Origin of the sequence: Cellulosimicrobium sp. I38E (assembly GCF_001647255.1) — a bacterium.
GTDB classification, from domain to species: domain Bacteria; phylum Actinomycetota; class Actinomycetes; order Actinomycetales; family Cellulomonadaceae; genus Cellulosimicrobium; species Cellulosimicrobium cellulans_E.
Genome location: NZ_LUAZ01000017.1, coordinates 114671 through 226959, shown reverse-complemented (window position 1 = coordinate 226959; position 112289 = coordinate 114671). Strand labels below are relative to the sequence as shown.

105 protein-coding genes and 1 pseudogene (2 of these 106 running past the window's edge) are annotated in these 112289 nt (G+C 74.7%); 53 read left to right on the top strand and 53 right to left on the bottom strand.

Annotated features, from left to right (window positions below):
- The 4 genes in view from A0J59_RS06260 to A0J59_RS06245 are tightly spaced (each overlapping or abutting the next) and all read right to left on the bottom strand, a layout consistent with a single transcriptional unit that may run on beyond the window.
- On the bottom strand, nt 1–808 hold the 5' portion of the coding sequence (locus A0J59_RS06260) for a cation acetate symporter (protein WP_064315558.1). 716 nt of this gene lie to the left of the window's left edge; only the first 808 of its 1524 coding nucleotides appear in the window; its start codon is at nt 806–808; its stop codon lies beyond the left edge, outside the window.
- A complete protein-coding gene (locus A0J59_RS06255) occupies nt 805–1263 on the bottom strand; it encodes a hypothetical protein (protein WP_064315557.1) in 459 nt (152 codons plus the stop codon). The genes A0J59_RS06260 and A0J59_RS06255 overlap by 4 nt, the downstream gene beginning before the upstream one ends.
- The gene (locus tag A0J59_RS06250; RefSeq protein WP_064315556.1) at nt 1260–2120 is read right to left on the bottom strand and encodes a LytTR family DNA-binding domain-containing protein; all 861 of its coding nucleotides are present in this window, start codon (nt 2118–2120) and stop codon (nt 1260–1262) included. Before A0J59_RS06250 ends, A0J59_RS06255 begins: the two co-directional genes overlap by 4 nt.
- On the bottom strand, nt 2117–3319 hold the full coding sequence (locus A0J59_RS06245) for a sensor histidine kinase (protein ID WP_047230977.1): 1203 nt from the start codon (nt 3317–3319) through the stop codon (nt 2117–2119). The genes A0J59_RS06250 and A0J59_RS06245 overlap by 4 nt, the downstream gene beginning before the upstream one ends.
- A gap of 67 nt (nt 3320–3386) precedes the next feature.
- On the opposite strand from A0J59_RS06245, the gene A0J59_RS06240 reads away from it, so the two are divergent.
- Nucleotides 3387–4370: an iron-siderophore ABC transporter substrate-binding protein gene (locus A0J59_RS06240; protein ID WP_082140834.1), complete on the top strand. Its 984-nt coding sequence runs from the start codon at nt 3387–3389 to the stop codon at nt 4368–4370.
- The gene (locus A0J59_RS06235; protein WP_082918783.1) at nt 4357–5280 is read left to right on the top strand and encodes a siderophore-interacting protein; all 924 of its coding nucleotides are present in this window, start codon (nt 4357–4359) and stop codon (nt 5278–5280) included. The genes A0J59_RS06240 and A0J59_RS06235 overlap by 14 nt, the downstream gene beginning before the upstream one ends.
- Here A0J59_RS06235 and A0J59_RS06230 read toward each other — a convergent pair.
- The 4 genes from A0J59_RS06230 to A0J59_RS06215 all read right to left on the bottom strand — a co-directional run bounded on the left by A0J59_RS06230 (nt 5270) and on the right by A0J59_RS06215 (nt 9138).
- Nucleotides 5270–5932 carry a hypothetical protein gene (locus tag A0J59_RS06230; protein ID WP_220084441.1) on the bottom strand — a complete coding sequence of 221 codons (663 nt, stop codon included), beginning with the start codon at nt 5930–5932 and terminating at the stop codon, nt 5270–5272. The two genes, A0J59_RS06235 and A0J59_RS06230, sit on opposite strands and share 11 nt — an antisense overlap.
- Nucleotides 5925–6455 (bottom strand): hypothetical protein, encoded by a 531-nt coding sequence (locus A0J59_RS06225; protein WP_156532838.1) that lies wholly within the window; start codon nt 6453–6455, stop codon nt 5925–5927. The genes A0J59_RS06230 and A0J59_RS06225 overlap by 8 nt, the downstream gene beginning before the upstream one ends.
- A 155-nt stretch (nt 6456–6610) precedes the next feature.
- Nucleotides 6611–6844 (bottom strand): YbdD/YjiX family protein, encoded by a 234-nt coding sequence (locus A0J59_RS22290; protein WP_369799751.1) that lies wholly within the window; start codon nt 6842–6844, stop codon nt 6611–6613.
- The gene (locus tag A0J59_RS06215) at nt 6841–9138 is read right to left on the bottom strand and encodes a carbon starvation CstA family protein (RefSeq protein WP_064315553.1); all 2298 of its coding nucleotides are present in this window, start codon (nt 9136–9138) and stop codon (nt 6841–6843) included. The genes A0J59_RS22290 and A0J59_RS06215 overlap by 4 nt, the downstream gene beginning before the upstream one ends.
- A gap of 224 nt (nt 9139–9362) precedes the next feature.
- Here A0J59_RS06215 and A0J59_RS06210 point away from each other — a divergent pair, with 224 nt between their 5' ends.
- The 3 genes from A0J59_RS06210 to A0J59_RS06200 all read left to right on the top strand — a co-directional run bounded on the left by A0J59_RS06210 (nt 9363) and on the right by A0J59_RS06200 (nt 13389).
- The gene (locus tag A0J59_RS06210) at nt 9363–12074 is read left to right on the top strand and encodes a hypothetical protein (protein WP_064315552.1); all 2712 of its coding nucleotides are present in this window, start codon (nt 9363–9365) and stop codon (nt 12072–12074) included.
- A gap of 75 nt (nt 12075–12149) precedes the next feature.
- Nucleotides 12150–12791, top strand: a complete 642-nt coding sequence (locus A0J59_RS06205; RefSeq protein WP_047230982.1) for a hypothetical protein — start codon at nt 12150–12152, stop codon at nt 12789–12791.
- A 43-nt stretch (nt 12792–12834) separates the two neighbouring features.
- The gene (locus A0J59_RS06200) at nt 12835–13389 is read left to right on the top strand and encodes a GNAT family N-acetyltransferase (protein WP_064315551.1); all 555 of its coding nucleotides are present in this window, start codon (nt 12835–12837) and stop codon (nt 13387–13389) included.
- Nucleotides 13390–13402: 13 nt separating this feature from the next.
- Here the strand turns inward: A0J59_RS06200 and A0J59_RS06195 are convergent, their stop codons facing one another.
- From A0J59_RS06195 to A0J59_RS06180, 4 genes are read right to left on the bottom strand one after another with little or no spacing between them, the layout of a single operon-like run.
- On the bottom strand, nt 13403–13981 hold the full coding sequence (locus A0J59_RS06195; RefSeq protein WP_053370445.1) for a TetR/AcrR family transcriptional regulator: 579 nt from the start codon (nt 13979–13981) through the stop codon (nt 13403–13405).
- Nucleotides 13982–13983: 2 nt separating this feature from the next.
- Entirely contained in the window at nt 13984–14577 is a 594-nt protein-coding gene (locus tag A0J59_RS06190) for a sugar O-acetyltransferase (RefSeq protein WP_053370446.1), read from the bottom strand.
- Nucleotides 14574–15908, bottom strand: coding sequence for an MFS transporter (locus tag A0J59_RS06185; protein WP_082918782.1), 1335 nt, complete (start codon nt 15906–15908; stop codon nt 14574–14576). Before A0J59_RS06185 ends, A0J59_RS06190 begins: the two co-directional genes overlap by 4 nt.
- A gap of 47 nt (nt 15909–15955) precedes the next feature.
- Nucleotides 15956–16777: an alpha/beta fold hydrolase gene (locus A0J59_RS06180; protein ID WP_064315550.1), complete on the bottom strand. Its 822-nt coding sequence runs from the start codon at nt 16775–16777 to the stop codon at nt 15956–15958.
- Nucleotides 16778–16917: 140 nt separating this feature from the next.
- On the opposite strand from A0J59_RS06180, the gene A0J59_RS06175 reads away from it, so the two are divergent.
- Nucleotides 16918–18195 (top strand): NYN domain-containing protein, encoded by a 1278-nt coding sequence (locus A0J59_RS06175; protein WP_064315549.1) that lies wholly within the window; start codon nt 16918–16920, stop codon nt 18193–18195.
- Between the two features lie 92 nt (nt 18196–18287).
- Here the strand turns inward: A0J59_RS06175 and A0J59_RS06170 are convergent, their stop codons facing one another.
- Entirely contained in the window at nt 18288–19130 is an 843-nt protein-coding gene (locus A0J59_RS06170; RefSeq protein ID WP_053370449.1) for an alpha/beta fold hydrolase, read from the bottom strand.
- 103 nt (nt 19131–19233) lie between these two features.
- Here A0J59_RS06170 and A0J59_RS06165 point away from each other — a divergent pair, with 103 nt between their 5' ends.
- The gene (locus A0J59_RS06165; RefSeq protein ID WP_064315548.1) at nt 19234–19809 is read left to right on the top strand and encodes a TetR/AcrR family transcriptional regulator; all 576 of its coding nucleotides are present in this window, start codon (nt 19234–19236) and stop codon (nt 19807–19809) included.
- A gap of 240 nt (nt 19810–20049) precedes the next feature.
- Nucleotides 20050–21375 (top strand): glycoside hydrolase family 16 protein, encoded by a 1326-nt coding sequence (locus tag A0J59_RS06160; protein ID WP_082918781.1) that lies wholly within the window; start codon nt 20050–20052, stop codon nt 21373–21375.
- A gap of 89 nt (nt 21376–21464) precedes the next feature.
- On the opposite strand, the gene A0J59_RS06155 is transcribed toward A0J59_RS06160, so the two are convergent.
- On the bottom strand, nt 21465–22670 hold the full coding sequence (locus A0J59_RS06155) for a cation:proton antiporter (protein WP_064315547.1): 1206 nt from the start codon (nt 22668–22670) through the stop codon (nt 21465–21467).
- 235 nt (nt 22671–22905) lie between these two features.
- Between A0J59_RS06155 and A0J59_RS06150 the strand changes: the two genes are divergently transcribed.
- A complete protein-coding gene (locus tag A0J59_RS06150) occupies nt 22906–24270 on the top strand; it encodes an 8-oxoguanine deaminase (protein ID WP_047230991.1) in 1365 nt (454 codons plus the stop codon).
- A gap of 51 nt (nt 24271–24321) precedes the next feature.
- On the opposite strand, the gene A0J59_RS06145 is transcribed toward A0J59_RS06150, so the two are convergent.
- Nucleotides 24322–24816, bottom strand: coding sequence for a GNAT family N-acetyltransferase (locus A0J59_RS06145; RefSeq protein WP_047230992.1), 495 nt, complete (start codon nt 24814–24816; stop codon nt 24322–24324).
- Nucleotides 24817–24999: 183 nt separating this feature from the next.
- Here A0J59_RS06145 and A0J59_RS06140 point away from each other — a divergent pair, with 183 nt between their 5' ends.
- The 3 genes from A0J59_RS06140 to A0J59_RS06130 all read left to right on the top strand — a co-directional run bounded on the left by A0J59_RS06140 (nt 25000) and on the right by A0J59_RS06130 (nt 29079).
- A complete protein-coding gene (locus tag A0J59_RS06140; protein WP_255365035.1) occupies nt 25000–26652 on the top strand; it encodes a nucleobase:cation symporter-2 family protein in 1653 nt (550 codons plus the stop codon).
- Between the two features lie 205 nt (nt 26653–26857).
- On the top strand, nt 26858–28345 hold the full coding sequence (locus A0J59_RS06135) for an amino acid permease (RefSeq protein WP_082140837.1): 1488 nt from the start codon (nt 26858–26860) through the stop codon (nt 28343–28345).
- An 89-nt stretch (nt 28346–28434) separates the two neighbouring features.
- Nucleotides 28435–29079: a 1-acyl-sn-glycerol-3-phosphate acyltransferase gene (locus A0J59_RS06130; RefSeq protein WP_047230993.1), complete on the top strand. Its 645-nt coding sequence runs from the start codon at nt 28435–28437 to the stop codon at nt 29077–29079.
- A gap of 3 nt (nt 29080–29082) precedes the next feature.
- Here A0J59_RS06130 and A0J59_RS06125 read toward each other — a convergent pair whose 3' ends face one another.
- Nucleotides 29083–29826: a ZIP family metal transporter gene (locus A0J59_RS06125; RefSeq protein WP_047230994.1), complete on the bottom strand. Its 744-nt coding sequence runs from the start codon at nt 29824–29826 to the stop codon at nt 29083–29085.
- Nucleotides 29827–29936: 110 nt separating this feature from the next.
- Here A0J59_RS06125 and A0J59_RS21945 point away from each other — a divergent pair, with 110 nt between their 5' ends.
- The 4 genes from A0J59_RS21945 (at nt 29937) to A0J59_RS06105 (ending at nt 33657) form a co-directional block, all read left to right on the top strand.
- The gene (locus A0J59_RS21945) at nt 29937–31277 is read left to right on the top strand and encodes a sensor histidine kinase (RefSeq protein WP_052877345.1); all 1341 of its coding nucleotides are present in this window, start codon (nt 29937–29939) and stop codon (nt 31275–31277) included.
- A complete protein-coding gene (locus A0J59_RS21940) occupies nt 31274–31924 on the top strand; it encodes a response regulator transcription factor (RefSeq protein WP_064315546.1) in 651 nt (216 codons plus the stop codon). The genes A0J59_RS21945 and A0J59_RS21940 overlap by 4 nt, the downstream gene beginning before the upstream one ends.
- A gap of 56 nt (nt 31925–31980) precedes the next feature.
- Nucleotides 31981–32427, top strand: a complete 447-nt coding sequence (locus A0J59_RS06110; protein ID WP_064315545.1) for a hypothetical protein — start codon at nt 31981–31983, stop codon at nt 32425–32427.
- 72 nt (nt 32428–32499) lie between these two features.
- Nucleotides 32500–33657, top strand: a complete 1158-nt coding sequence (locus A0J59_RS06105; protein ID WP_220084440.1) for a hypothetical protein — start codon at nt 32500–32502, stop codon at nt 33655–33657.
- A gap of 100 nt (nt 33658–33757) precedes the next feature.
- Here the strand turns inward: A0J59_RS06105 and A0J59_RS06100 are convergent, their stop codons facing one another.
- Nucleotides 33758–34609: a hypothetical protein gene (locus A0J59_RS06100; protein WP_064315544.1), complete on the bottom strand. Its 852-nt coding sequence runs from the start codon at nt 34607–34609 to the stop codon at nt 33758–33760.
- A gap of 285 nt (nt 34610–34894) precedes the next feature.
- Here A0J59_RS06100 and A0J59_RS21790 point away from each other — a divergent pair, with 285 nt between their 5' ends.
- A complete protein-coding gene (locus A0J59_RS21790) occupies nt 34895–35059 on the top strand; it encodes a hypothetical protein (RefSeq protein ID WP_172820025.1) in 165 nt (54 codons plus the stop codon).
- The gene (locus A0J59_RS06095; RefSeq protein WP_082918780.1) at nt 35059–36300 is read left to right on the top strand and encodes a putative sulfate exporter family transporter; all 1242 of its coding nucleotides are present in this window, start codon (nt 35059–35061) and stop codon (nt 36298–36300) included. Before A0J59_RS21790 ends, A0J59_RS06095 begins: the two co-directional genes overlap by 1 nt.
- 79 nt (nt 36301–36379) lie before the next feature.
- On the opposite strand, the gene A0J59_RS06090 is transcribed toward A0J59_RS06095, so the two are convergent.
- Complete coding sequence (locus A0J59_RS06090; RefSeq protein ID WP_064315543.1) at nt 36380–37453, bottom strand: App1 family protein; 1074 nt, start codon at nt 37451–37453, stop codon at nt 36380–36382.
- Between the two features lie 141 nt (nt 37454–37594).
- On the opposite strand from A0J59_RS06090, the gene A0J59_RS06085 reads away from it, so the two are divergent.
- Both A0J59_RS06085 and A0J59_RS06080 read left to right on the top strand, forming a co-directional pair.
- Nucleotides 37595–38053: a hypothetical protein gene (locus tag A0J59_RS06085; protein ID WP_064315542.1), complete on the top strand. Its 459-nt coding sequence runs from the start codon at nt 37595–37597 to the stop codon at nt 38051–38053.
- A gap of 70 nt (nt 38054–38123) precedes the next feature.
- Entirely contained in the window at nt 38124–38708 is a 585-nt protein-coding gene (locus A0J59_RS06080) for a pyridoxamine 5'-phosphate oxidase family protein (RefSeq protein WP_064315541.1), read from the top strand.
- 30 nt (nt 38709–38738) lie between these two features.
- Here A0J59_RS06080 and A0J59_RS06075 read toward each other — a convergent pair whose 3' ends face one another.
- Complete coding sequence (locus A0J59_RS06075) at nt 38739–42119, bottom strand: discoidin domain-containing protein (protein WP_082918779.1); 3381 nt, start codon at nt 42117–42119, stop codon at nt 38739–38741.
- A 561-nt stretch (nt 42120–42680) separates the two neighbouring features.
- Here A0J59_RS06075 and A0J59_RS21500 point away from each other — a divergent pair.
- A complete protein-coding gene (locus A0J59_RS21500; RefSeq protein ID WP_156532836.1) occupies nt 42681–42854 on the top strand; it encodes a hypothetical protein in 174 nt (57 codons plus the stop codon).
- Nucleotides 42855–42869: 15 nt separating this feature from the next.
- Here the strand turns inward: A0J59_RS21500 and A0J59_RS06070 are convergent, their stop codons facing one another.
- From A0J59_RS06070 to A0J59_RS06060, 3 genes are read right to left on the bottom strand one after another with little or no spacing between them, the layout of a single operon-like run.
- Nucleotides 42870–43727: a ferredoxin reductase gene (locus tag A0J59_RS06070; RefSeq protein ID WP_064315540.1), complete on the bottom strand. Its 858-nt coding sequence runs from the start codon at nt 43725–43727 to the stop codon at nt 42870–42872.
- A complete protein-coding gene (locus A0J59_RS06065; protein ID WP_047231004.1) occupies nt 43720–44319 on the bottom strand; it encodes a sulfite oxidase-like oxidoreductase in 600 nt (199 codons plus the stop codon). The genes A0J59_RS06070 and A0J59_RS06065 overlap by 8 nt, the downstream gene beginning before the upstream one ends.
- Before the next feature lie 39 nt (nt 44320–44358).
- Nucleotides 44359–45009: a TetR/AcrR family transcriptional regulator gene (locus tag A0J59_RS06060; protein WP_231581658.1), complete on the bottom strand. Its 651-nt coding sequence runs from the start codon at nt 45007–45009 to the stop codon at nt 44359–44361.
- A gap of 153 nt (nt 45010–45162) precedes the next feature.
- Here A0J59_RS06060 and A0J59_RS06055 point away from each other — a divergent pair, with 153 nt between their 5' ends.
- Both A0J59_RS06055 and A0J59_RS06050 read left to right on the top strand, forming a co-directional pair.
- The gene (locus tag A0J59_RS06055) at nt 45163–46467 is read left to right on the top strand and encodes a glycosyltransferase (protein WP_064315539.1); all 1305 of its coding nucleotides are present in this window, start codon (nt 45163–45165) and stop codon (nt 46465–46467) included.
- 18 nt (nt 46468–46485) lie between these two features.
- Entirely contained in the window at nt 46486–47028 is a 543-nt protein-coding gene (locus tag A0J59_RS06050; protein WP_047231007.1) for a DapH/DapD/GlmU-related protein, read from the top strand.
- Between the two features lie 129 nt (nt 47029–47157).
- On the opposite strand, the gene A0J59_RS06045 is transcribed toward A0J59_RS06050, so the two are convergent.
- From A0J59_RS06045 to A0J59_RS22280, 4 genes are all read right to left on the bottom strand, one after another.
- Entirely contained in the window at nt 47158–48600 is a 1443-nt protein-coding gene (locus tag A0J59_RS06045; RefSeq protein ID WP_053370684.1) for an L-serine ammonia-lyase, read from the bottom strand.
- Between the two features lie 44 nt (nt 48601–48644).
- Nucleotides 48645–49289: a DNA-3-methyladenine glycosylase I gene (locus A0J59_RS06040; protein WP_064315538.1), complete on the bottom strand. Its 645-nt coding sequence runs from the start codon at nt 49287–49289 to the stop codon at nt 48645–48647.
- 88 nt (nt 49290–49377) lie between these two features.
- Nucleotides 49378–49743: a transcriptional regulator gene (locus A0J59_RS22285; protein ID WP_064315537.1), complete on the bottom strand. Its 366-nt coding sequence runs from the start codon at nt 49741–49743 to the stop codon at nt 49378–49380.
- Nucleotides 49740–50201, bottom strand: a complete 462-nt coding sequence (locus A0J59_RS22280) for a hypothetical protein (RefSeq protein WP_064315536.1) — start codon at nt 50199–50201, stop codon at nt 49740–49742. Before A0J59_RS22280 ends, A0J59_RS22285 begins: the two co-directional genes overlap by 4 nt.
- A gap of 161 nt (nt 50202–50362) precedes the next feature.
- Between A0J59_RS22280 and A0J59_RS06025 the strand changes: the two genes are divergently transcribed.
- A complete protein-coding gene (locus A0J59_RS06025; RefSeq protein WP_064315535.1) occupies nt 50363–51943 on the top strand; it encodes an ATP-binding protein in 1581 nt (526 codons plus the stop codon).
- Between the two features lie 14 nt (nt 51944–51957).
- Complete coding sequence (locus A0J59_RS06020) at nt 51958–53667, top strand: tetratricopeptide repeat protein (RefSeq protein ID WP_064315534.1); 1710 nt, start codon at nt 51958–51960, stop codon at nt 53665–53667.
- 66 nt (nt 53668–53733) lie between these two features.
- Here the strand turns inward: A0J59_RS06020 and A0J59_RS06015 are convergent, their stop codons facing one another.
- Nucleotides 53734–54609, bottom strand: a complete 876-nt coding sequence (locus tag A0J59_RS06015; RefSeq protein WP_064315533.1) for a TetR/AcrR family transcriptional regulator — start codon at nt 54607–54609, stop codon at nt 53734–53736.
- A 119-nt stretch (nt 54610–54728) separates the two neighbouring features.
- On the opposite strand from A0J59_RS06015, the gene A0J59_RS06010 reads away from it, so the two are divergent.
- Together A0J59_RS06010 and A0J59_RS06005 are read left to right on the top strand one after the other, a co-directional pair.
- On the top strand, nt 54729–55733 hold the full coding sequence (locus A0J59_RS06010; RefSeq protein ID WP_064315532.1) for an ATP-binding cassette domain-containing protein: 1005 nt from the start codon (nt 54729–54731) through the stop codon (nt 55731–55733).
- Nucleotides 55730–56581 (top strand): ABC transporter permease, encoded by an 852-nt coding sequence (locus A0J59_RS06005; RefSeq protein WP_082918777.1) that lies wholly within the window; start codon nt 55730–55732, stop codon nt 56579–56581. The genes A0J59_RS06010 and A0J59_RS06005 overlap by 4 nt, the downstream gene beginning before the upstream one ends.
- Here A0J59_RS06005 and A0J59_RS06000 read toward each other — a convergent pair.
- On the bottom strand, nt 56575–57369 hold the full coding sequence (locus A0J59_RS06000; protein ID WP_064315531.1) for a hypothetical protein: 795 nt from the start codon (nt 57367–57369) through the stop codon (nt 56575–56577). The two genes, A0J59_RS06005 and A0J59_RS06000, sit on opposite strands and share 7 nt — an antisense overlap.
- A gap of 202 nt (nt 57370–57571) precedes the next feature.
- The gene (locus A0J59_RS05995) at nt 57572–59836 is read right to left on the bottom strand and encodes a hypothetical protein (RefSeq protein ID WP_064315530.1); all 2265 of its coding nucleotides are present in this window, start codon (nt 59834–59836) and stop codon (nt 57572–57574) included.
- Between the two features lie 410 nt (nt 59837–60246).
- Between A0J59_RS05995 and A0J59_RS05990 the strand changes: the two genes are divergently transcribed.
- A complete protein-coding gene (locus A0J59_RS05990; RefSeq protein ID WP_255365033.1) occupies nt 60247–63312 on the top strand; it encodes an esterase-like activity of phytase family protein in 3066 nt (1021 codons plus the stop codon).
- Between the two features lie 98 nt (nt 63313–63410).
- On the opposite strand, the gene A0J59_RS05985 is transcribed toward A0J59_RS05990, so the two are convergent.
- From A0J59_RS05985 to A0J59_RS05975, 3 genes are all read right to left on the bottom strand, one after another.
- Nucleotides 63411–63629, bottom strand: a complete 219-nt coding sequence (locus tag A0J59_RS05985) for a PspC domain-containing protein (RefSeq protein WP_053370472.1) — start codon at nt 63627–63629, stop codon at nt 63411–63413.
- 97 nt (nt 63630–63726) lie between these two features.
- Complete coding sequence (locus A0J59_RS05980) at nt 63727–64263, bottom strand: O-acetyl-ADP-ribose deacetylase (RefSeq protein ID WP_064315528.1); 537 nt, start codon at nt 64261–64263, stop codon at nt 63727–63729.
- 121 nt (nt 64264–64384) lie between these two features.
- Nucleotides 64385–65593, bottom strand: coding sequence for a beta-ketoacyl synthase (locus A0J59_RS05975; protein WP_064315527.1), 1209 nt, complete (start codon nt 65591–65593; stop codon nt 64385–64387).
- A 201-nt stretch (nt 65594–65794) separates the two neighbouring features.
- Here A0J59_RS05975 and A0J59_RS05970 point away from each other — a divergent pair, with 201 nt between their 5' ends.
- The 3 genes from A0J59_RS05970 (at nt 65795) to A0J59_RS05960 (ending at nt 67991) form a co-directional block, all read left to right on the top strand.
- Entirely contained in the window at nt 65795–66550 is a 756-nt protein-coding gene (locus A0J59_RS05970; RefSeq protein WP_064315526.1) for a hypothetical protein, read from the top strand.
- Between the two features lie 110 nt (nt 66551–66660).
- Complete coding sequence (locus A0J59_RS05965) at nt 66661–67425, top strand: endo alpha-1,4 polygalactosaminidase (protein ID WP_255365032.1); 765 nt, start codon at nt 66661–66663, stop codon at nt 67423–67425.
- A gap of 92 nt (nt 67426–67517) precedes the next feature.
- Complete coding sequence (locus A0J59_RS05960; RefSeq protein ID WP_156532834.1) at nt 67518–67991, top strand: hypothetical protein; 474 nt, start codon at nt 67518–67520, stop codon at nt 67989–67991.
- Between the two features lie 46 nt (nt 67992–68037).
- Here the strand turns inward: A0J59_RS05960 and hrpA are convergent, their stop codons facing one another.
- Complete coding sequence (gene hrpA / locus A0J59_RS05955; protein ID WP_082918794.1) at nt 68038–72534, bottom strand: ATP-dependent RNA helicase HrpA; 4497 nt, start codon at nt 72532–72534, stop codon at nt 68038–68040.
- A 313-nt stretch (nt 72535–72847) separates the two neighbouring features.
- Between hrpA and A0J59_RS05950 the strand changes: the two genes are divergently transcribed.
- Together A0J59_RS05950 and A0J59_RS05945 are read left to right on the top strand one after the other, a co-directional pair.
- Nucleotides 72848–73135, top strand: coding sequence for an Arc family DNA-binding protein (locus tag A0J59_RS05950; protein WP_047231257.1), 288 nt, complete (start codon nt 72848–72850; stop codon nt 73133–73135).
- Nucleotides 73132–73560, top strand: coding sequence for a type II toxin-antitoxin system VapC family toxin (locus A0J59_RS05945; RefSeq protein ID WP_064315523.1), 429 nt, complete (start codon nt 73132–73134; stop codon nt 73558–73560). The genes A0J59_RS05950 and A0J59_RS05945 overlap by 4 nt, the downstream gene beginning before the upstream one ends.
- Nucleotides 73561–73585: 25 nt before the next feature.
- On the opposite strand, the gene A0J59_RS05940 is transcribed toward A0J59_RS05945, so the two are convergent.
- Nucleotides 73586–74149 carry a GNAT family N-acetyltransferase gene (locus tag A0J59_RS05940; RefSeq protein ID WP_047231258.1) on the bottom strand — a complete coding sequence of 188 codons (564 nt, stop codon included), beginning with the start codon at nt 74147–74149 and terminating at the stop codon, nt 73586–73588.
- A gap of 178 nt (nt 74150–74327) precedes the next feature.
- Nucleotides 74328–75278 carry a YafY family protein gene (locus tag A0J59_RS05935; protein ID WP_064315522.1) on the bottom strand — a complete coding sequence of 317 codons (951 nt, stop codon included), beginning with the start codon at nt 75276–75278 and terminating at the stop codon, nt 74328–74330.
- A gap of 130 nt (nt 75279–75408) precedes the next feature.
- Here A0J59_RS05935 and A0J59_RS05930 point away from each other — a divergent pair, with 130 nt between their 5' ends.
- Both A0J59_RS05930 and A0J59_RS05925 read left to right on the top strand, forming a co-directional pair.
- On the top strand, nt 75409–76536 hold the full coding sequence (locus tag A0J59_RS05930; RefSeq protein WP_053370480.1) for an epoxide hydrolase family protein: 1128 nt from the start codon (nt 75409–75411) through the stop codon (nt 76534–76536).
- Between the two features lie 104 nt (nt 76537–76640).
- Nucleotides 76641–77552, top strand: coding sequence for a siderophore-interacting protein (locus tag A0J59_RS05925; RefSeq protein ID WP_172820024.1), 912 nt, complete (start codon nt 76641–76643; stop codon nt 77550–77552).
- A gap of 35 nt (nt 77553–77587) precedes the next feature.
- On the opposite strand, the gene A0J59_RS05920 is transcribed toward A0J59_RS05925, so the two are convergent.
- Together A0J59_RS05920 and A0J59_RS22275 are read right to left on the bottom strand one after the other, a co-directional pair.
- Nucleotides 77588–77980, bottom strand: coding sequence for a type II toxin-antitoxin system VapC family toxin (locus tag A0J59_RS05920; protein WP_172820023.1), 393 nt, complete (start codon nt 77978–77980; stop codon nt 77588–77590).
- Nucleotides 77977–78231 (bottom strand): type II toxin-antitoxin system Phd/YefM family antitoxin, encoded by a 255-nt coding sequence (locus tag A0J59_RS22275; RefSeq protein ID WP_064315520.1) that lies wholly within the window; start codon nt 78229–78231, stop codon nt 77977–77979. The genes A0J59_RS05920 and A0J59_RS22275 overlap by 4 nt, the downstream gene beginning before the upstream one ends.
- 160 nt (nt 78232–78391) lie before the next feature.
- Between A0J59_RS22275 and A0J59_RS05910 the strand changes: the two genes are divergently transcribed.
- Nucleotides 78392–79444 (top strand): NAD-dependent epimerase/dehydratase family protein, encoded by a 1053-nt coding sequence (locus tag A0J59_RS05910; RefSeq protein ID WP_064315519.1) that lies wholly within the window; start codon nt 78392–78394, stop codon nt 79442–79444.
- Between the two features lie 15 nt (nt 79445–79459).
- On the opposite strand, the gene A0J59_RS05905 is transcribed toward A0J59_RS05910, so the two are convergent.
- The 8 genes from A0J59_RS05905 to A0J59_RS05870 all read right to left on the bottom strand — a co-directional run bounded on the left by A0J59_RS05905 (nt 79460) and on the right by A0J59_RS05870 (nt 87103).
- Complete coding sequence (locus A0J59_RS05905) at nt 79460–80545, bottom strand: LLM class flavin-dependent oxidoreductase (RefSeq protein WP_064315518.1); 1086 nt, start codon at nt 80543–80545, stop codon at nt 79460–79462.
- A 204-nt stretch (nt 80546–80749) separates the two neighbouring features.
- Nucleotides 80750–81049, bottom strand: coding sequence for a hypothetical protein (locus A0J59_RS05900; protein WP_052877351.1), 300 nt, complete (start codon nt 81047–81049; stop codon nt 80750–80752).
- A 170-nt stretch (nt 81050–81219) separates the two neighbouring features.
- Complete coding sequence (locus A0J59_RS05895) at nt 81220–82869, bottom strand: bifunctional phosphatase PAP2/diacylglycerol kinase family protein (RefSeq protein ID WP_064315517.1); 1650 nt, start codon at nt 82867–82869, stop codon at nt 81220–81222.
- A 137-nt stretch (nt 82870–83006) separates the two neighbouring features.
- Entirely contained in the window at nt 83007–83507 is a 501-nt protein-coding gene (locus A0J59_RS05890) for a hypothetical protein (protein ID WP_047231027.1), read from the bottom strand.
- Nucleotides 83508–83638: 131 nt separating this feature from the next.
- The gene (locus A0J59_RS05885; protein WP_064315516.1) at nt 83639–84511 is read right to left on the bottom strand and encodes a metal ABC transporter permease; all 873 of its coding nucleotides are present in this window, start codon (nt 84509–84511) and stop codon (nt 83639–83641) included.
- Nucleotides 84508–85272 (bottom strand): metal ABC transporter ATP-binding protein, encoded by a 765-nt coding sequence (locus A0J59_RS05880; RefSeq protein ID WP_064315515.1) that lies wholly within the window; start codon nt 85270–85272, stop codon nt 84508–84510. The genes A0J59_RS05885 and A0J59_RS05880 overlap by 4 nt, the downstream gene beginning before the upstream one ends.
- The gene (locus A0J59_RS05875; protein WP_064315514.1) at nt 85269–86258 is read right to left on the bottom strand and encodes a metal ABC transporter substrate-binding protein; all 990 of its coding nucleotides are present in this window, start codon (nt 86256–86258) and stop codon (nt 85269–85271) included. The genes A0J59_RS05880 and A0J59_RS05875 overlap by 4 nt, the downstream gene beginning before the upstream one ends.
- 62 nt (nt 86259–86320) lie before the next feature.
- Entirely contained in the window at nt 86321–87103 is a 783-nt protein-coding gene (locus A0J59_RS05870; RefSeq protein WP_064315513.1) for an IclR family transcriptional regulator, read from the bottom strand.
- Here A0J59_RS05870 and A0J59_RS05865 point away from each other — a divergent pair.
- Nucleotides 87102–87488, top strand: a pseudogene (locus tag A0J59_RS05865) (helix-turn-helix transcriptional regulator); the annotation flags it as partial. The gene A0J59_RS05870 and the pseudogene A0J59_RS05865 sit on opposite strands and share 2 nt — an antisense overlap.
- Before the next feature lie 193 nt (nt 87489–87681).
- Nucleotides 87682–88092 carry a VOC family protein gene (locus A0J59_RS05860; protein WP_047231031.1) on the top strand — a complete coding sequence of 137 codons (411 nt, stop codon included), beginning with the start codon at nt 87682–87684 and terminating at the stop codon, nt 88090–88092.
- A gap of 5 nt (nt 88093–88097) precedes the next feature.
- On the opposite strand, the gene A0J59_RS05855 is transcribed toward A0J59_RS05860, so the two are convergent.
- Nucleotides 88098–89018: a LysR family transcriptional regulator gene (locus A0J59_RS05855; protein WP_064315512.1), complete on the bottom strand. Its 921-nt coding sequence runs from the start codon at nt 89016–89018 to the stop codon at nt 88098–88100.
- Nucleotides 89019–89150: 132 nt separating this feature from the next.
- Between A0J59_RS05855 and A0J59_RS05850 the strand changes: the two genes are divergently transcribed.
- The 6 genes from A0J59_RS05850 (at nt 89151) to hutI (ending at nt 97498) form a co-directional block, all read left to right on the top strand.
- Nucleotides 89151–89441 (top strand): hypothetical protein, encoded by a 291-nt coding sequence (locus A0J59_RS05850; RefSeq protein ID WP_047231033.1) that lies wholly within the window; start codon nt 89151–89153, stop codon nt 89439–89441.
- A gap of 112 nt (nt 89442–89553) precedes the next feature.
- Nucleotides 89554–90027, top strand: coding sequence for a nitroreductase family deazaflavin-dependent oxidoreductase (locus tag A0J59_RS05845; protein WP_053370489.1), 474 nt, complete (start codon nt 89554–89556; stop codon nt 90025–90027).
- A gap of 187 nt (nt 90028–90214) precedes the next feature.
- Complete coding sequence (locus tag A0J59_RS05840; RefSeq protein ID WP_064315511.1) at nt 90215–92596, top strand: excinuclease ABC subunit UvrA; 2382 nt, start codon at nt 90215–90217, stop codon at nt 92594–92596.
- A gap of 180 nt (nt 92597–92776) precedes the next feature.
- A complete protein-coding gene (hutH, locus tag A0J59_RS05835) occupies nt 92777–94414 on the top strand; it encodes a histidine ammonia-lyase (RefSeq protein ID WP_082918774.1) in 1638 nt (545 codons plus the stop codon).
- Between the two features lie 31 nt (nt 94415–94445).
- Nucleotides 94446–96122: a urocanate hydratase gene (gene hutU / locus A0J59_RS05830; protein WP_064315510.1), complete on the top strand. Its 1677-nt coding sequence runs from the start codon at nt 94446–94448 to the stop codon at nt 96120–96122.
- Nucleotides 96122–97498, top strand: coding sequence for an imidazolonepropionase (gene hutI, locus A0J59_RS05825; RefSeq protein WP_082918773.1), 1377 nt, complete (start codon nt 96122–96124; stop codon nt 97496–97498). Before hutU ends, hutI begins: the two co-directional genes overlap by 1 nt.
- Nucleotides 97499–97600: 102 nt before the next feature.
- On the opposite strand, the gene A0J59_RS05820 is transcribed toward hutI, so the two are convergent.
- Genes A0J59_RS05820 through A0J59_RS05810 form a run of 3 tightly spaced genes read right to left on the bottom strand, consistent with a single transcriptional unit; the run spans nt 97601 to nt 99754 of the window.
- Nucleotides 97601–98653 carry an arginase family protein gene (locus A0J59_RS05820; RefSeq protein WP_255365031.1) on the bottom strand — a complete coding sequence of 351 codons (1053 nt, stop codon included), beginning with the start codon at nt 98651–98653 and terminating at the stop codon, nt 97601–97603.
- Nucleotides 98654–98690: 37 nt separating this feature from the next.
- Entirely contained in the window at nt 98691–99068 is a 378-nt protein-coding gene (locus tag A0J59_RS05815; protein WP_047231038.1) for a DUF1304 family protein, read from the bottom strand.
- The gene (locus A0J59_RS05810) at nt 99065–99754 is read right to left on the bottom strand and encodes a maleylpyruvate isomerase family mycothiol-dependent enzyme (protein WP_082140846.1); all 690 of its coding nucleotides are present in this window, start codon (nt 99752–99754) and stop codon (nt 99065–99067) included. The genes A0J59_RS05815 and A0J59_RS05810 overlap by 4 nt, the downstream gene beginning before the upstream one ends.
- Before the next feature lie 91 nt (nt 99755–99845).
- Between A0J59_RS05810 and A0J59_RS05805 the strand changes: the two genes are divergently transcribed.
- The gene (locus A0J59_RS05805) at nt 99846–100286 is read left to right on the top strand and encodes a MarR family winged helix-turn-helix transcriptional regulator (RefSeq protein WP_064315509.1); all 441 of its coding nucleotides are present in this window, start codon (nt 99846–99848) and stop codon (nt 100284–100286) included.
- 10 nt (nt 100287–100296) lie between these two features.
- On the opposite strand, the gene A0J59_RS05800 is transcribed toward A0J59_RS05805, so the two are convergent.
- Nucleotides 100297–101196 carry a universal stress protein gene (locus A0J59_RS05800; protein ID WP_064315580.1) on the bottom strand — a complete coding sequence of 300 codons (900 nt, stop codon included), beginning with the start codon at nt 101194–101196 and terminating at the stop codon, nt 100297–100299.
- 213 nt (nt 101197–101409) lie between these two features.
- Here A0J59_RS05800 and A0J59_RS05795 point away from each other — a divergent pair, with 213 nt between their 5' ends.
- Nucleotides 101410–102141 (top strand): response regulator transcription factor, encoded by a 732-nt coding sequence (locus tag A0J59_RS05795; protein ID WP_082379792.1) that lies wholly within the window; start codon nt 101410–101412, stop codon nt 102139–102141.
- A 145-nt stretch (nt 102142–102286) separates the two neighbouring features.
- Nucleotides 102287–102760: a pyridoxamine 5'-phosphate oxidase family protein gene (locus tag A0J59_RS05790; protein WP_197088709.1), complete on the top strand. Its 474-nt coding sequence runs from the start codon at nt 102287–102289 to the stop codon at nt 102758–102760.
- Nucleotides 102761–102778: 18 nt separating this feature from the next.
- Here A0J59_RS05790 and A0J59_RS05785 read toward each other — a convergent pair whose 3' ends face one another.
- Nucleotides 102779–103966 (bottom strand): GAF domain-containing sensor histidine kinase, encoded by a 1188-nt coding sequence (locus tag A0J59_RS05785; RefSeq protein ID WP_172820021.1) that lies wholly within the window; start codon nt 103964–103966, stop codon nt 102779–102781.
- A 198-nt stretch (nt 103967–104164) separates the two neighbouring features.
- Here A0J59_RS05785 and A0J59_RS05780 point away from each other — a divergent pair, with 198 nt between their 5' ends.
- The gene (locus A0J59_RS05780; RefSeq protein WP_064315508.1) at nt 104165–104947 is read left to right on the top strand and encodes a lipopolysaccharide assembly protein LapB; all 783 of its coding nucleotides are present in this window, start codon (nt 104165–104167) and stop codon (nt 104945–104947) included.
- A gap of 223 nt (nt 104948–105170) precedes the next feature.
- Here the strand turns inward: A0J59_RS05780 and A0J59_RS05775 are convergent, their stop codons facing one another.
- Together A0J59_RS05775 and A0J59_RS05770 are read right to left on the bottom strand one after the other, a co-directional pair.
- Nucleotides 105171–105743 (bottom strand): hypothetical protein, encoded by a 573-nt coding sequence (locus tag A0J59_RS05775; protein ID WP_047231045.1) that lies wholly within the window; start codon nt 105741–105743, stop codon nt 105171–105173.
- 163 nt (nt 105744–105906) lie between these two features.
- Nucleotides 105907–106425 carry a hypothetical protein gene (locus A0J59_RS05770; RefSeq protein ID WP_156532830.1) on the bottom strand — a complete coding sequence of 173 codons (519 nt, stop codon included), beginning with the start codon at nt 106423–106425 and terminating at the stop codon, nt 105907–105909.
- Between the two features lie 198 nt (nt 106426–106623).
- Here A0J59_RS05770 and A0J59_RS05765 point away from each other — a divergent pair, with 198 nt between their 5' ends.
- From A0J59_RS05765 to A0J59_RS05745, 5 genes are all read left to right on the top strand, one after another.
- Nucleotides 106624–108660: a M15 family metallopeptidase gene (locus tag A0J59_RS05765; protein ID WP_053370499.1), complete on the top strand. Its 2037-nt coding sequence runs from the start codon at nt 106624–106626 to the stop codon at nt 108658–108660.
- 223 nt (nt 108661–108883) lie between these two features.
- On the top strand, nt 108884–110620 hold the full coding sequence (locus A0J59_RS05760; RefSeq protein ID WP_064315506.1) for an ABC-F family ATP-binding cassette domain-containing protein: 1737 nt from the start codon (nt 108884–108886) through the stop codon (nt 110618–110620).
- A 51-nt stretch (nt 110621–110671) separates the two neighbouring features.
- Complete coding sequence (locus A0J59_RS22270; RefSeq protein WP_255365029.1) at nt 110672–111205, top strand: DUF2087 domain-containing protein; 534 nt, start codon at nt 110672–110674, stop codon at nt 111203–111205.
- 62 nt (nt 111206–111267) lie between these two features.
- Nucleotides 111268–111798, top strand: a complete 531-nt coding sequence (locus A0J59_RS05750) for an aminoacyl-tRNA deacylase (protein ID WP_047231048.1) — start codon at nt 111268–111270, stop codon at nt 111796–111798.
- A 272-nt stretch (nt 111799–112070) separates the two neighbouring features.
- On the top strand, nt 112071–112289 hold the 5' portion of the coding sequence (locus tag A0J59_RS05745) for an STAS domain-containing protein (protein WP_231581660.1). Its footprint extends 156 nt past the window's final position; the window shows 219 of its 375 coding nt (coding positions 1–219); its start codon is at nt 112071–112073; its stop codon lies beyond the right edge, outside the window.

The window sequence follows — 112289 nt, the reverse complement described above, 5'->3', positions numbered from 1 at the left end:
CGACGACGGTCGTGCGGCGAGCCGAGCCGCCGTCGGGCGAGGTGTAGAAGCGCACGAGGACGTGCGGCAGGCCGGTCGTGCCGAGCAGGAGCGCGAGCAGGAGCGAGACGGTCGCGTACGCGTCGAGGCCGCCGGGTCCGGCGTCGTGGGGGAACACGGCGGCGGGGTCGAACGTGACGATCGCGCCGCCGGGCTCGAACGCCCCGCCGAGCGCCATGAGCACGAACACGAGGGGCAGCGCGAGCGCCGTGAGCTTGACCCAGAACTGGAACGCCTGGACGAACGTGATGGAGCGCATGCCGCCCGCCGCGACGACCGCGCTCACGACGACCGCGATCCCGACCGACCCGACCCACGGCGGGACGGGCGCGACGCTCGTGATGACGAGCGCCGCGCCGTGGAGCTGCGGCACCACGTAGAGCCACCCGATGACGAGCACGAGGACGCTCGTGACGCGGCGCGCGACGACGGAGTCGAGCCGGGCGTGGACGAAGTCGGGGATCGTGTACGCGCCGCTGCGGCGCAGCGGGCCGGCGACGAACAGCAGGACGAGCAGGTAGCCCGCCGCGTACCCGACGGGGAACCAGAACGCCTCCGCGCCGGAGAGCAGCACGAGCCCCGAGAGGCCGAGGAACGTGCCCGCGGACAGGTACTCGCCGCTGATCGCGGACGCGTTCCACACGGGCCGCACCGTGCGCGACGCGACGAAGAAGTCGCTCGTGGTGCGGGAGATGCGCAGGCCGTAGAACCCGATGAGGCCGGTCGCGAGCAGGAGCAGCCCGATCGCGACGAGGGGCAGCGCGCTCACGGGGCGCCCGCCTGGTCGGGGACCGCCTCGTCCGGGCCGCCCTCGGCGGGCCCGGCCGATCCCTCGGCGAGGGCGCGGTACCGGCGCTCGTTGCGCGCCGCCGCGACGGCGAACACGACCGCGAACGCGACGATCACGGGGTAGAAGCCGTACGCGTGCACGAGCCAGGGGAGCGGGACGCCGAGGATCACGACGGCGTCCAGCGCGGGCACCGCGCTCATCGTCACCGTGAGCAGCGCGACGACGGCGAGGAACGAGACCACGCACGCGAGCCCGAGCCGGAGCTGCGCCCGGACGAGGCCGCGCGTGTAGTGGGCTACGTCGTCGTCCGGCTCCTCGGGGCGGCCTCGCGGGGTGCCCGACGGCGGCCCGGCGTCGGGTCGCGCGTCCGTCGACCGGACGCGCACGCGCTCGGCGGGCGGGGTCGGGGCCGACGAGGGGCCCGGGTCGCTCACGACGGCCCCCGGTGCGGGCCGAGCAGCGCCTCGCGCACCGCCGGGACCATGCGGCGGCTCACCGGGACCTCGTGGCCCGCGACGACGAGCGCGGGCTGCGCGCCCCCGAACCGCGCCGCGGTCACGGCCGCGCGGTCCACGAGGTACGACCGGTGGACGCGCAGGAACCCGGCCGGGGCCCACCGCTCCTCCAGGTCGGACAGCGGCTCGCGCACGAGGAACTGCTCGGTGTCCGTCACGAGCCGCGAGTAGTCGCCCTGCGCCTGCACCCATCGCACCGCGCTGCGCCGGACGAGCCGCGTCGTCGTCCCGACCGTCACGACCAGCGTCTCGTCCTCCGGCACGTCGGGTCCCGCACCGGACCCCACGACCGGGGGAGCGGCGCTCGCGGGCGCCGCTCCGGCGTCCGGGGCGGTCCCGCCCGCACGGCCCGCGCGGTCCGCGACGCGCTCCACGACCCGGTCGACGGCGCGCGTCAGGCGCTCGCGGCGCACGGGCTTGAGCACGTAGTCGACCGCCTCGACGTCGAACGCCTCGAGCGCGCGAGCCTCGTCGGCGGTGACGAACACGACGGCCGGGCGGTCGGCGAACCGCGAGAGCGCGCGCGCGAGGTCGAGGCCCGTCAGCCCGGGCATGTGGATGTCGAGGAAGGCCGCGTCGACCGTGCGCGAGGAGAGCTCGCGCAGCGCCTCCGAGCCGGTCGCGACCCCGAGCACGGTCCGCACGCGCGGGTCGCGCCGCAGCAGGGCGACGAGCTCGTCGAGCACGGGCCGCTCGTCGTCGGCGACGAGCACGTCGAGCCCGACGGCGGCCGGGTCCTCGGGCGCCGGGCCCGGGGTCGCTTCGGTGCCGGTCACGGCACGCTCACCTCCGTCTCGTGCAGGGGCTGGGAGCGGGGCACGCGCAGGCGCACGAGCGTGCCCGAGCCGGGGGCGGTCTCGATGTCGAGCGCGTGGTCGTCGCCGTAGAGCTGGCGCACGCGCCGGTCGACGTTGCGCAGCCCCACGTGCTCGCTCCCGCGGGACGTGAGGAGCTCGCGCACGACCGCCGGGTCCATGCCGACGCCGTCGTCCTCGACCGTGATCTCCGTCTGGGTGCCCTCGTCGCGCGCGGTGATGACGATCGTGCCGCCGCGCTCCCGGGGCTCCAGCCCGTGCCGGACCGCGTTCTCGACGAGCGGCTGCACCGACAGGAACGGGATCACGGTGGTCAACGACTCGGGCGCGATCTGGAGGGTCACGGCGAGGCGCTCGCCGAACCGTGCGCGCTCGAGCTCGACGTAGGAGTGGATGGAGCGCAGCTCGTCCGCGAGGGTCGTGAAGTCGCCGCGGCCCCGGAAGGAGTAGCGCGTGAAGTCGGCGAAGTCGAGCACGAGGTCGCGCGCCCGCTCCGGGTCCGTGCTGATGAACGACGCGATGGCGCCGAGCGCGTTGTAGACGAAGTGCGGGCTGATCTGGGCGCGCAGCGCGCGCAGCTCGGCCTGCGCGAGCGCCGTGCGCGACGCCTCCAGCTCGCCGAGCTCGAGCTGGGCCGAGCACCACTGCGCGACCTCGCCCGTCGCGCGCACGAGCGGTGGGCGGACCGTGCCGGCGAACGCGACGACCACGCCCGCGACGCGCCCGCCCGCGACGACTGGCGCCCCGACGGCGTCCGCGACGTCGCCGCCCGCCTCGTCGCCGTTCTTGTGGTCCCGGCTCTCGACGTGGCGGCGACCGGTGGCGAGCACGCGCTCGGCGACCCGGCGCGCGTCGGGCTCGAGGGTCGTGCTGCCGTCGAGCGCGACGGCGCCCTCGGCCGTGACCACGGCGAGCGCCTCGGCGCCGAGGAGCTGGCGCAGGGAGCGTGCCGCGCGGCCGACGTCGTCGCCGTCGAGGCCGCCCCGCAGGTGCGTCGCGGCGCGCGACGCGAGGTGCAGGGTGCGGAACGTGGCGCGGTCCGAGTCGCTCCCGAGCTCGCGCGACCCGCGCGCGAGCCGCCAGGCGAGCACGAGCCCGAGGGTGAGCAGCACGCCCACGGCGAGACCGGCGACGGCGCCGGCGAACACGGGCCCGGACATGCAGTGATCGTATCCAGCGCGGCGTCACCCACCCGGCGGGCCAGATAAGGTTAGGCAGCCCTATCCCATGACGAAGGAACCTCCTGTGCCGATCTCCCGGACCACGTCGAGCCCGCGCGTGCGCCGCAGCGTCACCACCACCGCCCTCGTGCTCGCCGCCGCCCTCCTCGCGGCGTGCTCGTCCGACCCCGAGCCCGCGCCGACCGGTGCGCCGGCGCCGGACGACACCGCGGCGGGGTACGCCGTCGAGCACGCGCGCGGGACAGCCGAGCTCGCGGCGGCGCCGCAGCGCGTCGTGACGCTCGAGCCCGTGGAGACGGACACCGCGGTCGCGCTCGGCGTCGTCCCGGTCGGTGCCGCCGTGCTGAGCGTCGAGGCCGGCGTGCCGGCGTACCTCGGCGAGGACGCGCAGGCGATCGAGGTCGTGGGCACGGTGCCCGAGCCGAGCCTCGAGGCCATCGCCGCGCTCGAGCCGGACCTCATCCTCGGCACGGAGTCGCGCCACGCCGACCTCTACGCCCAGCTCGCGGGGATCGCGCCGACGGTGTTCATGGCGACGCAGACCGACCCCTGGCAGGAGAACGTGCTGCTCGTGGGCCGCGCGCTCGGCCGCGAGACCGACGCCCAGGCCCTGCTGGACGCCTACGACGAGCGGTGCGCCCAGCTCCAGGAGGACTACGACGTCACCGGGACGGCGCAGCTGCTGCGCCCGCGCGACGGCATCGTGTCGGCCTACGGCCCGCGGTCGTTCGCGGGCAGCACGCTCGAGTGCGTCGGGTTCTCGACGCCGGAGCAGGACTGGGGCGAGGACATCTCGGTCGACCTGTCGCCCGAGCGCGTGACAGAGGCCGCCGCCGACCTCGTCCTCGTCTCTGCTGCCGACCCGGCCGACCCGGCCGCGGTCCCGGCCGAGATCCCGCTCAACGCGGGGTCGTTCCCCGACGTGCGTGTCGTCGACCAGTCGTACTGGATCAGCGGCGTCGGGCCGCTCGGTGGGCAGGCCGTCCTCGACGACGTCGAGCAGTTCCTCCAGGACCGTGCCGGGTCCTGACCGGCGGGCCGGGTCCTCGGCCACGGCCGCGAGCACGGCCGGGAGCGCGGCGGGGTGCCGGTTCCACCGGTCGCCCAACGTCCTCTTCCCGACGACGGTCGCGCGCGTGCACGACGTCGGCCCGCGCCTCGTGCGCGTGACCCTCGCCGGCCCGGACCTGGCGGGGTGCGCCGACGTCGGGCTCGACCAGCGCGTGAAGATCCTGCTCCCCGGCCCGGGTGCGGACGAGCTCGCGCGGCGCGCGGGGCTCGCGGTCGAGAGCGTGTGGCGGCGCGAGTGGTCCGCGCTCGACGACGACGTGCGACCGGTGATGCGCTCGTACACGCCTGTGGCCGTGCGGCCGCGGGCCGCCGAGGTGGACCTCGACCTGTACCTGCACGAGCCCGCCGGACCGGCGAGCGCCTGGGCACGCCGCGCGGCGCCCGGGGATCGCGTGCTGCTCTCGGCGCCGCACGCGCGGTACGGCGTGACCGACCACGGCACCCAGTGGGACCCGGGGCTCGACGTCGCGCACGTGCTGCTCGTGGGTGACGAGACCTCGGCGCCCGCGGTGCGCGGCATCCTCGCGAGCCTGGGTCCCGACGTGCGGGCGCACGTGCTCGTGGAGGCCGACGACCCGGCCGACGCGCCGGTCGGCGACGTGCCCGGGACCGTGCGCGTCGAGCACGTGCCTCGGCATCGCCGTGGGGCCGAGCGGGCCGTGCTGGGCGCGGTCCGGGACTGGGCAGCGGAGCACGGCCGGTCGGCGGCCGACGCGGGCACCGGCTTCTACGCGTGGTGCGCGACGGAGAGCGCCACCGTCGCGCGGGTCCGCGGCGAGCTCGTGGCGGCGGGGATCGAGAGGTCGCGCGTGCACGCGCAGGGCTACTGGCACGACCGGTCCCGGCGGGACGGGGTGCTCAGACGATGAGCGCGACCAGGACGACGAACAGCACCACGAGGACGAGGAGCGTGCCGAGCCCGACCAGCAGGCCGAGGGCGACCGGGTGCGCCTGCGGCCAGGGCACGAGCCGCCGGTCGAACGCGCGGAGCTGGGCCGGCGTGACCGGCTGGTGCCAGGGCGTGAGCTGGACGCCGCGGCGCGCGAGGTCGAGCGCGACGGTCGAGAGCTGGTCGCGGTCCCACATCTGCCCGACGAGCAGGAGCAGCCGCTTGGTGGGGCCGAGGACGATGAGGTGGTGCGTCGCCCCGGCCATCCCGAACGCCATGCGGTCCACCGTGACGACGCGGTCGACGTCCGTGACCGTGAACCGCTTCGGTCGGCCCCACCCGTGCACGGTGTACGTCCCGTCGCCCAGGACGATCCGCGCGCGGTCGACCATGCGCCGCGCGATCGCGTACGTCAGCGGGATCATGGACAGCGCGAAGACGAGGAACCCGACGGCGAGGGCCATGTTCCCGCCCGTGATCGCCGCGGGGAGCTGGGCGAGGCCCACGAGCGGCGCGAGGATCGAGATCAGCGTCATGTTGGAGCGCAGCACCTGACGCTTCGCGGCGTCGCTCATGGCCAGCTCGATCACGGGCGGGAACGTCCCACGTCCGGTCGTCGTCGCGTCAGCCACGGCGGAAGAGCTTTCGCCCGGTGGCCGGGTGGAGGGGCGACCCGGCCGCGATCTCGACGGCGTTCGCCCAGACCGGGACGTCGTCGGGGCGCAGCGCCCCGGCGCGGACGGCGCGGTCGCACAGGCCGCGCGCGACGGCGCCGAGGCTCTCGCGGCAGGAGAAGGCGCCGTCGACGAGGGACAGGGCGACGGTCGTTGCGGGAGCCTGGCCCGTTCCCGGGTCGAGGGGCCCGACCGTCGCGACGGCCCGGCCGTGCGAGAAGAGCGCCGTCGCGCGTGGGGTGACCCAGCGCAGCACGTCGAGGTCGTCGAGGAAGAAGGCGCGACCGGCGCCCCCGATCTCCCACAGCGCCGCGCCGGCCTGGTGGGCGGCGTCCGAGGCGCGACGCTTCCAGCGCTGGGAGCCGAACGCCTCGGCGACCCAGCCGGCCGCGGTCGAGGGGTCGGTGGCGAGCACGACCGTGACGGTGGGGATCTGACCCCGCGGCGGGTCGAGCGTGATGGGGACGGGAGGGCGAGCCACGCCCGTCACCGTAGCGGTCGCGGCGGCGCGGTCGTCGACCGGGCCAGGTGCCGAGCACGACCTTGGTGTCGTTGTCGGGCGGATAGCGACACCCAGATCGTGCTCGACGGCGAGCAGGGTCGTGCTCGTCGGCGAGGCGTCGGCCGGCCCGCGGCTCAGCAGCAGCGCGAGCCCGGGTTCGCGTCCTGCTCGGCGTGGCGCATCCGCCAGAACTCGCGCTCGGTCAGCACGACACCGCCCGGGTGCACCGCGCGCTGGTGCGCGGCGTAGGTCGAGTACGCGTCGTCGCCCATGACCTGCCGCACGTACCAGCGGACGGCGCGGAGCCCCGCCACGACGGTCGCGCGGACCGTCGTGGCGGGACCCTGCGAGCCCTGCCGCACCGTCACCGGTGCCCCGTCGCGGCAGGGCGCTTCTCGGGCGGGAGCGCCGCCCACTCCTTCTGGATCTCCTTCTCGGCCTTCGTCGCGAACAGGTCGGCCGGGGCGAAGCGCCGCGAGGCCACGGGCGGGTCCTCGTGGTTCGTGCCGCCGCCGACGCGCAGCGCCTTCGCGGTCACGAGGACCGAGGCGACGATGACGACGATCGCGAGCACGACGAACACGATCGAGAGCGTGCCCTGGACGAACGTGTTGCGGACGACCGCCTCCATCGCCTCGACCGAGCCGGCGGTGCCGAACGACGTCTCGCCGGCGGCGAGCGCGTCCTTGAACGCGTTGTGGTTGGCCCAGTACCCGACCGCGGGGACGGGGGAGAAGATCTTCTCGATCGACGCCCAGATGGTGATGACCGCGGTGAACGCGAGCGGCGCCGCGACGATCCACAGCCAGCGCTGGTAGCTGCGCCCGCGCTTGGCGACGATCGCCAGCACGACGGCGAGCGCGATCGCCGCGAGGAGCTGGTTCGCGATGCCGAAGAGCGGGAAGAACGTGTTGATGCCGCCGAGCGGGTCGGTGACGCCGAGGTAGAGGATGCTGCCCCACCCGGCGACCATGATCGCGGTGCACAACCACACGCCCGGCCGCCACGTCACGTCCCGGAACTTGGGCGCCACGTTGCCGATCGTGTCCTGGAGCATGAACCGCGCGACGCGCGTGCCGGCGTCGACGGCCGTGAGGATGAACAGCGCCTCGAACATGATCGCGAAGTGGTACCAGAAGCCCATCATCGCGGTGCCGCCCACGAGCTGCTGCATGATGTGCGCGAGGCCGAGCGCGAGCGTCGGGGCACCGCCCGTGCGGGACACGATCGACGGTTCACCGACGGCCTCGGCGGTCGACGTGAGCATGTCCGGGGTGAGGTTGACCCCCATGAGGCCGAGCCCGTTGACGAACGCGACCGCGCCCTCGACCGTGCCGCCCGTGGCGGCCGCGGAGGAGTTCATCGCGAAGTAGATCCCGCGGTCGATCGAGATCGCGGCGACGAGCGCCATGATCGCGACGAACGACTCCATGAGCATGCCGCCGTAGCCGATGAAGCGCGTCTGGCGCTCCTTCTCGACGAGCTTGGGCGTGGTACCCGACGCGATGAGCGCGTGGAAGCCGGACAGCGCGCCGCACGCGATGGTGACGAAGAGGAACGGGAACAACGCCCCGGACACGACCGGGCCCGTCTCGCCGCTCGCGAACTCGCTGATCGCGGGCACCGTGATCTCGGGCCGCACGACGATCACCGCGACCGCGAGGACGACGATGACGCCGACCTTCATGAACGTCGAGAGGTAGTCGCGGGGCGCGAGCAGGAGCCACACGGGCAGGACGGCGGCGACGAAGCCGTAGACGATCACGCCGACCGCGATGGTCGTGCGGTCGAGGTGGAAGAGCTCGGCGCCCCACGACGTGTCCGCGATCCAGCCGCCCGCGACGATCGCGGCGAGGAGCAGGACGAACCCGATGATCGAGACCTCGGTGATCTTCCCCGGGCGGATGTAGCGCAGGTAGACGCCCATGAAGAGCGCGATCGGGATCGTCATCGAGACGGAGAAGACGCCCCACGGGCTCTCGCCGAGCGCGTTGACGACCACGAGCGCGAGGATCGCGACGATGATGATCATGATGAGCAGCGACGCGACGATCGCGGCGGTGCCGCCCACGCGGCCCAGCTCCTGGCGCGCCATCTGGCCGATGGTCCGGCCGCCGCGGCGCATGGAGAAGAACAGGACGAGGTAGTCCTGCACCGCGCCCGCGAGCACGACGCCGACGATGATCCAGATCGTGCCCGGCAGGTAGCCCATCTGCGCGGCGAGCACCGGGCCGACGAGCGGGCCCGCGCCGGCGATCGCGGCGAAGTGGTGGCCGAACAGCACGTGGCGGTCGGTCGGGACGTAGTCCTTGCCGTCCTCGCGCACCTCGGCCGGGGTCGCCCGGCGGTCGTCGGGGCGCGTGATGTAGCGCTCGATGACCTTGGAGTAGAAGCGGTACCCGATGAGGTAGGTGCAGACGGCCGCGAACACGAACCAGATCGCGTTGACGGTCTCGCCGCGGACGACCGCGAGCATCACCCAGGCGACGCCGCCGAGCAGCGAGATCGCGGCCCACAGGGCGATCTTCTGCGGCGTCCAGCGGGTCCGCGTCTGCGCCCCGGGGACGGAGTCGGGCACTGCGGTGGGGGGCAGCGACGGGTCCGGCGTGATCTCCGGCTCGTCGGGGGCGGCGTTCCGCGCCGCGCGGGTGTCTGTCGTCATCGAGCCTCTCCAGGGTCGCGTCGTTGCGGTCCGACCACGGAAGGCTAGGGAGGCCGCGAGGGGGTGATCCAGGTCACGTCGACCGGCGGTCGAGGTGTGCGACGAACGGTGGCCCGCGTGCGACGAACGGCACGACGCCGGACTGCTGCCGGACGCCGGGCGCGCCGTGGCGCGCCGGGTTAGCGTCGGGTGACGACCCGCGCCCCGAGCCCGCAGGAGTGTCCGTGCCCACGTCCCCCCGCTCCCTCGACCGCGCCTCCGTGGCGGCCGTGCTCGCGCTGACGGTCGTGCTCGCCGTCCTGGCGGCCGTCGCCGTCACGGGTGGCCGCGCCGCCGCGGCGCAGGCCGAGACCGGTCGCCTCTCGCTCTTCAAGCGGATCGAGAACCTCGACACGGGATCCTCAGAGGGACGCCGCGAGCTGTGGACGATGCACGCGGTGAACGTCACCACGGGCGCGACGATCGAGGGCGACGGGCTCAACGGCGTGCAGTCGCTCGAGGTCCCGGCGGGGACCTACCGCATCTCCGAGTCGGGCGGCGTGTCCGGCTACCGGTTCCAGAACTGGAACTGCGGCGGGGCGGACATCCTCGACCCGACGCCCGAGGTCGTCGTGCCTCCCGGCGGTTCGGTGCAGTGCACGGTCGACAACGAGGCGGTCCGCCCGAGCCTGACGCTCGTCAAGGAGGTCGAGGGCGGCACGGCGTCGCCGGCCGACTGGACGCTGCGCGCGCAGGGGCCCGAGTCTGTGGCCGGGCCGTCCGGCAGCCCCGCGGTGACGGGCGTGCCGATGCGGGTCGGGCAGTACACGCTGTCGGAGGAGGGCGGCCCGGCCGGGTACCGGAGCGAGGGCTGGACGTGCGACGGCGCCCCGCTGTCGGGGGACGTCGTCACCCTCGACCTGGGGCGGTCGGTCACGTGCACGGTCCGCAACGTGTCGGGCGCGGGCGGTGGGGCGGAGCCGACGCTCACGCTCGTCAAGAAGGTCGTCGGCGGCCCGGCCGGCGCCGAGGACTGGACGCTCAGCGCGACCGGGCCGCAGGCGGTCTCGGGCGTGACCGGCGACCCGGAGGTGACGGCGGCAGGCGTCGCGCCCGGCGAGTACGCGCTCGGGGAGCAGGGACCCGTCGGCTACGCGGGTGCGTGGTCCTGCACGGGCGCCGCGGCGGGCGACGGAGCCGGCGGGAGCGTGACGATCGCCCCGGCCGAGCACGTCACGTGCACCGCGACCAACACGTGGCAGGGCGGGATCCTCACGCTCGTCAAGGAGATCGAGGGCACGACGGCGGCCGTCCCCGCGGACTGGACCCTCACCGCGGCGGGCGAGGGCACCACCGTCTCGGGGTCGAGCGGCTCGCCGGATGTCACCGGCGTGGACGTCCCGCCCGGTGACTACGCGCTCTCCGAGGCGGGTTGGACGGGGTTCGACCCGGGACCGTGGCAGTGCACAGGCGGCACGCTCGACGGCTCGGTCGTCAGCGTCGAGCCCGGCGCGACGGTCGTGTGCACGGTGACGAACGCCGTCGTGCTGCCGCACCTCACGCTGGCCAAGGAGGTCCAGGGTGGGCCGACCGTGCCCGCCGACTGGTCGCTCGCGGCGACGGGGCCGCAGGCCGGGGGTGGGACGGCCACGATCACGGGCCCGTCCGGCGGGGTCGAGGTGTCCCACGTGCACGTGGGCGCCGGTGAGCACACGCTCGCAGAGCTCACGACCCTGCCCGACCACGAGTCGGGGGAGTGGGTGTGCGAGGGGGCGACCGGCCAGGCGGGAGACGTCGTGACGATCGCGCCGGACGACGACGTGGTCTGCACGGTGACGAACACCTACGTCGGCTCGACGCTCACGCTCGTCAAGGACGTCGTGGGCGGGTCCGCCGACCCGGCCGCGTGGACCCTCACCGCGACCGACGCGGCCGGGGACGCGGTCGTCGAGGGCGCGAGCGGGACCCCCGCGACGACGCAGCGCCACCTGCCCGCCGGCGACTACGAGCTCGCCGAGACGGGAGGGTTCGGCGGGTACGACAGCGAGGGGTGGTCGTGCACGGGAGACGCGACGCTCACGGGTTCGACGGTGTCGCTGCCCGCGGGCGGCGTCGCGACGTGCACGGTGACCAACGTCGCGCTGCTCCCGCACCTCACGCTCGTCAAGGAGCTCGACGACCGCGGGTTCACCGGCGAGGTCGCCGCCACGGAGTGGACGCTCTCCGCCGAGGGCGCCGGGCTGTCGGCCTCGGGCCCGACCGCGAGCGCCGCCGTCTCGCACGTGAGCGTCGAGCCCGGACGGTATGCCCTCGCGGAGAGCGGCGGACCCGAGGGGTGGACCTCGCTCGGCTGGAGCTGCGAGGGTGCGCGCGTGGCGGGGTCCACGGTGATCGTCCCCGCGGGCGCCGACGTCGTGTGCACGGTGACGAACCACTGGCTCGCCGGCACGCTGACGCTCCACAAGGAGGTCGTCGACGACGCGGCCCCGGCCGACGACTGGGAGCTCACGGCCGCAGGACCGACCCCGCTGTCGGGTCACGACGGCAGCCCCGACGTGACCACCGTCCCCGTCGCCGAGGGCGCCTACGACCTCTCGGAGTCGGACAGCGAGTGGGACTACGACCAGATCGCGTGGGCCTGCGACGGCGGCGAGCTGGTCGACGACACGGTCCGGGTCGGGGACGGTGCCGACGTCACGTGCACCGTCACCAACACGGTCACCGGCCCGACGACGCCCACCGAGCCTGGCGAGACGTCGCCGCCCACGGACGGGCCGACGTCGGACGTGCCCGGGCCGGACGCGACCCCCACGTCCGGTGCGACCACCGGCGGGGAGGACCTCGCCACGACCGGCTCGGCCGTCACGGGGCTGCTCGCCACGGCGCTCGCGGCCCTCGTGCTGGGCGGTGTCCTGCTCGCGCTGCGACGGCGCCGCGCGCGTGACGACGCGGGCTGACGCGGGCTGACCGCACCGAGGCCTGCGTGCCGCGGTCGCCGCGCGCGACCGCGCCGTGCGGGCTACGGTCCTGAGGTGGCCGACGAGGAAGCGGACAGCGAGGGCGGCCGGTCGTGGCGCGAGACCGTGACCGTGGTGCTGCTCGCGGTGACGGCCGTCCTCACGGCGTGGAGCGGGTTCGAGGCGAGCAAGTGGGGCGGCGAGATGTCGATCGCGTTCTCGCGCGCGTCGACCCAGCGCATCGAGGCCTCGACGGAGCGCGCGCACGCCGACACCGCCCGGTCCATCGACCTCCAGGTGTTCAGCCTGTGGCTCGAGGCGTACGCGACCGGGGACACGGAGCTGGAGGAGTTCACGCGCGCGCGCTTCACGCCCCACTTCCAGCCCGCGTTCGACGAGTGGCTCGCCTCGCGCCCTCTCCGGAACCCCGACGCCGCCCCGAGCCCGTTCGCGCTCGACGCCTACGTCCCGCCGGGTGCGGTCGAGGCGGTCGAGGCCGACGAGCGGGCCGACGCCCTCTTCGCGCAGGCGCTCGTCAACAACCAGCGGGGCGACAACTACACGCTGACCACCGTGCTCTTCGCGCTCGTGCTGTTCTTCGGCGCGTTCGCCGGTCGGTTCCGCTCGGAGCGCGCCTCCTGGGCCATGGTCGGCCTCGCGTGCGTGGTCCTCGTGGTCGGCATCGTCTTCCTGGCGACCTTTCCCAAGATCATCTGACGCCGCGGTCCTCAGGCACCGGTGGGCCTCGTAGCCTGGGGCGATGCAGACCTTGACGACGCCACGGCTCATCCTCCGCCCGTGGCAGCCCGACGACGCCGACGCCGTCCTCGACATCTACTCCCGCTGGGACGTCATGCGGTTCATCGGCGTGACGCCGCGCGTCCTGGAGCACCGGGACGAGGCGCTGGAGCGGGTCGAGCGCTGGGTCGCCGCCGACGACGGCACGCACGGGGTGTGGGCCGTCGTCCCGCGCGAGGGGGAGGGCACGGGCCTGCCCGACGCCGCGCCCGTGGGGACCATCCTGCTCAAGCTCATCCCGGCGTCGGGCACGGGCGACCCGTTGCAGCCCTCGGACGACACGGAGATCGGGTGGCACTTCCACCCCGACGTGTGGGGCCGCGGGTACGCGACCGAGGCGGCCTCCGCGGTGCTCGCGCACGCGTTCGAGCGCGGGCTCGACCGCGTCGTCGCCGTGACGCACGTCGACAACGCCGCCTCCCAGGCGGTGTGCCGCCGGATCGGCATGACCCACCGCGGCACCACCGACGCGTACTACGACACCACGTGCGAGCTGTTCGAGGTGACCGCGCCCTGACGGGAGCGCGCCGTCAGGGCACCCGCGTGAGACGCCGGACCGCGCCGAGGACGTCGACGTCGTCGTGCGGCTCGGTGTCGAGCGCGCGGTGGATGGTCATGCCCTCGATGAACGCGTCGAGCACGCGGCACGTCGCGGGGTCGAAGTGGCGCCCGAGGGCGTCCCGGCTGCGACGCATCCAGTCGTTCGTGAGCGTCCGGTACGCGGGGTCGCGCGCCGCGAGCGTGTAGAGCTCGTGCGACAGGACGAGGTCGCGCTGGGTCGCGAACACGTCGTGCGTGATGAGCGTCGTGACCGCCTGCACGGCCTCCTCGGGCGTGCGCGCGTCGCTCATGCGGCGCTCGAACTGGGCGGCGGCGTCGCGCGTGAACCGGCCGAACGCCTCGCGCAGCAGCTCGTCCATCCCGGCGAAGTGGTACGTCATCGACCCCAGCGGGACGTCCGCCGCGGCCGCGACGCGCCGGTGCGACGTGCCCGCGACGCCGTGCTCGGCGACGACGTCGAGGCACGCGTCGATGATGCGGTCGCGCCGCTCGGGGTCGTGGCGGCGGGCGCGGGGCGTCGGCCCGGTCGGGTCCGCGGGGGCGCTCATGGTCAGATGTTCTCGCGGATCACCCGGGCCGGGTTGCCCACCGCGACGACGTTCGCAGGCAGGTCGCGCGTCACGACGGAGCCCGCGCCCACCACGGTGTTGTCGCCGATCGTCACGCCCGGGCACACGATCACGCCGCCGCCGAGCCACACGTTGTCGCCGAGCGTGATGGGCTCCGCCGCCTCGAGCTTGTCGCGCCGGGGCTGCGGGTCGACGGGGTGGGTCGGGGTGAGGAGCTGGACGTTCGGCCCGATGAGGCAGTCGTCGCCGATCGTGATCGCCGCGACGTCGAGCGCGGTGAGCCCGGAGTTCACGAACGTCCGGTCGCCGAGGTGCACGTTGCTGCCGAAGTCCACCGCGAGGGGCGGCTTGACCCACGACCCCTCGCCGAGCGACCCGAGCAGGTCGGCGAGGATCTCGCGGGCGCGCGTGTCGTCGCCGTCGCCGTCGAGGACGGCGCGGTGGAACGCGTCGACGAGGCGCAGGCCGCGCTGGACGCCGCGCGCGATCTCCGGGTCGTCGGCGACGTACAGGTCGCCCGCGGCCATGCGCTCGTAGCTCGTGCGGTCGTCGCCGGCGAAGTAGTCGGTGGTCATGCGGTGGTGGCCTCCTCGGGCGCGGGGGTCGTGCGACGGTCGGGGTCATCATGCCGGTTGGCGGCGTCCGGCCGACCCGGGGGCCGGCGCGGGGCGAGGACGCCGGCCAGGAGCACGACGACGAGGCCCGCGAGCGGCAGGACGAGCAGCCCGGTGCGCAGGCTCGTGGCGTCGGCGACGAGCCCGACGATCGGCGGGGACAGGAGGAACCCGAGCCGCATGAGCCACGAGACGAGGGTGAGGCCGGTCCCCGCGCGCAGGCCCGGGAGCTCGTCGGCCTGTTGCATCGCGGCCGGGACGAGGGTCGCGACGCCGAACCCGGCCGCGGCGAAACCGGCGATCGTGCCCGGGACGGACGGGAACGCGAGCGCGAGCCCGGTACCGAGCAGCACGAGCGCGCCGCCGGTCCGGGCGACGGCGCGCTGCCCGAACCGGTCGACGAGGCGGTCGCCCACGAGGCGCCCGACGAACTGCGCGCCGACGAGCGCGACGAACCCCGCCGCGGCGATCGTCGCCGGGGCACCGAGCGAGCCGGAGAGGTAGACCGCCGCCCACGTGCTGCCCGCGTCCTCGACGAGGGTCCCCGCGACGGCCACCAGGACGAGCGCGGCGAGGACGGCGGCCGTGCGGGCGCGGGAGGTGCGCGCCAGCGCTGCGGCGCCGGCCCCCGAGAGGGCTGTGCCGGCGGGGGCGCCGGGCGAGGCGCTCGCCTCGGCCTCCGTCGCGGCGGCGTCGGACGCCTCGCCGTCGAGCCCCGGGAGGCACCAGCGCAGCGCGACGAGCGCGACGACCGCGAACAGGCTGCCCGTGATCGCGAGGTGCACGCCGAGCGGGAGGTCGAGGGCGATCGCGGCGGCGGCCATGCCGCCGCCGACCACGGCGCCGACCGACCACAGCGCATGGAAGCCGTTGATGATCGAGCGGCCGTAGCGGCGCTGCACGCGCAGGCCGTGGGCGTTCTGCGCGACGTCGGTGAACGCGTCCATCGCTCCCGCCGCGAACAGCGCGACGACGAGCAGCGGCAGGGCGGGCGCGAGGCCCGCGAGCAGCAGCCCGGTCGCCGTGAGCACGGTGCCGGCGACCGCGACGCGCGCCGACCCGAACCGGCGCACGAGCGCCGCCGCGGCGAGCCCCGCCGTGATGGCCCCTGCCGGGAACGCGGCGACGGCGAGCCCGTACGTGGCGTTGCCCAGGTCGAGCCCGGCCTTGATCTCGGGGTAGCGCGGCACGAGGTTCGCGAACAGCGCGCCGTTCGTGAGGAACAGCGCGGCGACGGCGACCCGCGCCCGCCGGACGTCCGGCGCCGGGCGCGCGAGGGTGGGAGACGGCATGCGGACGATCGTACACACCGTATGTACGAACGTACATACGGCCCGGGTCAGTGTCGGTCCACCTCGCGGACGAAGCGCACCAGCACGTCGGCCATCGCCGCCGGATCCCACGAGTGGAAGGCGCCTTCGACCTCGCGGACCTCGCCGTGCGGGACCGCCGCGACGACCTTCCACGCGGAGACGGGCATCTCGGGGAACGTGGCCGTCCCGTAGGTCGCGAGCACCGGCACGTCCACGGTCGCGAGCGTGCCGTCCTCGAGCGCCGTCGTCGCCCAGACGAGGGACTCGCCGTCGGCGCGCTGGCTGCGGGAGCCGCGCGCGAGCTGCTCGAAGTCGGGGGAGCGGCGCATCCCGTCGAGCCACTCGGGCGGCATGTCCTTCATGTACTGCTCGGTCGCGCCGACGTAGTCCTCGGCGTCGAGCCTGCGCTCGAACTCGTCGATCCACTCCTTCGTCGCGGCCGCGTCGTCGCCGAGCGGCGCCTCCCACAGCACGAGGCCGGTGACGGGCAGCCCCGCGTGCGCGGCGGCGAGGGCGATGGTGCAGCCCGACGAGTGCCCGCACAGCACGGCACCTCGGCCCGACCCGCCGTCCGCCACGGCGATCGCCGCCGCGACGGCGGCCAGCTCGCGCTCGAGGTCCAGCACGCCGTCGGCCGGGCTCTCGCCGCGCCCGAGGCGGTCGTGGACGACCGTCGTCACGCCCTGCGCGGAGACGCGCTCGGCCGTCTCGGTGGTGATCGGGTCGATCGCACGGAACGGGCCCGCGCCGGCGACGAACACGAGGCCGGGGCCCTCGCCGCGGAGGTCGTAGGTGACGGTGTCTCCTCGGGCGGTGAGGACGTGGCTCGTCGTGACGGGGTCGGTCATGGCTGCTCCCTCGGCTCGGTGCGGCGGCCGCCGTCGGGCCGCCACCGAGGACGACCGGCACCGAGCGCGGGACTCATCGACGCGGGCTCTCCCTGCTGTTCGGCGGGGCGGCGCGGCGGGCAGCACCTAGGCTGGCGGGCATGGACACCGAGGAGCGCCTGGCCGTCTTCATCGACTACGAGAACCTCGCGCTCGGGGCGCGCGAGCACCTGGGCGGCATGACGTTCGACTTCGGCCCGATCGCCGACGCGCTCGCCGTGCGCGGGCGCGTCGTCGTGCGGCGCGCGTACGCGGACTGGTCGTACTTCGACGAGGACCGGCGCTCGCTCACGCGGCACCAGGTCGAGCTCATCGAGATGCCCCAGCGCATGGGGGCGTCGCGCAAGAACGCGGCCGACATCAAGATGGTCGTCGACGCGATCGAGATGGCGTTCGAGCGCGACTACATCTCGACGTTCGTCATGTGCACGGGGGACAGCGACTTCTCCCCGCTCGTCCACAAGCTGCGCGAGCTCAACAAGCGCGTCATCGGCGTGGGCGTCGAGAAGTCGACGTCCCGCCTCCTGCCGCCCGCGTGCGACGAGTTCCTCTTCTACGACCGGCTCGAGGGCGTCGACGTCCCGGACGAGCCGGAGCCCCGCTCGGTCCGCGGCTCGCGCACGTCCGGCGCGACGGCGTCGGGCGGGGCCAAGGCGAAGCGTTCCGGCGGGCGCACGTCCGGGCGGCGCAAGGCGACCGAGATCGCCGAGCCGGAGGTCGAGACCCCGGCCGCGGCGGCGCTCGCGGAGCTCGGCGAGGCCGTCGGGCGCTCGTCCCGGCGGGGCGAGCCCGTCGTGACCGAGAACGCCGAGGTCGACGGCGAGACGACGCCCGTCGAGCAGCCCGCCGACGAGCCCGCGCTCGCCGCGTCCGCCCCCGAGGCCGACGACGACGCGCCGACGGGCGAGGACGTCCCCATGGAGGTGCGCGTCGCGCAGACGCTCGCCGACCTCGAGGCCTCGACGAGCGGACCCGTCACCGCGTCAGTGCTCAAGCGCACGCTCCTGCGCAAGGACCCGACGTTCAGCGAGGCCGACTACGGGTTCCGCAACTTCGGCGAGTTCCTGAGGTTCCTCGCCGACCGGAGCTTCGTGGAGCTCGCGCCGGGACCCGCGACGGGCGACCCGGAGGTGTCGCTGCCCGCGCAGGGCGACACGGACCAGGCGTTCGCGCTCGTGCGCGACGTGGTCCGCGAGGAGGGCGGCTCGACGGTCCTGTCCGGGCTGAAGAACGCGATCCGCAAGAAGCGCCCCGACTTCAGCGAGAAGGCGCTCGGGTACCGCGGCTTCCTGCAGTTCTGCAAGGCGGCGCAGGCCGCGGGCGCCGTCGACCTCGCCTGGGACGACGACGCCGACGACTACCGCGTGTCGGTCGCCTGAGGCTGCGCCGGACGAAGGCCCGGGCGCCGGTCTCCCGGCGCCCGGGCCTCGGTGTCGAGGCCTGACGTCCGGGCCTGGACGTCAGGCGCGGGTCAGCGCCCGACGAAGGCGAGCAGCGCCTCGTTGACCTCGGCCGCGTGCGTCACGAGGAGGCCGTGGGGCGCGCCCTCGACCTCGACGTACTCGGCGTCCGGGACGAGCTCGCGGAAGCGGCGCCCGGTGGCGTCGATCGGGAGGATGTTGTCCTTCGTGCCGTGGAGGATGAGCGTCGGCTTGCCGGCCGCGCGGACCGCCTCGACGTCGGACCGGAAGTCCTCGATCCACGTGGGCACGACGGCGTACGCGGCGACGGGGGCGGACCCGATCGCGGTGATCCAGCTCGCGCGCACGGTGTCCTCGCTGATGCGCTTCCCGAGGTTCTCGTCGAGGTTGTAGAAGTTCTTGTAGAAGTCGGTGTACCAGGCGTACCGGTCGGCGCGGGCCGCCTCGACGATCCCGTCGAACACGGACTGGGGGACGCCCTCCGGGTTGTCGTCGCGCTGGACGAGGAACGGCTCGAGCGACGCGAGGAACGCGAGCTTGGCGACGCGCTCGTGCCCGTGGTTGTGGACGTAGCGGGCGAGCTCGCCCGTGCCCATGGAGAACCCGACGAGGATCACGTCGCGCAGGTCGAGCGTCTCGAGGACGGTGTTCAGGTCGGCCGCGAACGTGTCGTAGTCGTACCCGCTGCCGACCTTGCTCGATGCGCCGAACCCGCGGCGGTCGTAGGTGATCACGCGGTAGCCGGCGTCCAGGAGCTCGCGCTTCTGGAGCTCCCAGCTGTGCCCGTCGAGGGGGTAGCCGTGGATGAGGACGACCGGCTGCCCGGCGCCCTGGTCCTCGTAGTAGAGCTCGATGTCGGTGGAGTTCTCCTGGCCGACGGTGATGTACCCCATGGTCGTGCTCCCTTCGCGGAGGGGGAGAACGGTCGTTCTCCCCGTTGGTCGCTACACTAGAGAACGATGGTTCTCACCGCAAGTGGTGCGACGTGAACAGGAGATGACGATGCTCGACGACGCGAGCGCACGCGCGGCGGTCGTGGCCGCCGCCGACCGGCTGTTCTACGCGCGGGGCGTCCAGTCCGTGGGGATGGACGCGGTCCGCACCGAGGCCGGGGTGTCGCTCAAGCGCATCTACTCGCTCTTCCCGTCCAAGGACGACCTCGTCGTCGCCGTGCTGCGGCACCGCACCGAGCAGTGGGACGCGGGGATCGCGCGCGCCGCGGCCGGAGCGACCACGCCCCGCGGCCGGCTGCTCGCCGTGTTCGACTTCCTCGACGCGTGGTTCCGCGAGGACGGGTTCCGCGGGTGCGCGTTCATCAACTCGTTCGGCGAGCTCGGTGCGACCTCGCCCGCCGTCGCAGCGGCCGTGCGCGAGCACAAGGAGTCGTTCCAGCGGTACGCGCGCGGTGTCGTGCGCGAGGCGGGGCTGCCCGACGACGTCGCGCTCCAGGTCGTGCTGCTCGCCGAGGGCGCACAGACGACGGCGGCCATCACGCAGGACGTCGACGTCGCCCGCCAGGCCCGCCGCGCGGCGGAGGCGATCCTCGACGCGGCGGTCCCGGCGACGGCCTGACCCGGGCAGGCTCGCGCGCCGGGCGCCGTCGGCGCCGTCCCCGTCCCGCTGTCGGTTCGCCGGCGATGTGGGAGCGATCCCACGACACGCCGAGAGAGCGCTTGCTCGGTGTCGTCCCGCCACCGTAGGTTCGCGGACGGAGGGCCGAGGAACGGCCCCCGCCCGGTGCAGAGTCGCGCCGAGAGCACGTCGCGCACCGTGGCGAGACGCAGGCGGCACCGCCGCCGGACTGGAGGATCGATGGACCTCGCACGTCAGCGCTCCCTGCCCACCACCCCGCTTGGCGACCCACCCAGGACCCGGGACCGCACCGCCTCCCGCACGCGCCGCCGGGCCACGAGCGCCGTCGTCGCTGCGCTCACCGCCGCCGCGGCGGCGCTCGCCGTGACCGTCCCGGCGACGTCGGCCGCGGCCGCGCCGGGCGACATCGTCTGGTCGGACGAGTTCGACGGCGCCGCCGGCTCGGCCCCGAGCTCCGCTCGCTGGAACCACGAGACCGGTGCCGGGGGCTGGGGCAACGCCGAGCTCCAGAACTACACGACCTCCCGCGCGAACTCGGCGCTCGACGGCCAGGGCCACCTCGTCATCACCGCGCGCCGTGAGACGGACGGGTCGTACACGTCCGCGCGCCTGACGACCCAGGGGAAGTACCAGCCGCAGTACGGGCGCGTCGAGGCGCGCATCCAGATCCCGCGCGGCCAGGGCATCTGGCCCGCGTTCTGGATGCTCGGCGGCAACCTCCCGGGGGTGGGCTGGCCGACGTCGGGCGAGATCGACGTCATGGAGAACGTCGGCTTCGAGCCGCACCGCGTGCACGGCACGGTGCACGGGCCGGGGTACTCCGGCGGCGCCGGCATCACGGGCATGTACCAGCACCCGCAGGGCTGGTCGTTCGCCGACGACTTCCACACCTTCGCCGTGGACTGGAAGCCCGGCGAGATCACGTGGTTCGTGGACGGCCAGCAGTTCCACCGCGTGACGCGCGCGAGCATCGGCGCGAACGCGTGGGTGTTCGACCAGCCGTTCTTCCTCATCCTCAACGTCGCCGTCGGCGGGCAGTGGCCCGGGTACCCCGACGGCACGACCCAGTTCCCCCAGCAGATGAAGGTGGACTACGTCCGGGTCTACGACAACGGCTCAGGAACCTCGAACCCGCCGAACCCCGGCGGCAGCCTCCCGACCGGGACCGGGACCATCCGGATCGCGAACGGGTACTGCCTCGACGTCCCGTGGGGCCAGACGCACGACGGCAACCGCGTGCAGATCGTCCCGTGCAACGGCAACGTCGCCCAGTCGTGGACGCGGGGGAGCGACGGGACGATCAGGGCGCTCGGCAAGTGCCTCGACGTGAGCGGCAGCGGCACCGCCAACGGGACGGTGGTCCAGCTCTGGACGTGCAACGGCACGAACGCGCAGAGATGGGCCTACGACGCGGGGTCGAAGACGCTGCGCAACCCGCAGTCGGGCAGGTGCCTGGACGCCGAGGGCGGCAACCCGCTCTACGAGGGCCAGCGGTTCGTGATCTGGGACTGCCACGGGTCGACCAACCAGCAGTGGACCTTCTGACCCGTCCGCAGCCGAGCGATGCGTCCGTGTCCGAGCGCTGCGTCCCCGGACGCATCTCTCGCGCACGGACGCATCGCTCGCCCGGCGAGTCATCCGCCGGCGCGTTCCTCCGTCGGCGGGGGCGCGGACTCGCCGGCCTCCGCGGGGCGTGGGCCCAGCCGGCTCGCGACCATGGGGAGCACGATCACGGACAGCACGCCCGCACCGACGAGCGCCGCGCCGACGCGCGACGTCATCGCCCCCTGCTCGACCGCGATCTCCGTGAGCGCGACGAGCAGCGGCAGCGCCGTGGCCGCGTAGAGCGCGGTCTGGACGCGCTCGACGGACGGCAGCTCGCGCCGGAACCACAGGAGCACCGGCCCGCCCCGCACGACCACCATGAGCACGAAGAACGTCAGTGGCAGCAGCGGCGACGCGACGATGGAGTCGATGTCCAGGCCCATGCCGGAGCTGACGAAGAACACGGGCACGAACACGCCCCACGCGACGGCGTCGAGCTTCTTCTCCAGCGCCTCGACGTCGCCCGGCGCCCAGCGTCGCAGCACCATGCCGCCGACGAACGCGCCCAGCACCGCGTCGAACCCGAGCCCCGCGGCGAGCGCGAGCAGCGTGACGAGCAGCAGCACCGTGAGGCGCAGAGTGCTCTGGCCCGTCCCGTGCTCCGCGGCACTGAAGAGGCGGTCGCCGCCGAGCGCCTTGATGCGCCCCAACCGGCCCGGGAGCGCGGAGAGCGCCACGGCGACGACGGCGAACAGGACGAGCAGGATCGCCGCGACCCCGCTCTCGCGCGTCCCGAGCAGCACGGCCATCGCGACGATCGGACCGAGCTCGCCGACCGCCCCGACCACCAGCACCGCGCGGCCGAGGCGCGAGCCGAGCTGACCGCCGTCGCGCAGGATCGGGAGCACCACGCCGAGCGCCGTCGTCGTGAGCGCGATCGCCCCCGCCGCGACGGCGTGCGGCGAGTCGTGACCCACGACCACGAGGACGAGCAGCGCCCCGACGACGAGCGACGTCAGCCACGCCGCGCCGGCGCGTCGCCCCACGCGCTCGCGCAGCAGGCTCGGCTCGAGCTCGTACCCGGCGAGGAGGAACAGGAAGCCCATGCCGAGGTCGGAGAGGAGCGTGACGTCGTCGGGCGTCGCGAGGTCGAGCGCGGCCGGACCGATGAGGATGCCGCCGAGCAGCAGCACGACGACCTGCGGGACGCGCGACCGCACCGGCATGAGGCCCGCGAGCAGCGGCGCGAGCAGCGCGACGACGAACACCGGGACGAGCGGGGCGTAGACGTTCACGGTCGGGTCTCCGGGTGTCGGCGGGCGGCGGGTCCCAGGATCCCGCAGCGCCGCAGGTCGCGCGCGGCGGAGGTCCGCGTCGTCGTCCGCCGGGGTTGACGGTCCGTCACGGCCCGGCCTACGGTCGGCCCAGCCGCGGTTCCCGCGGCACCTGGATCGGCAGACAGGACCACTGAGCCGGCGCACCGTGGCGCCGGAGCCGCGCCTCGGTGAGCACGAGCCACCAGGAGGCACCATGACCAGCACCCGCACCTGGGTCCGTGACCCGCTCGGCGTCTTCACCGCGGACGACTCCCCGGACGCGCCCGACGCGCGCGGCGGCATCGTCGTCGAGGACGGGGTGATCACCGAGGTCGTCGCGGCGGGCGCGCGGCCGTCCGCCCCGGTCGACGCGACGTTCGACGCGTCCCAGCACGTGCTCACGCCCGGGCTGATCAACACGCACCACCACTTCTACCAGACGCTCACGCGCGCCTGGGGGCCGGTCGCCGACGCCCCGCTCTTCCCCTGGCTCCAGCGCCTCTACCCGGTGTGGGCGCGCCTGACCCCGCGCGACCACGAGCTCGCGACGACGGTCGCGCTCGCCGAGCTGCTGCTCTCCGGCTGCACGACGGCGGCCGACCACCACTACGTCTTCCCGGCCGGTCTCGACGACGCGATCGACCTCCAGGTCGCGGCGGTCCAGCGGCTCGGGATGCGCGCGACCCTCACGCGCGGGTCCATGACGCTCGGCCAGGACGACGGCGGCCTGCCGCCGCAGTCGGTCGTGCAGAGCCTGGACGTGATCCTCGCCGACTCGCAGCGCCTCGTGGAGCGCTATCACGAGCGCGGCGCCGGGGCGCAGGTCCAGATCGCGCTCGCGCCGTGCTCGCCGTTCTCGGTGACGACCGACGCGATGCGTGAGAGCGCGGCGCTCGCGGAGGATCTCGACGTCCGCCTGCACACGCACCTCGCCGAGACGATCGACGAGGAGGACTTCTGCCGCGAGCGCTTCGGGATGCGCACGGTCGACTACCTCGAGTCGGTCGGCTGGCTCACGGACCGCGCGTGGCTCGGTCACGGCATCCACTTCGACGACGAGGAGGTGCGCCGCCTCGGGGCCGCGGGCACCGGCGTCGCGCACTGCCCGACGTCGAACATGCGCCTCGCGTCCGGGATCGCGCGGGCCGTGGAGCTCGAGGACGCGGGCGCGCCCGTCGGGCTCGGGGTCGACGGCTCGGCGTCGAACGACGCCTCGACGATGATCCTCGAGGCGCGCCAGGCGCTCTACCTCCAGCGCCTCAGGTACGGCGCCGACATCCCCGTGACCCGTGCGCTCGGCTGGGGCACGCGCGGGTCGGCGCGCGTGCTGGGCCGGGACGACGTCGGCGTGCTCGCCGTCGGCAAGCAGGCGGACCTCGCGCTGTGGCGCCTCGACGAGCTGCGCTTCTCCGGCTCGCACGACCCGGTCGCGGCGCTCCTGCTGTGCGGGGCCGACCGCGCGGACCGCGTCATGGTCGGCGGCGAGTGGCGCGTGGTCGACGGGGCGATCCCGGGCCTCGACCTCGCCGCCCTGGTCGCCGAGCACTCGGCCGCGGCCCGCCGCCTCGTCGCGGGCTGACGTGCGCCGGCGGGGACGGCCCGGCCACCGACCGGGGCGTCCCCGCCGCGCTCAGAGCTCGCGGTAGTAGTGGACGACGGGGAGGGCGGTGAAGCCGCTCGACTCGTACAGGGCGCGTGCGGCGTCGTGTCCCGGGTCGCCGCCGGTCCAGACGTTGGCGTACGCGCACCCGGCGTCGCGCAGGAGCTGCAGCGCGGCGTCCACGAGGAGCCTCCCGACGCCCTCGCCCTGCACGTCAGGGTCGACGGCGATGATCTCGAGGTCGCCGGCGCGGGCCCCCTCGGCAGGAGGCTCGCCGATCACCGCGGTGGCGAACCCGACGACCCGGCCGGCCCGCTCCGCGACGACCGTCGTCGCGGGGTGCTTCTCGCACGCGCCGCGGACCTCCGCCTCCTGGCTGCGCCGCCAGTCGGGGTAGGCGAGCCCGTAGAGGCGCTCGCCGAGGATGTCGCGCCACGAGGCGAAGGCGTCCTCCCACGCGCGCAGGGACAGGTCGGCGACGGCGTCGAGGTCGGTGGGCCGGAAGGGGCGGAGCGTGGTGGTCACGGCTGGAGGGTAGGGAGACCGGGCGGGCGAGTGCCAGCGCTTTGACGCGGTCGGCGACGGAGAGACGTCACCGCAGGCCACGCACGAGTTGCCGGGAGGGACTTGACACACGTCACACTTGGCGTTCGAATAGTGGAAGTAGTTTTCCGCCAAGCGGAACGATAGCTGACGAGGAGGTCCGCTATGAACGCGCGAGCCACGAGGGCCACGGACGGCGCCGAACGTCGTCCGGTACGCCCCGAGGACGAGCGGCTGCCCATCGGGTCGACGTTCGGGTACGGGTTCCAGCACGTGCTCACGATGTACGGCGGCATCATCGCCCCGCCGCTCATCGTGGGCGGCGCCGCCGGGCTGACCGGGGCCGAGATCGGGACGCTCGTCGCGGCGTCCCTCTTCATGGGCGGCCTCGCGACGATCCTCCAGACGCTCGGCATCCCGTTCTTCGGGTCGCAGCTCCCGCTCGTGCAGGGCGTGTCGTTCGCGGGCGTGTCGACGATGGTCGCGATCGTCAACGGCGGGGGAGGGATCCCCGGAGTGCTGGGCGCGGTGCTCGTCGCGTCCGCGGTCGGCCTGCTCATCACGCCGTTCTTCGCACAGATCATCCGGTTCTTCCCGCCGGTCGTCACGGGCGTCGTCATCACGACGATCGGGCTGACGCTCATGCCCGTCGCGGCGAACTGGGCGATGGGCGGCAACGCGAGCGCGCCCGACTACGGCTCGGTGAGCAACATCGGCCTCGCCGCGCTGACGTTCGCGATCGTCATCCTGCTGTCGAAGGTGGGCAGCGGCACCATCTCGCGCCTGTCCATCCTCATCGCGATCGTCGTCGGCACCCTCATCGCCCTCGCGCTCGGCAAGGCGGACTTCTCGGGCGTGGGCGACGGTCCGGTCGCCGCGTTCCCGTCGTTCCTCGGCTTCGGCGCACCGACGTTCGAGATCGCCGCGATCATCTCGATGCTCATCGTCATCCTCGTGACCCTCACCGAGACGACGGCGGACATCATCGCCGTGGGCGAGATCGTCGGCACCAAGGTGGACCGCAAGCGCATCGCGAACGGCCTGCGCGCCGACATGGCGTCGTCCGTCGTCTCGCCGTTCTTCGGCTCGTTCACGCAGTCGGCGTTCGCGCAGAACGTCGGGCTCGTGGCCATCACGGGCGTGAAGTCGCGGTTCGTCGTGGCGGCGGGCGGCGCGATCCTCGTGGTCCTCGGCCTGCTGCCGGTCCTGGGTCGCGTGGTGGCCGCGGTGCCGACACCGGTCCTCGGCGGTGCGGGAGTCGTGCTGTTCGGCTCGGTCGCCGCGTCGGGCATCCGTACGCTCGCGAAGGTCGACTACTCCCGGCCGATGAACCTCATCATCGTGGCGGCGTCGATCTCGTTCGGCATGATCCCCATCGCCAAGCCCGACTTCTACGACCAGTTCCCCACGTGGTTCGGCATCATCTTCCACTCGGGCATCAGCTCCGCCGCGGTCATGGCGATCCTGCTCAACCTGCTGTTCAACCACGTCAAGCTCGGCAACCCGCCCGACCCGTCCGTGTTCGCCGCAGGCGCGGAGCACGGTGCGAGCTCCGTGGACGAGGACGACCTCGACGACCTCGAGGACGACGGCGTCATCAACGGCTCGACCCGACGCCCCGTGGCCGGCGACGCGACGCCTCCCGAGCCGGTGACCCCGGCCGCCCCGGGCGACGGCCAGGACCGCGACGGCCGACCGGCCGACGGCAGCACCGACGCCACGCCGCAGCCCGCACCGCCCGCCGGGGCGACCGGCGGCGAGAGCAGCGCACCGCGGCACCACGCCGTCGCACCGCTCCCGCGGACCGCGACCCCGTAGGCGCCGGCACAGCGTCGTGCCCGACGCCGCCCCGCACCCGAGCGACCCCCTCGCGCCGGGTGCGGGGCGCCGTCGTGCCCGGGGCGGAGCATCCTGGGCCGGAGCGTCCCCGGACGGGCCTGCGCGCGGTAGGCGGCGACGGGCCGTGTAGCGTCGTGGGTCGGCGTCGAGCACGGCGACCGGGACCCGACCGCAGGACCGCACCATGAGCACCCCCATGCCCGAACCCACGGCACCGACCGGGCACCCGTCTCCCTCGGAGCGACCGCGGGCGTCCGACGGCCCCACCGGGTCCGCGACCTCCGCCGACCACCTGGGCACCGGGCTGCGCACGCGGCACCTGACGATGATGGGGCTCGGCTCCGCGATCGGCGCGGGCCTGTTCCTCGGGTCGGGCGTCGGGATCGCGACCGCCGGCCCCGCCGTGCTCGTGTCCTACGCGATCGCGGGCGTCGTCGTCATCCTCGTCATGCGGATGCTCGCCGAGATGGCGAGCGCGCGGCCCGCGAGCGGGTCGTTCTCCGTGTACGCGGAGGAGGCGCTCGGGCCGTGGGCCGGGTTCCTGCTGGGTTGGCTCTACTGGTTCATGCTCGTGATGGTTCTCGGCGCGGAGATCACCGGCGCGGCGCGCATCGTCACCGGCTGGTACCCGGACGTGCCGCAGTGGGGCGTCGCGCTCGTCGTGGTCGTCGTCTTCGCGGTGATCAACCTGTGGGGCGTGCGGCAGTTCGGCGAGCTCGAGTTCTGGTTCGCGTTCGTCAAGGTCGCGGCGATCGTCGGGTTCCTCGTCGTCGGCGTCCTGCTGGTCCTCGGGCTGCTGCCCGGGACCGACCCCGTCGGCACGTCGAACCTCCTGGGCCACGGGGGCTTCGCGCCCGAGGGCTGGGGCGGGATCGCCGCGGGGCTGCTCGTCGTCGTCTTCGCGTTCGGCGGCATCGAGATCGTCACGATCGCGGCGGCGGAGGCGCGCGAGCCGCGCACGGCCGTCGCGCGCGCGACCCGCAGCATCGTGTGGCGGATCCTCGTCTTCTACCTGGGCTCGGTCGCGATCATGGTGCTCGTGCTGCCGTGGGACTCGCCGCTGCTCGCGGAGAGCCCGTTCGTCGCGGTGCTCGACCTCGCCGGGCTCCAGGGGGCGGCGCGCGTCATGGAGGTCGTCGTGGTGATCGCGCTGCTGTCCGCCTTCAACGCGAACGTCTACGGCACGTCCCGCATGGCGTACTCCCTCGCCGGGCGCGGCGACGGGCCGCGGGCGCTGCGGCGGGTGTCGCGCCGTGACGTGCCGTGGGTCTCGGTGCTCGTGTCGGTGTTCTTCGCGCTCGTCGCGGTCGGGCTCAACTGGCTCCTGCCCGAGGCGCTGCTCGGCATCCTCCTCAACGCCGTGGGCGCGGCGCTGCTCGTCGTGTGGGTGCTCGTGGCGGTGTCGCAGCTCCGGCTGCGCCGCCGGATCGAGGCGGGCGCACGCGCGTCGGGCGAGCCCATGACGCTGCGGATGTGGGGCTTCCCGTGGCTCACGTGGGCCGTGCTCGCCGGGCTCGCGGCGCTCGCGGTCCTCATGCTGACCGATGACGCCGCGCGGGCCCAGCTCGTGTCCACGGCCGGTCTGGTGGTCGTCATCCTGGCGCTCTACGCGGTCACGCGCGGCGGCCGTGCGCGCCGCGTCGCGTCGGCGGAGACGCGCCGGGACGCGTGAACCGGAGGTGACGCCGGACGACCTGCGGGGACACCGGGGACGAACGCCGCGTGCACGGACGTGCGCCGACGAGAGTGCACAATGAACGAATGACCTATCGCGTCCTGAGGCTCATCCTGTCGCTGCTCGCCTACGTGCTGCTGCGGCCACAGGTGACCGGACGCAACAACATCCCGCGCAACGGGGCGGTCATCCTCGCGAGCAACCACCTGTCGTTCATCGACTCGATCCTCATCCCGATCGTCGCGCCGCGGCACGTCACGTTCCTCGCCAAGGCCGAGTACTTCACGGGCCGCGGTCTCAAGGGCCGCCTGTCGCGCTGGTTCTTCACGACGATCGGCATGATCCCCGTCCAGCGCGACGACCCGCGCGCCGGCCAGCGTTCGCTCGAGGACGCCCTCGAGGTGCTCCAGCGCGGCGGCGCGTTCGGCATCTACCCCGAGGGCACGCGCTCGCGCGACGGCAAGCTGCACGCGGGCCGCACGGGCGTGGCGTGGCTCGCGCTCGCCGGGCACGCCCCGGTGGTCCCCGTCGCGGTGCGCGGCACGGACAAGGTCCAGCCCATCGGCAAGCGGATCCCGCGCCTGCACCGCGTCGAGGTGCACTTCGGCAAGCCCATCGACCCCCAGCGTCAGATCACGGCCGGCACCAAGCCCGCGCAGGCGCGGCGCGAGCTCACGGACGAGGTCATGGCGTCGATCCACCGCATGAGCGGCCAGGACCTCGCCGCCTGACGCTCAGAGCGAGCTCAGCCCGAACGCCGTCGCGAAGCCCAGCACCGTGACGAGCCCGGTGACCGGGCCGCCGAACTCCGTGGCCTCGGGGATCATCGTGTCGACGAGCATGGTGAGCAGCGCCCCGGCGGCGAACGCCTGGGTGATCGCCACGACCGCGGGCGATGCGCCGTCGAGCGCGACGTAGCCGATCCCGGCCGCGAGCGCCGAGACCAGGGTCGTCGACCCCCACAGCACCCAGAGGCGCGACGGCTTCGTGCCCGCCTTGAGCAGCCCGGACGTCGCGGACATCGCCTCGGGCAGGTTCGAGACGAACACGGCGGCGAGCATCGCGACGCTCACCCCGCCGCCCCCGATGAGCGTCGCTCCGAGGACGACCGACTCGGGGATGCCGTCGAGCACCGTGCCGAGCGCGATCGCCGCGCCCCCGGTCCCTCCCGCCGCCTGGACGGACTCCGCCTGCACGCCCGTGGACCGCTTGCGGCCCTCGCCGCCCATCCGGTCGATGATGCGGTCGCCGACGAAGAAGGTCAGTGCGCCGCCCGCGAGGCCCGCGAGCAGCACGAGCCCGCTCGCGTGCGTGGACGCGTCCTCCACGAGGTCGTACGCGACCGCGCTGATGAGGACTCCCGACCCGAACGCCATGATGAGCCCGACGAGCCGCTGGCCCGGCGGTCGCCAGAAGACCAGCGCCGCGCCGAGGAGCAGCGACGACGCGCCGACGAGGCCCCACCAGAAGCCGACCATGCGCCCATTGGACCAGCGGCCGGGCGGGACCGCGCGGGGACGGGGGCGCGCGTCGCGAGGTCCCCCGGCCGGGGGAGGCGCACCCTGGCCCGCCCCGAGAGACTGGGGCCATGACGTTCGACGACGCGCGCCCGGACCGTCCGGCGGCCGTGCCGGGGCGGAGCGGGTGGGACCGGGTCGTCGCGCCGCTGCGCAGCGCGGCCACGGTCCGGGCCGGGGTCTACCTCGTGGTCGGGGGCGTGGTCGCCGGCGCGTACGTGACGCTGGTCGCCGGGTTCGTGCAGATGTTCGCCTCGCTGCAGACGCCGCGTGTCGCGACCCTCGTCCTCGCGCTCGTCTCTGCGGTCCTCGTGAGCACGCCGCCGTTCCTCGCGCCCGTCCGCGCGCTCGAGATCGCGGCCGTGCGGACGTTCCTCGACGTCGACGTGCCCGTGCCGGCGGGTGCCTCGCCCCCGGGCGCGGCGACCCGCTGGCGCGCCGCGGCCTGGTACGGGCTGCACCTCGCGCTCGGCGCCGCGGTGCTCGTCGTGGTGCTGTTCCTCGTCCCGGTCGCGACGCAGCTCGTGCTCTCCGCGACGGGGGTCGAGCCGGTGCTCCTCACCGACTGGCGGCCGTGGGAGGCGCTGCCCGCGTGGACGTGGCTGGTCACCGCGGTGCTCGCGCTGCTCGCCGTCCCGTACGCGGTCGCGCTCGCGCGCGCGGTGCTCCGGCAGGCGGCCCTCCCGCTCCTCGGGCCCGACCAGTCGGAGCGCATCGCGGAGCTCGAGGCGGCGGCCGACCGCGACGCCGAGCGGGGCCGGCTCGCGCGCGAGCTCCACGACTCGGTGGGCCACGCCCTGACCGTCACGACCCTCCAGGCGGCCGCGGCCGCCCGTCTCCTCGACTCCGACCCCGCCGCGGCACGTGCCGCGCTCGCCGCGATCGAGGAGACGGGCCGTACCGCGATGGCGGACCTCGACCACGTCCTCGGGCTGCTCCGCGCGGAGGCGTCGCCGGCCGAGGCGGGCGGACCGCGCGCGCCCGTGCGCAGCCCGGCGCGCACGCTCGCCGACCTCGACGCCCTGCTCGACGACGCACGCCGCACGGGCGTCGACGTGCACCTCGCGCGGGACGACGCCATGCTGCCGGACGTGCCGCGCGCGGTGTCCCAGGAGGCGTACCGCGTGGTCCAGGAGGCGCTCACGAACGTGCTCCGGCACGCCCCGGGCGAGCCGGTCGCCGTCGCGGTGGCGCGGGGTCCGGGCGGCGCGCTCGTGGCCGAGGTGCGCAACCCCCTCAAGCCGGGCACGCGTCGTCAGGCACCCGAGGGGTCCGGCCGCGAGCGCCGCGGCCTCGCGGGCATGCGCGAACGGGCCCGCCTGCTGCGCGGGGAGGTCGCGGCGGGCCCCACGCCCGACGGCGGCGCGTGGGTCGTGCGCGCGACGTTCCCGCTGGCAGGATCGGGCGGATGAGCGACGAGACGACGCGCGTGGTGCTGGTGGACGACGAGCCGCTCGTGCGCGCGGGGCTGCGCGTGATCCTCGACGCGGAGCCCGACCTCGAGGTCGTCGGCGAGGCGGGCGACGGCGCGGAGGTGCCGGGGGTCGTCGCGCGGGCGCGCCCCGACGTCGTGCTCATGGACGTGCGCATGCCGCGCGTCGACGGGATCGTGGCGACGCGCGCCCTCCTCGCGCGCGAGGACGCACCGCGCGTGCTCGTCCTCACGACGTTCGAGAACGACGACCACGTGCTCGACGCGCTCCGGGCGGGGGCGCACGGGTTCCTGCTCAAGCGCGCGCGGCCGGAGGAGGTCGCGCAGGCCGTGCGGGTCGTCGCGCGCGGCGAGTCGCTCCTGTTCCCCGACGCGGTGCGGCGCCTCGCGACGGCACGACCGCCCGCGGGCGACGAGCTGCGCGCCGCGCACCTCACCGAGCGCGAGGGCGAGGTGCTGCGGCTCGTCGCGCAGGGGCTGTCGAACGCGGAGATCGCGGGCGAGCTCTACCTCGGTGTCGAGACGGTGCGCACCCACGTCGGCAACGTCCTCGCCAAGCTCGGCGTGCGCGACCGCACCCAGGCCGTCGTGCGCGCCTACGAGTCCGGGTTCGTGCGGGCCGGCTGACGGGCGGCCCGACGCGGGGCGCTGCGGGTGTCCCGGCCCGGTGCGACGATCGCGCCATGGACCTTTCCGTGCTCACCCGCCCCGCACCACCCGTCCCGCCCGTCGCGACGCTCGCCCGCGTCGCCCTCGGGCTCGCCCTGGTGGGTGCGGGCGTCAGCCACCTCACGGTCGCGCGGGAGGAGTTCCAGGCCCAGGTGCCGTCCTGGTTCCCGGTCGACGAGGACGTGACGGTCCTCGCCTCGGGGGCCGTCGAGATCGCGCTCGGCGGGTCGCTCGTCGTGCTGTCCCGCTGGCGGGTCGCGGTGGGCCTGGTCGCCGCCGCGTTCTTCGTCGTGATCTTCCCGGGGAACGTCGGCCAGTGGCTCGAGGGCAAGGACGGGTTCGGCCTCGACACGGACGCCAAGCGGTTCGTGCGGCTCTTCTTCCAGCCCGTCCTCGTGGCGTGGGCGCTGTGGTCCACGGGCGCGCTCCGGGCGTTGCGTCGCGGGCCCGCGCACGACTGATCCCCCGCGCGGGGGAGCGACGTCGTCGCCGCGGGGGATCCGGCGCGGCCTGCCGGACGCGAGGGTCGAGTCATGAGCACACGAACCCCGCCCCCGTCCTCTGCTGCACCGTCCGGCCCGCGCACGGTCGCCGTCGGGTCCCTCGCCGGCGCGCCGCCCGGTCCCGGGGCGCACGCCGCCCGTGGTCGGTGGATCGACCCGACCGCCGCGGCGTGGTGGGCGGTCGGGGGAGTCGCGGCCCTCGTCGTCACCCTGACCGGCGGCACGCTCGCGGTGGGCGACGCGAACGACCTGTCGTTCGGTGCCCTGAGCGGGGTCGCGGGCGCGGCGCTCACGCCGTGGGTCGCGGTCCTCGCCCTCGTGGGTGCGGCGACCGCCCTGCGGGCGTGGCTCGGGGCCCGGCACGGCCTCGTCTCCCGGGCCGACCGCGCGCTGACCGTCGCGGCGACCGCGCTCGTCTCGGCCGGGGTGCTCGCGCTCACCGACGCGTCGATCCTGGCGCGGCTCGGGTATCTCCCGGTCACGCTCGTCATGGCGCCGTTCGACCCCGTGATCCGGGCGGCGTTCGAGGACTTCCTGGGCCCCGGCCCGCTGACCCAGCTCGCGCTCCTGGCCGGCGCCGCCCTGCTCGTCGCCTCGACGTGGCGGTTCGTGCGCCGCGGCGCCGGCGCGTGCGCGTCGTGCGGCCGCCGGCACGACGGCCACGACCCCGCGTGGACGACGCCTGCCGCCGCGGCGCGCTGGGGCCGGGCGGCCGCGCTCGTCGCCGCCGCGATCCCGACGTTCTACGCGGTGACGCGCATCGCGTGGGTCCTCGGCATCCCGCTCGGCTTCTCGCCCGACGACGTCGCACAGCTCGCCGGGGACGACGGCTGGGTCGCGGCGCTCGGGCTCGGCGGCTTCGCGCTCGTCGGCGCCGTGCTCACGCTCGGACTCTTCCAGCGCTGGGGCGAGGTCTTCCCCCGGTGGATGGTCGGACTCGCGGGCCGCAGGGTCCCCGTCGGGCTCGCGGTGGTCCCCGCGACGATCGTCGCGGTCGCGGTGCTCCCCGCCGGGCTCTCGCTCATCGTCATCGGGCTCGGCGAGAGTCGGCTGGCGTTCACCGCGGACTCGTGGGGCGCCGTCGGCCCGACGTTCCTGTGGCCGGTGTGGTCCCTCGCCCTCGGCGCGGCGACCTACGCCTACTGGCTCCGCCGCCGCGGCACGTGCCGCGCCTGCGGCCGCGGGTAGCGCCCGGCGCGCTCCGCCGACCACGACGCCGCTCGCCGTCGAGCACGACATCGCTGTCGTTATCAGCCCGATAACGACAGCAACGTCGTGCTCGACGGGGTTACTGGGGCTCTACCGGGCCGTCTTGGCCCGCTACCAGGTCGCCGCAGGTGGTTTCCTGGGCGGTCGTGACGACCGGGTCGTCCGGGGCGGCGTCCTGCGCGACCGTCTCCTCCTCGCCGTTCGTCGCCGTCTGCGCGCCCGCGTCGAGGTCGACGAAGGTGCGCGAGACGGTGAAGGACGTGCCGTCGTCGGACACGGCGTTGAGGCCCGCGAGGTGCAGGTCTCCGTCGACCTCGGTGCACCCGACGCCCGTGCCGAACCCGGTGAAGCCCTTGTCGAACGTGTACTGCTCGCCCTGGGCGTTCTGCGTCGGCGTGACGGCGCAGTCGGCGGCGGAGAACAGCAGGACCTCGCGGCCCGTGTCGACGAGCGCGACCGGGGCCGTGGCGTCGCCCGCGGCGACGAGCTGGACGATCGCGCTCGCCGCGACCGGGCTCGCGGACTCGATCGGCGCGGAGAACGTCGCGCCCGACGCCGTCGTGATCCCGAACGCGCGGTCCGCGCCGCCGGTCAGCCACGCGGTGTCCGGGCGGCCGTCGCCGTCCACGTCGACGATCTCGTGCGTGCCCGCCCCCGCGGGGACGCCGTCACCCGCCGCAGGGCACCCCTCGGCGGCGGGCGTCGACGCGCCGTCGGTCGGCGTGCCCGTGCCCGTCGGCGACGGGTTCGGCGACTCCGTCGCCGTCGGGGTCTCCGCCGCGGGCGCGTCGTCCGTCGGGCGGTTGACGAGCCACACGACGACACCGATCACCACCACCGCGACGATCGTGAGCACGATCCACGGCCAGGTGCGTCGCGGCTGCTCGGGCTCGGGTTCGGGCGTGGGGAAGGGCAGCTCGGGCGTCGTCATTCCCCCAGGCAACCACCACGCGTCGGTGACGGCACCCCGGACACGTCACGTTGTGTCACGTTCGTCCGATATGCGAGAACAGGCTTCCGGACGACAGCCTCGCCCGAGGACCATGACGCCATGACCGGCACTCTTCCTCCTGCGGAGCGCGAGCCGCGCGCCGGCGTGCTGTGTCGGTGGGGCGACGGACCCCGACCCGTCGCGAGGTAGACCGCTCCCGCGGTCCCCGCGGCCGTCCGTCGCCCCGCGCACCGGACCGCCGCCCTCCACTGCGACAGGAACACCATGAGCGAGAACGCACCTCCCGACGCCGCGCGCGTCGAGCCACCCGTCACCGTCGAGACCGTCCGCCGGGTCCACCTCTCCGAGGACTGGCTCGCGACCGGCGTCGGCCTCCTGATCGTCGCCCTCGGCCTGCTCGGCCTGATCCCCGAAGGGCTGGTGCCCTGATGAGCGCTCCCACCCCGCCTCCCGCCGCGACGAGCACCGAGCCGAGCACCGAGCCGAGCACCGGGCCGAGCACCGAGGCGACCACCGACCCGGCGACGGCACCCGAGGGGCGTGGACCGACGTCGGGCACGAGCCTCGAGGAGTCCGTCGTCCAGGACGGCCGCAACCCCGGGGCGGGCTACCTCGTCGCCGGGCTCGTCGTCCTCCTCGGTCTCGCCTGGTCGGTCCGCTACCTCGAGCAGAACGTGCCCGACTGGCTCGCGGACACGCCGCTGTCCGGTATCGCCAAGGCGGTCGAGTATCCGGTGTACGCGATCGCTCTCGGGCTGCTCGGCAACCTCGTGCTCACCGCGCTCGGGCTGCGCGACCGGCTCGCCGCCGCGTTCCGCACCGAGTTCTTCATCAAGACCGGGCTCGTCCTGCTGGGTGCGACGGTGAACCTGGCGCTCATCGTCTCCGCGGCGGGACCGGCGATCGCGCAGGCGTTCCTGCTCATCACGCTCGTGTTCGGGTTCACGTGGTGGCTCGGCGGGCGCCTCGGGATCGACGACAAGCTGCGCGCGCTGCTCGCGTCCGCCGTCTCGATCTGCGGCGTGAGCGCCGCGATCAGCGCCGCCGGGGCCGTGCAGGCGAAGAAGGAGCAGCTCGCGTACGCGGCGAGCGTCGTCATCCTCTTCGCGCTCCCGTCGATCTTCGTCCTCCCGGCGCTCGCCGAGGCGTTCGGGCTCACCCCTGCCGTCGCGGGTGCCTGGATCGGCGGCAACATCGACACGACGGCGGCCGTCACCGCGGCGGGCGCCCTCGCCGGGGACGAGGCCCTCCAGGTCGCGGCGATCGTCAAGACGACGCAGAACGCGCTCATCGGCGTCGTGGCGATCGCGCTCACCGCGTACTTCGCGTTCAAGGTGGAGCGGACGCCGGGGGCCTCGGCCCCGCGCCTGAGCGAGCTGTGGACGCGGTTCCCGAAGTTCGTGCTGGGCTTCCTCGCAGCGTCGATCGCGGCCACGGTGTACGTGAACGCCGTGGGTGCCGACGCGTCGGCGGACAACATCGCGGTCCTCAAGTCGCTGAGCACCGTGTTCTTCATCGTCGCGTTCGTATCCATCGGCCTGGAGTTCAAGGTCACGGCCGTGCGTGAGGCAGGCTGGAAGCCGCTCGTCGTCTTCGGGTCCGCGACGGTGTTCAACCTCGTCGTCGGGCTCGGCCTCGCGAGCGTCCTGTTCGCGAACGTCACGGTCTGACCCGGGTCGAGGAGGGGGCGCCGGGCCCTGCGCGGCGCTCGACGAGCGGGCGGCCGGCATGTGGCCGTCTGCCGTCGGGTCAGCGGCGCAGAGCCCGGGCGAGGGCACGGGTGAGCGCGTCGCCGTCGGGGCCGAACGCCGTCGGGACGCCGCTGCCGACCTCGCCCGGGAGGCTGCCCGGCGTGGGCAGCGGGGAGCCGTGGGCGAGGACCTGCTGCGCGGGCGTGAGCTCGCGGATCGCGACGGCCGCGACGTGGTCCGGGTACCGCCGCGCGGCACGCGCGTAGATCTCGGGGTCGTGCTGGCCGTCGTCGCCCACCAGCAGCCAGTCGACGTCGGGCAGCTCGCGGAAGAGGCGGTCGAGGGACGTGTCCTTGTGCTCGGGGCCGCTGCGGAACCAGCCGGTGTTCGTCGGGCCCCAGTCGGTGAGCAGGAGCGGGCCGGGCGGGAACCCGTGGCGCTGGAGGAACCGCCGCAGGTTCGCGGCGGTGTTCCAGGCGCCGGTCGACACGTAGACGAACGGCGTGCCGGGGCGCTCCGTCGCGATCCCGCGGTAGAGGGCGGCCATCCCCGGCACGGGCACGCGCGCGCTCGAGTGCCGGACGAACGTGTTCCACGCCGCGATGAACGGGCGGGGGACGGCGGTCACCATCGCGGTGTCGTCGATGTCGGACACGACGCCGAGCCGGCGCCCGTCCGCCACGACGAACACGCGGCCCTTCGCGACGGCGCCCGACGACGGGCGGAACGTCACGTCGTGCCAGCCGGGGGCGAGCGCGACGTCGATCGTGGCGTCGAGGTAGCCGCCGCGGTCGGACACGAGGTCGACGGTCGTGTCGCCCACGTGGACCCGGACCTCCTCCCTCGGCGCCGGGGCGGTGAAGAAGTACCGCCAGCCGCGGCGGTCCGCGGACTCGCGCTCGTGCAGCGCGGGGTCGAACGCGGGGCTCGCGAGGAGCACGCGCCCCAGGACGCGGACGCGTCGGGGGCTGCCGTACCCGGCGAACGGCTCCACGCGGGGGCGCCACCCGCGCGCCTTCTGGAAGCGGGAGACGACGGCGCGCCACCGGTCCTCGAGCCGCGCCGCCCGGTGGGGTCGCTGGCTCGGGGTGGCCTCGGTCGTGACGGTCGGTACGGGTGCGGTCTGGGGCATGGGCGCAGCGGTGTCCTCGGTCGGGGGTGGCTGGTCAACCCTGTCACAGCCCGCCGACGCGCGCGGTCCCGGCCGGGCCGCGGCGTGCGGCCCCGGGCCCGGCGGGGTGCGGGCGGGTGCGCCCGAACCTAGCGTGGGCGCGTGAGCGACCAGACGCCCCCGAACCCTGCCGACCTGCCCACGCGGGCGACCCCGCCGGGCGTGAGCGACGCGACCGTCGAGGCGCTCGGCGCGCTGAGCGAGGCGCTCGAGACGACCGAGCGGGCGCGCGGGCACCTGTACACGTTCCACCAGCTCACCGGGGAGGCGGACCTCGCGCTCGGCGACGCCGTCGAGAAGCTCCGGGCGGCGGGGCACGCGGAGGTCGCCGACCGGATCGCGACCGACCTGGTGGGGCGCAACGTCGCGCCCGGACGCTGGACGTTCCAGCTCGTCGAGGAGTACGACGACGGCTACTGGTCGGTGTTCCGCGACCATGAGCGCGCCGCGCGCGAGCAGCTCGCGGGCGGCGTGCGCCATCTCTTCGAGGCGCGCATGAAGCAGGAGCGCCGCACGGCCGGGCGGCCGGGCCACGAGGCGGGGCCCGGCGACCTGGGCTGAGGCCGATGAGTCCGGGCGCGCTCGGCGGTCCCAGGAGGGACGGACGAGACCGCCGACGAGAGGACTCCGCATGACGACCGCACCCCCCACGAGCACGTCCGGCGCGCCGGAGGGCACGCTGATCCCCGGCTACAGCTCCCCGGGCGCGAGCCCGGTTCCCTGGGAGTCCGTCCGGCGGGCGCTCGAGCGCGCCGAGATCTCCTGGATCTCGACCGTGCGGCCCGACGGCCGGCCGCACGTCACGCCGCTCATGACGGTCGTCGCGGACGGCTGCCTGCACGTCACCACGGGGCCGCACGAGCGCAAGGCCCGCAACCTCGCCGAGAACGCGCACGTGGTGCTCACGACCGGGACGAACGTCTACCAGGACGCGCTCGACGTCGTCGTGGAAGGGACGGCCCTGCGCGTCACCGAGGACGCTGCGCTGCACCGCCTCGCCGAGCGGTGGCGCTGCAAGTACGGCGACGAGTGGTCGTTCACGGTCGAGGACGGCGCGTTCGTCAACGACGGCGACCCGGCGCTCGTCTTCGCGGTGCGGCCCGAGGTCGTGTTCGCCTACGAGCGCACGGCCGAGCACGCGGCGATGCGGTGGCGGTTCGGGTCGGGCGAGCGGCCCGACCTGCGTGCCCCGGACGCACCGCAGCCCGCCTCGTGAGGCGGGCTGCGGCGTCGTGCCGGGACGTGGTCAGTTGCGCGTGATGGTGAAGGTCGACGTCGTGTTCTCGATGTCCCGGTAGTTGCCCGAGAACGTGAGGTTGGTGAACGTCGCCGTGCCCACGGCCGGGCCCTGGCCGGCCTCCGGCATCGGGTTGGCCCAGATGCCGTAGCCGGACTTCGCGTCGTACTGGTCGCCGCTCTTCTTCGCCCCCGTGATGGTCACGTTGGTGAAGGTCGGGTTCTGGAAGGTGTTCTGCGGCTGCCCGCCGACGTAGTTCGTCTGGAACATGATCCCGGAGTACGTCGGGTCGATGACGTCGAGGTTGTTCACCTGGATGTTCCCGAACGCCTTGGACGCCGAGAACATCCACACGGCCCCGAACACCTGGTCGCCCCAGAAGTGGCCGCCGGAGCGGACGACCGTGAGCCCGTCGAACACCGTCGGTGCCGGGCCGAAGCCCTCCATCGGGTACCCGAAGTCGAGCGAGCTGATCGTGACGCCCGAGTAGACGAGGGTGTCCGCGATGTAGATGTTGCGGAACGTGTTGTCCTGGCCTCCGTAGACCGCGAGGCCCGCCGCACGCCACGTGTTGGTCGAGGTGAGGTTCTCGAACACGTTGCCGCGCTGCCCGCTGCCGCCGTTGTCGGTGGCCGCGAAGAGCGCGAACGAGTCGTCGCCCGTGCCGCGCGCCTGGTTGTTGTGCACGTGGTTGTTCGCGCTGCCGTTGGTCATGTTGATCGCGTCCGCGAACGTGTTGCGGATGCGCGAGTTCGTGACCTCGGAGTCGTCCATGTTGGACGCCCAGAACATGCAGATCATGTGCTCGACCCAGATGTTGTCGATCGTCATGTTCTTCACGTTGGCGAAGTCGAACACCTTGCCCGGGCCGTCGATGCGCGACGTGTAGTTCCCGAAGTACGCGAAGTCGCGGAACGTCGAGCCGTTCGCGCTCGCCTCGGCACGGAAGCCGACGTCGGTGTTCTCCTGGCCCTGCGGCGCGAAGAACCGCGTGAACCACGGCCCGGCGCCGACGACGTCGACCCCCTTGCCGTACACCTGGAACTTGCTCGACGTCTGGTAGTCGCCCGCCGGGAGGTAGACGCCCTTGAGCGTGCCCGTGGCGTCCATGCGGACCTTGTCGAGCGCGGCCTGGACGTCCTGGTGCGTGAAGCCCGCGGGCTGCGTGTACTGCGCGGGGTTCGGGTTCGCCTGCGGCGTCGCGAGCTCGAGGTCGACGAAGTCGATCGCGTACTGGCTCGTGTTGCCCGCCGTCTTCTGGAGGCGGATCTTCGATCCTGCCGGGACGGTCGTGCCGAGCAGCGTGCTCGCCTCGTCGTAGACGTGGCGCGGCGCGCCCTGGCCCGGCTGGTTGCCCGGGTTGGTCTCGTTGCCGTAGAGCCACGCGTAGCGCGAGGTGAGGTCGATGTTCTTGAGGAACTGGCCGTCGACGTAGATCGCGAGGGTCGCGTTCGTCCCGCCGCCGCCCGCCGAGTCGGGGATGGAGAAGCGGGTCAGCAGGGTGTTCGTCGGGGCCTTGGTGGTCCACTCGACGTACGCGCCGGTCTGGTTGAGCGTCACCGCGCGCCGGCCCGAGGCCTCGCCCGCGAGGTCGCCGACGACGCGGTTGGGCGCCAGCACGGTCGCGCCGCCGCCGGTGACGCCGTCCTCCGCCTCGTACGTGTCGAACGGCAGGTTGGCGCCGCGCCCGACGAAGAGGGGTCGCGTGGCGGTGTTGTTGGCCTGCTTCGCGGCGGCCTCGGTCGAGTCCGGCGCGGCGACGACCTTGACGTCGTAGTTGCCGTTCGCGGCGGTCCACGTGCCGAGGTTGACGCTCGCGCTGCTCGCGCCCGCGGCGATCGCGCCGCTCGCGGAGCCGGTGAGGGTGCGCACGACGGCGCCCGTCGCCTTGTTCGTCACGGTGACGGTGAGGCCGTGCGCGGCCGTCGACGTCGCGACGTTGCCCTGGTTCGCGATCGTCGCCGAGAACGTCACCGTGCTGCCCGCGGCGGGGTTGCTCGGCGACCACGTGAGGGTCGGGACGAGGTCCGAGCTCGGGACGGCGGTGACGACGAGCGGGGTCGGGTTCGCGTACCCGTTGTTGCCCTCGTTCTGCTCGGCGACCGTGCCGCCCGCGTCGGCGACCGCGCCGATCGTGTAGCTACCGGCGGAGCGGGCGCCGACGTCCGCGGTGACGGTCGCCTGGGCGCCCGCCGCGAGGCCGCCGACCGGCTTGGTCGCGACCGTCTGGCCGTTCAGCGTGAACGCGACGTCGGTCGCGGCGGACGCCTGCGTGCCGATGTTCTTGACGACCGCCGACAGCGTGATCGCCTGCGACTCCAGCGGCGACGCCGGGGTCGCGGTGACGCTCGTGACGACGAGGTCCGGGTTGGGCGCGGCGGTGCCGAACACCTGGAGCTCGGCGACCTGGCCGTTGCCGGAGCCGGTGTTGCCGGTGAACCTCAGGCGCACGTCCTTGGCCGTGCCGGTGACGGGGACCGTCACCGTGTTCCCCGACGTCGGGGAGAACTGGTAGCCCGCCGACGGCTTGAGCGTCTGCCACGCGCCGGTCGCGGTCGCGCGACCTTGGACCTCGAAGGTCTGGGTGCGCGGGCCCCACGCCGACGCCGGCGGGAGCTTGACGACGACGTTCGTGAGCTGCGTCGCGGCGTCCAGGGAGACCGTGAGCGTGCTCGGGTACTGGCCGCCCGCGCCCTCCCAGTAGGTCGACGTGCTGTCGTCGTTCGCGTTCTTCGCCACGAACTGCCACTCCGTCGACGACCCCTCGATCGGCTTGTTCAGCGCGAGGTTGGTGCCGGTCGGAGGCTCCGGGTTGCCAGGGCCTCCCGGGTCGGTGCTGCCGGCCGTGCCGCGCACCTCGAGCTCGGAGAGCTGGCCCGCGGGCCAACCCGTGTTCGCCGTGATCTGCACGCGCACGTAGCGGGCGGACGTGTCCGGGACGTCGATGGTCACGGTGTTCCCCGACGCGGGGTTGAACGCGTACGCCTGCGACGCCTTGATCGTGGCGAAGCTCGAGCCGTCGGTGCTCGACTGCACGCTGAGGGTCTGGCTGCGCGTCTCCCAGCCCGTGGGCAGCTTGAGCACGAGGTCCTCGACCGTGGCGGCCGCGCCGAGGTCGACCTGGGCCCACTGCGGGAACGTGTTGTTGGTCGACTCCCAGTAGGTGCCCTGGTTGCCGTCGGTGAGGTTGCCGGACAGGTACGGCGAGTTGTTGCTGCTCGCCGCCGTCGACTTCCCGGAGGACAGCACCGTGGGCGCCGCCGTCGCGGTGGTCGTCAGACCGAGCGGGACGAGCAGGGCCGCTGCCCCCGCCGTCGCGGCGAGCAGTCGGAGCCGGCGCAGCGGCGCCCCGGCGGGTGTGCGGTTCGACGTGCTGGGTCGATGTCTCATCGATGTCCTCGATCTCCCGTCGTCGTCGACGGGCGTCAGGCCGCGCCGAGCGCGACCCCGCGCCGGACCGGACGCCCGGGTCGGAGGACGGGCCGCGGCGCACGTCCGGCCGTGGCCGGCTGGCTCGGGTCAGTACCTTCGAGAATTGCGGACCCGCTGTGCCGCACCGCACAACGGAGTGTTGATTTCTTGCGTCAACACGCAAGAACGCTACTGCCGGGTGAAGGAGGCGTCAAGAGATGTCGCAAGCGCCCGATGCGCCAGGTTCGTCGAGGTCAGAACCGCGGTCCCGCGAGGTGGAGCCGTGGTCGCGCGAGGTAGAGCCGTGGTTCTTGGGTTCGACGGCGTGTGGTCGCCCTGGGTGGGTGGGGTGGGTGGTGGTGCCGCGTCTACCATCCGCCGCTCGTTCCTCGCGGCTCCCGCCAGGCCCGCCACGACGCGGCACCACCACCCACCCCGCCCTGCTCCGTCTCGCCCTGGTCGTCGCGCACCCCGGCCGACAGCCCGCGGTGGACGACCTGGTGCTGCGAGGGGCGGCCTCGGGGCCGGTAGGGTCCGCGCATGGGAATCGGGCCGATCTACCCGCTGCTGATCCTGCTCTACGTCGCCGTGATCGCGACCGTCGCCGTCCTGGTGATCTGGGCGTTGATCCTCACGATCCGGCTGCTGCGCAGCGTGCTCGCGGAGCGCGACGCCCGAGCCCGCGCGGGCTGGCCGCCGCCTCCGTCGGCGTAGTTGCTCGGTTCGCCTTCAGTCCGCGGCAGGGCCGAAGCGCTCGGTCTTGACGCGCGCCGGGTCGTGGCCGAGCGAGACGAGCTGGCGGGCGACGGCCTCGACGAAACCCGTCGGCCCGCACACGAAGCACGCGGGCTCGATCTCGGCGGGCCAGCCCCACGCCGCGAGGTCACGCCGCTCGAGGCGACCGGGTCCGCGCATCGATCCCAGCGGCACCGAGCGCGTGTAGACGACCTGGGTGTCGAGCCCGTCGTGCGCGGCGGCGAGCCGGTCGAGGTCCGCGACGTACAGCCGGTCCTCGGGGCGGCGGACGGAGTAGACGAGCCGGAACGGCGTGCGGTCGCCGGCGTCGCGGCGGGTCCGCAGCATCGCCATGAGCGGCACGAGGCCCGACCCGCCGGCCGCGAGCAGGACCGGCGTCCCGGCGTCGCGCTCCGGGGACCAGACGAACCAGCCGCCGACCGGCCCGCGCAGCTCGATCGCGTCCCCCACCGCGAAGGCGTCGGTGAGGTACGTCGAGACCTCCCCGCCCGGGACGCGCTGCACGGTCACCTCGACGCGCGCGGGGGAGGAGGCGCCGTCGTGCACGCCGTTTGTGGCGACGGCGGACACCCCGTCCGCGGCGTCGCCATCGCGCACGGGGGCGCGGGTCGCCGCGCTGCCGATCGAGTAGCTGCGCTCGGCGGTGTAGCCGTCGGGCGCGGTGAGGCGCAGGTCGACGTGCTGCCCGGCCAGGTGCCCGGGCCAGGCGGGGACCTCGAGGACGAGCGTCCGCGCGGACGGGCTCTCCTCCCACGCGTCGACGAGCGTCGCGACCTGCCAGCGCGACGGCGTCGCGTACCGGGCGCCGAGGCGGACGGGCGCCTCAGTCACCCTGGTACCTCTGCTCGCGCCACGGGTCGCCGAGGTCGTGGTAGCCCAGCCGCTCCCAGAAGCCCTGCCGGTCCATGGGCATCAGCGTGATGCTGTTGACCCACTTGGCCGACTTCCAGAAGTACAGGTGCGGCACCAGCAGCCGGGCCGGGCCGCCGTGCACCGGGTGCAGCGGGGCGCCGTCGAACGTGTGCACGACCCACGCCTTGCCGCCCAGGAGCTCCGCGACGGGGAGGTTCGTCGTGTACCCGCCGTAGCAGCCGATCATCGCGAAGTCGGCGGTCGACTCGACGTCGGCGAGGAGCGTGTCGAGCGAGACGCCGCGCCACGACGTCCCGAACTTGGACCAGCGGGTCACGCAGTGGATGTCGACGGTCGGCTCGTCCTGGGGGAGGGCCATGAGGTCCGCCCACGACCAGGCGTGCGTCGTGCCGGTCTCGGTGGTGACGTCGAGCCGCCAGGTCGCGGTGTCGACGCGCGGTGTGGGCCCCGCCGAGAGCACCGGGAACCCGGTCTCGACGTACTGGCCCGGCGGGAGCGCCACGCCCTGCGGGCGTGGCCGGCCGTGGAAGCCGGGGGTGAGGGTGCTCATGGCACACGGTAGGCGCGGTGCCCGACGGCGCGCCAGGGCTCAGGCGTTCGCGTCTCCGGTCGGCGGTGCCGCGACGAGGCGCACGACGGCGTCGCGCAGCCAGGCGCGGTACCGCTCGTCCGACCAGCCCGCCCCCTCGACGAAGTGGGACCAGCCCTCGGGCGCGAGCAGGTAGGAGAGGGCCTCGGCCGCCTCCTCCCGGGCGGTGTGCGGGCGGAACCCGTGCGCCACGAGCACGTCGACGCTCGCGCGCAGGTCGGCGCGGCGGCGTCCGAGGAGCGCGTCGAGCTCCGCGGCGACGGCCTCGTCGGAGCGTGCCGCCGACGTGAAGGCGGACCACAGGCCGGCGACGCGGGCGTTCGCCGCCGCGACGAGCGCGACGAGCCCGTCGAGGAACTCTTCGGGGTCGGTGGTGCCGGCGACCGAGCGACCCTCGGGTCGCTCACCGAGCGACTCCCGACCCTCGGACCCGGCGAACGTGAGCTCGAACGCGGCGAGGAGCAGTGCGCGCTTGGGCCCGTGCGCCTTGACCGTCTCCAGCGACACGCCCGCGCGCTCGGCGACGCGCGCGAGGGTCGTGCGCTCGTAGCCGCGCTCGGCGAGCTCCTGTGCGGCGGCGCGGACCACCCGCTCGCGCGTGCGCGCGGCCTGCTCGGCGCGGAGGTCGGACGTGTAGGCGCGCGGGACCACTATTGACTACCCCTTGAAGGTGATGAATACTCCTGACGGTTGATCGATCTTCTCACACGCCGGCTCCCCACCGGCTTCCCCGCGCAGACGGCCCGGTCCTGCGCCTTCCGTCCGTCCGGCGCGCCGCGCGCCGCCACGAGAGAGGCACCACCGATGGCCGACGTCCTGCTCTGCTCCACCCCCGTGCACGCCCACGTCACGCCGCTGCTCGCCGTCACGCGGGCGCTCGTCGCCCGCGGGCACGACGTCCGGTTCCTGACGGGGGCCCGGTTCGCCGCGGCCGTCGAGGCAGCGGGCGCCACGTTCCTCGCGCTCCCCGCAGAAGCCGACTTCGACGACCGGGACCTCGCGGCCGCGTTCCCCGGTCGCGCGGGGCGCACCGGACTCGACGCGATCCGGTACGACATGCTGGAGATCTTCGTCGGACCCGGCGTCGCGCAGCACCGTGCGGTGGTCGACGCCCTCGCGTCGCGCCCGGCGGACGCCGTGCTCGTCGAGCCGCTGTTCCTCGGCGCGATGCCGCTCGTGGCGACGCCCGCCGACGGCCGGCCGCCCGTGCTCGCGCTCGGCATCTTCCCGCTCGGGCTGAAGAGCGACCGCACCGCGCCGTTCGGCCTCGGGGTCCTGCCCGCGCGCGGACCGCTCGGCGTGGCGCGCAACAGGGTGCTGCACCGGTTCGTCGAGCAGGTCGCGTTCGCCGCCCCCCAGCGCGCCGCGCAGGACATGGTCCGTGCTGCGGGCGGGGAGCCGAGCGGCACCTTCTTCCTCGGCTGGCCGGCCGACGCGGACGCCGTCGTGCAGCTCACCGTCCCCGAGCTCGAGTACCCGCGGCCCGACGTCGCGACCCCGGTCCGGTTCGTCGGCCCACCGCGCCCGGCGGCGGGGAGCGGCGACCTCCCGGCGTGGTGGGGCGACCTCGACACCCGCCGGCCGGTCGTCCACGTCACGCAGGGGACCGTCGCGAACGAGGACCCGACCCAGCTCCTCGTCCCCACGCTGCGCGCGCTCGCCGACGAGGACGTGCTCGTGGTCGCCGCGACGGGCGGCCGCCCCGTCGGCTCGCTCGGGCCGCTCCCGGCGAACGCGCGCGCGGCCGAGTACCTCCCGTACGACGCGCTGCTGCCGCGCACGTCGGTCCTCGTGACCAACGGCGGTTACGGCGGCGTCCACCACGCGCTGCGCCACGGTGTTCCCGTGGTCGTGGCCGGCAAGACCGAGGACAAGGCCGAGGTCGCGGCACGCGTCGCGTGGACGGGCGCCGGTGTGCGGCTCCGGACGAGCACGCCGCGGCCAGCCCAGGTGCGGCGCGCGGTGCGGCGTCTGCTCGCCGACCCCTCGTACGCGCGGGCCAGCGCGCGCATCGGCGAGCGCATCGCCGCCTCGCCGGGCGAGGACGGCGTCGTCGACGTCGTCGAGGAGGTCGTCGCCGCCCGGCAGGCGTCGCGCGCCGTCCGCTGACGGGGGCAGGATCGGGGGATGCCCAGCGACCTGCTCATGCGCATCCACGGCCCCGAGTTCCGCGCCATGTCCGAGAGGGTGCTGCGCGCCACGGAGCTCACCTCGCGGCTCAACGTCCTGCCGTTCGACGACGAGGAGGGCCGGGCACGGCTGTTCGAGCAGATCCTCGGCCGACCGATGCCGCCGCGCGTGACGATCTACCCGCCGTTCTTCACGGACCACGGCCTGAACCTGGACCTGGGGGAGCAAGTGTTCGTCAACCAGAACTGCACGTTCCTCGACTACGCGGGCATCCGGCTGGCCGAGCGCGTCATGGTCGCCCCGAAGGTCACGTTCATCACCGTCGGGCACCCGGTCGACACCGACGACCGCAAGGTCTGGCTGACCGGCGGCCCGATCGACGTGCACGAGAACGTGTGGATCGGCGCCGGCGCGACGATCCTGCCCGGCGTGACCATCGGTCGCGACGCGGTCGTCGCCGCCGGCGCGGTCGTGACCGACGACGTCCCGCCACGCAGCCTGGTCACCGGCACCAAGGCGGCGGTGCGTCGCACCTGGTGACCGGCGGCCTCCGGCTCAGCATGCGTGCTGTGGGTCGTGCTGGAGCCTGCGCTTGCTTCGCTGCGCTCCGGCTCAGCACCGGAGCTGTCGGTCGTGCTGAAGCCTTCGCTTGCTTCGCTGCGCTCCGGCTCAGCACTCGACGACGTTGACGGCGAGGCCGCCCGTCGAGGTCTCCTTGTACTTGGTCGACATGTCGACGCCGGTCTGGCGCATCGTCTCGATGACCGTGTCGAGCGAGACGACGTGCGAGCCGTCGCCCTGGAGCGCGAGGCGCGCCGCGGAGACGGCGGTGCAGGCGGCGATGGCGTTGCGCTCGATGCACGGGACCTGGACGAGCCCGCCGACGGGGTCGCACGTGAGCCCGAGGTTGTGCTCCATCGCGATCTCGGCCGCGTTCTCCACCTGGGCGGGCGTGCCGCCGAGCACGGCGCAGATCGCACCCGCCGCCATCGAGCACGCCGAGCCGACCTCGCCCTGGCAGCCCGCCTCCGCGCCGGAGATCGACGCGTTGCGCTTGTAGAGCGCGCCGATCGCGGCGGCCGTGAGGAGGTACGTGCGCATGGCCCGACGCCGGCGCGCGGGGTCCGCGGCGACGTCCGGATGGGTGCGCAGGAAGTGCCGACCGACCGCCGGGATGATCCCGGCGGCGCCGTTCGTCGGGGCGGTCACGACCCGGCGCCCGTCGGCGTTCTCCTCGTTGACGGCCATGGCGAAGGCCTGGAGCCACTCGATCGTGGTGTCGGCGCCGCGCTCGTCCGCGAGCTCGAGGCGCTCGCGCTGGGCCCGCGCCCGACGGCGGACCTTGAGGCGCCCGGGCAGCACGCCGTCGCGCTCGAGCCCGGCGTCGACGCACGCGCTCATGGTGTCCCAGATCCGGTCGACACCCGCCTCGACCTCGGCGGCGGGGCGCAGGGCGGACTCGTTCGCCCACGCGACGGCGGCGATGGACGTGCGCTCGCGCTCGCACAGGGCGAGAAGCTCGGCGGCGTTGGCGAAGGGGAACGGCACGCCCGACGGCTCGGTCCGGGGGTCGATCGCCTCGCCCGCGAGCTCGGCGCCGAGCTGCGCGGCCTCGTTCGCGGCGGCGGACTCGAGCTCGGCGGCCGTGAGGACGAACCCGCCGCCCACCGAGTAGTACGCCTCCTCGGCGAGCGGGGCGCCGCTCGCGTCGAGCGCGGTGAACCGCATGCCGTTGGGGTGGCCGGGCATGCGGGTCAGCGGCGCGAGGCGCACGTCGTCGCTCGTCATCGTGATGCGGTGCCGGCCGAGCAGCGCGACGGGCGCGCCCTCGCCCAGCTTCTCCCACGAGCCCGGCACACGGGCGGGGTCGCACGTCTCGGGGTCGAGGCCGAGCAGCCCTGCGACCACGGCGTCCGGCGTGCCGTGACCGACGCCCGTCGCCCCGAGCGACCCGCACAGCACGACCCGCAGGCCGGCGACCGCGTCCAGCACGCCGCCGTCCTCCAACGTCGCGACGAAAGCCTTCGCGGCCCGCATCGGCCCGACGGTGTGCGAGCTCGACGGCCCCACGCCGACGGAGAAGAGGTCGAGGACCGACACGTACGCGCTCATGGAGACCATGGTCGCACCTCGTCCCACGATGCGGGCGGTTTTTGCTATAGCGAATGGTGTGGCCGGTCGACCCTGCCGAGAACGACGGGGCAGGTCGCGAGGTGGTCGTCCACGAGGCCACAGGCCTGCATCGCGGCATACGCCGTCGTCGGCCCGACGAACCGGAACCCGTGCCTCTTGAGCGCCTTCGAGAGCGCGGTCGACTCGGGGGTGAGCCCGGGGACGTCGCCCCAGGTCGCGGGGCGCTCGCGACCGGCCGGTGGCGCGAACGACCAGATCAGCTCGTCCAGCGTGCGCCCGCTCTCCTGGAGCGCCAGCAGGGCGCGCGCGTTGTCGATCGTCGCGGTGATCTTCTGCCGGTTGCGGATGATGCGGGCGTCGCCGAGCAGACGCTCGACGTCGGCCTCGTCGAACGCGGCGACGGCCTCCGGGTCGAACCCCGCGAAGACCTCGCGGAAGGCGGGGCGCTTGCGCAGCACGGTGATCCAGGACAGGCCCGACTGGAACCCCTCGAGCGCCAGGCGCTCGAACAGCGCCGTGTCCCCGTGCACCGGGACCGCCCACTCCGTGTCGTGGTACTCCTCGTAGAGCGGGTCGCCGTCGCCGAAGCACCGGACGCCGGGCTGCGGGGAGGCGGGCACGTCGTCGGGCACCGCCAGGGGCGTCGGCGGGGTCGTGTCGGTCGTCATGCGTCCACTCTGCCCGGTCCCGCCGACACGGCGACTGCGCCGTACGCCGGGTGTGGACGGGGACCTCGCGATCAGGGCCTGTGCACGCTCACGCTCCCGGAGGCGGCGTGGGAGGCAGGCGGAGGTCCGCGATCGCGCGCAGCGCGTCGAGGTGCGCGCCCAGCGCCGCGCGGCCGGCGCCCGTCAGGCGGACCCACGTGCGCGCCCGGCGACCCGACCGCTCCTTGGAGATCTCGACGTATCCGGCGGCCTCCAGCACGGTGAGCTGCTTGGACAGCGTCGGGTCGGAGAGCTCGATGGTGTCACGCAGGGTCTTGAAGTCGGCCTTCTCGACGCCGGACAGCGCCGCGACCACCGAGAGGCGCACGGGGGAGTGGATCACCTCGTCGAGGGTGTGGCGTGGGTGGTGCTCGGCGGCGTCGCCCGTCGACGACCCGGTGGGCTCGGTCGTCACGCCGTCACCGCCGTCTCCCGTGGCGCGGGGATCCACGCCGCGAGGAGCAGCGGGACGGCGCTGACGAGCGCCGCGGGGACCCAGAACGCGACGTCGCCGGCGAACCGGTCGAGACCGACGAAGAGCGTCGCGCCGTAGACGACGGCCCAGGCGCCGGCACCGAGGGCCAGTCGCGGGCGCGCGCCGGCGACCATGGCGCCCTGGCGCGCGGCCCAGGTGACGCCCACGGTCACGAGCAGCGCCCAGGCGCTCATGCCGACCACGAAGCCGGCCCGGCCACCGAGGCCGAGCGCGAGCACCAGACCGACGCTCGCCGCGGCCCAGCCCGTGAGGTAGAGGCGGACCCATCGCCAGGCCCTGGCGCGGGTGGAGGCGGCGAGCCGCGACGCGTCCGCCAGCGCCGAGGAAGCCTCGGCGGGGCTGGGCGCGGTGCGGGAGGGCGTGTCGTCGGTGCTCATGGATGCCATTCAAGCATTCAGTTTCCAATGTGGCAACTAGTTTCCTCGGGGAGTTCTGCCGATGGCCGGGCGTCGGTCGTCCAGGGCACACTGGGTCCCGGCCGGGTGCACCCGGCGCGATGACGCCGTCGTCCCGACCATCGTCTCCCCGAGGAGCAGCCATGTCCGACGCCCTGGCCGCGCTCGCCGCCGCCGTCGCGGCGGCGCCGTCGAGCGCCCCCCTGCGCGTCCACTACGCGAGCCTCCTGCTGGCCGCCGGGCGACCGGTCGAGGCGCTCGAGCAGGCGAGCGCCGCGCTGCGGATCGACCCGGCCGACGGCGAGGCGCTCCGCCTGGTCCAGGACTCGGCCGTCGCCGCGGCGACGGGGGCCCGGCCGGCGGCCGACCCGCCCGCGACGGGTCCCGGCGCGTCGTCGACCCCGGTCGCCGGGCTGCACGCACCGACGTCCGCGCCGGGAGGCCACGACGACGGGATCATCACCGGCGTGCCGTCCGACGCGACCGTCCCGCGCGCGCCCGGCGCGCCCGCGCCCGGCACCCCGACCGCGGAGGTCCCCGCGGCACCCGCCCCCGCGTCCACGCCCGGCGTTCCCGCCGCGCCTGGCCCCGCGGCATCCGGTCCCGCGGCGCCGTCGGGCATCGACTGGGACCGGTTGGAGCACGAGGTGGGTGTCCACGTCCCGGCACCCTTCGTCGAGACCCCGGCCGTCGAGGCGCCGCCCGGGCAGGCGCCCGCCGTGCCGCCCGCCGGGCCGGGCTCCGCTCCCCTCGAGGAGGCCGACGGCGCCGCGCCGCCCGCACCGGGGGGCCAGCCGTTCCTCGTCCCCGCGCGCGACGACGCCCCCGACGACGGGTCCGGGCTGCTCGAGGTCTCGCGCGAGACGGTGACGCTCGCGGACGTCGGCGGGCTCGAGCCGGTGAAGCAGCGCATCCGCGAGGCGTTCCTGGAGCCGATGCGCCACCAGGCGATCGCCAAGGCGTTCGGCAAGTCGCTGCGCGGCGGGCTCCTGCTCTACGGGCCGCCCGGGACCGGCAAGACGTACATGGCCCGGGCCGTCGCGGGCGAGCTCGGGGCGCGCTTCCTCACGGTGACGCTCGCGGACATCCTCGACAAGTACATCGGGGAGAGCGAGCAGAACCTGCACGCGCTGTTCCAGAGGGCGCGACAGCTCGCGCCCGCCGTGCTCTTCCTCGACGAGGTCGACGCGATCGGCGGCAAGCGCGCGCAGTACTCCGGCTCGTCAGGCATGCGGACCGTCGTCAACCAGCTCCTCCAGGAGATGGACGGCATCGGCTCCGACAACGACGGGCTGTTCGTCCTCGGCGCGACGAACCACCCGTGGGACGTCGACACGGCGCTGCTGCGCCCGGGGCGGTTCGACCGCGTCGTGCTCGTCCTGCCGCCCGACGAGCCGGCGCGCGAGGCGATCCTGCGCCACCACCTCGCCGGTCGCCCGGTCGCGGGGATCGACCTGCGCTCGGTCGTGCAGCGCACCGACGGCTTCTCTGGCGCCGACCTCGAGCACCTGGCGGCGACGGCGGCCGAGAAGGCGATGATGGACTCGATCGCGTCGGGGCAGGTGCGGCCGATCACCATGGCGGACCTGGACGCCGCGCTCGCCGACGTGCGTCCCTCGACGACGGCATGGCTCCAGTCCGCGCGCAACGTCGTCACCTTCGCGAACAACGACGGCCGCTACGACGACCTCGCCGCGTACCTGCGCGCGCGACGCATGCTCTGAGCAGGGCCTCGACCGTGAGCACCACGACCGACCCGCGCGCCGTCGCCTCGCGCGCGGAGCTGCTCGTCCAGATGGGGCGGCCCGAGCGCGCGCTCGACGAGGTCGACGACGCGCTCGCGAGCCTGCCCGACGACCCGCGCCTGCTCCTCGCCGCCGCCTGGGTGCGGCTGCACCTCCAGCGCTCGGCCGAGGCGCTGCCGCTCCTGGAGCAGGTCGTCGGCGCGCAGCCCGCGGCCGACGGCGCGCTGTACCTGCTCTCGATCGCGCGCCAGAACACCGGCGACGTGGCCGGGGCGCGGGACGCCGCGGCGAAGGCGCTCGAGCTCGACCCCGACGACGCGCGGTACCACCTCCAGCTCGCCGACACCCACCTGTCGGGCCGGGTCCGCGGTGCCGACCGGAGGCTCGCGCGCGAGCGCATCGACTCGGCGCTCGAGCTCGCTCCGGAGAACCCCGACCGGATCGTGCAGGCCGCGCGGCTCTGGTCGAGGCTCGGCGACGACGACCGGGCACGCGCGCTCGTGCGCCAGGGCCTCGCCGTCGCCCCGGAGCACGAGGACCTGCTCTACCTCGACGCGGCGCTCGCCCTCGACGCCGGCCGCAGCGCGAAGGGGTACAGCGGCGTCCTCGCGATGAACCCCGAGCACGCCGAGGCCGGCTACCTGCTGCACCTCAGCGTGTGGCAGCAGATCCTGCGTCTCGTCGAGATGCCGGTCCTGCTCGTCGGCGCGGTCGCGCTCGTCGTCGCCTTCTCGATGAGCGACGCGTACGTCGGCAGCGTCCCGGTCTGGGGGATCGTGGTCCTCCTGTGGACCGGGATCACCGCCCTGCGCGTGCTGCCCGTCCTCCTCCAGGTGCCACGCGGCCTGCTGCGCCGCACGCTGCGCCGGACGCCGTTCCGGGGCGGGACCGTCGCCGCCGTGGTCGTGGGCTGGGTGGGCGTGCTCGCGGGTCTCGCGCTGCTCTACGTGGTGCGCGACGCCGTCGTCGTGCGCTGGTTCCTCGTCGGCCTGGGCGGGGTGCTCGCGGTCACGGCCGTGACGTCCGCGGTCCTGCACGCGGCCATGCTCACGCAGACGCGCGAGCTCGGGTACCTCCCGCCCGGCCCCGCGGGGGCGGCCCGCGTCGCCGGGCTGCGGTCAGGGCTGCGCGGCGCCGTCGTGCGGCGCACGGTGGTCATGGGCCTCGTCGCGATCGTGGTCGCCGCGATCGGCCCGGGAGGGTTCGCGCGCGGCGACGCCCGGCCCGTCGCGGCGCTCGCCGCCGTCGCGTTCGTCCTGCCGGTCGCGGTCGGCCTGTGGGTCGCCTGGCGTGTGGCCGCCCAGCAGCGCGCGGCGACGGACGAGCGCCCGGCCGTCAGCGCCGGCGCGGCCGCCCGTGCCGGCCTGGGCGCAGCGGTCCTCCTCGTCACGACGGCGCTCCTCGCGCTCGGCGGGGTGGCGGCGCTCGCCGCGCTGCCCGTCAGCCCGGGCGAGCACGACGCCGACGGCCGCTACGTCCAGGCGCCGAAGGCCCCGCGCGACCCGGACTCGGACGTCCAGGAGTGCACCGGGCGCCCCGTGACGCGCCTCTCCTGCATCCAGGAGAACAACCGCACCCGGCAGGAGGAGCTGCGCGACCGGATGGAGGGCATCGACATCCCGAGCATCGACGTCCCGACGCTCGACCTGCCGGACCTGCCCGAGGTCCAGGTGCCCGACGCCCCGGCCCAGCCGACTCCCTGACGAGGTGAGACTCCGGCCGAACGGGTGGGGCGCCGGCCCACCCGTGGGCCCGGCACCGTGCGGCGGTCAGCCGTGGTCGGCGACCGCGCGGGCGGCGGCACGCTGGGCGACGAACGCCTCGATCCCGTCGAGGAGGATGTCGAGCCCGAACCCGATGTCGCTCTCCCAGTCGTCGGGCTGGGCCTCGGCCGGCGTCCATGCGGCGAGCGCCCCGGTGAGCGCGGGGTAGGTCTCGGGGTCGACGAGCCGGGTGAGCACGAGCTCGTAGTCGGCGTACGGGTTGGCGGCCGCGACCGCGTCCTGGTCGAGCTCGGCCTCGGGCGTGTCGGCCGGGAGCCCCTGCGCGTGGCGCACGGCCTCGGCGGCGGCGCGCCGGGTCTCGACCTGGACGCGCCCCTCGCCGAGCACGTGCTGCGCGAGGAGCCCCACGATCTGGAGCTTCTCGTCCGTCGTCAGGTCGAGCGGCGCAAGGATCGCGAACGCGCGGTCGATCCAGCGCAGGCGGTTCGGGCCGACCTGCGCGGTCGTCAGCGGCAGGTCGAGGAACCAGGGGCGCGCGAGGACGCCCGCGATCTGCGCACGCGTCCAGGCCTCGAGCCCGGCGCGCCAGTCGCCCTCGTCGTACGGGGGCAGCTCGAGCACGTCCGCGGCGGCGTCGGCCATGAGGACGAGGAGCTCGTCCTTGCTCTCGACGTAGCGGTAGAGCGCCATCGACGAGTACCCGAGCGACTCGGCGACGCGTGCCATGGACACCGCGGGCAGGCCCTCGGCGTCGGCGAGGTCGATGGCCGCGCGCACCACCTGCTCGACGGTGAGCGCGGGCTTGGGGCCGCGCCGCGGGGCGGGGCCGCGTCCCCAGAGGCGCGCGATGACGGGCGGGAGCTCCGTCCCGGCGTCCGGTCGGTCGGTGCTGGGTCGGTCGTCGGCATCGGTCCCGGTCATGTCGTCATCCTCCCGCGGGCCTTGACCGCTCACGAAACTGTGTCTAACGTCAGCAGAATAGTATCGACCACAAACAGTTTCTTTCCAACGCCATTTCCACCACGTCCCAGGGAGTCCCCATGCCAGCACCCGACGTGCTCGTGCGCGCCGAGGGCCTGCGCAAGAGCTACGGCTCCGCCCGCAGGTCGGTGCGCGTGCTCGACGGCGTCGACCTCACGTTGCATCGCGGCGAGGTCCTCGCCCTCCTCGGCCCCAACGGCGCCGGGAAGACCACTACCGTCCGCATCCTCGCCACGCTCCTGCGCCCCGACGGCGGGACGGCCGGCGTCGCGGGCCACGACGTCGTGCACGACGCCGCGCGCGTGCGCGGCCTCATCAGCCTCACCGGCCAGTACGCCGCGGTCGACGAGAAGCAGTCGGGCCGCGAGAACCTCACGATGATGGGTCGCCTCGCGCACCTGCCGCGCCGGTCCGCGCGGGCCCGCGTCGACAGCCTGCTCGACGCGTTCGACCTCGCCGCGGCCGCCGACCGGCGGGTCGGCACCTACTCCGGCGGCATGCGGCGTCGGCTCGACCTGGCGGCCGGGCTCCTCACCCGTCCCCAGGTCATGTTCCTCGACGAGCCCACCACCGGCCTCGACCCGCGCAGCCGCCAGACCATGTGGGAGGTGATCCGCGGCGTCGTCGCCGACGGCACGAGCCTGTTCCTCACGACGCAGTACCTCGAGGAGGCCGACCAGCTCGCCGACCGCGTGGCGCTCATCGACGACGGCCGCGTCGTGGCCGAGGGATCGCCGTCGGAGCTCAAGCGCCGCGTCGGCGACGCGAGCATCGAGCTGACCTTCGCGTCGGTCGCCGAGGCGGCGTCGGTCGGGTCTGTGGGGCCCTGGCCGGAGGCGCTCGGCGTCACCTCCGCGACGCTCCGCGTGCCGACCGACGGGTCGGTCGAGCACGTGCGCGACGTCCTCGCCGCGGTGGCGGCGACCGGCGTCGAGCCCGTGCGGTGGGAGGTGCGCGAGCCGACCCTCGACGACGTGTTCCTCACCCTGACGGGCCACGCCGCGCGGACGCGCGACCGGGACGGCGTCGCGACCGCGACCGACCACGAGGAGACCGCAGCATGACCGCCGTGACCAGCGCTGCGCCGTCGGGCACGACGCCGCGTCTCCCCGCCCCCGTGGCCCGGCCGGGCCGGCACGTGCTCGCCGACGCCGGGACGATGGTCGCGCGTTCCCTGCGGCTCGTGCGCCGCGAGCCGGACGAGCTGGTCCTCGCGCTCGTGCTGCCCGTGATGCTCATGATCCTGTTCGTGTACGTGTTCGGCGGCGCGATGAGCGTCGGCACGGACTACGTCACGTACGCGACGCCGGGGATCATCCTGCTCTGCGCGGGCTACGGGGCGTCGAACACGGCGATCGCCGTGGAGCAGGACATGTCCGGCGGCATCATGGACCGGTTCCGGTCGATGCCGATCGCGAGCTGGACGGTCCTCGTCGGGCACGTCGTGGCGAGCGTCGTGAAGAACCTCGTGACGACGGCCGTCGTGCTGGGCGTCGCGTTCCTCATCGGCTTCCGGCCCGACGCGAACGCGCTCGAGTGGCTGGGGGCCGTCGGGGTCGTCGCGGCGTACGTGCTCGCGATCACGAGCATCGCGGCCTTCGTGGGCGTGCTCGTGCGCTCGCCCGCGGCGGCCGGAGGATTCAGCTTCTTCATGCTCTTCCTGCCGTACGTGTCGAGCGCGTTCGTGCCGCCGGAGACCATGCCGTCGTGGCTGCGCGGGTTCGCGGAGCACCAGCCCGTCACGCCGGTGATCGAGACGATCCGCGGCCTGCTCGTCGGCATGGACTCGACCGGCGCGCCGGTCACGGACCTGGGCCCGACGGCGGCCCTCGCCCTCGCGTGGTGCCTCGGCCTGGTCCTGGTGTTCCTCGGTGCCGCGGCGTGCGTGTTCGCCCGGCGCCGCCGTCAGTAGCGGGCGCGACGGCCTGCCGCGCCCGCGGCGAGCCGCCCGGCGAGGGGGACGACGGCCTGGACGGCCAGGCTGGCGGCCAGCGCGACCGAGAACGCCGCGGCGACGCCCAGGCGTTCGACGAGGAGCGCGACCAGGAGGCAGAACACCGCGAACCCGGTGAGCCCGGCGAGCAGTCCCCGTAGGAGGCGGACCGTCTCGGCCGAGCCGCGCTGCGCGAGCGCGAACGCGGCGACCACGCTCGACGCGATCGGGAACGGCGCGAGCACGCCCGTCATCGCGGGCCCGAGCGCGCCCGACGCGGTGGTGACGGCGAGGACGAGCGCCGCCGTCGTCGCGGCACGGGCGGGAAGGTCCCACCAGGGCGGCGGGACGGTCGACGGCGGGGGCCCCGGTGCGTCGGGCGGCATGACGCGGGACGCGCCCCAGAACGTCGCGAGCGCCACCACGAACGCGATCCCGGCGGGAAGCGTCAGCCGGGCGAGGGCGACGTCCGCCACGAGGCACGCGGCCCAGGACGCCGCGAGCGCACCGACCCAGCCGGTCCGGCGCGAGCACCGGCCGAACACCACGGCGAACAGGGCGAGCGACGTGAGGCCGAGGAGCGCCGAGGACGCCGCAGCGGCGCCGAACGCGGTGCCGTGGTCGAGCGTGGTGATGAGCAGGATCGGCCCGGCCACGACGGGCAGCCCGACGAGGACTCCCGTGAGCCGCGCGCCCCAGCGTCGTCCGGCGAGCGTGGACGCGACCACCAGAGCAGGTGCCAGCACGAGCTTGAGGAGCAGCGTCACGCGGTCACGGTAGCCGGTGCCGGTGCCGGTGACCGACCGCTCGCCCGGGCAGGAGGCCCCAGGGACACGAAGAAGGGCGGCGGTCCCGGAGTCCTGTCCACCGGGACCGCCGCCCGCGGGGGCGACACCGTCGACGTGAGGCCGCCCCCGAGTCGGGGGCCGGGCGGTGAGGAGGCCCCGCCCGGCCGTGCGCGACGGTCGGTCAGACCGCCGCGAGCCGACGGCGCAGCCCGAGCCCGACGCCCGCGACGCCCGCGAGCACGCTCCCGCCGACGAGCGCCGACATGCCGAGCGACACCCGTCCGACGGGGCTGTTCTCGACGCTGTCCTTGAGCTCCGCCGTGCCGTCGGAGAGGGTTCCCGTCCCGTCGGACAGCGTGGCCGCGCCGTCCGCGATGCGGGTGCTGCCGTCGTGCAGGTCCGCCGCGCCGTCGGCGAGCGTCGTCGTCCCGGCGTGCAGGGTCGTCGAGCCCTCGGCGAGCGCGGCGTTGCCCGCCGCCAGGGTCGTCGCGCCGGTGGACAGCGTCGTGAGCCCGTTCTGCAGGCGCAGCGTCCCGTCCTCCAGGCGGGTCGTCCCGGCGAACAGGTCGCCCGCGCCCGTGCGCAGCCGCACCGTGCCGGCGGAGAGGTCCGCCGCCCCGGTCGAGGCCCTGGCCGTCCCGGCCTTGAGGTCGGCGGCACCGGTGGCGAGGTCCGCCGTGCCCGTCGCGAGCTCGGAGGTCTTCGTCGCGAGGAACGCGTTGCCACCCGCGATCTGGAACGCGCCCTCGGCAAGGAGCACCGTGCCCTGGGCGAGCGCTGCCGAGGCCTCGGCTGCTCCCGTGTTCCCCGCGGAGAGCCGGGCGGCGCCGTCCGCCGTCGCGGCGTTCCCGGCGGCGAGGGTCGTCGCGCCTCCGGACACCTGAGCGGCACCGTCGGCGAGGGCGCGAGTCGCCCCGGCGAGCGAGGCGTTGCCCGCCGAGACCGTGCTCGCACCGGCGGCCAGTGCCTCGGCCCCTCCGGAGAGCTGAGCCGTCCCGGTGGCGAGACTCTGTGCTCCGCCGGAGACCGTGGCGGCACCGGAGGCGAGCCTGGCAGCACCCTCCGCGAGTCGCGTGGCGCCCGCGTTCGCCTCCTGGGCGCCGGTGGACACCCGTGCGGCTCCGGTGCTCAGGTCCCGAAGACCCGCCTCGAGCCGAGCCGCGCCTGCGGCGGCGCCCTGGTCACCCGCCAGTCCGTCGCGCAGGGCGGCTGCCCCGGCGACGAGCCCCCCGGCGCCGGCGTCGACCTGCGCCGCGCCGTCGCGCACCGAGCCCGCTGCGCCCGCGAGCGCGTCGAGCTTGGCCTTGAGGGCCGGGTCGTCGGTCGCCGCGGCCAGTCCCTGGAGCTGTGCCGCGAGGGAGTCCGCTCCCGCGTGGACCTGGTCGGCGCCCTGGGCCACCGACCGCGTCCCGTCGACCAGCCGGACCGCACCGTCGCGGGCCGAGGAGAGACCCGTGGCGAGTCCCGACGCGCCGTCCCGGAGCTGCGTGGCCGCGGCCGCGACCTGCTGAGCACCCGGTGCCAGAAGTGCTGTGCCCGCCTGCAGCGAGCCCGCCCCGGCGGACAGCTGCCCGGCTCCCTGCGCGACCGTCGCCGCGCCCGGTGCGAGCGCGCTCGCGCCTCGTGCGGTGGCGGCGACACCGTCGCGCAGGGTCGATGCGCCCGCGGAGACGCTGCTCGCACCGGTCGCCAGGTCGCGTGCGCCGGACGCAGCCCCGGAGAGACCCGTGGTGACCGTCGACGCCCCGTCCGCGAGGGTGCTCGCCCCGACGGCGAGCCGCGCGGTGCCGTCAGCGAGGTCGGACGCGCCAGCGGCGAGGGCCGAGGTGCCCTCGGCGAGCAGCCCGGCACCGTGCGCGGCCGTCGCGTTGCCGACGTACAGCTCGGCGGCGCCGTCCTTGAGCGTGCTCGCGCCGTCGGCGATCTGCGAGGCACCGTCGGCAGCGCGCGCGTTGCCGGCGGCGAGGCGGGCGGCCCCGGCGTCGAGGTCCTTGCTGCCCGCGGCGAGGCGGGCGGCGCCGCTCGCGGCGTCCCCCGTGCCCGCGGCGAGGCGGGCGGCCCCGGCGTTCAGCTCGTCCGCGCCGGCGGCGAGCTCGGTCGCCCCGTCGAGCGCGGTGGTGCCGCCCGCGGCGAGCTGGGCCGCGCCGTCGGAGGCCTTCTGGGCCCCGGCGACGAGCTCGCCGGCGCCGTCCTCCAGGTCGCCGGCCCCGTCGGCCAGGCGCTGGGCGCCGGCCTGGGCCTCGACGGTCCCGTCGGCGAGCGTCGACGCGCCGTCGGAGAGCTGCGTGGCGCCGTCGTCGAGGCGGGTCGCGCCGTCGGCGACCTTGCCGTTGTACACGAGCAGGAACGCGATCAGGCCGGCCACCGCGAGGGCGAGCACGGCGAGCGCGACGGACGTGAGGACCGTGTGGGTGCGCGACGGTCGGGGAGAGGCGTGCTGCGTCATCGGTCGTCCTTCCTCGCGCCCGGCGTCGTCGCAGGGCGGTCGGCAAGAGGGGAGAGGAGCGGGAGAGAGGCGGGGTCACGTGCGTGCCCGCCGCGGGAGTGCGCCGGGACCATGTCCCGCCAACGTTGGCGGGACGTGGAGTAGCAGGTAAATCCCGAACGACGCTAGCAACCGCCAGGACGGGGCGGACAGCGAGTACTAGGTACTTTCGCCGTCACGATTCGGTCACGGGGCCGAAGTATCAAGTACTCCGTACCGGAAACCGTCGCTCGGGGCAACGGACGCTCTCCATCGGCCCGCACCCGTCGCCGCGCACTGTTCATCCGCCCGTCACCGGGCGGTCCCGGGACGGTCGTCGTCGCGCCACCGCGGGACACCACCCTCTGCTCGACCCTCGTCGAAGGAGAGACATGTCAGTCATCCCTGAGCAGGCCCCTCGGCGGACCGCGATGCGCACCTCCGGGCGCGCACCGGCCCGCCGCGCGCGCCTCGCCGCGCTCGTCGCCACGGGCGCGACGCTCACCCTGGGGCTGGGCGCGCTGCCCGCGCTCGCCGCGGCTCCCGCGCACCCGGCCGGCGCCGCATCCCCGACCCCGAAGACGGCGCTCGCGACGGCGGGCGCCTGGACGACGCCCGCCGCGGACGAGACGTTCCACCGCCTCGCCACGTACCCGGTGTTCCAGAACCGCCCGGCCGGCGAGGACGCCGCCGCCGAGACGGTCGCCGAGATCTCGGCGGTCAGCGAGGACGGGCGCACCGTCGTCCACACGGACGCGCTCGCGCGCCGCATTGGCTTCCTCGACATCACGGACCCGGGCGCGCCGAAGGGCCTGGGCACGCTCAGCCTCGCCGAGCTCGGCTCGGAGCACGACGAGCCGACGTCGGTCGCGATCGTCGGCGGGTACGTCCTCGTCGTGGTGGACACGTCGGTGAGCTTCACCGAGCCGAGCGGGCGCCTCGACGTCGTCGACCTCGCGACGCGCGAGCGCGTGCGGTCGCTCGACCTCGGCGGCCAGCCTGACTCGATCGCCGTCACGCCCGACGGCACGCACGCCGTCGTCGCGATCGAGAACCAGCGCGACGAGGAGGTCACCCCCGAGGGTGGCGACGAGGGCGACCTCCCGCAGCTCCCCGCGGGCTTCCTCCAGATCCTCGACCTGCCGGGCGACGACCCGGCGGCCTGGTCGACCCGGGCCGTCGCGTTCCTCGACGAGGCCGGCGCGCCGCTGCCCGTGGTCGAGGCGGCCGGCCTCGACACCCCGCAGGACCCCGAGCCCGAGTACGTCGCGGTCAACCCGGCGGGCACCAAGGTCGCGGTGACGCTCCAGGAGAACAACGGCGTCGCCGTCGTCGACATCGCGACGGGCGAGATCGAGACCGTCTTCTCCGCGGGCGCGGTCGCCGTGTCCGGGATCGACGTGAAGAAGGACGGCGTGATCGACCAGACCGGGTCGATCCCGGCGACGCCGCGCGAGCCCGACGCGATCGGCTGGCTCGACGACGCGCACGTCGCGACCGCGAACGAGGGCGACTGGAAGGGCGGCTCGCGCGGCTGGTCGGTGTTCGACGCCGCGTCGGGCGAGGTCGTGTGGGACGCGGGTGCGGAGCTCGAGCGTCTCGCCGTCCGCGTCGGCCTGCACACCGAGGACCGCGCGGCCAAGAAGGGCGTCGAGCCCGAGGGCCTGACCGTCGCGACGCTCGGCGGGACGCGCTACGCGTTCGTCGGCTCCGAGCGCTCGAACTTCGTCGCGGTCTACGACGTCTCCGACCCGAGCGCCCCGCGGTTCGTCCAGGTGCTCGCGACGACCAACGGTCCCGAGGGCCTGCTCGTCGTCCCGCAGCGCGACCTGCTCGTCGTGTCGAGCGAGGAGGACGACGCCGGTGCGGGCGTGCGGTCGGCCGTCACGGTGTTCGGGCGCGGCGCGCAGTGGGCCGACGGCGCGGGGTCGCCGCAGTTCCCGAGCGTCGTCTCCGCGGTCGCGACCGAGGGCGCGCAGGCCGGTGCCCCGATCGGCTGGGGCGCGCTCGGCGCGCTGACCGCCGACCCGACCGATCCCCAGCGCCTGTGGACGGCGACCGACGCCGCGTACTCCACGACGCAGCTCCTGTCGCTCGACGTGCGCGGCTACGGCGCGGGCTCACCGGCCGTCATCGACCGGACGGTGACGCTCACGCGGGACGGCGCCCCGGTGGGCCTCGACGTCGAGGGCGTCGCGGCCCGCGCCGACGGCGGGTTCTGGCTCGGGGTCGAGGGCGCGAAGGGCGCGGAGAACGCGATCGTGCGCGTCGACGCCGCGGGTGCGGTCGTCGAGTCCGTCGCGCTGCCCGAGGCGGTCGCCGCGGGCCTCGGCAAGCAGGGCATCGAGGGCGTCGCGGTCGCTCCGGCCGTCTCGACGGCCGACGGAGACGCGGGAGAGGCTGCGGGCGAGCAGGTGTGGGTCGCGCTCCAGCGCGGCCTGACCACCGACGACGGCGGCACGGCGGGCACTGCGCGCCTCGGCCGCTACGACGTCGCGTCGGGCACGTGGGACTGGTTCGCGTACCCGCTCGAGCGGACCACGACCGACGGCGACTGGCTGGGTCTCAGCGAGGTGACCGTCGTCGACCACGACACCCTCGCCGTGATCGAGCGCGACAAGCTCAACGGCCCCGCCGCCGCGGTGAAGCGCGTCTACGCGGTCGACGTGCCCGACGTCGCCGTCGGGACCGCGTCAGCGGCCCCGGTCGCGGTGACCAAGGCGCTGGCGCACGACGTGCTGCCCGACCTGCGCGCCACGAACGGCTGGACGCAGGAGAAGCTCGAGGGCCTCACGGTCGGCGGCGACGGCACGGTCTGGGCCATCACCGACAACGACGGCCTCGCCGATGCCACGGGCGAGACCGTGCTCCTGAGCCTCGGTGCGGCGTCGGACGTGTTCGAGGGCCACCTCGACGGCGAGAACCCCGGCGGACCGGGCGAGCCCGGCGAGACGCCCGGCGCCGGCGAGCAGCCGCCGTCGTCCCCGCTGCACACGGTCGGCGCGGACGACCTCACCGACGCGAACCACGGCGGCGTCACTCTCTCCCCGGCGCGCGTCCGGGCGGGTGAGCAGGTCACGGCGACGGCCGAGGGCTTCGCGCCCGGCGAGTGGGTCTCCGCGACCCTCTTCTCGACGCCGGCGGACCTCGGGATGTACCGCGCCGACGCGTCGGGCACGCTCACGGCGACCGTGACGGTCCCGGTCGACGTCGCGGCGGGCGAGCACCGTTTCGCGATCGTCGGGCAGGTGGACGGGCGCGTCCTGTGGACGGAGCTCGAGGTCCTCGCGGTGGACGGCGCGGCCGGAGGGGCCGACGGCGAGGGGTCGGGCCGGCCGGACGGGCTCGCCACGACCGGCGCGCACGTCGGCGCCGTGGTGGGCCTCGCGATCGTGCTCGTCGCCGGCGGGGCGACGATCGTCGTCGCCCGGCGCCGCATGCGCGGCCTCCCGGGCTGACGGCCCGGCCCCACGCCGAGCCCGGGGTTTCGGGCGGTCTCGAGACCGAGACCGCCCGCAACCCCGGGTTCGGCCGACCGGGTGCCGGCGCGACCGGCTCAGTCGCGGTCGTTGGGCATGAGGGCCCAGAGGATGAGGTACGCGATGACCTGCGGGCCGGGGAGCAGGATCGAGACCGCGGCGACGATGCGCACGACGGTCGGGTCCCACCCGAACCGGCGGGCGATCCCTGCGCACACGCCCGCGATCATCCGACCGTGGCGCGGCCGGGACAGGGTCGGCCGGAACGAGGCTGCGGAGGCGTCTGAGGTGCTCATACCTCGACGGTAGGAGCGCGCCCGTCGCGGCGGTATCGGGAAGTCCCCCGAACCGACCCTGATCCTCGGGACACGGACCCTGACCCTGACTTCTGGTTCAACGCCCGAGCGCGGCCTCGAACGCCGCCAGTGCGCGGGGCGACGCGAGCGCGAACGTCACCGCCGTGACGCCGTCGCCGGGGTCGGCGCTCGGACGGGCGGCGGACCACCCGCGCACGGCCCCGACCGCGACCCGCGCGACGTCGTCGACGTCCCAGCCGTAGACGCCCGCGCTCACGGCGGGGAAGGCGACGGTCGCGGCGCCGAGGTCGGCGGCGACGTCGAGCGAGCGCGTGAAGCACGACGCGAGGAGCGCGGGGTCGGTCTGGCCGCGGTGGCGGTTCGGCCCGACCGTGTGGACGACCCAGCGGGCGGGCAGGTCGTAGGCGCCGGTCGCGACGGCGTCGCCGACGGGCAGGCCGTCGGGGAGGGTCGTGCGCCGGATCCGTCGGCACTCCTCCAGGAGCCCGGGACCGGCGGCGGTATGGATCGCGCCGTCCACGCCCCCGCCGCCGAGCAGCGACGAGTTGGCGGCGTTGACGATCGCGTCGACCGTGAGCGTCGTGATGTCGGCGAGCCGGGCGTCGAGGTCCATGGCCCCATCGTGCCTCGCGGCGCGTCGCGACGGCCGAGCACGTCCTCACGCGCGGTCGAGCACGACCTGAAGGACGGAAAGCGCCCCAAAACGACCTTCAGGTCGTGTTCGGCGGGGGAGGTCAGTCGCGCGAGACGATCACGCTCGCGCTGTGGCCGCCGAACCCGAACGCGTTGACCAGCGCGTGCCGGGCGGTCGTCTCCCGGGCGGTGCCGCGGACGACGTCGAGGTCGATCGCCGGGTCCAGCGCGTCGAGGTTGAGCGTCGGCGGCACGCGGCCGTCGCGCACGGCGAGCAGCGCGACGAGGATGCCCAGCGCGCCGGAGGCGCCGAGCAGGTGGCCCGTCGCGCCCTTGGTGCTCGTCACGGGCGGCGGCATGCCGAGCGCGGCGTGGAGGGCGTCGGACTCGTTGACGTCGCCCACCGGGGTCGACGTCGCGTGCGCGTGGACGAGGCCGAGGTCGCCGGGGGAGAGGCCCGCCGACCGCAGGGCCATCCCGATCGTCCGGGCCTGGTTCTCGGGGTCGCCGCCGACGATGTCGAACGCGTCGGACGTCAGGGCAGCGCCGGAGACGACGCCGTGCACCGCGGCACCGCGCGCCCGCGCGTGCTCCTCGCTCTCCAGGACGAGGAGCGTCGAGCCCTCGCCCATGACGAAGCCGTCGCGGTGCGCGTCGAACGGTCGCGACGCCTGCTCGGGCTCGTCGTTGCGCGTCGACATGGCCCGCGCCGCGGCGAACGCGGCGAGGGAGAACGGCCGGACCCCCGCCTCCACGCCGCCGCACACGACGACGTCTGCCGACCCGGCGAGGATCATCTCGCGGCCCATCGTGATCGCCTCCGACCCCGCGGCGCACGCGCTGATCGGCGCCCGCGCACCCGCTCTGGCCCCCAGGTCGATCGAGAGCCAGGCCGCCGGACCGTTGGCCATGAGCATGGTGACGGTGTGCGGCGAGACGCGCCGGGGCCCCTGCTCGTCGAGCACGTGGGACTGGTCGAGCGTCGTCGCGATCCCGCCGTTCGCCGACCCGACGACGACGGCGAGGCGCGTGGGGTCGACGTCGGGCGACCCGGCCGACGCCCAGGCCTCGCGGCCCGCGACGAGCGTGAGCTGCTCGGCCCGGTCCGTCCGGCGCACCTCGCGCACGGCGAGCCCCTCCGCGAAGGCGTCGTCCACCCGTGCCGCGATGCGCACGGGCAGGTCGGCGGCCCAGTCCTCCTTGATGGCCCGCACCCCGGGCTCGCCGCGCAGCAGCGCGTCCCAGGTGTCCTCCGCGGTGAGCCCCACGGGGGTCACCGCCCCGTAGCCGGTGACGACGGCTCGTGTCATGGTGTCCCCCTACCTGCGGGCGTCGCCCCGGCGGCGACGGTTGTGGTCGATGGGTCCCATTTCAAGACATCCGTATGGGGTTTGTCTTGTCCGACAGTGTGACAGTGCGCACGCTGTCACTCACCACGAGTGAAGCGGCGGGTCGGCGATCCGAGCGCGGCGGGTTCGCAAGGTCGCGTACCGTCGGCACACAGACGGGACATGGAGGAGCGCCAGGTGGGTCGTGCAGCGGGAGCGGTCGGCGCGGTCGTGGCCGCCGTGCTGGGGCTCGCGGGCTGCGCGACGGCGGACGGGCCGGCAGGCGGTACCGCGGGGGAGGGGTCGTACCGGTGCTGGGAGACGGTGGTCCCCGACGACGTGCTGGAGTCGGGCGTGACGGCGGACCACCTCAGCGAGGACGGCCGGGCCGCGCTCGACGGTCTCGAGGTGCCGCCGATCGACCCCGCCGAGTGGACCGTCGTCGAGGACGGAGCCGAGCGCGTCGCCCTCCTGCGCGAGCTCGACGACCCCGAGGACCTTGGCGCGGGTGACGTGCGCACGCACGAGATGCTCGTGATCGAGTGGACCGACGCGCCGAACCTCGACCCGTCGCCCACGTGGTTCCTCACCGCCGCGCAGACCTGCGCCCTGCGCGCCGACCTCGGCGGGCTCGGCACCGCGACGCTCACCCTGGACCCGGAGCACCCGCCGGTGCCCGACGCACGCGAGCTGCACCTGCTCGTCACCGAGATGGCGTGCAACGACGGGGAGGACGCCGAGGGCCGGGTGCGGCTGTCAGCGCTCGCCGTGCGTGACGACGCCGTCGCGGTGACGGTCGGCGTCGAGCCGCGCACGGGCGAGGCGAACTGCCCGTCGAACCCGCCGACACCGTTCGTCGTCGAGCTCGACGAGCCCCTCGGCGACCGGGTCGTGCTCGACGCGTCGGTGCACCCGGCGCGGGAGGTCGTGCTGCCGTGAGCCGGGCGTGGTCCCGGGGCACGACGGCGGCCGTCGTGCTGGCCCTCGCGGCGGGGGCGACCGGGTGCACCGTAGACCGGACGCCTACGGCGACCGCGTCCCCTCTGCAGGTGCCGGCGCCCGACCTCCCGCCGACCGACGGCGTCCTCGACTACCAGCTCGGCGGCGCGTACGACGAGGTCGACGCCGGTTCCGGGCCCGTGGCGCCCGATGTCGTCGTGCGGGACGCGACCGCCGAGCCCCTGCCTGGCGCGTACTCGGTCTGCTACGTCAACGGGTTCCAGACCCAGCCCGGCGAGGCCGACCGGTGGCTCGACGACCACGAGGACCTGCTCCTGCACGAGGCGTCTGGTGGCCTCGTCGTCGACCCCGACTGGCCGGACGAGCACGTCCTCGACCCGTCGACCCCCGAGCAGCGCGAGGGCATCCTCGCGATCCTCGGCCCGGTCGTCACGGGCTGCGCCGACGACGGGTTCGACGCCGTCGAGATCGACAACCTCGACACGTGGACACGGTTCGACGCGATCGACGAGGACGGCGCCCACGCGCTCGCGCGGGCGTACGTCGACCTCGCGCACGACGCCGGCCTCGCGATCGCGCAGAAGAACGCGGCGGAGGTCGCGGGTGTCGCGCGCGGCGTCCTCGGGTTCGACTTCGCCGTCACCGAGGAGTGCGCGGTCTTCGACGAGTGCGCCGCCTACACCGACGTCTACGGCGACCACGTGCTCCAGGTCGAGTACCCCGACGCGCTCGACGACGCGGGCCTGACCTTCGACGACATCTGCGCCCGCGACGACCGCGCCCCGCTCACCGTCCTGCGCGACCGCGACCTCGTAACCCCCGACGACCCCGACTACGTCTACATGACCTGTTGACCGCGATGTTGAGGAGATTCGGCCAGAAGCGTCGAGTGCAAGCAGCCGACGCGTTGTAGCGGTGCCCCGGGCGTTCTGGTGCACTGTCCGGTGTGAGCGCACAGACTCCTGCCGGAGCGGCTCTCCGGGAACTCGTTCCGGAGCTGATGGCCGGGTATGACGACATCGTGTGGCAGTTCGACGACGGATCCGACGCCCTCTGCATCGTCATGAGCCCGGTCGGAGCGCCCGAGCGTGTCGCGCGCGTGCTCGTCCACCACGGTGAGGAGGTCTTCGCACTGCAGTTCGGTTCCCACGTAGGGGTGACGTTCGCGTATCAGCAGGACGAGAAGCCGGACGAGCTCCGCGATCGGATCGCTACCGCGGTTGCCACGGTCCGCGGACCCAGCCGCCTCGTCCTGACCTTTGCCGGCACGACACAGACACGGAGTGAGCTCGTGCTCGCACCCGATTCGCCCGACGAGCACGGCGACGGCGTCTGGATGGAGCGGCAGACCGCCGAGCTCCTCTGGCGCGTGCGACGGCGTCGACTTCGGCGAGAGGTGCGCGACTTCCCCAGGCTCTAGCCTGCCCGCCCGTCTCCTCGCCGAGGCCACGCCAGCGATCGAGCCGTCACCAGCCGTCGGGCGTGAGGAGCTTGCGGATGCGCTTCTCGCTCACCGGGCCGTCGGTGCCGAGCTGCTGCGCGAACAGCGAGACGCGCAGCTCCTCGACCAGCCACCGCACCTCGGCCAGGTCGGCAGCGCGGACGGGGTCGGCCGGGCCCTGGGCGTAGGCGGCACGGGCGCGCTGGTACGCCTCCTCGACGTCGTGCACGCGCCACGCGAGCTCGGCGTCCCGGTTCGGGTTCGCCTGCGCCTTCTCCAGCCGGTACGACGCCGCGCGCAGGTAGCGCGTCAGGTGCGGCAGGCGCCGGGGCGGGGTCTGGGAGACGAAGCCGTCGTGGATCAGACCCGCGGCCTGGTCGCGCAGGTCGGTGAGCGTGTTCAGCAGCGCGAGGCTGTTCGACGCGCGGATCTCCGCGTCGAGGTTCCGCGACGCGGTGAGCGCGGCGACCACGTGCCCGACCACCTGGTGCACCTGGTCCTCCAGGTGCGTCCGCACGAACACCCGCGCCGCCGCATAGGCCTCGGCGTCGCGGATCGTCGCGACGTCCGGCTGCGTGCCGTACTGCCCGCTGCCCCCGCTCGTCAGCGCGATCACCGCGGCGAGCTGGAGGTCCGCGACGAGCGCGTCCGTGTTCCGGTACGGGCTGGCCGCCATCGTGAGCGACTGCGTCCCGTTCCACCGGCTCGTGATGCGCCCGGTCTGGAGTGCCGTCTCGGACAGCAGCAGACGCCGCACGCCGCGCGCATGCTCGCGCGCCTGCGCGTTCGCGTCGGCCAGCACGCGCAGCGCCACGACCGGCTTGCCCTTCGCGTCCTGCTCCTCGACCACGGCGGGGTACCCCCGCACCACGACCCCACCCCCGAGGTCCGTCGACACGCTGCTGGGTAGCGTCCCGTCAGTGAGGCTCGCAGGCCACGTGGTGAGCCCACTCTGCTCGGTGACGAGCACGCTCGTGGTCGGGTCCGCGGCGGCTGCCGCAGCTCGACCTGCATCTCGCCCGGGCGAGTCGGTCGCCGTGGCCACCCGCTCGTCGTCGGGCCCCGCGGCCTGGCTGCCGCGTGTCGGTGAGCCGGACGCGGAGGCGGTGGAGGGGGCGTCGGATGCGAAGGGCGTGGCGGGCCTGGCGGGAGCGCCGTGAGGAACGAGCGGCGCGGATGGTAGCCCGAGCACCGACGCCCCCTCCGCCGCCGAACCCGGCCCCGAGACCGACGCACCCGATCCCGAAGCCGCCTCGCGCAGAGCAGCACCCACCGCGCCCTTGACCGCCGCCCGCACCGCCGCCTGGTTCTGGGCGGCGAGGCGGCGCTGGAGCGCGAGGAGGTCCTTCGACTCGTCGAGGACCACGGAACCGCCGCGGCCGCGCGGGTCCTCGACGCGGAACGTCATGCGCAGGTGCGCGGGCAGGCGCGCCTCCTGCTCGGGGCCCCACGCGTCGTCGGGGATGACGACGTCGCGCAGCGCCCGGACGGCGCGCGTGAACGCGACGTGGAACGGCTCGGCCATGTCGCCCGCGCGGGCCATGTCCTCCCAGGTCGGCGTGTGCTCGCGCAGCCAGGCGACGACGTCGCGCGCGACGTCCGGTGCCGGCACGAGCTGCACGCGGACCGGCTTGGGCAGCGAGCGGATCGTCGCCGTGGCGAGCTCGTCGAGCAGGCCGGGGACCATCCAGTCGAATCCGTCGGGCACGACGCGGTTGAGCACGGAGATCGGGACGTGCACGGTGACGCCGTCGGCCTCGGTCCCGGGCTGGAACTGGTAGGTGAGCGGGAGCGTGAGCTCGCCCTGGGGCCAGGTCTCGGGGAACTGCGAGGTGTCGATCTGCTCGGCGTCGGGCACGAGCTGTTCGAGCGTGAAGGTGAGCAGGTCGGGGTCGCGGCGCCGCGCCGTCTTCCACCAGCGGTCGAAGTGCGCTGCCGACACGACGTCGTCGGGCACGCGCTCGTCGTAGAAGTCGAACAGCACGTCGTCGTCGACGACGAGCCCGCGCTGGCGCGAGCGCGCCTCGAGCTCCTCGGCCTCCTCGAGGAGCTTGCGGTTGTCGTGGAAGAACCGGTGGTGCGTGGTCCACTCGCCCTGCACGAGCGCGTGCCGCACGAACATCTCGCGCGCGGCCTCGGGGTCGACCTTCGCGTAGAGGACCTTGCGGTCGGCGACGATCGGCACGCCGTACAGCAGCACCTTCTCGGTCGCGATCGCCGCGCCGCGCTTGGTCGACCAGTGCGGCTCGGAGTACGTGCGCCGTGCGAGGTCGCCCGCGAGGTCCTCGGCCCACTCGGGCTGGATGCGCGCGACGTCGCGCGCCCACAGCCGCGACGTCTCCACGAGCTCGCCCGCCATGATCCAGGCCGGCGGCTTCTTGCTCAGCGGCGACCCGGGGAAGATCGCGAACCGCGCACCGCGCGCGCCGGTGTACTCGTTGCGTGCCTGCTTCTGCGCGCGCCGCAGCGCCTTGGCGCGGGCCTCGCCCTTGAGATGCGCGACCGAGGACGCCTTCACGTCGCCCGTGTCCTGCATCCCGATCTGGGAGAGCAGCCCGGACAGCAGCGCCTTGTGGATCGTGTCGCCGTCCCAGGCGCGCTTGTACGCCTGGGTGTCGGGGGTTGCGTCGGGAGCGGTGGTCGGGTCCGCGGCGGCTGCCCCCGAGGTGCTCGGGCTACCGGCCGCGCCGCGTGCGCGCGGCTTGTACGACATGTCGATGCCGAGGGGCTTGGACATCTCGCGGAGCTGGGCGACGACGTCCTGCCACTCGCGGATGCGCAGGAAGTTGAGGTACTCGGCCTTGCACAGGCGGCGGAACGCCGAGGACGAGAGCTCGTGCTGCTGCTCGCGGACGTACTCCCAGACGTTGAGGTAGGTGAGGAAGTCGGAGTGCGGGTCGGTGAAGCGCGCGTGCGCCTGGTCGGCCTGCGCGCGGACCTCGGCGGGGCGCTCGCGCGGGTCCTGGATCGACATGACGGCGGCGATGATCGCGACCTCGCGCGCGACGCCGAGCCTCGACCCCTCCCAGATCATGCGGGCGAGGCGCGGGTCCATGGGGAGCTGCGCGAGCACGCGCCCGACCTCGGTGAGGCGCGTGACGCCGTCGGACGCGGCGAGGGCGCCGAGCTCGGTGAGGAGCTGGACGCCGTCCCGGACGGCGCGCGTGTCCGGGGGCTCGACGAACGGGAAGCGCGCGACCTCGTCGGGGGTCTCGACGACGCCCACGGAGATCATCTGGAGCAGCACGGACGCGAGCGAGGTGCGCAGGATCTCGGGCTCGGTGAACTCGGGCCGGGAGACGAAGTCGTCCTCGGAGTAGAGCCGGATCGCGATGCCGTCGGCGACGCGGCCCGAGCGGCCGGAGCGCTGGTTGGCGCTCGCCTGCGACACGGGCTCGATGGGCAGGCGCTGGACCTTGGTCGCCTTGGAGTAGCGCGAGATGCGCGCGGTGCCCGGGTCGACGACGTAGTGGATGCCCGGCACGGTGAGCGAGGTCTCGGCGACGTTGGTCGCGAGCACGATGCGCCGCGAGGAGTGCGCCTGGAACACGCGGTGCTGCTCGGCCGACGACAGCCGCGCGTACAGCGGGAGGATCTCGACGCGCTGCGGGTGCTTCGGGTCGGTGACGCGGTCCTTGAGGTGGCCCGTGAGCGCGTCGGCGGCGTCGTGGATCTCGCGTTCGCCCGAGAGGAACACGAGGATGTCGCCGTGCCCCTCGCGCATGAGCTCGTCGCACGCGTCGACGATGCCGGTCACGAGGTCCTTCTCCTCGGCGCCCGCGCGGCCCTCCGCCTTCCCGGAGCCCGGGTCGACGTCGGGCGACAGCGGCCGGTACCGGATCTCCACCGGGTAGGTGCGGCCGGACACCTCGACGACGGGCGCGGCGTCGGGCAGCGCGTCGACCACGTAGTCCGGCGCGCCGCCGAGCTGAGCGAGGTGCGCGGGGGAGAAGTGCTGCGCGAAGCGCTCGGAGTCGATCGTCGCCGACGTGATGATGAGCTTGAGGTCGGGACGGCGCGGCAGGAGCCTCGCGAGGTAGCCGAGCAGGAAGTCGATGTTGAGGGACCGCTCGTGCGCCTCGTCGACGATGATCGTGTCGTACGCGAGGAGCTCGGGGTCGCGCTGGATCTGCGCGAGCAGGATGCCGTCGGTCATGACCTTGACGAGCGTGTCCTCGCTGGAGGTGTCGGTGAACCGCACCTGGTACCCGACGACGCCGCCGAGCTCCGTGCCGAGCTCCTCCGCGATGCGCTCGGCGACCGTGCGCGCGGCGATGCGGCGGGGCTGCGTGTGCCCGACCTGACCCTTGCGGCCACGGCCGAGCTCGAGCGCGATCTTGGGGAGCTGCGTGGTCTTCCCGGACCCCGTCTCGCCCGCGACGATGACGACCTGGTGGTCCCGGATCGCGGCGGCGATGTCCGCGCGCCGCGCGCTCACCGGGAGCTGCTCGGGGTACGTGATGGGCGGGACCGTCACGGCCTCGCGCGCCTGCGCGGCCCGTTCGAGCTGCGCGCGGCTCACCTGCCGCGGACCCGCCGGCGTCCGCTCGCCTCGGCCGCGACGCGTCGCCGTCGTGCCGGTCGGGGTGCCCGACGCTGGGCGGTCACCCTGCCCGCGGCCGCGGCGGTTCCCGCGACGCCGGCGACCCTCGCGCGGGGTGCCCTCGGCGGCGCCGCCCTGCTGGGCAGGGCGCGCGTCAGGCTGGTTCGCTGCGGGCTCGGTACTCACGACGGTCCATTCTCTCAACCCGTCGCAACTTCATTGCTCCGAGGGTGGGGCGACCCTGGTGGAGGGTGCTGTCGTTTTGCTAGCGTGGTGATCGGAGGTGGTCGAGGTGGCGACGCTGACGATCCGAGGGCTCGACGACGACGTGCGCGAGCGGCTGCGAGCGCGTGCCGCAGAGCACGGCCGGTCGATGGAGGCGGAGATCCGCGCGATCCTCACGTCCGCGGTGACGGCACCGAGCGGGTTGGAACGCGGGCTCGGCACGTTCATCCACAGCTCGTTCGCCGACGCCGGGCTGACGGTCGAGCTCGACCTGCCCCCGCGCTCGGAGCACGGACGCGCCGTCGACTTCTCCGACGAGCCGGGCGGGTCGAACCGCGAGGTCGCGGACGCGTGATCGTCCTCGACACGAACGTCGTGTCCGAGGCGATCCGCCCGGTGCCCGAGGCGCGCGTGCTCCGCTGGCTCGACGCGCAGGCTCCGGAGGCGCTGTGGATCACGGCCGTCACCGTCGGCGAGATCGTCCACGGCGTGGCTCGGCTGCCCGAGGGGCGGCGCCGGGACCGCCTCGCCGCGCTCGTCGAGGAGCACGTCACCACGACCTTCTCGGGCCGGGTGCTCGCGTACGACGCCGACGCCGCGCGCGTCGGGGGCACCCTCCTCGCGCTCCGCGAGCGAGCGGGGCGGCCGATGAGCATGGCCGACGCGCAGATCGCCGCGATCTGTCGCGTGCACGGCGCGACGCTCGCGACGCGCAACGTCCGCGACGTCGTCGGCACCGGCGTGGCCGTCGTCGACCCGTGGAGACCCGTGCCTTCCTGACCCGGCACGCTCCTGACCTGCACGCTCAGCCGAGCGCGCGGCGCATCACGACCCGCGGTACGCCGCCGCTCACGCCGGTGGTCGGGGCCGCACGCACGAACCCGGCCTGCTCGAACAGCGTTACCGTGCCGACGTACCCGGAGATCACGTCGACACGCTCGCCGCCCGCGTCGACGGGGTAGCCCTCGACCGCGGGTGCGCCGTGCGCGGCGGCGTGCTCGACGGCGCCGGCGAGGAGGTCGTGCATGAGCCCGCGACGCCGGTACCCGGCCCGGACGACGAAGCACACCGCGCTCCACGCGTCGAGGTCGTCGACGAACGGGATGGTCCGGGCGTTCATCAGCCGCCGGTAGGTGCTGCGCGGCGCCACCGAGCACCAGCCCGCGACCTCACCGTCGACGTACGCGAGCACGCCCGGCCCGGGGTCGGTCGTGCACAGGTCGGCCATGAACCCGGGGCGATCCTCGGCGCTGACGCGGCTGTCGCGGTAGGACATGCACCAGCACCCGCGCACCCCGGCCTTCCGCGGCCCGACCACGGCGGCGAAGTCGTCGTAGCGCCCGACGGCGGAGCGCACCTCCACGTCCATCCCGCCCACGCTAGGCGCGCCCGCCCACGCGGGCGAGCGCCGCCGTCGGGCCGGCGTCGGGGAATCGGCGCCCAGAACGACCCCACCCGCCGTCGAGCACGACCTGAAGGACGGAAAGCGATGGATAACGACCCCCATGTCGTGTTCGACGGCGGGCAGAGGCGTTCTCGGGGCGGGGTCAGGGCGGCGTTGCGCGGGCGTAGCGGGTTGCCAGGGTGCGCACGTGGTCGACGAGAGCCGGCGGCTCCGTCACGTGGAAGTCGAGGCCGAGCATGCCGACCCACACCGCGACGACCTCGACGCTGTCGCCGCCGGTGACGAGGACGCAGCGGTCGTCGTCGAGCGGCTCGACCGTGCCGACCGTCGGGTTGATCCGCCGCAGGACCTCCTCGGCGGGCGCGTCGACGACGATCCGGGCGTGGACGGCCCACCCGGTGCGCGCAACCTCCCGCACGACGAACTCCGTCATGTCCCCGGGGAAGTCCACCGGAGCGAACCGGCGCCCGCCCGGCACGCGCAGCACGAGCCAGTCGACACGGTAGGGACCCCACGCGCCGGTCGTCGGGTCGCGCGCGACGAGGAACCAGCGGCGCTGCCACGCGACGAGGCGGTACGGCTCCAGCTCGAGCGGCTCGTCGCGGTAGAAGCAGCGCAGACCCTGGTGGTCGCGCACGGCGTCGGCGAGGGCGGTCAGCGTGTCCGGGTCGACGACCGGGTCCTCGACGTTCGAGTCGGTGTTGGCCGGCCCGGCGGCGCTCGCGGACCGCAGCGCGACGAGGCGGCGGCGCAGCCGGTCGGGCATGACCTGCTCGAGCTTGGCGAGCGCCGACGCCCCGGACTCCTCGAACCCGGCTGTGCCGGTCGCGGCCCGCAGCCCGACGGCGACCGCGACGGCTTCGGCGTCGTCGAGCAGGAGCGGGGGCAGCCGCGCGCCCGCCCCCAGTCGGTACCGGCCGCCCGGTCCGCGCACGGCGCCGACGGGGTAGCCGAGCTCGCGCAGGCGCGCGACGTCGTTGCGGACCGTGCGGTCGCTGACGTCGAGGCGCTCGGCGAGCTCGGCGCCCGACCAGTCGGGGCGCGACTGGAGCAGCCCGAGCAGGGCGAGCATGCGGGCCGAGGTGGAGGCCACGAGGTCCCTCCGAGAGATCGCCGGAAGAAAGCCGGAACTGGGCCAGAATAACGGAAGAAAGCGTTCCTGAACCCTGCGTAACGTCGGTATCAGAGCAGGGCACGAGGCCCGCTCCGACCGAGGAGGCATCATGAGCAGCACGACCCTCGAGCACCGCCCGTTCTCCGTGGCCGTCCCGCAGGCCGACCTGGACGACCTGCGCGAGCGCCTCGAGCGGACCCGCTTCGCGCCGGCTGCGCCCGGCGACTCCTGGGACTACGGCACGCCCGCGTCCTACCTGCGCGACATGGTCGGGCGCTGGACGGCGTTCGACTGGCGCGCCGTCGAGGACCGGGTGAACGCCTACCCGGGCTTCCGCACGGAGATCGACGGCCAGCCGATCCACTACCTGCACGTGCGCTCGCAGCACGAGGACGCGACGCCGCTGCTGCTCGCGCACAGCTACCCGGGCTCGATCCTCGACTTCCTCGACATGATCGACCCGCTCGTCGACCCCGTCGCGCACGGCGGCCGGCCCGAGGACGCGTTCCACCTCGTGATCCCGTCCATGCCGGGCTTCGGGTTCTCCACGCCCGTCGTCGGAGACACGGACTGGACCATGGCGCGTGTCGCCCGTGCCTACGACGTGCTCATGCGTGACCTCGGCTACGCGTCCTACGGGATCCACGGGAGCGACGGCGGCGCGATGGTCTCGCGCGAGCTCGCGATCCTCGACCCCGAGGGCTTCCTCGGCGCCCACGTGCTCCAGCTCTTCTCCTTCCCGTCCGGCGCGCCGGGCGAGATGGACGGCTTCGGGGAGAAGGAGTACGCGGCGCTCGGTCACCTCCAGTGGTTCCAGTCCGTGGGCGCCTACAACACGATGAACGCCTCCCGGCCGCAGACCATGGCCGCCGGCCTCGCCGACTCACCGGTCGCCGTACTGGCGTACCACGAGCTGTTCGAGAGCTTCGGCAACGGGACGAGCCTCGTGAGCGCCGACCAGGTGCTCGCGCAGGCGACGCTCTACTGGCTGACCAACTCCTACGCGACCGCCGCGCGCTACCACTACGCGGAGCAGCGCTCCGGTGCCGAGCCGGTCGTGAGCCAGGGCCGGATCGGCGTCGCCGTGTTCAAGGACGACTTCCAGACGATCCGGGCGTTCGCGGAGCGCGACAACGCTCGGATCGAGCACTGGTCCGAGTTCCCGCGCGGCGGCCACTACGCGTCGCTCGAGGTCCCGCTCGACGTCGTCGCCGACCTCCGGGTGTTCTTCGCCTGACACCCGCGATCAGCGAGGACGGGTGACGCGCCCTCGACCACGACGTCGCTGTCGTCATCGGCCGGATGACGACAGCGACGTCGTGCTCGGCGCAGAATGGGGCGGTGCTCGACCGACCCGTGACCCGCCTCGACCTCGTCCCGCGCCGCGTCCGCGTGCACCGCGTCCAGGAGACGTCCGGCGCGCTGCGACGCATCACGTTCCGCGACGCCGCCCCGGTCGTGCACGACGACCGGCGTGCGGCCGGGCCGGGTGCCGACGGCTCGCGCGGGGCCTCGCTCGCGGCACTGCACGCCCCGGGCCCGGACGACCACGTCAAGGTCTTCCTGCCCGACCCGACGACCGGCGTCCTGCACGCCCCGACGCTCACGACCGACGGCGCGCTCCAGCGCCCGACGGGCGTGGTCTCCATCTCGCGCGAGCTGACGGTCCGGGCGACGCGGGTCGTCGACGGGGTCGCGGAGGTCGACGTCGACTGGGTGCTGCACGGCGGCGGCGACCCGGGCGCGCCGCCCACCGGCGAGGGCGGACCCGCGTCCGCCTGGGCGGCCCGAGCCCAGGTCGGCGACGAGGTCGTGCTCGCAGGCCCGACGACGAGCCGCGCCGTGCCGGACGGCGTCGCGCGGTTGCTGCTCGTCGGGGACGAGGCCGGGCTGCCCGCGCTCGCGCGGTGGGTCGACGCCGTCGGGGCGGACGTGCCGGTGACGGCGATCGTCGAGATCGGCGACGACGTGGACGAGGCCTTCGTCGAGGACGAGCTCGGCCGCGCGACGGTCGAGATCCTCTACCGCACCGACGGTCCCGGCCAGCTCGCGGAGGCGGTCCGCTCGCTCGGCCCCCTCGGCGACGGCGAGTACGTGTTCGGTGCCGGCGAGGCGACCGACCTCGCGCAGGTGCGCCGCGACCTGCGGCGGGGCGGCGCGCGTCCCGACCAGCTCGCCCTCCACGGCTACTGGCGCCGCGGCGTGGTCAACCTCGACCCCGACGCACCTCTGGACCCGACCGACCCCGATTGAGCGTCGGACCGGCGCGCTCGACCCGGGTTCCCGGGTCAGTCGTCGTGGAGCACGTCCACGGCGAGCCCACGCCCGGCGACGGCGAGCCGCGCGTCGTTCGTCCACAGGGCCCTGCACCCGTGCACCTGCGCGGCGGCGAGGTGGAGTGCGTCGGGCGTACGGAGCGACGAGGCTGCGCGGAGACGCGCGGCACGCTCGAAGACGGTCGCGTCGAGCGGCACCTCGGCGAACAGCCGGAGTGCCGCGCGGTACCGGTCCTCGAGCTCGACGTCCCCGGACCGGAGCGGCCCGACGAGGCACTCGAGCCGGACGAGCGGGCTGATCGCGAACTCCTCCTCGCCGTGCCTGGCGAGCAGCCCGCGCACGTGCGCCCCGCGCTCCGCGTCCTCGGCCAGGTAGATCACGAGGCACGTGTCGAGATAGATCACTCCCAGCCCTCGCGCTCGGCCTCGATGGCGGCGTCGACCTGCTCCGCGGGCCTGGGCGAACGCGTCGCGTGCGGGTGGTCGTCCAGCCACTCGATGATCGCCGCGCCTGTCCCGTGCGCGAGGTCGGCGCTCACCGGCACGAGCCGGACCAGCGGTACACCGCGGCGGGCGATGACCACGTCCTCGCCCGCCGCGGCACGGTTGACGAGCTGAGAGAGGTTGTTCTTGGCTTCGAGCACATTGACCTGCACGGCGCCTCCTCGGTGTTCCGACGACGTGATGGCCAGGATACCTGGCCAGGTCTGTCGGGCGGAACCCCGTGGAGGAGATCTGTCCGGGCGCGTGCCACCGGCCGTCTGCCGGAGGCGTAAACCGGCTGCGGGCGACCTCGCACCGGGGGAGAGTAAGGCCATGACGCGTCTCCTGGTCCTTGGCGGCTCCGACTTCGTGGGGCGCGCCGTCCTCGACGACGCCCTCGCCCGCGGGTGGGACGTCACCGTCCTCAACCGGGGCAGCACGCCCGTGCCCGACGGCGTCCGGCAGCTCCTCGGCGACCGCACCCGGCAGGACGGCCTCGACGCGCTGCACGCCGAGGACGTCCCGCAGAAGTGGGACGTCGTGGTGGACACGTGGTCGTGGTCGCCCGTCGCGGTGCGCGACGCGGCGCGCACGCTCGCGGGCCGGCTCCCCGGCGACAACCGGTACGTCTACGTGTCGTCACGCTCGGTGTACCCGTTCCCGCCTGCACGCGGCGCCGCCGAGACGGCCGCGCTCGTCGAGGGCGACCCGGAGGACGAGGCGTCCGACGACTACGCGCGGGCCAAGCGGGGTGCGGAGATCGCCGCCGTGGACGCGCTCGGCGACCGGGCGATCCTGCTCCGTGCAGGCCTGATCCTCGGCCCGCGCGAGAACGTCGGCCGCCTGCCGTGGTGGCTGCGGCGCGTCGCGCGCGGCGGGCCGGTGCTCGCGCCCGGACCGGCGGACCTGCCGCTGCAGTACGTCGACGCGCGCGACCTCGCGGCGTTCGCGCTCGACGTGGCGCTCGCAGGCGCGTCGGGGCCGGTCGACGTCGTCAGCGCCCCGGGCCACACGACCATGGGCGAGCTGCTCGCGGCGTGCGTCGAGGCGACGGCGGACGACGCGGCGGCGGCCGGGAACCCGCCCGCCGAGCTCGTCTGGGTCGAGCCGGAGGCCGTGCTCGCGGCGGGCATCGAGCCGTGGACTCAGCTCCCGGTCTGGCTCCCGCCGGGCGAGCTGCACGACGCGCTCCACGGTTCCGACACCTCGCGCGCGTACGCCCTCGGGCTCCGCCCCCGCGACGTGCGCGAGACCGTGCGCGACACCTGGACGTGGCTCCGCGCGCTCGACGCCGCGGGCGAGGCGACGCCGCAGCGCACGGACCGCCCCGCCGTCGGCCTCCCGCCCGACCTCGAGGCCGCCGCGCTCCGCGCTGCCGGGCGCTGAGCCGACGGGGGTCGGTCAGCCCTCGGCGAGGAGCTCGCGCACGCGCGGGATCACCTGCGTGCCGTACAGCTCGATGCTGCGGAGCATGGCCGAGTGGGGGAGCGTGCCGGTCGAGTACTTGAGGTCGAACCGGCCGGCGCCGAGCAGCCGCACCGTCCGGGCGATCTTGCGCGCGACGGTCTCGGGCGAGCCGACGTAGAGCGACCCGTCGCGCACGTCGTGGGCGAAGCGCCCGCGGTGGTAGGCGGGCCAGCCGCGCTCGCGGCCGATGCGGTTGTTCATCGCCGCGAAGTGCTCGTAGACCTCCTCCTGCGCCTGCTCGTCCGTGTCGGCGACGTGGCCGGGCGAGTGGACACCGACCGGCAGCACCGGGTTGCCGAGCTCCTCGACGGCGCGGTGGTAGAGGTCCACGTAGGGCCGGAACCGCTCGGGCTCGCCGCCGATGATCGCGAGCATGAGGCCGAGCCCGTGCCGCGCGGTCCGCACGACCGACTCGGGCGAGCCGCCCACGCCGACCCACGTGCGGAGCCGACCGCTCTCCGTCTTGGGCCAGACCTCCTGGTCGGCGAGCCCGGCGCGTGTCGTGCCCGACCACGTGACAGGACCCTCGTCGAGCAGGTGGACGAACAGGTCGAGCTTCTCCTCGAACAGCACCTCGTAGTCGCTGAGGTCGTACCCGAACAGCGGGAACGACTCGATGAACGACCCGCGCCCGAGGATGACCTCCGCGCGCCCGCCGGACAGCGCGTCGAGCGTCGAGAACCGCTCGAACACGCGCACCGGGTCGTCCGAGCTGAGCACGGTCACGGCCGACCCGAGGCGGATGCGCGACGTCCGCGTCGCGATCCCCGCGAGCACGACCTCCGGCGCGCTGATCGCGAAGTCCGCGCGGTGGTGCTCGCCGACGCCGAAGAAGTCGACGCCGACCTGGTCCGCGAGGACCGCCTCCTCCACGACGTCGCGGATCGTGCGCGCCCCGCTGAGGAGCGCACCGTCCGGGCCGGCCGTCACGTCGCCGAACGTGTCGAGGCCGAGCTCGACGGCGGCGGGGTCGGCCGGGGTGCGGTCGGGTGCGGTCGGGGAGGTCGTGTCGTCGGTCATCGTCTGCTCCTGCGGTCGGTCGACCGTCGGCGGACCGGTGCTCTCACCGGCGGCGCGGTCGTGCGCCGTCTCAACCGTGCCGGGTCCGTCCTTCTTCCGCGACCCGTCCGGTCCCGCGGCGACTCGCGGCCGGGCACGACGACGGCCGCCGCCCCGGGAGGGACGACGGCCGTCGGGCGTGGCGCCGGCGTGCGGTGCGCCGACTCAGTACGTCGAGACGTCGCCGCTCGCGACGAGCGCCGCGATGGCGACGACGTAGATGATGAAGCCGATGGCGCCGAGCACGGTGAAGACGATGCTGAGGATGAGACCCCACTTGGCGAGCTGGTTGTCGAAGCCCGCCTCCTTGCTCTTCTTGCGCGCGATCGCGCTGACGACGATGCCCGCGATCGCGAAGACGAACGCGAGGACGAAGCCGACGATGCCGAGGGTCTTGCCCGGGTCCTCGATCGGGGCCGAGTAGCCGGCGGGAGCCTGCGGGGCGGCGGGGTACTGCTGGGCCATGGTTCTTCTGCTTTCTGGTGGGGCCGACGTGGTCGAGTCCGGACGGGGCGCGGACGGGGTGCCGTCCGCGCGACTGCGGGCCTCATTGTGGGGCATCACGCGTGTGCCTGAACAGGGGGAGTTCTCCCCGATGTCCGTGAAAGAGCGACAAAAGGGATAGGGGCGACGTACTACCCCGCCGTGGGGTCCGTCGGCGCGTACAGCCGGACCGCGCCGCGTCGCATCGTGAGACGGACGGTGACCGGCCCGGCACCCGCGGCCCCGTCGAGCGCGAGCGTCTCGCCGTCGTGCGCGAGCACCACGGGCGGCGACGTCGCGACCCCGGACGAGGCGTCGCCCTCGGGTCCGGGCGGTCCGTCCGGCCCGACCACGGCGCCCCGGGCGGGGAACCGCAGCTCGAGCGTCGGGACCACCGTCGCGTCGACCACCAGGTGGCTCCGGACGCCGGGCACGCGTCGTGCGACCCGCGTCCCCGTGTCGCCCGCGGCGACCTCGAGGAACGTCCGCAGTCGGCTCGCGCGGCGCTCGGCGCGAGCCGTGCGGACGTCGAGCACGCCGTCGTCGAGGCGGTGGCGCTCGACGGGCGCGAGGCTCTGTGGGAAGTAGCGGTTGACGCCCGCGAAGAGCGACCAGTACTCGCCCTCGTGGCCCTCGACCGACATCCGCACGCGGTGCGCCCGCCGCAGCACGCGGGCCGCGGCGAGCACCGCCGCAGGCCACTTGCCGAGGCGGTGCTCGTGCTTCTCGCGCTCCGTGACGAGCTCCGGGTAGACCCCGGCGGAGAACGTGTTGAGCACGGTCCGCGGCGGCCCGTCGTGCCCGTCGACCTCGAGGTCCGCGACGTCGATCGTCACGCCGGAGCCGGTGCGGACCGCCGTGGCCGTCGCGGTCATCGACGTGAGGTCGGCGGCGCGTGCGAAGTGGTTGAGCGTGCCCCCGGGGAAGACGGCGAGCGGGAGGTCGTGCGCGCGGGCCGCCGCGGCGGCCGTGGCGACGGTCCCGTCACCCCCGCTGATGCCGAGCGCCCGAGCTCCCCGTCCGGCGGCCTCGTCGAAGAGGCGCCGGAGGTCGTCGTCCGAGCCGAGCACGTGCACGTCCGCGCGCGGCAGGTTCGCGCGCAGCGCGACGAGCGGGTCCTCCTTGAGCAGGCGGCCCGACCCCGCGGCCGGGTTGACGACCACGAAGAGCCCCACGCCGTCGTCGAGCGCCGGGACGACGGCGGGAGGGCCGGCGGGCACGTCGGGGCCGCGCTCCGTCCTGCCGGGCACGAGGGCGCGACCCACGAGCGCGACCCCCGCCCCGAGCGCGGCGCCCGCAGCGACGTCCGAGAACCAGTGGGAACCGGTGTGGAGGCGCGAGTACATGACGGCCCCGGCCAGCGGCGCGAGCGCCAGGCCCAGCGTGGGCCACACGGTCGCGACGCCCGTGACGAACGCCGCCGCCGACGCCGAGTGGCCGGACGGGAACGACGGCGACGTCGGCGGGTCGGCGAGCCGGCGCCACAGGGGCAGCGGTTCGAGCGAGGGGCGCTCGCCGCCGAACACGGTCTTGCCGACGACGTTCGCCAGGAGGCTCGAGACGAGCAGCGAGCCGTAGCCGCGCAGCGCTGCCTCGCGCCCGCGCCGGCCGGTCGCGGCGATCCCGAGGGCCGCGCCCGCCCACAGCACGCTGTGGTCGGCCGCGGTCGACAGGCGCGAGAGCGCGGCGTCCGCGAGGGGTCCCAGGGCGCGACGGTTGGTCCAGTCGTTGACCGCGCGGTCGAGCCGGGCGACTCCGGGGAACGCCTCGTGCGGCTTGACGATCCCGGTGACGCGCGGCATCCCGCCATCGTAGGAAGCGTCGCGACGGACCGCGCGGCGGCGGTCGTGCCCGCGAGATCGACTCCACCGTCACGAGATCGACCCACCGAGGGTCGATCTCGACCGTGCGGGTCGATCTCGCGAGGAGGAGGGCGGGGTCAGACCCCGGCGCGGCTCGTCTCGCCGCGGAGCACGTCGATGTGGGCCTGCAGCCGCTCGAGCGCGACGGCGACGCCCTCGCCCGCGTCGTGCGCGAGGTCCGTCGCGTAACGGAGCTGCGCGGACGCGGCGTCGAGGGCGACCTGCGCGTCGGCCAGCGCGACGGCGGCCCGGCCGTCGGCGGCCTCGTCGCCGTCGGTCGCGCGGTCGAGCGCGGAACGGGCCTCGTCCGTCGCCGCCTGGACCGACTCGACGGCGTCGAGCACGTCGTTGCGGAGCACGGGGTGGAGGGCGGGGAGCTGGGCGTGGACGCGGTCGAGGTCGTCGCCGATCGTCTCGGTCTGGACCTGCGCGTCGGCGATGAGCTGCTGGACCTCGGCGGCGCTCGCCGTCGAGCACATCGGGAGCATCATGGCCAGCGCGAGCAGGCTCGCCGCGGCGAACCGGGCAGACGTGCGCGTGCGCTGCGGCGTCGTGGGCTCGCTCGTCCTCGCTGACATGGCACCCAGTCTCCCGGTCGAACCTGAGAAGAGCCAGGGAATCGTGGGCGAATTCATGGAGATTTCGCACACAGCGCACGTGGGCGACACGTCGCCCGTCGTCCGGACGGGCGCGTCCCGCCGAGCGGGGGTCAGGCCCGGACGAGGCGGCGGCGTCGTGCTGCGGCCACGCGGGTCCCGATCAGGCCGTGGCGCGGGCTGAACAGGTACGCGAGGGCGAACACGACGCCGAGCGCGACGACGACCGTGCCGCCCGAGGCGGTGTCGAGGTAATAGCTCACGTAGATCCCGACGACCCCGCACACCGCCGCGACGAGCGGCGAGATCCACAGCATCCGCGAGAACCGGTCGGTGAGCAGGTAGGCCGTCGCACCGGGCGTGATGAGCAGCGCGACCACGAGCACGACCCCGACCGCCTGGAGCGCGACGACGACCGTCAGGGCGAGCAGGCCGAGGAGCAGCGCGCCGAGCCGGCGCGGGGACAGCCCGATCGCGTGCGCGTGGGTCGGGTCGAACGCGTAGAGCGTGAGGTCGCGCCGCTTGAGCACGACGACCACGAGCGTCACCGCGCCGAGGACCAGCACCTGGAGCAGGTCGGCGCGTGACACCCCGAGCAGGTTGCCGAACAGGATGTGGTTGAGGTCGGTCTGGCTCGGCGTCACGGAGATGAGCACGAGGCCGAGCGCGAAGAGCGTCGTGAACACGACCCCGATGGCCGCGTCCTCCTTCACGCGGCTCGTGTCCCGGACCGCGCCGATGAGCAGCACGGCGAGCAGCCCGAAGACGAGGGCCCCGAGCGCGAACGGCGCCCCGACCACGTACGCGAGCACGACGCCGGGCAGCACCGCGTGCGAGACGGCGTCGCCCATGAGCGACCACCCGACGAGCACGAGCCAGCACGACAGCACGCCGCACACGATCCCGGCGGTGACCGTGACCGCGAGCGCGGTGCGCAGGAACTCGAACGAGAGCGGCTCGAGGAGCACGGCGAGGACGTCGGTCACGGGGCCACCTCCACGCCGAACGCGAGCGCGAGGTTCTCGGGCCGCAGGACCTCCGCGGGCGTCGAGTGCAGCAGGACGCGCTGCTGGAGCAGCACCGCCTCGTCCGCGAGCTCGGGCAGCGCATGCAGGTCGTGGGTCGAGACGAGGACGGTCGCGCCGTCGGCCGCGAGCTCGCGCAGCAGCGCGGTGATCGTGGCCTCCGTGCGCTTGTCCACGCCCGCGAACGGCTCGTCGAGCAGCAGGATCGTCGCGCCCTGCGCGAGCCCGCGCGCGACGAACGCGCGCTTGCGCTGCCCGCCCGAGAGCGCGCCGATCTGCCGGTCCGCGAGGTCGGTCAGCTCGACGCGCTCCAGCGCGTGCGCGACGGCGTCGCGGTCCGCGGGTCGCGTGCGCCGCGTGAACCCCTGGTAGCCGTAGCGGCCGGTCATGACGACGTCGCGCACGCTCAGCGGGAAGGCCCAGTCCACGTCCTCGCTCTGCGGCACGTACCCCACGGCCTGGGCGCGGCGGGCACGCGCCGGGGGTGCGCCGTCGACCAGGACGGTGCCGCGGTCCGGGCGCACCATGCCCATGACCGCCTTGAACAGCGTCGACTTGCCCGAGCCGTTCATGCCCACGAGCCCGCACACGGTGCCCGGCCCGCCCGCCGACCCCAGGGCGAGGGTCGCGCCGTCGAGGGCGAGGACGTCGCCGTAGTGGACGGTGAGGTCGCGCACGTCGATCGCGGGCGTGCCCGACGGCGTCCGCTCGCCCGCGCTCACGCGTCGCCCTCCGCCGTCGTCCCGGCGAGGCCCGCGACGATGGTCTCCGTGTCGTGCCGCAGGAGGTCCAGGTACGTCGGGACGGGGCCGCCGGGCTCCGAGAGCGAGTCGACGTAGAGCGTGCCGCCGAAGGCCGCCCCGGACTCCAGCGCCACCTGGCGCATCGCCTTGTCCGAGACGGTGGACTCGCAGAACACGGCCGGGACGTCGTGCTCCTCGACGAACTCGATCGCGCCGACCACGGACCGCGGCGTCGCCTGCTGCTCGGCGTTGACCGCCCACAGGTACTGCTCGGCGAGGCCCGCGTCGCGCGCGAGGTAGGAGAACGCGCCCTCGCACGAGACGAGCGCGCGGTGGCCCTCGGGGAGCGCGTCGAGCGCGTCGGTCAGCTCGTCGTGCACGGACGCGAGCTGGGCCGAGTACGCCGCGGCGTTCGCCGCGTAGTCGTCCGCGTGCGCGGGGTCGAGCTCGGCGAACGCGTCGGCCATGTTCTGCACGTAGAGCTGGCCGTTCACGGGCGACATCCACGCGTGCGGGTTGTCCTTGCCCTGGTACTCCTCGGCGGTGTCGTCGCCGAGGGCGTCCTCGATGGGAAGGGCGTCGACGCCCTCGCTCACGACGACGTGCGGCACGTCCAGCCCGTCGACGAACCGCCCGAACCACGCCTCGAGGCCCATGCCGTTGTCGAGGATCAGGTCCGCGTCCGCAGCCCTGCGGAGGTCGCCCGGCGTCGGCTCGTAGCCGTGGATCTCCGCGCCGACCTTCGTGATCGACTCGACGCGCAGGTGGTCGCCTGCGACGTTCTGCGCCATGTCCGCGAGCACGGTGAACGTCGTGAGGACGACGGGCCGGCCGTCGTCGACGACGGTCTCGCCGCCCGCGTCGGTCCCGGCGGAGCACCCGACGAGAGCGAGCGCGGTCACCGTCGCCAGCGCGACGGCCCGACCGGCGGTTCTTCCGGCAATCCGGGACACAAAGTTCGGCACACCGAAAAATCTAGTCCGTACGCCCGGCGCGCGCAATGACGCGCCGAGGGCAGGCCACGGCTCTATCTCGGCGGGGCGGGCCTCTCCCTCGCGCCGAGGCGGCGGCTCACCTCGGTCGCGGCGCGGCCGACGGCGGCGGCGAGCTCGGCGCGGCGGGCGGGCGGGGCGTCGTCGGCCCAGAACGTGAGGGCGATGCCGGCGACGGGGAGGCCGGTGTGGTCCACCGCCGCGTGGGCGACGGACGCGAGGCCGGGGGTGACCTCGCCGTCCTCCTCGGCCCAGCCGCGCCGTCGGACGCCGCGCAGGATCTCGCGCAGGGCACTGAGGGACTGTGGTCCGACGCCGGTGCGGTCGGCGAACGCGGCGGCGTTCGGGAAGAGGGCGCGGACCTGGGCGGCGGGCAGGCCGGCGAGGACGGCGCGCCCGCTCGCGGTGAGGTGGGCGGGGAGGCGGACGTCGACGTCGGTCACGAGCGTGGGGCGGCGCGGCGCGCGCTGCTCGACGAGGTAGAGGACCTCGCGCCCGTTGAGGACGGCGAGGTGGGCGCTCTCGCCGGTGGACTCGACGAGGCGCGCGACGACGGGCCGCGCGAGGCGGGCGAGCGGCGCCTGGCGCGCGTACGCGGACCCGAGCGCGAGCGACGCCGTGCCGAGCCCGTACCGGTGCTCCTCGGGGAGGTGCGTCACGAACCCCTCGTCCACGAGGACGGAGAGCAGGTGGTAGACGGTCGAGCGGGGGAGCCCGAGGCCCTGCGCGACGGCGGCCGCGGGCGACGGGCCGGCCTGCGCGGCGAGGTACGTGAGCACGCGGACGGCCTGGCGCGCGGCGGGGACGTCGCTCGGCATGGAGACCACGGTAGGGCCGTGGCACGATCGAGGCGTGACGACCCTCCCCGACGACCAGCGCCTGCGCGACCTCGCGCGGCTGCGGCGCGTGCGGGACCGGATCGACCGCGAGTATGCGCAGCCGCTCGACGTCGCGGCGCTCGCGGCCGGCGTGCACGTGTCGGCCGGGCACCTGAGCCGCGAGTTCAAGGCCGCGTACGGGGAGTCGGTGTACGCGTACCTCATGACGCGGCGCATCGAGCGCGCGAAGGCGCTGCTGCGTCGCGGCGACCTGAGCGTCACGGACGTGTGCTTCGCGGTCGGGTGCTCGTCGCTGGGGACGTTCAGCACGCGCTTCACCGAGCTCGTGGGCGTGCCGCCGAGCGTCTACCGGCGCCGCGCCGCCGAGCCCGACGTCGGAGCGGGCACGACCGACGTCGTCGTGACGGGTGGCTCCGGGCTGGAGGCTCCGGACGGGTCGGGGGACGACCCCGGGGGCGAGCGGCTCGACGGCATGCCCGCGTGCGTCGCGCGGCGCGTCACGCGACCGGTCAGGAATCGAGAAGCGCCGGCGGGACGACGGTCCTAGCGTCGTTCCCATGAACCTCACCATCAACTCCAGCTTCCTGCCCCAGACCGACCCCGACGCCTCGCTGGCTTTCTACCGCGACGTCCTCGGCTTCGAGATCCGGAACGACGTCGGCTACGAGGGGATGCGGTGGATCACCGTGGGCCCGGCCGACCAGCCGGACACGGCGATCGTGCTGCACCCGCCGGCCGCGACGCCGGGCCTCAGCGACGACGACAAGCGCGCGCTCCTGGAGATCGTCGCGAAGGGCGCCTACTTCGGCGTGAACCTCGCGACGGCGGACGTCGACGAGACGTTCGCGCGGATCGAGGCGGCGGGCGCGGAGGTCGTGCAGGAGCCGATCGACCAGCCCTACGGCGTGCGCGACTGCGCGTTCCGCGACCCGGCGGGCAACGAGATCCGCATCCAGCAGCGCCGCTGAGGTCGTCAGACCCGGCCGCTCGACCCCGCCGCCTCGAGGTCGAGCGTGAGCGCGAGCGGCCCGAGCTCGGCCGCGACCTGGGAGAACTCGGCGACGAGCGGGGGGATCGGCCCGGCGCGCCGGACGAGCCCCCAGCGCAGCACGGGCTGCTCGTCGAGCGGCACGTAGGCCACGTCCGAGCGCTCGAGGTAGCGGATGCCCTGGGCGCACGCGACGGCGACGCCGTCGCCGGACATGACGCGCCACAGCACCTCCTCGCGCGTCGGGGTGGCGCCGCCGCGGTCGGGCTCGCTGTGGGGGACGGGGCTGACGGCGTCCTCCCAGTAGTCGGGGACGGGCAGGCCGGACGGGAGCACGTTCTCGTCGGCCAGCTCCGCCACGGACACCGACGAGCGCGTGGCCAGCGGGTGCGTCCGCCCGACGGCGAGCACGATCGGCTCGGTGAAGGTCACCGGGCCGACCGCGAGGTCCTTCTCCTCGACGGGCAGCCACAGGAGCGCGACGTCGACCTCGCCCTCGCGCAGGAGGCGGAAGGGCTCGTCGATGCGGACCTCGCGCATGCGCAGGTCGACGTGCGGGTTGCGGGCGCGGAACAGCGCCGTGACGGGGGCGAGCTCCTGCCACAGGGGTCCCATGACGCCGAACGTCAGGGTCTCGCGCGCGGCCCGTGCGGTGCTCGCGGCGGACTCGACGCCCTCGAGGATCCGGCGGTACCCGGCCTCGAGGTCGGCGCGGAGCTGCTCCCCGAGGGGCGTGAGCGTGACGCGCCGGCTGGTGCGCTCGAACAGGGGCGCGCCGATCCGGCGCTCCTGCTTGGCGATCGCCTGGCTCACCCGGGGCGCGGACACGTGCAGGCGCTCTGCCGTGCGCCCGAAGTGCAGCTCCTCGGCGAGCGTCAGGAAGATCTCGATGTCACGCAGCTCCACCCGACGATCGTCGCGTTCGTTAACCCCCGGCGCAACCACCGTTACGGGATCGGCCGTTGTTCGCGCGAACGCCCGGCCTGAGCCTGGAAGGGCACGGCGAGAGGCGCCGGGCACGATCGGGAGGAGACGACCATGGCCGTCGTCAGGACGCACCGGTACACGGTGGAGACGGGCCGGCTGGCCCAGATGCTCGAGCAGCGCAGCGCGCTGATCCAGGGGCTGCGCGCGGCGAACCCCGCGTTCACCGCGGCCACGCTCGTGCGGCTCGAGGACGGGTCGTACCTCGACATCTGGCGGTGGGACTCGGCGGCCGCGATGCAGACGGCGGCGCAGGCCGCGCGCGACGTCCCGCTCGTCGGGGCGACGCTCGGCCTCACCACCGACCACGAGGCGCTCGACGGCGAGGTGCTGGACGAGCGGTGAGGACCGCCGTCGTCCCCGGTCGCCACGGCGGGGGACGACGGCCCGGACGGGCGGGCCGCGACCGACGCGGCCACGCAGGGTACGGCTGGACCGACGCAGGAGGAGCAGGACGATGAGCACCGAAGGACGGACGACGAACGACGCGGGTCGCGCCCCGGGCACGCCGGGACGGTTCTCGCGCTGGATGCAGCGCCGCTCGAACGCGCGCCTCGTGCGCAAGGTCCGTGGCGGCAAGGCCACGTTCATGGGGATGGACGTCCTCGTGCTGCACACGGTCGGCCGCCGCAGCGGCGCGCCGCGCGAGACGCCGCTCATGTGGCTGCCGGACGAGGGGGACGCCGTCCTCGTCGTCGCCTCGGGAGGCGGCAGCCGCAACCCGGACTGGCACGCCAACCTCGCGGCGCACCCCGAGGGCGTCGCGATCGAGCTGCCCGGGCGCGCGCCCGTCCCGGCGACGCCGCACGTGCTCGACGGCGCGGACCGGGAGCGGGCCTGGCAGCGCGTCGCGACGGCGCAGCCGCGCATCGCGAGGTACCAGAGCAAGGCCGAGCGGCAGTATCCGCTCGTGCGGCTCACGCCGCGGTGAGTTCCGCCCGCGCGGCCGGTCCTGTCACAGGACGCCCGCGCGGCGCAGCAGAATCCACGCGCCGGATCGACCCGCTCTCAGGCAGACTTTCACCGGGCTGCCGAGGTCGGGCGGTCGGCGCCGTCGACCGGCCAGTCGACCGACTCAGCAGTGGCCGCGCGACGAGGCTCGACGACGAGGAGACACGATGAGCACGGCAACGACGACGGGAACGCAGACCTCGGTGCCCCAGGACCCCGACGCGCACGACGTCATCCGGGTACAGGGAGCGCGGGCGAACAACCTCCAGGACGTGAGCGTCGAGATCCCCAAGCGGCGCCTCACGGTGTTCACGGGCGTCTCCGGGTCGGGCAAGAGCTCGCTCGTGTTCGACACGGTCGCGGCCGAGTCGCAGCGCCTCATCAACGAGACGTATCCCGCGTTCCTCCAGGGCTTCATGCCGACGCTCGACCGCCCCGACGTCGACGTCCTCGAGGGGCTCACCACCGCGATCGTCGTGGACCAGGAGCGCCTGGGCGCCAACCCGCGGTCCACGGTGGGCACGGTGACCGACGCCAACGCGATCCTCCGGGTGCTGTTCAGCCGGTTCGGCGAGCCGCAGGTGGGGCCGCCCACGGCGTTCTCCTTCAACATCCCCGCGCGCAAGGCGAGCGGCATCATGACGTCGGCGACGGGCGAGAAGACGATCGTCCGCAACGCGATCTACCACGGCGGCATGTGCCCGCGGTGCGAGGGGCGCGGCGCGGTCTCGGACCTCGACCTCACGGAGATCTTCGACGACTCCAAGTCGCTGCTCGACGGCGCGATCAAGGTCCCGGGGTACACGGCCGACGGGTGGATGGTGCGCGGGTTCGCCGAGTCGGGGTTCTTCCCGGGCGACCGGCCGATCCGCGAGTTCACCGAGCAGCAGTTGCAGGACTTCCTCTACAAGGAGCCCACCAAGATCAAGGCGATGGGGATCAACGTCACCTACGAGGGACTGATCCCCAAGATCCAGAAGTCGATGTTCTCCAAGGACGTCGACTCGCTCCAGCCGCACGTCCGCGCGTTCGTCGAGCGCGCCGCGACGTTCGCGCCGTGCCCCGACTGCGGTGGCACGCGCCTGTCGGAGTCGGCGCGCTCGTCGAAGATCCGCGGCGTGAACATCGCCGACCTGTGCGCGATGCAGATCACGGACCTCGCCGCGTGGATCCGTGACCTGGACGACGCGAACATGGCGCCCGTCGTGAACGCGCTCGGCGACAACCTCGCGTCGTTCGTCGAGCTCGGGCTGGGCTACCTCAGCCTCGACCGGCCGTCGGGCACGCTGTCGGGCGGCGAGTCGCAGCGCATCAAGATGCTGCGCCACCTGGGCTCGTCGCTCACGGACGTCACCTACGTGTTCGACGAGCCGACGATCGGCCTGCACCCGCACGACATCGACCGCATGAACGGCCTCCTGCTCCAGCTGCGCGACAAGGGCAACACGGTGCTCGTCGTCGAGCACAAGCCGGAGACGATCGTGATCGCGGACCACGTCGTCGACCTCGGGCCGGGCGCGGGCACGGCCGGCGGGCACGTGACGTTCGAGGGCACGGTCGACGGGCTCCGGGCGAGCGACACCGTGACCGGCCGCCACCTGGACGACCGGGCGACGCTCAAGGACGCGGTGCGCACGCCGTCGGGCGCGCTGGAGGTCCGCGGCGCGGACGCGCACAACCTCCAGGACGTGGACGTCGACATCCCCCTGGGCGTGCTCGTCGTCGTGACGGGTGTGGCGGGGTCGGGCAAGAGCTCGCTCATCGAGGGCTCGGTCTCGCGGCGCGAGGACGTCGTGACGATCGACCAGGGCGCGGTGCGGGGGTCGCGCCGCAGCAACCCCGCGACGTACACGGGTCTGCTGGAGCCCATCCGCAAGGCGTTCGCCAAGGCCAACGGCGTCAAGCCGGCCCTGTTCAGCGCGAACTCCGAGGGCGCGTGCCCCGAGTGCAAGGGCGCGGGCGTCATCTACACCGAGCTCGGCTTCATGGAGACCGTCTCGACCCCGTGCGAGGACTGCGGTGGCCGCCGGTTCCAGGCCGCCGTGCTCGACTACACGCTCGGCGGGCTGAACATCGCCGACGTGCTCGACCTCCCGGTCGCGAAGGCGCGCGAGTTCTTCTCGTCCGGCGAGGCCAAGGTGCCCGCGGCGAAGGCGATCCTCGAGCGGCTCGACGACGTCGGCCTCGGGTACGTGAGCCTCGGCCAGCCGCTCACGACCCTGTCCGGCGGCGAGCGCCAGCGGCTCAAGCTCGCCACGCACCTCGGAGACAAGGGCGGCGTCATCGTGCTCGACGAGCCGACGACCGGCCTGCACCTCGCCGACGTGCAGAACCTCCTCGGCCTGCTCGACCGGATCGTCGACTCCGGCAAGTCCGTCATCGTCATCGAGCACCACCAGGCGGTCATGGCGCACGCGGACTGGATCATCGACCTCGGCCCGGGCGCCGGGCACGACGGCGGTCGCGTGGTCTTCGAGGGCACCCCGGCCGACCTCGTGGCGGCCCGCTCCACGCTCACGGCCGAGCACCTAGCAACCTACGTGGCCTGACCCCCGCGTCCCCGCCACGCCGAACACGACATGGGGGTCGTTATCCGCCCGATAACGACCCCCATGTCGTGCTCGACGGCGGGCAGGGTCGTGCTCGACCGGGACGATGCGTCTGGGATCCCAGACTGAACTGCCGTCGCGGGCCTGTCGGCTCGGCGTGCGGCGGTGTGTGCTGACGGCATGACAGCCACGACGCACTCCCCGGTCGACCCCGGCCCGACGGCGGTCCTCGCCCCCGACCCGGCCCGCGCCGCGCGCGTGGTCGTCGTCGGCGACGGCCCGCTGACGATCGACGACGTGGTCGACGTCGCGCGGCACGGCGCGCGCGTCCGGCTCGCGGACGCGGCGGTCGAGGCCATGGCGGCGAGCCGCGCCGTCGTGGAGGGGCTCGTGGACGACGACCGCCCGCACTACGGCGTCTCGACCGGGTTCGGTGCGCTCGCCCGGCGGCACATCCCGGTCGAGCGGCGCGCGCAGCTCCAGCTCAGCCTCGTGCGGTCGCACGCGGCGGGGTCGGGGCCGGAGGTCGAGCGCGAGGTCGTGCGCGCGCTCCAGCTCCTGCGGCTCGCGACCCTGGCGACCGGACGAACCGGGGCGCGCCCCGTCGTCGCGCAGACGTACGCCGCGATGCTCGACGCCGGGGTCACGCCCGTGGTGCGCGAGTTCGGCTCGCTCGGCTGCTCGGGCGACCTCGCGCCCCTCGCGCACGTGGCGCTCGCGGCGCTGGGGGAGGGCGAGGTCCGCGACGCGACGGGAGCCCTCGTGCCCGCCGCCGACGCGCTCGCCGCGGCCGGGATCGCCCCGCTCGCGCTGCGCGAGAAGGAGGGCCTCGCGCTCATCAACGGCACGGACGGCATGCTCGGCATGCTCGCCCTCGCGCTGCACGACCTGCGGTCCCTGCTCACGACGGCCGACGTCGCGGCGGCGGCGAGCGTCGAGGCGCTGCTCGGCTCGGACGCGCCGTTCGCGGCCGACCTCGTGGCGATGCGGCCCCACCCCGGCCAGGCGGCGTCGGCCGCGAACCTGCGCGCGCTGCTCGACGGCTCGCCCGTCGTGGCGAGCCACCGCACGCTCGACGCCGACGGCCGGCCCGAGTGCACCCGGGTGCAGGACGCGTACTCGCTGCGCTGCGCGCCGCAGGTGCACGGCGCGGCGCGCGACACGCTCGACCACGCGACCGCCGTCGCGCGCCGCGAGTTCGCGGCGGCGATCGACAACCCGGTCGTCACCGTGGACGGGCGCGTGGAGTCGAACGGCAACTTCCACGGCGCCCCGGTCGCGTACGTGCTCGACTTCCTCGCCATCGCGGCGGCCGACGTCGCGAGCATGAGCGAGCGCCGCACGGACCGGTTCCTCGACAAGGCCCGCAACGAGGGCCTGCCGCCGTTCCTCGCCGACGACCCGGGCGTCGACTCCGGGCTGATGATCGCCCAGTACACCGCGGCGGGGATCGTCTCGGAGCTCAAGCGGCTCGCGGTGCCGTCGAGCGTCGACTCGATCCCGTCGTCGGCCATGCAGGAGGACCACGTGTCCATGGGCTGGGCCGGGGCGCGCAAGCTCCGCCGCGCCGTCGACGGGCTGGGCCGCGTCCTCGCGATCGAGCTGCTCACCGCGACGCGCGCCCTCGACCTCCGCTGCGACGCCGGGTCCCTGCACCCCGCGCGGGGGACCGGCGCCGTGCGCGACCTCGTGCGCACGGTCGCCGCGGGACCCGGCCCGGACCGCTACCTCGCGCCCGAGATCGAGGCCGTGACCCACCTTGTCGCGACGGGTGCCGTGACCGCGGCGGCGAGCGCCGCCGTCGGGCACCTGGCCTGAGACCCACCCGACCCGAAGGAGCGAGACGACCATGGCCCACGAGCCGACCCACCGCCTCGGCACGCCCGTCCCCGTCCGCGCGCCGCGCGGCACGACCCTCACCGCGCGGTCGTGGCAGACCGAGGCGCCGCTGCGGATGCTCATGAACAACCTCGACCCGGAGGTCGCGGAGCGGCCCGAGGACCTGGTCGTCTACGGCGGCACCGGCCGGGCGGCGCGCGACTGGCCGAGCTACCACGCGATCGTCCGCACGCTCACGACGCTCGCGGACGACGAGACGCTCCTCGTGCAGTCGGGCAAGCCGGTCGGGGTGCTGCGGACGCACGAGTGGGCGCCGCGCGTGCTGCTCGCGAACTCGAACCTCGTGGGGGACTGGGCGACGTGGCCCGAGTTCCGGCGGCTCGAGGCGATGGGCCTGACGATGTACGGGCAGATGACGGCGGGGTCGTGGATCTACATCGGCGCGCAGGGCATCCTCCAGGGCACGTACGAGACGCTCGCCGCGGTCGCCGCGAAGCGGTTCGGGGGGACCCTCGCCGGGACGCTCACGCTCACCGGCGGGTGCGGCGGCATGGGCGGCGCGCAGCCGCTCGCGGTGACGCTCAACGGCGGGGCGTGCCTCGTGGTCGACGTCGACCGGTCGCGCCTCGACCGGCGCGTGCGCGAGCGGTACCTCGACGTGGTCGCCGACGACCTCGACGCCGCGGTCCGGCTCGTCGAGGACGCGCGGCGCGAGCGCCGGGCGCTGTCGGTAGGCGTCGAGGGGAACAGCGCGGTCGTGGTCCCCGAGCTTCTGCGGCGCGGCGTCGAGGTCGACGTCGTCACGGACCAGACGTCGGCGCACGACCCGCTCTCGTACCTCCCGGTCGGGGTGCCGGTCGAGGAGTGGGCCGACTACGCGGCGGCCAAGCCCGACGAGTTCACCGACCGCGCGCGCGAGTCCATGGCGCGGCACGTCGAGGGGATGGTGGGCTTCCTCGACGCGGGCGCCGAGGTGTTCGACTACGGCAACTCGATCCGTGACGAGGCGCGCCGCGGCGGGTACGACCGGGCGTTCGACTTCCCCGGGTTCGTGCCCGCGTACATCCGGCCCCTGTTCGCGCAGGGCAAGGGCCCGTTCCGGTGGGCCGCGCTGTCGGGCGACCCGCGCGACATCGCCGCGACCGACTCCGCCGTGCTCGACCTGTTCGACGACGACCACCTCCACCGCTGGATCCGCGCCGCGCAGGAGCGGGTCGCGTTCCAGGGCCTGCCCGCGCGCATCTGCTGGCTCGGGCACGGCGAGCGCGACCGCGCGGGCCTCGCGTTCAACGACCTCGTCGCGTCGGGCGCGGTGCGCGCTCCGGTCGTCATCGGCCGCGACCACCTCGACGCCGGGTCGGTCGCTTCCCCGTACCGCGAGACGGAGGCCATGGCCGACGGCTCCGACGCGATCGCCGACTGGCCGCTGCTCAACGCGCTCACGGCCGCGTCGTCGGGCGCGACGTGGGTGTCGATCCACCACGGCGGTGGCGTCGGCATGGGCCGCTCGATCCACGCGGGCCAGGTGTCCGTCGCGGACGGGACACCCCTCGCCGCGGCGAAGCTCGCGCGCGTGCTCTCCAACGACCCGGGCCTCGGCGTGCTGCGCCACGTCGACGCCGGGTACGACGACGCCGTCGCCGCGGCCGAGCGCGGCGGCCTCCGCGTCCCGACGCGGGAGTCCTGATGTCTCACCCCCCGGTGCCGAACCCGGGGTCGTTCCCCACGGGCGGCCGATCCTGGGGAGCGATCCCGGGCTCGGCAGCGTCCGGGTGGGGAGCGATCCCGGATTCGCCAGGCGGGTCGACGCTCCTCACCGGGATCGGCGAGCTGACGACCAACGTGCCCGGCGGGCCCGGCACGGGTGACGGCGACCCGACCGGGTTGGTGACCGACGCCGTCGTGCTGCTCGACGGCGGCCGGGTCGCCTGGGCGGGGCCGGCCCGCGAGGCGCGGGACGCCGTCGGGCAGGCGATGGGCGGCCGTGCGCCGGACGTCACGGTCGACGTGGGCGGGCGCGCGGTGATCCCCGGGTTCGTCGACTCGCACACCCACCTCGTGTTCGCGGGCGACCGCGCCGCCGAGTTCGAGGCGCGCATGGCGGGCCGCCCGTACGAGGCGGGTGGCATCCGCTCCACCGTCGCGGCGACGCGCGCGGCGCCCGACGACGTCCTGCGGGCAGGCCTCGCGCGGCACCTCGACGAGGCGGCCCGGCAGGGCACGACCACGGTCGAGGTGAAGAGCGGCTACGGGCTCACGGTCGCCGACGAGGAGCGGTCCGTGCGGCTCGCGCGCGAGGTGACCCCGGAGGTGACGTTCCTCGGGGCGCACGTCGTGCCGGCGGAGCTTGCCGGGCGCGCGGACGCGTACGTCGACCTCGTGTGCGGTGACATGCTCGCCGTGTGCGCGCCGCACGCGCGGTGGGTCGACGTGTTCTGCGAGACCGGCGCGTTCACGCCCGAGCAGTCGCGCCGCGTCCTCGAGGCCGGCGCCGCAGCGGGCCTGGGCGTGCGCGTGCACGCCAACCAGCTCGGGCCGGGAGAGGGTGTGCGCCTCGCCGTCGAGCTGGGCGCGGCCGCCGTGGACCACTGCACGTACCTCACCGACGCCGACGTCGCGGCGCTCGCCGGGTCGTGGACCGGCAGCGGGGCATGGCCGGACGGGGCGTCGGGAGCGGTCGCCGGGACCGTGGCGACCCTGCTCCCCGGCGTGGAGTTCTCCACGCGCCAGCCCTACCCCGACGCGCGACGCCTTCTCGACGCGGGCGCCGTCGTCGCGCTCGCGAGCGACTGCAACCCCGGGTCGAGCTACACGTCGTCGATGCCGCTGTGCGTCGCCCTCGCCGTCCGCGAGATGCGCATGACGGTCGCCGAGGCCGTCTGGTCCGCGACCGCGGGCGGCGCCCTCGCGCTGCGACGCGCCGACGTCGGGCACCTCGCCCCCGGCGCGCGGGCCGACGTCGTGCTGCTCGACGCCCCGAGCCGCACCCACCTCGCCTACCGCCCGGGCGTCCCGCTCGCCGCCGCGGTCTGGAAGGACGGCGTCCGCCTCCCGGCGGGCTGAAGCCCACCCGCCGAGCGGGTGATTCTGGCGTGCCTCGACCGCGTGAGGGACCACGACCTCCGGTTCGCCCGACCAGGATCGCCTGGTCGGCCGACTGGCCCCCTACACCTGCACGGGCTCCGGGCCCGGCACGCGGAGGGCGAGGCCGGCGGCGAGCTCGAGGACGCAGAGGGCGGCGAGGCGGACGGTACGGCCGTCGGGGGCGTCGGCGGTGGCGTCGACCTCGACGATGTCGGCAGTGCGGAGACGCTCGTCGACCGCCGCCGCCCGGACGAGGGCGCGCAGCTCCCACGCCGCGATGCCGCCGGGGACGCTCGCCGGGCACCCGGGGGCGACGGACCGGTCGCACACGTCGACGTCGACGTCGAGGTGCACCGGCCCGCCCGCGGCACCGGCGATCTCGAGTGCCGCCCGCATCACGTCCTCCGGGCCGCGCCGGCGCAGCTCGTCGACGTGCACGACCGTGATCCCCAGCTCCACCGCGCGTCGCGCGTACTCGGCCGAGTTGGCGAAGTCCGCGATGCCGACCTGCACGACCCGCGTCGGGTCGAGACCGGCCTCGACCAGCCGCCGCACGGGCGACCCGTTCGAGACACCGTCTCGCAGGTCGTGGTGGGCGTCGAGGGTGACGAGGCCGGCCGTGCCGAGGTCGTCGCCCCACGCGCCGAGCGCCGTCGCGACGGTCACGGAGTTGTCGCCGCCGAGCGCGACGAGCAGGCGCGCGCGCTCCAGCGATGCGCGGACCGCCGCGCGCGTCCGCGCCTCGCCCTCCGCGCCGTCGGGCTCGTCGACGTCGCCGACGTCAGCGAACGCGAGGCGCGAAAGGTCGACCGGCCCGGCACGGCCCGACGACGCTCCTCGCTCGCTCCCGACAGCCCCCGTCGCGGCCGGTCCGGTCGCGGCGGCGGGCCGCACGCGGGCGGAGGGCCCGCCGTCGGGCAGGGGACGGTCGGGAGCGAGCGCGGGGCTGAACCGGCGCAGCGCGTCGCGCACGGCAGCGGGGGTCGCGTGCGCGCCGGTGGGGGAGAGCGACGTGCGCCAGGCCGGGACGCCGAGGATCGCGACGTCGACGTCGGTGTCCCCGCCGAGCGGGGGCCAGTCGCCCGCCCGGGGCCAGGACGGGTCGTGGGACAGGGGCTGCGCGGCGCTGCTCACCCCTCGACCGTAGCAACGCGCCGGGTGGCGGGAACCGTCAGGACGCGAGCGTCGCGACGAGGGTCGCGAGCCCGAAGCCGGACTGACCGAGGGTCCCGGTCCACAGGCGGTGGTCGGAGACCCACAGCACGACCCCGCCGAGCGTCATGAAGCCCGCGGTGTACAGGACGAGGGTGCGGCCCTCGTCCACGAGGCCGTTCGCCGCGAGCACGACCCCGAGCACCGTCCCGGCGCCGAGGAACATGTTGTAGAAGGCGACGTTGAACGCCCAGAGCGTGACCTCGGGCGGCGAGAAGCGCTTGCGCAGCAGGAACTGCTGGGCCCAGGGCCGGTGGAAGAAGAAGGCCTCGACGACCCCGACGCCGACGTGCAGCACGCCGGCGGCGACGGCGAGGACCTGGGCGAGCGTGCTCATGGGAGCTCCTCCTGGTCGTGCGGCGCGAACGAGCGGGCGAGGCGGCGGGCGCCGTCACCGTCCAGGAGGGCGAGGGCCGCGGGTCGCCCGGTGAGCAGCAGGAGGAGCGCGGTCATGGTGCCGGTCACCTGCTGGCCCTCGCCGCGCTGCCAGGGCACGTCGACGGCGGCGAGGCGGAACCCGGCGAGGCGCCGCCGGGCGCGGAAGGGGAACGACACCGCCCACACGCGCTCGGCCGCCTCGCGGGAGGCGAGCGGCGGTGCGGGGAGGTCGATCCCGAGCGCGACGGCGACGTCCTGGGCGTGGACGAGCGCGTCGACGAGCGCGACGTGCGGGGTGGTCCCCGGCGCGAGGCGACGCGACCCGACGGCCGCGCGCAGGGCGGCGAGCACCTCCTCGCGCGGGCGTTCCCCGGCCTCGCGCGTGAGGAGGTCCATCATCCCGTCGAAGCTCGCGCGGCCGCGGACGAGCGCCCGGGCGAGCCCGCGGGCGAGCGCCGCGCGCGAGGAGGTGGGGGCGAGGGTGAGGTGGGCCGCGACGTCGTGGACGCGCCATCCCGTGCACAGGCTGGGGCGCTCCCAGTCGGCGGGGTCGAGACCGGCGACGAGGTCCACGAAGGAGGCCCGGGCGGTCGCGACGGCCGCCCACACGTCGTCCTCCGTCATCCAGTAGTCGGGTGCACTCATGGGAGCGCCTCCAGAACTGATACGATGATCTGACTACTTTAGTCAGTCGGGCTGACGATGGTCAACCCCTCGACACCCCACGGAGGCGCCCGTGAGCGAGCAGGACGAGCTCAACACCGGGCTGCTCCTGTTCATCCCGTACCGCGCGCTCGAGCTGCGGGTCTACACCGCGGTCCGGGACGCGGGGTTCGACGACGCGACGCCCGCACAGCTCCGCGTGTTCCAACGGGTCGGGCCGCACGGCACGCGCCTCACCGAGCTCGCGGAGGCGGCCGAGATCACCAAGCAGACCGCGGGGTTCCTCGTCGACCAGCTCGAGGCCGCCGGGTACGTCGAGCGCGTCCCCGACCCTGCCGACCGCCGGGCGCGGCTCGTGCGCGTCACGGCCCGGGGGGAGGCGGCGTCCCGCGTCGCCGCGGCGGAGCTCGCGCGGGTCGAGGCGGAGTGGACCGCGCACCTCGGGGCGCGCGGCATGGCGTCGCTGCGGCGTCAGCTCGCGCGCCTGCGCGAGATCACCGACCCCTGGGCGTAGGGCGTCCGGCCTACGCCCTCTCGGCGTGCACGACGGCGACCGGGTGCGTCGCGTGGTGCAGCACCTGCTGGCTCACGGAACCCAGGACCATGCCGCGCAGGTCGCCCCGGCCGCGCGAGCCGACGACGGTCAGCGCGGCTCCCGCCGCGGCCTCCCGGATCGCGACGGACGGCTCGCGGTCCACGACGAACGTCTCGACGAGGACGCCGTCGTGCTCGGAGGTCCGCACCCGCGCGAGCGCCGCCTCGACGGTGCGCGACGCCTCGGCCCGCGCGTCGCGCTCGGCCGCGGTGTAGAACGACGGGTTCTCCTCCCACAGGGGCCCCACCGGCAGCCGCCACGCGCACACCGCGACGACGCGCGACCGGGCGCGGGCCGCCTCGTCGAGCGCGAACCGCAGCGCCGCGTCGCCGTGCACGGACCCGTCGACGCCGACCACGACGTCGGTCGTGCGCTCGGCGCGGTCCACGACGGGCGGCACGACGACGACCGGCACGGGTGAGCGCGCGGCGAGCCGCGTCCCGACGGACCCGAAGAACATGGAGCCGACGGAGCCCAGGCCGCGCGAGCCGACGACGACGAGGTCGGCGTCCTTGGCCTCGTCGAGCAGCGCCTCCGCGGGCGGGCCGGAGCGCAGGGTGGTGCGCACGGGCAGCGTGGGGTCGACGTGGGCGGCGCGCTCCGCGGCGGCCGACAGGATGGGCCCGGCGATCTCCCCGAGCTCCTCGACGCTCGGGTAGTACGCGCCCCCGACGAACGGCGTCGCGACCACCGGCACGTAGGCGACGTGCAGCACGCGGAGCTGGGCGCCGCGCCGCGCCGCCTCGCGCACGGCCCAGTCCAGGGCCTTGCCGCTCGTCGCGCTGCCGTCCACACCGACCAGCACGACCTGCTGCGTCGATCCGCTCACGGTTCCCACCTCGGTCCTCGTCCCCTTCGCGGCGGGTGTCCTCCCGCCGCCTGCACACCTCCTGGATACTCCCCGGGACCGGGCGTGCGCACCCTGCGACCGCCACTGCGCGCGGGGACCCACGGCTCCAGGTCGCGGGACGAAGGTCCCGCACCTGCGGCGGCACACCCACGCGCGCGCGAGAATCCGCCCTCGACGGGCTACGTTGAGGGCATGGGCTCTCCCCACCCGATCCGTGTGTTCCTGCTCGACGACCACGAGGTGGTCCGCCGCGGCGTCGCCGCGCTGCTCGAGGCGGCCGGTGACATCACCGTCGTCGGCGAGGCCGGCACCGCCGCCTCCGCGCTCGCGCGCATCAAGGCGACGCGACCGGACGTCGCGATCCTCGACGTGCGCCTGCCCGACGGCTCCGGCGTCGAGGTGTGCCGCGAGGTGCGCTCCGAGCTGCCCGAGGTCGGCTGCCTCATGCTCACGTCCTTCGCCGACGACGAGGCGCTGTTCCAGGCCGTGCTCGCCGGCGCGTCGGGGTACGTGCTCAAGCAGATCCACGGGTCCGACCTCGTGGGCGCGGTCCGCACCGTCGCCGCGGGCGGCTCGCTGCTCGACCCGGCGAGCACCGCGCGCGTGCTCGAGCGCCTGCGCCACGCCGCGGACGAGATCCCGGACCGGCTCGAGGGCCTGTCCCAGCAGGAGCGCCAGATCGTCGCTCTCATCGGCGAGGGGCTGACGAACCGCGAGATCGGCAAGCGCCTCTACCTCGCGGAGAAGACGGTCAAGAACTACGTCTCGCACGTCCTCGCGACGCTCGGGCTCCAGCGGCGCACCCAGGTCGCGGTGCTCGCGACCGAGATGCGTCAGGAGGAGGCGACGCGCCAGGGCGGCACCCCGGGCGCGGGCGCGCCGGCGGGGGACCGGCAGCACGGTGGCCAGCCCTTCCGTCCCTGAGGGCGGCACCGGGGCCGTGCGTCCCGGGGGGCCCGAGGGCTCGTCGCCGGACGGACCGGGGGCCGACGGCGAGGGTCCGGGCGACCGCGCGGCGTCGGGACCTTCGGCTCTCGCCGATCTGACACCGCGGCGCGACGATGTGGAGATGGACACAGTCGAGCGGACCGGGACAGGGGCACCGGTGTCGGGTGCGGGGGCCATGACGGCCGAGCGCCCGCGCGCCTCGGCAGGGCTCTCGGAGCTCACGCCGGAGGAGAGCTACGCGCTCCTCGCGACCGTCCCCGTGGGCAGGATCGTCTACACCGACCACGCGCTGCCGGCGATCCAGCCGGTGAACTTCGTCCTCGACGGTCCGGACGTCGTGTTCCGTACCGCCGAGGGCTCCAAGCTCGCGGTCGCCGCGAGCCGGGCGGTCGTCGCGTTCGAGGTGGACCAGTTCGACGCCGAGGCACGCTCCGGCTGGTCCGTCGTGCTCGTCGGCCGCACGTTCGAGGTCACCGAGCCGGTGGAGCGCGCACGGCTGCTCGCCCTCCCGCTCGTGACGTTCGTGCCCGGCGTGCGCGACCGCGTGATCAAGGTCGTCCCGCGCATCGTCACCGGGCGGCGGATACTGCGCTGAGGCGGCCCGGGCGACGGGTCAGACGAGCGGCACCCACCACTCGAGGCACGTGCCGCCGTCGGGCAGCGCGGTCGCGGTGCTCGACCCGCCCAGCGCCGCCGCGCGCGCCTGCATGTTCCGCAGCCCCGAGCGGCGACCGCCGGGCTGGATGCCCACGCCGTCGTCCGTCACCGTGAGGCGCGCCTCGTGCGCGGTCACGGAGAGGTGCACGACGACGTGGCTCGCCTGCGCGTGCCGGGCCACGTTCGTCAGGGACTCGCCGAGCACGACGACGAGCTGGTCGGCGACCTCGGCGGGCAGGCTCGGGCCGCCGTCGGACACGCCCGCGCCCGAGCCCTCGGCCGCGACCTCGACGCTCACCTCCGGGGCGAAGCCCAGGACCGTCGTCGCGGCCTCCGCCTGGGCGCGGAACCGGTCCTCGATCGACGGCGCGTCCGGGTCGGTCGCCGTGTGCAGGGCGAAGATGGTCGAGCGGATCTGCCGGATCGTCTCGTCGAGGTCGGAGACGGTCTCCTCGATGCGGGTCCGCGCGTTCGGGTCGGCGACGAGCGGCTGCACGCTCATGAGCGTCATCGCCGACGCGAACAGGCGCTGGATCACCACGTCGTGCAGGTCGCGCGCGATGCGGTCGCGGTCCTCGAGCACGCCCACCTGCTTGGCGCGCCCGTAGAGCCGCGCGTTCTCGATCGCGACGCCCGCGGCCGCGGCGAGCGCGATGACGGCCGCCTCGTCCTCGGCCGTGAACTCCGTCGTGGAGTCCTCGCCGCCCGCCCCGGGCACCCGCTTGTCCGTGAGGTACAGGTTGCCGAACACCGTCTCGCGCACCCGGACCGGGACGCCGAGGAACGTGTGCATGGGCGGGTGACCCTCGGGGAAGCCCGCGGACCGGACGTCGTCGGCGATCTCCGGGACGCGGATGGGCTCGGGGCGGTCGATCAGCTCGCCGAGCAGGCCCTCGCCGTGCGGCCAGTGGTCGATCGCGGCGACCTCGTCGTCCGAGAGCCCCAGCGGGATGAACTGCGCGAGGCGCTCGCGGCCCGAGGCGTCGAGCACGCCCAGCGCGCCGTACCGGGCGCCGGTCAGCTCCATGGCCGCCTCGACGATGCGCCGGAGCACCTGCGGGAGGTCGAGGTCGCTCGTCACCGCCACGACGGCGTCCAGCACGCGTTGCCCGGCGGTGGCCGGCTGGTCCGTCGTTCCGCTCACCCGAGCCAGTCTCCCAGACGCCGGGCCCCCGGCGGCACCCGGCCCGACGTAGAGGTGTGACGTGGGCGACACCCGCGCGCTATCGTGCGTCCACATCTCGGGACGTCCGTCGCCGTCCTGCCGGTCGCTCACCGCAGCCGGCCCGGCGCGAGCTGACCGAGGCCGTCGACGCAGGGGGCCGAAGGGACGCGGTGCCGCATGCCGACCACCGACCAGAGCGCGAGCCCTGCCACGGCGACCGCGCTCGCCGACCTGCGGGCCGCCGTCGGGCACCTGCACCCCGACGACCCCGCGGAGCTCGTCGCCATCGCCGACGACCTGCGCACCCTCGGCAGTCCCGCCGCCGCGGTGCCGTTCTACGAGTCGGCCGTCGAGCACGGCGTCCCGGGGGCCGTGTACCGGTTGGGCGTCGCGCACCACGAGGCCGGCGACGCCGCCGAGGCGTTCCGCTGCTTCGAGCTCGCGGGGCTCGCGGGCGACGTCCTCGGCGCGTTCATGGCCGCGCAGGTCGCGACGGAGCGCGGCGACCTGCACGCCGCCCGGCGGTGGTACGAGCAGGCGCAGGACGTCGAGGGCGCCTCCGTCCGGCTCGCGCAGGTGCTCGTCGAGCTGGGGGAGCGGGACGCCGCGGACGACCTCCTCGTCGCGACGTCGGGCGAGAGCTGGGAGGCGGCCGTCGAGCTGGCGCGCAGCGGCGCGCTCGCGGGGGACGACGCCGTGGCGCTCCTCGAGGGCTGGGCGCAGGCGGGCGAGGCGCGCGTCGCGGCGGCGCTGGCGGACCTCTACGTCCGTGCCGGCCGCGCCCTCGACGCGGAGGACCTGCTGGAGCAGGCGGCGCTCGTGGGCGAGCCGACCGCGCGCACGAGCCTCGGCGTCCTGCGGCTGCGGGCCGGCCGGGTCGCCGAGGCCATGACGCTCTGGAGCGAGGCCGCCGCCCAGGGCGACCCCCAGGCGGCGGAGCTGCTCGCGCGCTTCGGCTGAGCACGGGCACGGGTGCAGACAGAAAGGCGCCCGGCGGGCGACCCGCTCCGTCGAGCGTCGGTCGCCCTGCCGGGCGCGGAGGGGCGGGACGTGCGGGTGGTCTCCCCACCGCCCGCACGTCCCTCTTCCCCCGGGAGCGACTCCCTGCAGCGACGGCCTCAGAATCGTCGCGCGGTATCGGTCGCCCCGTAGGCCCGCCGCACACGGCGGGCTGTCGGAACCGTCAGACCAGCCAGGCGTTGCGCTGGACAAACGGGATCTTCTTCCACGTCTTGCCGAGGCCGAGCACGCTGCCCGCCCCGAGGAGCGTGAGCGCGATGATCGTCAGGGCCATCGTGATGTGGTCGTCGATGATCGGGTTGGTCACGAGCGGGAGCTCGGCCAGGTACATGAGCAGGAGCAGGAGCGTGCCGCTCACCGAGGCGACCCGCATGCCGATGCCCAGGATGAGGGCGAGCCCGATGCCGAGCAGGCCGACCATGAACAGCACGTCGATGAACGCGTTGCCGGCCAGGCCGCTGAAGAAGCCCGAGAACGTGCCCTCGAGGTTCGACAGGAAGCCGGTGGTCGGGCTGTTCCCGTTGATCCACGACCGCTCGGCGGGGGTCGCGAACCCGAGTCCGAACGTCTTGTCGAGGAACGCCCAGAGGAAGTAGAAGCCGATCACGATCCGCAGGACGCCGAGGACGACCTGGGTGTGTCGCGGAGCACGCTCCGCGAGGCTGAGGGTCTCCGGCTCGCTGCCTTCGACCGTGGGGAGCGGCGCGTTGGCGTTCCGCTCGATCGTCCCCTTCATCACTGTCCCCTCTCATCGACCCGGCCGGTGCGGTCGGGCTCCTGAGACCAAGCAAACCCCTGTGAAGGAAGGGTGGACGTCAGGCAAAGGTCGCCGCCCGCGGGGACCTAGGTCACCGGTGCGCCGGGGCGATTCCGCTCGCCGGGCCCTGCGGCCGGGTCGCCTAGGAGCCGGTGGAGCCTTCGAGCTCGGCACGCAGCTCGTCGACGCGCTCTCGCAGGCTCTCGATCGCGTCCCGGACGGCGGCGTCCGCGCCGGAGAGGGAGTCGGCGACCGCGTCGAGCTCGGTGGACGCGTCCTCGAGCGCCGTCTCCGCCTCCGCGAGGCGCTGCTCGGCCTCGGCGCGGGTGTCGTCGGTGGCCGTGGCGGCCTCGTCCGCCGCGGCGCGGGCCTCGTCCGCGGCCTCCTGCGCCGCCGTGACGGCGTCCTCGGCACGTGTGCGGGCCTCGCCGGACAGCGAGCCGAGGTCGTCGGTGAGGGAGCGGACGTCCTCGCCGATGGTCTCGGCCTGGGACCGGGCGTCGTCGAGGAACTGCTGGACCTGGTCCCCGGTGAGGGTGAACTCCGGCACGCTCACCGAGCCGTCCTCCGCGCACCCGGCGAGCGCGAGGGTCGTGACGACCGCCGCGCCCAGCGCGAACGAGCGTGACGTTGACCTGCGGTGACGCGTCGGTGAACTCATGGCGGCATTCTCCCCCGCGAACATGAGACGGGGGTGAGAGCCTCGTGGAGGCGGTGTACGGTAGGCGGACGAGGGCACTGTGGCGTGCGGCACACCGACCGGTGGACGTGCGCAGCCGTGACGTCGGGCGCGACGACGCGCAGAACCGGCGTGCGGGACCGCAGGTCCGTGGCAGGGCACGAAGCACGGGAGTGAGCGGTGAGCACCACGGCGGAGCACGAGGGCGCGGCGGACGACGTGCCCCAGATGCCTGAGCCTGCCGCGCCCGCCCCCGCGCAGTCCCCGGCCTTCGCGCGACGCGCTCGCGCCGTCTCCCACGTCCTCATCTCCTCGGCGCTCGCGATCACGCTGGCCGCGGCGCTCGCCGGGAGCGTCGAGCCCCGCCCCGGTGCGTCCTTCTTCGCCGAGGCTGCGGCGGCGACGCAGGTCTCGGCGCTGTCGAGCACGCTCGGCGCCGGCCTCGACGAGGACCAGCAGCTCGACGGCGCGATCGAGGTCCTCGCGACGGCGAACTCCCTCGCCGACGGCGAGGTCACCGCTCCCGTGGAGCAGGCGCGTGCCGAGCTCGGCATGCTCCTCGCCACCTACCTCGCTCAGCAGGACGCCGCGCGCCGGGTGCCCGTCCAGGTGGTCCCCGACGGCGGGCTCGACCTCGACGAGTCGCTCGACGACACCGAGGTGCCGGACCTCCCGGAGCCGGTCGACCCGGGCGCGGGCTCCGACGACCTCGACCTCCCCGGTGCGGACGAGGACGGGACGACGGCCCCCGGAGGCCCCGCGCAGCAGCCCGCGTCCGTGGACGCGGCGGGCGACACGGACGCGGTGCGCACCTCCGCCGTCCGCACCACGCCGAGCCCGAGCCCGACGAGCAGCCCCGACCCCACCGCGTCCCCGAGCCCGAGCGGGTCGCCGAGCCCCAGCGGGTCGCCGAGCCCGTCGCCCTCGGGCGACGCCCCGACAGGACCGACGGCGCCCGGCAGCACCGGGGGCTCCCCGGGAGACCGCACGCTCCCCGAGGACGCCGTGCCCGCTCCCGACGGCGTCGCCCCGGGGGAGCTCGGCGGTACCCAGGGGGACCTGGGCGACCCGTCGGGTGACAGCGGTGACGGCGAGCACGCGGAGGACGACGACCACGCGCACGGCGACGTGACGCTCGAGGACGTCGTCGTCTCGGCGACCCACCTCGCGGACCTGCTCGGCACGGACTACTCCCCGGTCGGCGTCGTCCCGGCGGCCGGGGCCACGGCGCTCGCGGGCACGACCCTCGCGGAGCGGCTCGCCGAGGTGGTCGAGAAGTATGCCGGCTCGACGGCGCAGTACCAGAACGGGCGGATCCCGGCCGAGGCGCTGTGCGCGCTCGACTTCGCGCCGGGCAAGACGCTGCGCTGCGACGCGGCCGAGCAGCTCGAGGCGCTCGCCGCGGAGTTCGAGAAGGAGTTCGGGTACGCGCTCAAGATCACCGACGCGTACCGCCCCTACGACGACCAGGTGCGGCTCAAGGCGATCAAGCCCTACCTCGCCGCGGTGCCCGGGACGTCCCAGCACGGCTGGGGCCTCGCGATCGACGTCGGCGGCAACGTCCCGTCCGGGACCTCGCGCGAGTACGTGTGGCTCCGCATGCACGGTCCGGACTACGGCTGGGACAACCCCGCCTGGGCGCGACCGAACGGCTCCAAGCCCGAGCCGTGGCACTTCGAGTTCTTCGCTGCGGGCAAGATGCCGACGCGCTACACGCCGTCCGAGAGCACGGCTCCGTCGACCCCCCAGAAGCCGTCGACGCCCGGCGCGCCCGCCCCGGCGCCCAAGCCCACCCCGACCGAGCCCACGAAGCCGACCACACCCACCAAGCCGACCACGCCGACCACCCCGAAGCCGGAGCCCGAGCAGCCCGCGAAGGTCGCCGTGCCCGCCGGGCTCGTCGGCACGACGCAGGCCCAGGCCGAGGCCGCGCTCGCGAAGGCCGGGCTCAAGGTCAGCGTGACGACGGAGGAGAACGCCGCCGCGGCAGGCACGGTGCTCTCGGTCAACCCGGGCTCGGGCGCCCAGGTCGCGCCGGGGAGCACGGTGACGATCGTCGTCTCGTCCGGGCCTGCGCAAGAGCCGGAGCCCGAGCCGGAGCCGACCGAACCCGAGCCGACCCCCGACCCCGAGCCGACGGAGGAGCCGACCGCCGCGCCGACGTCCGCGCCGACCGAGGAGCCCACGGCGGACGCGACGGGGACGACCGCACCCTGACGCGCGACGGCGTCGCGCCCAGCGCGGGGAGGGCGGTCGCGCCCGCTCATGCCGCGAGCCCCCGATATTCGCGTGCGCCGCGGCGAGCGTCCGCGTAGCCTCGTCAGCGATGTGATCCTCACCTGCCCCGACCGCTCCGTCCCGTCGAGCCCGTCGTCGTGGCCCCCGCGCCGTCCCTGGCGCGTGCGCGTGCCGCCCGGGCACCTTGGTAGGTGATCGCCCCATGGCCCGTTCCACCCCTGTCCTCCGTGCGTCCGACGTCCGCGTGTCCTTCGCGGGCCGTCCCGTGCTGCGCGGCGTCGACCTCGCCGTCGACCCCGGCCACCGCACGGGTCTCGTCGGCGAGAACGGCGTCGGCAAGTCCACCCTGCTGCGCGTGCTCGCGGGCACGCTCGCGCCCGACGACGGGGCCGTGACCCGGCCCGACGACCTCGGGTTCCTGCACCAGGAGTTCCCCTACCCGCCGACGACGACCGTGCGTGCGGTCGTCGACGACGCGCTGGCCCGCGTCCGGGCGATCGAGCGCGAGCTCGAGGAGGCGGCGCTCGCCCTCGCGGGCCCGGACGTCGCGGGGCCCGTCGCGGGGGTCGAGGAGGCGTACGCGCGCGCCCTCGACCGGGCCGAGCTCGCGGACGTGTGGGACGCCGACGCGCGCGCCGCGCGCACGCTCGCCGGCCTGGGACTCGACGTCGACGGCGTCGCCGGCCGCGCCGTCGGCTCGCTCTCGGGCGGGCAGCGGACGCGGCTCGGGCTCGCCGCGCTGCTGGTGCGTCAACCCGGCGCGCTGCTGCTCGACGAGCCGACGAACCACCTCGACGACGACGCGGCCGAGTTCCTGGCGGCGGCGCTGCGCGCGCTCCCCGGCGCCGTCGTGCTCGCGAGCCACGACCGGGTCTTCCTCGACGAGGTGTGCACCGAGATCCTCGACCTCGACCCGGTGGCCGAGCCGCTGCGGGGCGCCGCGGACGGCGCGTCGCGGCCCGGTGGCGCTGCCACCCTGTACGGGGGCACGTACAGCGACTACCTGGAGGCCAAGCGCGTCGAGCGCGCGCGCTGGGAGCAGCGGTTCGAGACCGAGCAGGCGGAGCTCGCCGAGCTGCGCCGGTCCGTCGCGGTCACCGCGCGCGACGTCTCGAAGAACCGCGAGCGCGGCAACCAGGCGAAGATCCTCTACGACTTCAAGGGGGAGCGCGTCCAGAGCCAGGTGTCGCGGCGCGTGCGCAACGCCCAGCTGCGGCTCGACACCCTCGATCGCGACCAGGTGCGCAAGCCCCCGCCGCCGCTGCGCTTCGCCCCGCCGAGCGGCGACGGCGCGGTCACCCCCGGCGGGGGCGACGTCGTCGCCTGGGCGCGGGGCGTCGTCGTGCACCGGCCGGTGGGTACGGGCGCGCCCGGCGAGCGCGCCGACCGGCTCGACATGACGGCGTCGGGCGTGCCCTCGGTCGAGGTCGCGCGCGGCACGCGGCTGCTCGTCACGGGCGCCAACGGCGCGGGGAAGTCGACGCTCCTGCACGTCCTGGCGGGCGACCTCGCAGCCGACGCGGGCACGGTCGGTCGGGCACGCGGCGTCCGGGTCGGCCTGCTGGAGCAGGACGTCCACCTCCACGACGACGACCGCACCCCGCGCGAGCTCCTCGCCCTCGCGCAGGGCTGGGACCCGGCCGACCGGGCGGGCGCGCGCGAGGCCGCGGTCGACGCCCACGGGCTCCTCGCGCCGCGTGACCTCGGGCGCCCGCTCGCGGAGCTGTCGGTCGGTCAGCGGCGGCGCGTGGTGCTCGCGATGCTCGTGACGCAGGCCCCCGACGTGCTGCTCCTCGACGAGCCGACGAACCACGTCTCCCTGACGCTCGCGGGGGAGCTCATGGAGGCGGTCGACGAGTGGCCGGGCGCCGTGGTCGTCGCGTCGCACGACCGGTGGCTCCGGCAGCGCTGGACGGGCGACGTCGTGCACCTCGCGTAAGCGCTGACAACTCGCTGGCCGTGTGCGCCGGAGGGTGCTTAGGGTCGGTGGGTGGACGTCGAGCAGACCGGTGCCGTGGTGCCGGACAACGCGTGGAAGCAGGTCGTCGCGTCGCTCGCGGACGCGGGTCGGCTGGAGGTGCTCGCGCGCGTCGTGACGGAGGGCCCCGCCGAGGCGGTGCTCTCGACCGACGAGCGGCGGCGGCTCGGGCCGCTCCTCGCCGCCGGGGTGGTCGTGCGCGACGACGGCGGGTTCCTGCGCGCCGCGCCCGAGCGGTTCGCGGCGCTCCTCGCGACGGCGCCCACGCCCCGGCCCACGGGCCCCGAGCGGTTCCTCGTCGACGGGCGCCTGCTGCGCTCGCCCAAGCGCCTGCGCGACCGCGAGCTCGTGGTGCGGTTCCTCGCGGCGCAGGTGCTGCCCCTGGAGGAGCCCGTCACCGAGCTCACGCTGACCAAGCGGCTCGCGGCCCGCGCGGCGGACCCGGTGTCGCTGCGCCGCGCGATGGTCGACGCCGGCCTCGTGCACCGCACGCGCGACGGCGCCGAGTACTGGCGCACGGTCGTCACGGAGTTCGACGACGTCTGACCACCGGGCGCGCGGGTGCGCGGCGGGGGTGGGCGTCGGACGCGGCGACTAGGGTCGGTGGCATGAGCAGCGAGCGCGCCCTCGCGGCGCTGGAGGCGTCGGGCATCGACTACACCGTCACGCGGCACGGGCGGGTGGGGTCGCTCGAGGAGGCCGCCGCGGCGCGGGGCGTGGACCCGTCGCGCGTCCTCAAGACGATCGTCGTGCGGCGTGCGGAGGACGACTACCTGTTCGTGCTCGTCCCGGGTGACCGCCAGATCTCCTGGCCCAAGCTGCGCTCGCTCCTCGGCGTCTCGCGCCTCTCCATGCCGGACAAGGAGGTCGCGCGCGACGTCACGGGCTACGAGCGAGGCACGATCACCCCGTTCGGCTCGACGCACGCCTGGCCGGTCGTGGCGGACGTCCGGGTCGTGGCGGGACCGGCGACGAGCGACGAGGTCGACGTCGCGGGGGGCGAGATCGCGGAGCCCGACGCCGCAGCGCGCCTGGTCTCGATCGGCGGCGGTGCGCACGGCGTCGCCGCGACGGTGGACGGGCAGGCGCTCGTCGGCGCGCTGGGCGCGCAGGTCGCGGACGTCACGGAACCGCTGTAGCGCCCTCGACCGCCCCTGGCGCGGCGGTTGTGTGGGTTCGGAGAAAGGTCGAGGACCACCCCCTCGGGGGCTGGTGTGCGCCGCGCGTCGGGTGCAGACTCTTTCTGCTCCGGTCGCGGTCGCCCGGCGCGACCCGTCGCCCGACGGCGGCGCGTGCGACCGTACGGAGCCTCGCGGGGGCGCGCGGGGAACAGGCCGTCACCACCGGACGTTGTCCGGAGGGGCGGCCGACAGCACGCAGGACGACTCGAGAGAGACGGTGAGCGGGAACCGTGGACACAGGCAGCGCGATCGACCGGACGAGCGGGATCGTCTACGCCCCGGCGGACGGCGGCGTGGTCGTGACGATGTGGGGAGAGATCGACGCGGCGCTGCGCGACCGCGCGAGCGAGGCGATGTCCTACGTGCTGGACACGCGCGGGCGCGTGGTGGTCGACGTCGCCGACGTGACCTTCATCGACTCGTCGGGCATCGCGTTCATCATCCAGCTC

What these genes read in the sequence shown, in the direction of transcription:
- A0J59_RS06050 (WP_047231007.1), top strand. Translation starts at nt 46,486, where the DNA reads ATGCCCAGCGACCTGCTCATGCGCATCCACGGCCCCGAGTTCCGCGCC.
- A0J59_RS06160 (WP_082918781.1), top strand. Translation starts at nt 20,050, where the DNA reads ATGGACCTCGCACGTCAGCGCTCCCTGCCCACCACCCCGCTTGGCGAC.
- hutH (WP_082918774.1), top strand. Translation starts at nt 92,777, where the DNA reads ATGACAGCCACGACGCACTCCCCGGTCGACCCCGGCCCGACGGCGGTC.
- A0J59_RS21790 (WP_172820025.1), top strand. Translation starts at nt 34,895, where the DNA reads ATGAGCGAGAACGCACCTCCCGACGCCGCGCGCGTCGAGCCACCCGTC.
- A0J59_RS05975 (WP_064315527.1), bottom strand. Translation starts at nt 65,593, where the DNA reads ATGACACGAGCCGTCGTCACCGGCTACGGGGCGGTGACCCCCGTGGGG.
- A0J59_RS06095 (WP_082918780.1), top strand. Translation starts at nt 35,059, where the DNA reads ATGAGCGCTCCCACCCCGCCTCCCGCCGCGACGAGCACCGAGCCGAGC.
- A0J59_RS05985 (WP_053370472.1), bottom strand. Translation starts at nt 63,629, where the DNA reads ATGAGCACCTCAGACGCCTCCGCAGCCTCGTTCCGGCCGACCCTGTCC.
- A0J59_RS06015 (WP_064315533.1), bottom strand. Translation starts at nt 54,609, where the DNA reads ATGACCGGGACCGATGCCGACGACCGACCCAGCACCGACCGACCGGAC.
- A0J59_RS05850 (WP_047231033.1), top strand. Translation starts at nt 89,151, where the DNA reads ATGGCCGTCGTCAGGACGCACCGGTACACGGTGGAGACGGGCCGGCTG.
- A0J59_RS05750 (WP_047231048.1), top strand. Translation starts at nt 111,268, where the DNA reads ATGAGCAGCGAGCGCGCCCTCGCGGCGCTGGAGGCGTCGGGCATCGAC.
- A0J59_RS05890 (WP_047231027.1), bottom strand. Translation starts at nt 83,507, where the DNA reads ATGTCAGCGAGGACGAGCGAGCCCACGACGCCGCAGCGCACGCGCACG.
- A0J59_RS05845 (WP_053370489.1), top strand. Translation starts at nt 89,554, where the DNA reads ATGAGCACCGAAGGACGGACGACGAACGACGCGGGTCGCGCCCCGGGC.
- hutU (WP_064315510.1), top strand. Translation starts at nt 94,446, where the DNA reads ATGGCCCACGAGCCGACCCACCGCCTCGGCACGCCCGTCCCCGTCCGC.
- A0J59_RS05995 (WP_064315530.1), bottom strand. Translation starts at nt 59,836, where the DNA reads ATGACGCAGCACGCCTCTCCCCGACCGTCGCGCACCCACACGGTCCTC.
- A0J59_RS05900 (WP_052877351.1), bottom strand. Translation starts at nt 81,049, where the DNA reads ATGGCCCAGCAGTACCCCGCCGCCCCGCAGGCTCCCGCCGGCTACTCG.
- A0J59_RS06100 (WP_064315544.1), bottom strand. Translation starts at nt 34,609, where the DNA reads ATGACGACGCCCGAGCTGCCCTTCCCCACGCCCGAACCCGAGCCCGAG.
- A0J59_RS06200 (WP_064315551.1), top strand. Translation starts at nt 12,835, where the DNA reads ATGCAGACCTTGACGACGCCACGGCTCATCCTCCGCCCGTGGCAGCCC.
- A0J59_RS05815 (WP_047231038.1), bottom strand. Translation starts at nt 99,068, where the DNA reads ATGAGCACGCTCGCCCAGGTCCTCGCCGTCGCCGCCGGCGTGCTGCAC.
- A0J59_RS21940 (WP_064315546.1), top strand. Translation starts at nt 31,274, where the DNA reads ATGAGCGACGAGACGACGCGCGTGGTGCTGGTGGACGACGAGCCGCTC.
- A0J59_RS05795 (WP_082379792.1), top strand. Translation starts at nt 101,410, where the DNA reads ATGGGCTCTCCCCACCCGATCCGTGTGTTCCTGCTCGACGACCACGAG.
- A0J59_RS06245 (WP_047230977.1), bottom strand. Translation starts at nt 3,319, where the DNA reads ATGTCCGGGCCCGTGTTCGCCGGCGCCGTCGCCGGTCTCGCCGTGGGC.
- A0J59_RS06005 (WP_082918777.1), top strand. Translation starts at nt 55,730, where the DNA reads ATGACCGCCGTGACCAGCGCTGCGCCGTCGGGCACGACGCCGCGTCTC.
- A0J59_RS05980 (WP_064315528.1), bottom strand. Translation starts at nt 64,263, where the DNA reads ATGGACCTCGACGCCCGGCTCGCCGACATCACGACGCTCACGGTCGAC.
- A0J59_RS06180 (WP_064315550.1), bottom strand. Translation starts at nt 16,777, where the DNA reads ATGACCGACCCCGTCACGACGAGCCACGTCCTCACCGCCCGAGGAGAC.
- A0J59_RS06195 (WP_053370445.1), bottom strand. Translation starts at nt 13,981, where the DNA reads ATGAGCGCCCCCGCGGACCCGACCGGGCCGACGCCCCGCGCCCGCCGC.
- A0J59_RS06165 (WP_064315548.1), top strand. Translation starts at nt 19,234, where the DNA reads ATGACGATGCTCGACGACGCGAGCGCACGCGCGGCGGTCGTGGCCGCC.
- A0J59_RS06175 (WP_064315549.1), top strand. Translation starts at nt 16,918, where the DNA reads ATGGACACCGAGGAGCGCCTGGCCGTCTTCATCGACTACGAGAACCTC.
- A0J59_RS06055 (WP_064315539.1), top strand. Translation starts at nt 45,163, where the DNA reads ATGGCCGACGTCCTGCTCTGCTCCACCCCCGTGCACGCCCACGTCACG.
- A0J59_RS21500 (WP_156532836.1), top strand. Translation starts at nt 42,681, where the DNA reads ATGGGAATCGGGCCGATCTACCCGCTGCTGATCCTGCTCTACGTCGCC.
- A0J59_RS05810 (WP_082140846.1), bottom strand. Translation starts at nt 99,754, where the DNA reads ATGAGTGCACCCGACTACTGGATGACGGAGGACGACGTGTGGGCGGCC.
- A0J59_RS05970 (WP_064315526.1), top strand. Translation starts at nt 65,795, where the DNA reads ATGGAGGAGCGCCAGGTGGGTCGTGCAGCGGGAGCGGTCGGCGCGGTC.
- A0J59_RS05895 (WP_064315517.1), bottom strand. Translation starts at nt 82,869, where the DNA reads ATGCCGCGCGTCACCGGGATCGTCAAGCCGCACGAGGCGTTCCCCGGA.
- A0J59_RS05770 (WP_156532830.1), bottom strand. Translation starts at nt 106,425, where the DNA reads ATGAGTTCACCGACGCGTCACCGCAGGTCAACGTCACGCTCGTTCGCG.
- A0J59_RS06090 (WP_064315543.1), bottom strand. Translation starts at nt 37,453, where the DNA reads ATGCCCCAGACCGCACCCGTACCGACCGTCACGACCGAGGCCACCCCG.
- A0J59_RS05760 (WP_064315506.1), top strand. Translation starts at nt 108,884, where the DNA reads ATGGCCCGTTCCACCCCTGTCCTCCGTGCGTCCGACGTCCGCGTGTCC.
- A0J59_RS06040 (WP_064315538.1), bottom strand. Translation starts at nt 49,289, where the DNA reads ATGACGACCGACACGACCCCGCCGACGCCCCTGGCGGTGCCCGACGAC.
- A0J59_RS05990 (WP_255365033.1), top strand. Translation starts at nt 60,247, where the DNA reads ATGTCAGTCATCCCTGAGCAGGCCCCTCGGCGGACCGCGATGCGCACC.
- A0J59_RS05840 (WP_064315511.1), top strand. Translation starts at nt 90,215, where the DNA reads ATGAGCACGGCAACGACGACGGGAACGCAGACCTCGGTGCCCCAGGAC.
- A0J59_RS06135 (WP_082140837.1), top strand. Translation starts at nt 26,858, where the DNA reads ATGAGCACCCCCATGCCCGAACCCACGGCACCGACCGGGCACCCGTCT.
- A0J59_RS05775 (WP_047231045.1), bottom strand. Translation starts at nt 105,743, where the DNA reads ATGAAGGGGACGATCGAGCGGAACGCCAACGCGCCGCTCCCCACGGTC.
- A0J59_RS06105 (WP_220084440.1), top strand. Translation starts at nt 32,500, where the DNA reads ATGAGCACACGAACCCCGCCCCCGTCCTCTGCTGCACCGTCCGGCCCG.
- A0J59_RS21945 (WP_052877345.1), top strand. Translation starts at nt 29,937, where the DNA reads ATGACGTTCGACGACGCGCGCCCGGACCGTCCGGCGGCCGTGCCGGGG.
- A0J59_RS06045 (WP_053370684.1), bottom strand. Translation starts at nt 48,600, where the DNA reads ATGAGCGCGTACGTGTCGGTCCTCGACCTCTTCTCCGTCGGCGTGGGG.
- A0J59_RS06080 (WP_064315541.1), top strand. Translation starts at nt 38,124, where the DNA reads ATGACGACCGCACCCCCCACGAGCACGTCCGGCGCGCCGGAGGGCACG.
- A0J59_RS06240 (WP_082140834.1), top strand. Translation starts at nt 3,387, where the DNA reads ATGACGAAGGAACCTCCTGTGCCGATCTCCCGGACCACGTCGAGCCCG.
- A0J59_RS05930 (WP_053370480.1), top strand. Translation starts at nt 75,409, where the DNA reads ATGAGCAGCACGACCCTCGAGCACCGCCCGTTCTCCGTGGCCGTCCCG.
- A0J59_RS06215 (WP_064315553.1), bottom strand. Translation starts at nt 9,138, where the DNA reads ATGACGACAGACACCCGCGCGGCGCGGAACGCCGCCCCCGACGAGCCG.
- A0J59_RS05940 (WP_047231258.1), bottom strand. Translation starts at nt 74,149, where the DNA reads ATGGACGTGGAGGTGCGCTCCGCCGTCGGGCGCTACGACGACTTCGCC.
- A0J59_RS05780 (WP_064315508.1), top strand. Translation starts at nt 104,165, where the DNA reads ATGCCGACCACCGACCAGAGCGCGAGCCCTGCCACGGCGACCGCGCTC.
- A0J59_RS05870 (WP_064315513.1), bottom strand. Translation starts at nt 87,103, where the DNA reads ATGCCGAGCGACGTCCCCGCCGCGCGCCAGGCCGTCCGCGTGCTCACG.
- A0J59_RS05905 (WP_064315518.1), bottom strand. Translation starts at nt 80,545, where the DNA reads ATGACCGACGACACGACCTCCCCGACCGCACCCGACCGCACCCCGGCC.
- A0J59_RS06065 (WP_047231004.1), bottom strand. Translation starts at nt 44,319, where the DNA reads ATGAGCACCCTCACCCCCGGCTTCCACGGCCGGCCACGCCCGCAGGGC.
- A0J59_RS06130 (WP_047230993.1), top strand. Translation starts at nt 28,435, where the DNA reads ATGACCTATCGCGTCCTGAGGCTCATCCTGTCGCTGCTCGCCTACGTG.
- A0J59_RS06075 (WP_082918779.1), bottom strand. Translation starts at nt 42,119, where the DNA reads ATGAGACATCGACCCAGCACGTCGAACCGCACACCCGCCGGGGCGCCG.
- A0J59_RS06185 (WP_082918782.1), bottom strand. Translation starts at nt 15,908, where the DNA reads ATGCCGTCTCCCACCCTCGCGCGCCCGGCGCCGGACGTCCGGCGGGCG.
- A0J59_RS06110 (WP_064315545.1), top strand. Translation starts at nt 31,981, where the DNA reads ATGGACCTTTCCGTGCTCACCCGCCCCGCACCACCCGTCCCGCCCGTC.
- A0J59_RS06125 (WP_047230994.1), bottom strand. Translation starts at nt 29,826, where the DNA reads ATGGTCGGCTTCTGGTGGGGCCTCGTCGGCGCGTCGTCGCTGCTCCTC.
- A0J59_RS05910 (WP_064315519.1), top strand. Translation starts at nt 78,392, where the DNA reads ATGACGCGTCTCCTGGTCCTTGGCGGCTCCGACTTCGTGGGGCGCGCC.
- A0J59_RS05860 (WP_047231031.1), top strand. Translation starts at nt 87,682, where the DNA reads ATGAACCTCACCATCAACTCCAGCTTCCTGCCCCAGACCGACCCCGAC.
- A0J59_RS22280 (WP_064315536.1), bottom strand. Translation starts at nt 50,201, where the DNA reads ATGAGCACCGACGACACGCCCTCCCGCACCGCGCCCAGCCCCGCCGAG.
- A0J59_RS06025 (WP_064315535.1), top strand. Translation starts at nt 50,363, where the DNA reads ATGTCCGACGCCCTGGCCGCGCTCGCCGCCGCCGTCGCGGCGGCGCCG.
- A0J59_RS06140 (WP_255365035.1), top strand. Translation starts at nt 25,000, where the DNA reads ATGAACGCGCGAGCCACGAGGGCCACGGACGGCGCCGAACGTCGTCCG.
- A0J59_RS06010 (WP_064315532.1), top strand. Translation starts at nt 54,729, where the DNA reads ATGCCAGCACCCGACGTGCTCGTGCGCGCCGAGGGCCTGCGCAAGAGC.
- A0J59_RS06170 (WP_053370449.1), bottom strand. Translation starts at nt 19,130, where the DNA reads ATGGGGTACATCACCGTCGGCCAGGAGAACTCCACCGACATCGAGCTC.
- hutI (WP_082918773.1), top strand. Translation starts at nt 96,122, where the DNA reads ATGTCTCACCCCCCGGTGCCGAACCCGGGGTCGTTCCCCACGGGCGGC.
- A0J59_RS06150 (WP_047230991.1), top strand. Translation starts at nt 22,906, where the DNA reads ATGACCAGCACCCGCACCTGGGTCCGTGACCCGCTCGGCGTCTTCACC.
- A0J59_RS06190 (WP_053370446.1), bottom strand. Translation starts at nt 14,577, where the DNA reads ATGACCACCGACTACTTCGCCGGCGACGACCGCACGAGCTACGAGCGC.
- A0J59_RS05790 (WP_197088709.1), top strand. Translation starts at nt 102,287, where the DNA reads ATGGACACAGTCGAGCGGACCGGGACAGGGGCACCGGTGTCGGGTGCG.